This window comes from Pseudoxanthomonas putridarboris, assembly GCF_038321125.1.
Classification (GTDB): domain Bacteria; phylum Pseudomonadota; class Gammaproteobacteria; order Xanthomonadales; family Xanthomonadaceae; genus Pseudoxanthomonas_A; species Pseudoxanthomonas_A putridarboris.
Window position 1 is genome coordinate 493,404 of record NZ_JBBWWT010000001.1, and the last position, 113,500, is coordinate 606,903.

Annotated in this window: 96 protein-coding genes (2 of these 96 only partly in view); 37 read left to right on the top strand and 59 right to left on the bottom strand. The window is 67.5% G+C overall.

Going from position 1 to position 113,500, the window contains the following annotated elements; all coding sequences use genetic code 11:
* Window positions 1-280 carry the 5' portion of a hypothetical protein gene (locus tag AAD027_RS02210; RefSeq protein WP_341724372.1) on the bottom strand. The gene continues 98 nt to the left of window position 1, outside the view, so only the first 280 of its 378 coding nucleotides appear in the window; the start codon lies at window positions 278-280; the stop codon falls past the left edge of the window.
* 167 nt (window positions 281-447) lie between these two features.
* On the opposite strand from AAD027_RS02210, the gene AAD027_RS02215 reads away from it, so the two are divergent.
* Window positions 448-2,445 (top strand): DUF2075 domain-containing protein, encoded by a 1,998-nt coding sequence (locus AAD027_RS02215; RefSeq protein WP_341724373.1) that lies wholly within the window; start codon window positions 448-450, stop codon window positions 2,443-2,445.
* A 233-nt stretch (window positions 2,446-2,678) separates the two neighbouring features.
* Here AAD027_RS02215 and AAD027_RS02220 read toward each other — a convergent pair whose 3' ends face one another.
* The 3 genes from AAD027_RS02220 to aceE form a co-directional block, all read right to left on the bottom strand.
* Window positions 2,679-3,065 (bottom strand): addiction module antidote protein, encoded by a 387-nt coding sequence (locus AAD027_RS02220; protein WP_425605368.1) that lies wholly within the window; start codon window positions 3,063-3,065, stop codon window positions 2,679-2,681.
* 1 nt (window position 3,066) lies between these two features.
* Window positions 3,067-3,363: a type II toxin-antitoxin system RelE/ParE family toxin gene (locus AAD027_RS02225; RefSeq protein WP_341724374.1), complete on the bottom strand. Its 297-nt coding sequence runs from the start codon at window positions 3,361-3,363 to the stop codon at window positions 3,067-3,069.
* 145 nt (window positions 3,364-3,508) lie between these two features.
* The gene (gene aceE / locus AAD027_RS02230) at window positions 3,509-6,202 is read right to left on the bottom strand and encodes a pyruvate dehydrogenase (acetyl-transferring), homodimeric type (protein ID WP_341724375.1); all 2,694 of its coding nucleotides are present in this window, start codon (window positions 6,200-6,202) and stop codon (window positions 3,509-3,511) included.
* 220 nt (window positions 6,203-6,422) lie between these two features.
* Here aceE and AAD027_RS02235 point away from each other — a divergent pair, with 220 nt between their 5' ends.
* The 4 genes from AAD027_RS02235 to AAD027_RS02250 all read left to right on the top strand — a co-directional run bounded on the left by AAD027_RS02235 (window position 6,423) and on the right by AAD027_RS02250 (window position 9,747).
* Window positions 6,423-8,450, top strand: a complete 2,028-nt coding sequence (locus AAD027_RS02235) for a SpoIIE family protein phosphatase (RefSeq protein ID WP_341724376.1) — start codon at window positions 6,423-6,425, stop codon at window positions 8,448-8,450.
* On the top strand, window positions 8,422-8,859 hold the full coding sequence (locus AAD027_RS02240; protein ID WP_341724377.1) for an ATP-binding protein: 438 nt from the start codon (window positions 8,422-8,424) through the stop codon (window positions 8,857-8,859). The genes AAD027_RS02235 and AAD027_RS02240 overlap by 29 nt, the downstream gene beginning before the upstream one ends.
* Window positions 8,856-9,242, top strand: a complete 387-nt coding sequence (locus AAD027_RS02245; RefSeq protein WP_341724378.1) for an STAS domain-containing protein — start codon at window positions 8,856-8,858, stop codon at window positions 9,240-9,242. The genes AAD027_RS02240 and AAD027_RS02245 overlap by 4 nt, the downstream gene beginning before the upstream one ends.
* A 121-nt stretch (window positions 9,243-9,363) precedes the next feature.
* Window positions 9,364-9,747 (top strand): STAS domain-containing protein, encoded by a 384-nt coding sequence (locus AAD027_RS02250; RefSeq protein ID WP_341724379.1) that lies wholly within the window; start codon window positions 9,364-9,366, stop codon window positions 9,745-9,747.
* 124 nt (window positions 9,748-9,871) lie between these two features.
* Here the strand turns inward: AAD027_RS02250 and AAD027_RS02255 are convergent, their stop codons facing one another.
* From AAD027_RS02255 to AAD027_RS02275, 5 genes are all read right to left on the bottom strand, one after another.
* A complete protein-coding gene (locus AAD027_RS02255; RefSeq protein ID WP_341724380.1) occupies window positions 9,872-10,057 on the bottom strand; it encodes a hypothetical protein in 186 nt (61 codons plus the stop codon).
* Window positions 10,058-10,086: 29 nt separating this feature from the next.
* Complete coding sequence (locus AAD027_RS02260) at window positions 10,087-12,384, bottom strand: NADP-dependent malic enzyme (protein WP_341724381.1); 2,298 nt, start codon at window positions 12,382-12,384, stop codon at window positions 10,087-10,089.
* A 413-nt stretch (window positions 12,385-12,797) separates the two neighbouring features.
* The gene (locus tag AAD027_RS02265; protein WP_341724382.1) at window positions 12,798-14,072 is read right to left on the bottom strand and encodes a hypothetical protein; all 1,275 of its coding nucleotides are present in this window, start codon (window positions 14,070-14,072) and stop codon (window positions 12,798-12,800) included.
* A gap of 138 nt (window positions 14,073-14,210) precedes the next feature.
* The gene (locus tag AAD027_RS02270) at window positions 14,211-17,315 is read right to left on the bottom strand and encodes a TonB-dependent receptor plug domain-containing protein (RefSeq protein ID WP_341724383.1); all 3,105 of its coding nucleotides are present in this window, start codon (window positions 17,313-17,315) and stop codon (window positions 14,211-14,213) included.
* 39 nt (window positions 17,316-17,354) lie between these two features.
* Window positions 17,355-18,716 (bottom strand): dicarboxylate/amino acid:cation symporter, encoded by a 1,362-nt coding sequence (locus AAD027_RS02275; RefSeq protein WP_341724731.1) that lies wholly within the window; start codon window positions 18,714-18,716, stop codon window positions 17,355-17,357.
* A gap of 140 nt (window positions 18,717-18,856) precedes the next feature.
* Between AAD027_RS02275 and AAD027_RS02280 the strand changes: the two genes are divergently transcribed.
* Complete coding sequence (locus AAD027_RS02280; protein WP_341724384.1) at window positions 18,857-21,499, top strand: hybrid sensor histidine kinase/response regulator; 2,643 nt, start codon at window positions 18,857-18,859, stop codon at window positions 21,497-21,499.
* 3 nt (window positions 21,500-21,502) lie between these two features.
* On the opposite strand, the gene AAD027_RS02285 is transcribed toward AAD027_RS02280, so the two are convergent.
* The 3 genes from AAD027_RS02285 to rsgA all read right to left on the bottom strand — a co-directional run bounded on the left by AAD027_RS02285 (window position 21,503) and on the right by rsgA (window position 24,733).
* The gene (locus tag AAD027_RS02285) at window positions 21,503-22,141 is read right to left on the bottom strand and encodes a response regulator (RefSeq protein ID WP_341724385.1); all 639 of its coding nucleotides are present in this window, start codon (window positions 22,139-22,141) and stop codon (window positions 21,503-21,505) included.
* Between the two features lie 59 nt (window positions 22,142-22,200).
* Window positions 22,201-23,436 carry a flavohemoglobin expression-modulating QEGLA motif protein gene (locus AAD027_RS02290; protein ID WP_341724386.1) on the bottom strand — a complete coding sequence of 412 codons (1,236 nt, stop codon included), beginning with the start codon at window positions 23,434-23,436 and terminating at the stop codon, window positions 22,201-22,203.
* A gap of 172 nt (window positions 23,437-23,608) precedes the next feature.
* Complete coding sequence (gene rsgA / locus AAD027_RS02295; RefSeq protein ID WP_341724387.1) at window positions 23,609-24,733, bottom strand: ribosome small subunit-dependent GTPase A; 1,125 nt, start codon at window positions 24,731-24,733, stop codon at window positions 23,609-23,611.
* Window positions 24,734-24,839: 106 nt separating this feature from the next.
* Between rsgA and AAD027_RS02300 the strand changes: the two genes are divergently transcribed.
* The gene (locus tag AAD027_RS02300; RefSeq protein WP_341724388.1) at window positions 24,840-26,120 is read left to right on the top strand and encodes an aminotransferase class I/II-fold pyridoxal phosphate-dependent enzyme; all 1,281 of its coding nucleotides are present in this window, start codon (window positions 24,840-24,842) and stop codon (window positions 26,118-26,120) included.
* A gap of 108 nt (window positions 26,121-26,228) precedes the next feature.
* Entirely contained in the window at window positions 26,229-26,876 is a 648-nt protein-coding gene (locus AAD027_RS02305; RefSeq protein ID WP_341724389.1) for an SGNH/GDSL hydrolase family protein, read from the top strand.
* Between the two features lie 127 nt (window positions 26,877-27,003).
* On the opposite strand, the gene AAD027_RS02310 is transcribed toward AAD027_RS02305, so the two are convergent.
* Window positions 27,004-27,786 (bottom strand): polysaccharide deacetylase family protein, encoded by a 783-nt coding sequence (locus AAD027_RS02310; protein WP_341724390.1) that lies wholly within the window; start codon window positions 27,784-27,786, stop codon window positions 27,004-27,006.
* A 54-nt stretch (window positions 27,787-27,840) separates the two neighbouring features.
* Here AAD027_RS02310 and grxD point away from each other — a divergent pair, with 54 nt between their 5' ends.
* Window positions 27,841-28,770, top strand: a complete 930-nt coding sequence (grxD, locus tag AAD027_RS02315) for a Grx4 family monothiol glutaredoxin (protein WP_341724391.1) — start codon at window positions 27,841-27,843, stop codon at window positions 28,768-28,770.
* 195 nt (window positions 28,771-28,965) lie between these two features.
* Here grxD and AAD027_RS02320 read toward each other — a convergent pair whose 3' ends face one another.
* Together AAD027_RS02320 and AAD027_RS02325 are read right to left on the bottom strand one after the other, a co-directional pair.
* Window positions 28,966-29,505, bottom strand: a complete 540-nt coding sequence (locus AAD027_RS02320) for a DUF924 family protein (RefSeq protein WP_341724392.1) — start codon at window positions 29,503-29,505, stop codon at window positions 28,966-28,968.
* 110 nt (window positions 29,506-29,615) lie between these two features.
* A complete protein-coding gene (locus tag AAD027_RS02325) occupies window positions 29,616-30,392 on the bottom strand; it encodes an AMP nucleosidase (RefSeq protein ID WP_341724393.1) in 777 nt (258 codons plus the stop codon).
* Window positions 30,393-30,505: 113 nt separating this feature from the next.
* Here AAD027_RS02325 and AAD027_RS02330 point away from each other — a divergent pair, with 113 nt between their 5' ends.
* Both AAD027_RS02330 and AAD027_RS02335 read left to right on the top strand, forming a co-directional pair.
* Window positions 30,506-31,927, top strand: coding sequence for an amidohydrolase (locus AAD027_RS02330; RefSeq protein WP_341724394.1), 1,422 nt, complete (start codon window positions 30,506-30,508; stop codon window positions 31,925-31,927).
* 110 nt (window positions 31,928-32,037) lie between these two features.
* Window positions 32,038-33,294, top strand: a complete 1,257-nt coding sequence (locus AAD027_RS02335) for an amidohydrolase family protein (RefSeq protein WP_341724395.1) — start codon at window positions 32,038-32,040, stop codon at window positions 33,292-33,294.
* Between the two features lie 18 nt (window positions 33,295-33,312).
* Here AAD027_RS02335 and AAD027_RS02340 read toward each other — a convergent pair whose 3' ends face one another.
* Window positions 33,313-35,001 (bottom strand): sensor domain-containing diguanylate cyclase, encoded by a 1,689-nt coding sequence (locus AAD027_RS02340; RefSeq protein WP_341724396.1) that lies wholly within the window; start codon window positions 34,999-35,001, stop codon window positions 33,313-33,315.
* Window positions 35,002-35,258: 257 nt separating this feature from the next.
* Here AAD027_RS02340 and AAD027_RS02345 point away from each other — a divergent pair, with 257 nt between their 5' ends.
* From AAD027_RS02345 to AAD027_RS02355, 3 genes are read left to right on the top strand one after another with little or no spacing between them, the layout of a single operon-like run.
* The gene (locus AAD027_RS02345) at window positions 35,259-36,206 is read left to right on the top strand and encodes a DegV family protein (RefSeq protein ID WP_341724397.1); all 948 of its coding nucleotides are present in this window, start codon (window positions 35,259-35,261) and stop codon (window positions 36,204-36,206) included.
* 55 nt (window positions 36,207-36,261) lie between these two features.
* Complete coding sequence (locus AAD027_RS02350; protein WP_341724398.1) at window positions 36,262-36,606, top strand: hypothetical protein; 345 nt, start codon at window positions 36,262-36,264, stop codon at window positions 36,604-36,606.
* A 48-nt stretch (window positions 36,607-36,654) separates the two neighbouring features.
* Window positions 36,655-37,326 (top strand): Dph6-related ATP pyrophosphatase, encoded by a 672-nt coding sequence (locus AAD027_RS02355; RefSeq protein ID WP_341724399.1) that lies wholly within the window; start codon window positions 36,655-36,657, stop codon window positions 37,324-37,326.
* Window positions 37,327-37,426: 100 nt separating this feature from the next.
* Here the strand turns inward: AAD027_RS02355 and fghA are convergent, their stop codons facing one another.
* From fghA to AAD027_RS02375, 4 genes are all read right to left on the bottom strand, one after another.
* Window positions 37,427-38,257: an S-formylglutathione hydrolase gene (gene fghA / locus AAD027_RS02360; protein WP_341724400.1), complete on the bottom strand. Its 831-nt coding sequence runs from the start codon at window positions 38,255-38,257 to the stop codon at window positions 37,427-37,429.
* Window positions 38,258-38,408: 151 nt separating this feature from the next.
* The gene (locus tag AAD027_RS02365; protein WP_341724401.1) at window positions 38,409-39,518 is read right to left on the bottom strand and encodes an S-(hydroxymethyl)glutathione dehydrogenase/class III alcohol dehydrogenase; all 1,110 of its coding nucleotides are present in this window, start codon (window positions 39,516-39,518) and stop codon (window positions 38,409-38,411) included.
* A 57-nt stretch (window positions 39,519-39,575) separates the two neighbouring features.
* Window positions 39,576-39,851 carry a metal/formaldehyde-sensitive transcriptional repressor gene (locus AAD027_RS02370; RefSeq protein ID WP_341724402.1) on the bottom strand — a complete coding sequence of 92 codons (276 nt, stop codon included), beginning with the start codon at window positions 39,849-39,851 and terminating at the stop codon, window positions 39,576-39,578.
* A gap of 178 nt (window positions 39,852-40,029) precedes the next feature.
* A complete protein-coding gene (locus AAD027_RS02375) occupies window positions 40,030-41,394 on the bottom strand; it encodes a glutamate--cysteine ligase (RefSeq protein ID WP_341724403.1) in 1,365 nt (454 codons plus the stop codon).
* Between the two features lie 184 nt (window positions 41,395-41,578).
* On the opposite strand from AAD027_RS02375, the gene AAD027_RS02380 reads away from it, so the two are divergent.
* Entirely contained in the window at window positions 41,579-42,295 is a 717-nt protein-coding gene (locus tag AAD027_RS02380) for a VIT1/CCC1 transporter family protein (protein ID WP_341724732.1), read from the top strand.
* Between the two features lie 115 nt (window positions 42,296-42,410).
* On the opposite strand, the gene yihA is transcribed toward AAD027_RS02380, so the two are convergent.
* Window positions 42,411-43,010, bottom strand: a complete 600-nt coding sequence (gene yihA, locus AAD027_RS02385; protein WP_341724404.1) for a ribosome biogenesis GTP-binding protein YihA/YsxC — start codon at window positions 43,008-43,010, stop codon at window positions 42,411-42,413.
* Window positions 43,011-43,150: 140 nt separating this feature from the next.
* On the opposite strand from yihA, the gene AAD027_RS02390 reads away from it, so the two are divergent.
* The 4 genes from AAD027_RS02390 to AAD027_RS02405 all read left to right on the top strand — a co-directional run bounded on the left by AAD027_RS02390 (window position 43,151) and on the right by AAD027_RS02405 (window position 46,443).
* Window positions 43,151-43,936, top strand: a complete 786-nt coding sequence (locus AAD027_RS02390; RefSeq protein WP_341724405.1) for a c-type cytochrome — start codon at window positions 43,151-43,153, stop codon at window positions 43,934-43,936.
* 122 nt (window positions 43,937-44,058) lie between these two features.
* Window positions 44,059-44,709: a thiol:disulfide interchange protein DsbA/DsbL gene (locus AAD027_RS02395; protein ID WP_341724406.1), complete on the top strand. Its 651-nt coding sequence runs from the start codon at window positions 44,059-44,061 to the stop codon at window positions 44,707-44,709.
* Between the two features lie 103 nt (window positions 44,710-44,812).
* Window positions 44,813-45,649 carry a thiol:disulfide interchange protein DsbA/DsbL gene (locus tag AAD027_RS02400; protein WP_341724407.1) on the top strand — a complete coding sequence of 279 codons (837 nt, stop codon included), beginning with the start codon at window positions 44,813-44,815 and terminating at the stop codon, window positions 45,647-45,649.
* A 23-nt stretch (window positions 45,650-45,672) separates the two neighbouring features.
* Window positions 45,673-46,443: an endonuclease/exonuclease/phosphatase family protein gene (locus AAD027_RS02405; RefSeq protein WP_341724408.1), complete on the top strand. Its 771-nt coding sequence runs from the start codon at window positions 45,673-45,675 to the stop codon at window positions 46,441-46,443.
* A gap of 444 nt (window positions 46,444-46,887) precedes the next feature.
* On the opposite strand, the gene AAD027_RS02410 is transcribed toward AAD027_RS02405, so the two are convergent.
* The 6 genes from AAD027_RS02410 to AAD027_RS02435 all read right to left on the bottom strand — a co-directional run bounded on the left by AAD027_RS02410 (window position 46,888) and on the right by AAD027_RS02435 (window position 52,191).
* Entirely contained in the window at window positions 46,888-48,015 is a 1,128-nt protein-coding gene (locus AAD027_RS02410) for an alkene reductase (RefSeq protein ID WP_341724409.1), read from the bottom strand.
* A gap of 140 nt (window positions 48,016-48,155) precedes the next feature.
* Window positions 48,156-48,920, bottom strand: coding sequence for an SDR family NAD(P)-dependent oxidoreductase (locus tag AAD027_RS02415; RefSeq protein WP_341724410.1), 765 nt, complete (start codon window positions 48,918-48,920; stop codon window positions 48,156-48,158).
* A gap of 54 nt (window positions 48,921-48,974) precedes the next feature.
* On the bottom strand, window positions 48,975-49,745 hold the full coding sequence (locus tag AAD027_RS02420; RefSeq protein WP_341724411.1) for an SDR family oxidoreductase: 771 nt from the start codon (window positions 49,743-49,745) through the stop codon (window positions 48,975-48,977).
* A 12-nt stretch (window positions 49,746-49,757) separates the two neighbouring features.
* Window positions 49,758-50,351, bottom strand: a complete 594-nt coding sequence (locus tag AAD027_RS02425) for a DUF1993 domain-containing protein (protein WP_341724412.1) — start codon at window positions 50,349-50,351, stop codon at window positions 49,758-49,760.
* Entirely contained in the window at window positions 50,348-50,971 is a 624-nt protein-coding gene (locus tag AAD027_RS02430; protein ID WP_341724413.1) for an NADPH-dependent F420 reductase, read from the bottom strand. The genes AAD027_RS02425 and AAD027_RS02430 overlap by 4 nt, the downstream gene beginning before the upstream one ends.
* On the bottom strand, window positions 50,968-52,191 hold the full coding sequence (locus AAD027_RS02435) for an MFS transporter (protein ID WP_341724414.1): 1,224 nt from the start codon (window positions 52,189-52,191) through the stop codon (window positions 50,968-50,970). Before AAD027_RS02435 ends, AAD027_RS02430 begins: the two co-directional genes overlap by 4 nt.
* 117 nt (window positions 52,192-52,308) lie before the next feature.
* Here AAD027_RS02435 and AAD027_RS02440 point away from each other — a divergent pair, with 117 nt between their 5' ends.
* Entirely contained in the window at window positions 52,309-52,893 is a 585-nt protein-coding gene (locus AAD027_RS02440) for a TetR/AcrR family transcriptional regulator (RefSeq protein WP_341724415.1), read from the top strand.
* An 84-nt stretch (window positions 52,894-52,977) separates the two neighbouring features.
* Here the strand turns inward: AAD027_RS02440 and AAD027_RS02445 are convergent, their stop codons facing one another.
* Window positions 52,978-53,910 (bottom strand): LysR family transcriptional regulator, encoded by a 933-nt coding sequence (locus tag AAD027_RS02445; protein ID WP_341724416.1) that lies wholly within the window; start codon window positions 53,908-53,910, stop codon window positions 52,978-52,980.
* Between the two features lie 104 nt (window positions 53,911-54,014).
* Here AAD027_RS02445 and AAD027_RS02450 point away from each other — a divergent pair, with 104 nt between their 5' ends.
* Window positions 54,015-54,764 (top strand): SDR family oxidoreductase, encoded by a 750-nt coding sequence (locus tag AAD027_RS02450; RefSeq protein ID WP_341724417.1) that lies wholly within the window; start codon window positions 54,015-54,017, stop codon window positions 54,762-54,764.
* 65 nt (window positions 54,765-54,829) lie between these two features.
* A complete protein-coding gene (locus tag AAD027_RS02455) occupies window positions 54,830-55,759 on the top strand; it encodes an alpha/beta fold hydrolase (RefSeq protein ID WP_341724418.1) in 930 nt (309 codons plus the stop codon).
* A 192-nt stretch (window positions 55,760-55,951) separates the two neighbouring features.
* On the opposite strand, the gene AAD027_RS02460 is transcribed toward AAD027_RS02455, so the two are convergent.
* The 3 genes from AAD027_RS02460 to AAD027_RS02470 all read right to left on the bottom strand — a co-directional run bounded on the left by AAD027_RS02460 (window position 55,952) and on the right by AAD027_RS02470 (window position 58,017).
* A complete protein-coding gene (locus AAD027_RS02460; RefSeq protein WP_341724419.1) occupies window positions 55,952-56,557 on the bottom strand; it encodes a TetR/AcrR family transcriptional regulator in 606 nt (201 codons plus the stop codon).
* The gene (locus AAD027_RS02465) at window positions 56,557-57,051 is read right to left on the bottom strand and encodes a hypothetical protein (protein WP_341724420.1); all 495 of its coding nucleotides are present in this window, start codon (window positions 57,049-57,051) and stop codon (window positions 56,557-56,559) included. Before AAD027_RS02465 ends, AAD027_RS02460 begins: the two co-directional genes overlap by 1 nt.
* 63 nt (window positions 57,052-57,114) lie before the next feature.
* Complete coding sequence (locus AAD027_RS02470; RefSeq protein ID WP_341724421.1) at window positions 57,115-58,017, bottom strand: oxidoreductase; 903 nt, start codon at window positions 58,015-58,017, stop codon at window positions 57,115-57,117.
* Window positions 58,018-58,107: 90 nt separating this feature from the next.
* Between AAD027_RS02470 and AAD027_RS02475 the strand changes: the two genes are divergently transcribed.
* A complete protein-coding gene (locus AAD027_RS02475; protein ID WP_341724422.1) occupies window positions 58,108-59,070 on the top strand; it encodes an AraC family transcriptional regulator in 963 nt (320 codons plus the stop codon).
* A 154-nt stretch (window positions 59,071-59,224) separates the two neighbouring features.
* Here the strand turns inward: AAD027_RS02475 and AAD027_RS02480 are convergent, their stop codons facing one another.
* Both AAD027_RS02480 and AAD027_RS02485 read right to left on the bottom strand, forming a co-directional pair.
* Entirely contained in the window at window positions 59,225-62,065 is a 2,841-nt protein-coding gene (locus AAD027_RS02480) for a TonB-dependent receptor (protein WP_341724423.1), read from the bottom strand.
* A gap of 299 nt (window positions 62,066-62,364) precedes the next feature.
* Window positions 62,365-63,162 carry a sulfite exporter TauE/SafE family protein gene (locus AAD027_RS02485; protein ID WP_341724424.1) on the bottom strand — a complete coding sequence of 266 codons (798 nt, stop codon included), beginning with the start codon at window positions 63,160-63,162 and terminating at the stop codon, window positions 62,365-62,367.
* A gap of 63 nt (window positions 63,163-63,225) precedes the next feature.
* On the opposite strand from AAD027_RS02485, the gene AAD027_RS02490 reads away from it, so the two are divergent.
* Window positions 63,226-65,196, top strand: a complete 1,971-nt coding sequence (locus AAD027_RS02490; RefSeq protein ID WP_341724425.1) for a transglycosylase SLT domain-containing protein — start codon at window positions 63,226-63,228, stop codon at window positions 65,194-65,196.
* Window positions 65,197-65,446: 250 nt separating this feature from the next.
* The gene (locus AAD027_RS02495) at window positions 65,447-66,697 is read left to right on the top strand and encodes a multifunctional CCA addition/repair protein (RefSeq protein WP_341724426.1); all 1,251 of its coding nucleotides are present in this window, start codon (window positions 65,447-65,449) and stop codon (window positions 66,695-66,697) included.
* Between the two features lie 257 nt (window positions 66,698-66,954).
* On the opposite strand, the gene AAD027_RS02500 is transcribed toward AAD027_RS02495, so the two are convergent.
* From AAD027_RS02500 to AAD027_RS02535, 8 genes are all read right to left on the bottom strand, one after another.
* The gene (locus AAD027_RS02500; RefSeq protein WP_341724427.1) at window positions 66,955-72,453 is read right to left on the bottom strand and encodes an AAA domain-containing protein; all 5,499 of its coding nucleotides are present in this window, start codon (window positions 72,451-72,453) and stop codon (window positions 66,955-66,957) included.
* Window positions 72,450-73,646 carry a M48 family metalloprotease gene (locus tag AAD027_RS02505; protein ID WP_341724428.1) on the bottom strand — a complete coding sequence of 399 codons (1,197 nt, stop codon included), beginning with the start codon at window positions 73,644-73,646 and terminating at the stop codon, window positions 72,450-72,452. The genes AAD027_RS02500 and AAD027_RS02505 overlap by 4 nt, the downstream gene beginning before the upstream one ends.
* 538 nt (window positions 73,647-74,184) lie before the next feature.
* Entirely contained in the window at window positions 74,185-75,264 is a 1,080-nt protein-coding gene (locus AAD027_RS02510; protein ID WP_341724733.1) for a PQQ-dependent sugar dehydrogenase, read from the bottom strand.
* Window positions 75,265-75,781: 517 nt separating this feature from the next.
* Entirely contained in the window at window positions 75,782-76,870 is a 1,089-nt protein-coding gene (locus tag AAD027_RS02515) for an acyltransferase family protein (protein WP_425605383.1), read from the bottom strand.
* A gap of 21 nt (window positions 76,871-76,891) precedes the next feature.
* Window positions 76,892-78,040 carry an N-acetylglucosamine-6-phosphate deacetylase gene (gene nagA, locus AAD027_RS02520; protein WP_341724430.1) on the bottom strand — a complete coding sequence of 383 codons (1,149 nt, stop codon included), beginning with the start codon at window positions 78,038-78,040 and terminating at the stop codon, window positions 76,892-76,894.
* The gene (locus AAD027_RS02525) at window positions 78,037-79,101 is read right to left on the bottom strand and encodes an SIS domain-containing protein (RefSeq protein WP_341724431.1); all 1,065 of its coding nucleotides are present in this window, start codon (window positions 79,099-79,101) and stop codon (window positions 78,037-78,039) included. The genes nagA and AAD027_RS02525 overlap by 4 nt, the downstream gene beginning before the upstream one ends.
* Window positions 79,098-80,165, bottom strand: coding sequence for a LacI family DNA-binding transcriptional regulator (locus AAD027_RS02530; RefSeq protein ID WP_341724432.1), 1,068 nt, complete (start codon window positions 80,163-80,165; stop codon window positions 79,098-79,100). Before AAD027_RS02530 ends, AAD027_RS02525 begins: the two co-directional genes overlap by 4 nt.
* Window positions 80,166-80,222: 57 nt before the next feature.
* On the bottom strand, window positions 80,223-81,527 hold the full coding sequence (locus AAD027_RS02535; protein ID WP_341724433.1) for a sugar MFS transporter: 1,305 nt from the start codon (window positions 81,525-81,527) through the stop codon (window positions 80,223-80,225).
* A 444-nt stretch (window positions 81,528-81,971) separates the two neighbouring features.
* Here AAD027_RS02535 and AAD027_RS02540 point away from each other — a divergent pair, with 444 nt between their 5' ends.
* The 3 genes from AAD027_RS02540 (at window position 81,972) to AAD027_RS02550 (ending at window position 88,234) form a co-directional block, all read left to right on the top strand.
* Window positions 81,972-82,967 (top strand): glucokinase family protein, encoded by a 996-nt coding sequence (locus AAD027_RS02540; protein WP_341724434.1) that lies wholly within the window; start codon window positions 81,972-81,974, stop codon window positions 82,965-82,967.
* Between the two features lie 149 nt (window positions 82,968-83,116).
* On the top strand, window positions 83,117-85,795 hold the full coding sequence (locus AAD027_RS02545; RefSeq protein ID WP_341724435.1) for a TonB-dependent receptor: 2,679 nt from the start codon (window positions 83,117-83,119) through the stop codon (window positions 85,793-85,795).
* A 99-nt stretch (window positions 85,796-85,894) separates the two neighbouring features.
* Window positions 85,895-88,234 carry a family 20 glycosylhydrolase gene (locus AAD027_RS02550; RefSeq protein WP_341724436.1) on the top strand — a complete coding sequence of 780 codons (2,340 nt, stop codon included), beginning with the start codon at window positions 85,895-85,897 and terminating at the stop codon, window positions 88,232-88,234.
* 305 nt (window positions 88,235-88,539) lie between these two features.
* On the opposite strand, the gene AAD027_RS02555 is transcribed toward AAD027_RS02550, so the two are convergent.
* Window positions 88,540-88,953, bottom strand: coding sequence for a VanZ family protein (locus AAD027_RS02555; protein ID WP_341724437.1), 414 nt, complete (start codon window positions 88,951-88,953; stop codon window positions 88,540-88,542).
* Window positions 88,950-90,134 carry a class I SAM-dependent methyltransferase gene (locus AAD027_RS02560; RefSeq protein ID WP_341724438.1) on the bottom strand — a complete coding sequence of 395 codons (1,185 nt, stop codon included), beginning with the start codon at window positions 90,132-90,134 and terminating at the stop codon, window positions 88,950-88,952. Before AAD027_RS02560 ends, AAD027_RS02555 begins: the two co-directional genes overlap by 4 nt.
* Window positions 90,135-90,243: 109 nt before the next feature.
* Here AAD027_RS02560 and AAD027_RS02565 point away from each other — a divergent pair, with 109 nt between their 5' ends.
* The gene (locus tag AAD027_RS02565; protein ID WP_341724734.1) at window positions 90,244-91,074 is read left to right on the top strand and encodes a proteasome-type protease; all 831 of its coding nucleotides are present in this window, start codon (window positions 90,244-90,246) and stop codon (window positions 91,072-91,074) included.
* Window positions 91,075-91,250: 176 nt separating this feature from the next.
* On the opposite strand, the gene AAD027_RS02570 is transcribed toward AAD027_RS02565, so the two are convergent.
* Complete coding sequence (locus AAD027_RS02570) at window positions 91,251-92,192, bottom strand: alpha-E domain-containing protein (protein WP_341724439.1); 942 nt, start codon at window positions 92,190-92,192, stop codon at window positions 91,251-91,253.
* Window positions 92,192-93,637 carry a circularly permuted type 2 ATP-grasp protein gene (locus tag AAD027_RS02575; protein WP_341724440.1) on the bottom strand — a complete coding sequence of 482 codons (1,446 nt, stop codon included), beginning with the start codon at window positions 93,635-93,637 and terminating at the stop codon, window positions 92,192-92,194. Before AAD027_RS02575 ends, AAD027_RS02570 begins: the two co-directional genes overlap by 1 nt.
* Window positions 93,638-93,805: 168 nt before the next feature.
* Here AAD027_RS02575 and AAD027_RS02580 point away from each other — a divergent pair, with 168 nt between their 5' ends.
* A complete protein-coding gene (locus AAD027_RS02580) occupies window positions 93,806-94,546 on the top strand; it encodes a pteridine reductase (RefSeq protein ID WP_341724441.1) in 741 nt (246 codons plus the stop codon).
* Between the two features lie 68 nt (window positions 94,547-94,614).
* On the opposite strand, the gene AAD027_RS02585 is transcribed toward AAD027_RS02580, so the two are convergent.
* Genes AAD027_RS02585 through tsaD form a run of 3 tightly spaced genes read right to left on the bottom strand, consistent with a single transcriptional unit; the run spans window position 94,615 to window position 96,531 of the window.
* Window positions 94,615-95,001: a 2-amino-4-hydroxy-6-hydroxymethyldihydropteridine diphosphokinase gene (locus tag AAD027_RS02585; protein ID WP_341724442.1), complete on the bottom strand. Its 387-nt coding sequence runs from the start codon at window positions 94,999-95,001 to the stop codon at window positions 94,615-94,617.
* Window positions 95,002-95,056: 55 nt separating this feature from the next.
* Window positions 95,057-95,413: a dihydroneopterin aldolase gene (gene folB / locus AAD027_RS02590; protein ID WP_341724443.1), complete on the bottom strand. Its 357-nt coding sequence runs from the start codon at window positions 95,411-95,413 to the stop codon at window positions 95,057-95,059.
* Between the two features lie 53 nt (window positions 95,414-95,466).
* Window positions 95,467-96,531 (bottom strand): tRNA (adenosine(37)-N6)-threonylcarbamoyltransferase complex transferase subunit TsaD, encoded by a 1,065-nt coding sequence (gene tsaD, locus AAD027_RS02595; RefSeq protein ID WP_341724444.1) that lies wholly within the window; start codon window positions 96,529-96,531, stop codon window positions 95,467-95,469.
* A 133-nt stretch (window positions 96,532-96,664) separates the two neighbouring features.
* Here tsaD and rpsU point away from each other — a divergent pair, with 133 nt between their 5' ends.
* The 4 genes from rpsU to AAD027_RS02615 all read left to right on the top strand — a co-directional run bounded on the left by rpsU (window position 96,665) and on the right by AAD027_RS02615 (window position 99,136).
* On the top strand, window positions 96,665-96,880 hold the full coding sequence (rpsU, locus tag AAD027_RS02600; RefSeq protein ID WP_002808376.1) for a 30S ribosomal protein S21: 216 nt from the start codon (window positions 96,665-96,667) through the stop codon (window positions 96,878-96,880).
* Between the two features lie 145 nt (window positions 96,881-97,025).
* Window positions 97,026-97,472 carry a GatB/YqeY domain-containing protein gene (locus AAD027_RS02605; RefSeq protein WP_341724445.1) on the top strand — a complete coding sequence of 149 codons (447 nt, stop codon included), beginning with the start codon at window positions 97,026-97,028 and terminating at the stop codon, window positions 97,470-97,472.
* 163 nt (window positions 97,473-97,635) lie between these two features.
* Window positions 97,636-98,130, top strand: coding sequence for a GNAT family N-acetyltransferase (locus AAD027_RS02610; protein ID WP_341724735.1), 495 nt, complete (start codon window positions 97,636-97,638; stop codon window positions 98,128-98,130).
* 121 nt (window positions 98,131-98,251) lie between these two features.
* Window positions 98,252-99,136, top strand: a complete 885-nt coding sequence (locus AAD027_RS02615; protein ID WP_341724736.1) for a YihY/virulence factor BrkB family protein — start codon at window positions 98,252-98,254, stop codon at window positions 99,134-99,136.
* Here AAD027_RS02615 and dld read toward each other — a convergent pair.
* A complete protein-coding gene (gene dld / locus AAD027_RS02620; RefSeq protein WP_341724446.1) occupies window positions 99,084-100,808 on the bottom strand; it encodes a D-lactate dehydrogenase in 1,725 nt (574 codons plus the stop codon). The genes AAD027_RS02615 and dld overlap by 53 nt on opposite strands.
* 79 nt (window positions 100,809-100,887) lie before the next feature.
* On the opposite strand from dld, the gene dnaG reads away from it, so the two are divergent.
* Window positions 100,888-102,624 (top strand): DNA primase, encoded by a 1,737-nt coding sequence (gene dnaG / locus AAD027_RS02625; protein WP_341724447.1) that lies wholly within the window; start codon window positions 100,888-100,890, stop codon window positions 102,622-102,624.
* Window positions 102,625-102,856: 232 nt separating this feature from the next.
* Here dnaG and cyoE read toward each other — a convergent pair whose 3' ends face one another.
* The 4 genes from cyoE to AAD027_RS02645 are packed head-to-tail and all read right to left on the bottom strand — an operon-like array spanning window position 102,857 to window position 106,333.
* Window positions 102,857-103,792, bottom strand: coding sequence for a heme o synthase (cyoE, locus tag AAD027_RS02630; protein WP_341724448.1), 936 nt, complete (start codon window positions 103,790-103,792; stop codon window positions 102,857-102,859).
* Window positions 103,793-103,795: 3 nt separating this feature from the next.
* On the bottom strand, window positions 103,796-104,986 hold the full coding sequence (locus AAD027_RS02635) for a COX15/CtaA family protein (protein WP_341724449.1): 1,191 nt from the start codon (window positions 104,984-104,986) through the stop codon (window positions 103,796-103,798).
* Window positions 104,987-105,011: 25 nt separating this feature from the next.
* Window positions 105,012-105,584 carry a hypothetical protein gene (locus AAD027_RS02640; protein ID WP_341724450.1) on the bottom strand — a complete coding sequence of 191 codons (573 nt, stop codon included), beginning with the start codon at window positions 105,582-105,584 and terminating at the stop codon, window positions 105,012-105,014.
* A gap of 26 nt (window positions 105,585-105,610) precedes the next feature.
* On the bottom strand, window positions 105,611-106,333 hold the full coding sequence (locus tag AAD027_RS02645) for an SURF1 family protein (RefSeq protein WP_341724737.1): 723 nt from the start codon (window positions 106,331-106,333) through the stop codon (window positions 105,611-105,613).
* Window positions 106,334-106,438: 105 nt separating this feature from the next.
* Here AAD027_RS02645 and AAD027_RS02650 point away from each other — a divergent pair, with 105 nt between their 5' ends.
* Window positions 106,439-106,660, top strand: a complete 222-nt coding sequence (locus tag AAD027_RS02650; RefSeq protein ID WP_341724451.1) for a twin transmembrane helix small protein — start codon at window positions 106,439-106,441, stop codon at window positions 106,658-106,660.
* 142 nt (window positions 106,661-106,802) lie between these two features.
* Here AAD027_RS02650 and AAD027_RS02655 read toward each other — a convergent pair whose 3' ends face one another.
* The 6 genes from AAD027_RS02655 to AAD027_RS02680 are packed head-to-tail and all read right to left on the bottom strand — an operon-like array spanning window position 106,803 to window position 111,514.
* Window positions 106,803-107,681, bottom strand: coding sequence for a cytochrome c oxidase subunit 3 (locus tag AAD027_RS02655; protein ID WP_341724452.1), 879 nt, complete (start codon window positions 107,679-107,681; stop codon window positions 106,803-106,805).
* Between the two features lie 28 nt (window positions 107,682-107,709).
* The gene (locus AAD027_RS02660) at window positions 107,710-108,285 is read right to left on the bottom strand and encodes a cytochrome c oxidase assembly protein (RefSeq protein ID WP_341724453.1); all 576 of its coding nucleotides are present in this window, start codon (window positions 108,283-108,285) and stop codon (window positions 107,710-107,712) included.
* Entirely contained in the window at window positions 108,282-108,425 is a 144-nt protein-coding gene (locus AAD027_RS02665) for a hypothetical protein (protein ID WP_341724748.1), read from the bottom strand. Before AAD027_RS02665 ends, AAD027_RS02660 begins: the two co-directional genes overlap by 4 nt.
* 13 nt (window positions 108,426-108,438) lie before the next feature.
* Window positions 108,439-110,052: a cytochrome c oxidase subunit I gene (gene ctaD / locus AAD027_RS02670; protein ID WP_341724454.1), complete on the bottom strand. Its 1,614-nt coding sequence runs from the start codon at window positions 110,050-110,052 to the stop codon at window positions 108,439-108,441.
* Window positions 110,053-110,083: 31 nt separating this feature from the next.
* Window positions 110,084-111,019: a cytochrome c oxidase subunit II gene (gene coxB / locus AAD027_RS02675; RefSeq protein ID WP_341724455.1), complete on the bottom strand. Its 936-nt coding sequence runs from the start codon at window positions 111,017-111,019 to the stop codon at window positions 110,084-110,086.
* 18 nt (window positions 111,020-111,037) lie between these two features.
* A complete protein-coding gene (locus AAD027_RS02680) occupies window positions 111,038-111,514 on the bottom strand; it encodes a DUF2244 domain-containing protein (protein ID WP_341724456.1) in 477 nt (158 codons plus the stop codon).
* A 137-nt stretch (window positions 111,515-111,651) separates the two neighbouring features.
* On the opposite strand from AAD027_RS02680, the gene putA reads away from it, so the two are divergent.
* A protein-coding gene (gene putA / locus AAD027_RS02685; RefSeq protein ID WP_341724457.1) for a bifunctional proline dehydrogenase/L-glutamate gamma-semialdehyde dehydrogenase PutA crosses the window boundary here: on the top strand, window positions 111,652-113,500 show its 5' portion. Its footprint extends 1,373 nt past the window's final position; 1,849 of the gene's 3,222 nt are visible here — the first part of the coding sequence; the start codon lies at window positions 111,652-111,654; its stop codon lies off the right edge, out of view.

Sequence of the window (113,500 nt, forward strand, 5' to 3'; positions counted from 1 at the left end):
ATTTCAGCTCTTCCTCATCAGCAGGACGTATACAAATGAACTCATGGAACGCGTGGTCTAAATCATTCGGCCCGTCGCCGCATTCCATCCAGTGGCGCTCACAAAGTGCCGGCACTGATACTTGCTCGGCAACAAAAATGTCACCATTCTCCAAGAAGGCGCGCAACTTTGTTCCAGCAGATTCATCGAAACCGATCAACAGGATAGATCCGTACGTCTTCCAGTTGCCGGCGTCGCGATACATGTATTCGAACACCGAAAACTCACATGCTCGACGCATAAAACTCCTCCAAAGAGCAACTTCATTCCAGCGTACCTTCAGGGAGTCTTACTGCATGCGACTTTCGCTGCAAACGCTTCAGGGGGACCGTAATTAAGCCGCAAAGCTGATACCCTTCGATAAGCTAATCTAACCAAACTCCCATGGGACAGCCTAGCCCACCGATCTTGCCTTCCCCACTACGTCGCTGGTCGTACAGCGACGACTTTCGCCAATTCATTGATGCCCGCCCGGATCAGATCCTTGGCGAGCTAGTTCGGTGCGCGGGTGCCCCCATCGAGCTCAACCAGACGAATGCGTGGCGACAACAGATCAGCTTACTCAAGGCGCTGAAACTATCCACCCATCTCACGAACTCAGCAAAAATCTACTTCGAGTACACCATTCCCCGACTGGGGCGACGCATTGATGTGATCCTCATTGCTGGACATGTTCTATTCGTCATCGAGTTCAAAGTCGGTGAGCGGCAGTTCACTGTGTCAGCCCTGGACCAGGTCTGGGACTACGCGCTCGACCTAAAGAACTTCCACGACGCCAGCCACAGGCTGTGCATCGCGCCCTTGCTAGTGGCAACGGAGGCCTCGCGGCAGACCATCGACGTCCAAGGGACCTTGCATGACGATGGCCTCGTGCGACCAATCCGCGCCAGCAGCGACGACCTGTCTTCCGCCATCACTCAATGTCTGTCCTTCTTCGAAGCACCCGAGATAGACACACAAGTATGGGAACAAGGCCGCTACCTGCCCACACCCTCGATTGTGGAGGCCGCCCGCGCGCTCTACGCCGGCCATTCGGTCGAGAGCATTTCGCGCAGCGATGCTGGCGCCCAGAATCTAGCCGTCACTTCGCGTGCAATCGACAAGATCATTGAGCAGGCCCGGACCCAGGGACGAAAGGCCATCTGCTTTGTTACGGGAGTCCCCGGGGCCGGCAAAACGCTGGTGGGGCTGGACGTGGCGACCCGGCACATGGATCAGGATGATGCCACGTACAGCGTGTTCCTGTCGGGCAATGGCCCACTGGTCTCCGTGCTGCGGGAAGCGCTGGCACGGGATAGCGTGGAACGCGCCGCAGCTTCTGGTACGCGATTGCGCAAGGGCGAAGCACGACAGGAAGTCGAAGCGTTCATCCAGAACGTACACCACTTCCGGGACGACTGCCTGAAAGATCCCGCCGCGCCACTCGAGCACGTGGTGCTATTCGACGAAGCACAGCGTGCGTGGACGCTGGAACAGACAGCATCCTTCATGGCACGCAAGAGGGGGCTGCCGAACTTTGATCAGTCCGAGCCCGCGTTCCTGATTTCGTGCCTCGACCGCCATCAGAATTGGGCCGTCGTCATCTGCCTAGTGGGGGGCGGGCAGGAAATCAATACTGGCGAAGCCGGTATCCGGGAGTGGCTGGAAGCAGTGCTGACGCGCTTCACCGCGTGGGACGTGCATCTGCCACCGCAGCTCAATGAATCCGAATACGGCAGCCGCGATGTGCTGGAGCAGGTGCTTGCTCGCCCCGACACGCACCCCAATCCGACCCTACATCTCGCCACATCCATGCGCTCGTTCCGGGCTGAGTCGCTCAGTAGGTTTGTCCGGGAGGTGCTCGATCTTGAGATCGATGCAGCACGAACGACGTTTGCCAGGATGCAAGCGCGCTACCCCATCCGTATCACACGGGACCTCTCTCGCGCTAAGCAATGGCTGCGCAATCAGGCGCGTGGCAGTGAACGCTTCGGCATCGTGGTGTCATCGCAGGCGCAGCGCCTGAAGCCACACGCCATCGATGTTCGGGTCAAGACCGACCCGGTGCGCTGGTTCCTCGATGGCAAGGACGATGTGCGCTCGTCCTACTATCTTGAAGATGTGGCCACCGAGTTCCAGGTTCAAGGACTGGAGCTAGATTGGGCTTGCGTGGTCTGGGACGGCGACCTGCGACATGCCGGCGACTCGTGGTCACATCACGAGTTCAAGGGCACTCGCTGGAACCGGATCAACAAGCAAGAGCGTCAGGCTTATCTCAAGAATGCCTACCGCGTACTGCTTACACGGGCCCGGCAAGGCATGGTCATCGTCATTCCAGAGGGAAGCAACGAGGACCCAACAAGAAGCGCACACTACTACGATGGCACCTTCCGTTATCTGCAAGCGTTAGGCATTCCTCAGATCTAAGAGGCGCGAACGAAGCCGTCAAAGACCAACGCACAAAAGGCGGCCAATGGCCGCCTTTCGCTTTCCCCTCACTCACCTTCGGAGCATCCTCTCCCGCAAGCGGAAGAGGGGGAAAGAAAGCATCAAACCCTCACCGGACTCGTCTTCTCCACATCAATCCTGTACTGCTTGATCGCGCGCGCCATCCCCTTGCCAGTCATCCCGCACTCCTTCGTTCGGCTCAACCGAAATGCTCATCGATCTTTCGTCTGCACCGCGATTCTCTCGACCGAACCATCCGGCACTTTCCGTGCGACCGTTCGCTTGCCCGCTCTGCCAGCCGTCTTGGCTTTCTTGCTGACCAGGGCAAACCGGTAGCCCATCGCATCGGCCACCTTCAGCACCGTGCCGAAGCTGGGGTTGCCATTGCTGGACAGCGCCTTGTACAGGCCTTCGCGCGTCAGTCCGGTATCGCGCGCCAGTTGGCTCATGTTGCGCGCGCGCGCCGCGACGCCCAGCGCATGCATCAGGAAAGCCGGATCGTCCCCGGCCTCTTCGAAGCACGCGTCCAGATAGGCGGTGATATCCGCCTCGGTCTTCAGGTAATCCGCCGAATCCCAGGGTGTGGTTTTCAATGCCATGTCAGTTCTCCAACTCGCCCGCCAACGCCAAAGCCGCCTTGATATCCACGCGTTGCGATTTCTTGTCGCCGCCGCACAGCAGCAGCACCCATGCGTCGCCGTGCCTGGTGTAATAAACGCGATAGCCGGGGCCACAATCGATTTTCATCTCGCATACGCCGCCGGCCAGCACCCGATGCTGGCCCGGATTGCCGAATGCGAGCCGATCGACCTGTGCCTGTATGCGCATCCTCGCTTGCCTGTCGCGCAGCGAAACAAACCAGTCCTCGAATATCCGCGTCTTCCGGACTTCGATCATGTTGCCGTCATCCTTGACCTGCGATCCTGCACGAACTGTGAACCGTGGTTCACTACCTGTCAACTGATCGGGCAACAAAAAAGCGGCCAATGGCCGCTTTTCGTCACCTTCCCCTCTCCGCTTGCGGAAGAGGGGATGTTTCGGCTCAAACCCCCACCGGATTCGCCTTCTCCACGTCGATCTTGTACTGCTTGATCGCGCGGGCCACGTCCTTGGCGGTCATCTTGCCTTCCTTCGCCAGGGCGGCGATGGCGGCGTGGGCGATGTAGTAGCGGTCCACCTCGAAGAAGCGGCGCAGGTTGGCGCGGGTGTCGCTGCGGCCGAAGCCGTCCGTGCCCAGCACCGTGTAGCTGGTCGGCACGAACGCGCGGATCTGGTCGGCGTAGGCGCGCACGTAGTCGGTGGCGGCGATGGCCGGGCCGCTGCGGCCTTCCAGGTTCCCGGTGACGAACGCCTTGCGCGGCGCCTTGGCTTCCGGGTTGAGGCGGTTCCAGCGCTCGGCGTCGAAACCGTCGCGGCGCAGTTCGTTGAAGCTGGGGCAGGACCAGATGTCGGCGGTGACGCCGAAATCCTTGTCCAGCAGCTCCGCCGCGGCGATAGCCTCGCGCAGGATGGTGCCGCTGCCCAGCAGTTGCACGCGCAGCTCGCCCTTCTTGGGCTTGCCGGCGTCCTTGAGCAGGTACATGCCCTTGATGATGCCGTCCTCCGCGCCGGCCGGCATTTCCGGGTGCGCGTAGTTCTCGTTCATCAGGGTGATGTAGTAGTACTCGTCGATCTGCTCTTCCACCATCCGCTTGATGCCGTGCTGCAGGACGACGGTGACCTCGTAGCCGAAGGTCGGGTCGTAGCTGCGGCAGTTGGGGATGGCGCCGGCCAGCAGGTGGCTGTGGCCGTCCTCGTGCTGCAGGCCCTCGCCGTTCAGCGTGGTGCGGCCGGCGGTGCCGCCCAGCAGGAAGCCGCGGGTACGCATGTCCGCTGCCTGCCAGGCGATGTCGCCCACGCGCTGGAAGCCGAACATCGAGTAGTAGATGTAGAACGGCAGCATCGGCACGTCGCTGACCGAGTAGCTGGTGCCGGCGGCCATCCACGAGGCGATCGCGCCCGGTTCGCTGATGCCCTGCTGCAGCACCTGGCCGGACTGGTCCTCGCGGTAGTACATCAGCTGGTCGGCGTCGACCGGCTTGTACTTCTGGCCGAACGGCGCGTAGATGCCGATCTGGCGGAACATGCCCTCCATGCCGAAGGTACGCGCCTCGTCGGCCACGATGGGCACGATGCGCGGGCCCAGTTCCTTGTCGCGCAGGGCGATGTTGAGGCTCTGCACGAAGGCCATGGTGGTGCTGTAGGTACGCTCGCCGCTGTCCTTCAGCAGGCGCTCGAACTTGTCCAGGCCGGGCGCGGAGAACGACTTGGTGGACTTGCGCCGGCGCTGCGGCAGGTAGCCGCCCAGCGCGGCACGGCGCTCCTTCAGGTACTGCACTTCCGGCGAGTCCTCGCCCGGGTGGTAGAACGGCACCTGCGCCGACTCTTCCAGCTGCTTGTCGGTGACCGGGATGTTGAAGCGGTCGCGGAAGCTGCGGATGGCGTCGTCGTCCAGCTTCTTGGTCTGGTGGGTCGGGTTGAGCGACTCGCCCGCCGAACCCATGCCGTAGCCCTTCACCGTCTTGGCCAGGATCACCGTGGGCATGCCCTTGGTGTTCACCGCCTCGTGGTAGGCCGCATAGACCTTGTGCGGATCGTGGCCGCCGCGGTTGAGGCGCCAGATGTCGTCGTCGGACAGGCTGGCGACCATCGCCGCGGTCTCCGGGTACTTGCCGAAGAAGTTGTCGCGCGTGTACTTGCCGCCGAACGCCTTGCAGTTCTGGTACTCGCCGTCCACGGTTTCCATCATCAGCTTCTTCAGCACGCCGTCGGTATCGCGCGCGAGGAGCGGATCCCAGTAGCTGCCCCACAGCAGCTTGATGACGTTCCAGCCGCCGCCGCGGAACACGCCTTCCAGTTCCTGGATGATCTTGCCGTTGCCGCGCACCGGGCCGTCCAGGCGCTGCAGGTTGCAGTTGACCACGAAGATCAGGTTGTCCAGGCCCTCGCGGCCGGCCAGCGCGATGGCGCCGAGGGTTTCCGGCTCGTCGCTCTCGCCGTCGCCGATGAAGCACCACACCTTGCGGTCGCTCGGCGCGATCAGGCCACGATGCTCCAGGTACTTCATGAACTGCGCCTGGTAGATCGCCGCCAGCGGGCCCAGGCCCATCGACACGGTCGGCGTCTGCCAGTAGTCGGGCATCAGCCACGGATGCGGGTAGGAGGAAATGCCCTGGCCGTCCACTTCCATGCGGAAGCTGTCCAGCTGCGCCTCGCTGATGCGGCCCTCCAGGAACGAGCGCGCATAGATGCCCGGCGAGCTGTGACCCTGGATGAACAGCAGGTCGCCCGGGTGGTTGTCGCTGGGCGCGCGCCAGAAATGGTTGAAGCCCACGTCGTAGAGGGTGGCGCCGGAGGCGAAGCTGGCGATGTGGCCGCCCAGGTCGCCGGGCTTGCGGTTGCTGCGCACCACGGTGGCCATGGCGTTCCAGCGGATGATGGAACGGATGCGCCATTCCAGCGCGGCGTCGCCGGGGCTCTTGGCCTCGTTCTGCGGTGCGATGGTGTTGACGTATTCGGTGGTGGGCGAGAACGGCAGGTAGGCGCCGGCGCGGCGGGTCACTTCCACCATGCCTTCCAGCAACTGGTGTGCACGCAGCGCGCCGTTCTTCTCGATCACCGCCTGCATGGAATCGATCCATTCGCGGGTTTCCTGCGGGTCCGGATCGCTCTGCAACATCTCGTTCAACCAGTTCATTCCCACTCCTGTTCCGCCGCGCGTGGGGCACGGCGCCATCGTTCTTGTAGAGCCCTGAAGTGTAGCGCACGCACCCGCTCCAGGATTGGCTACGCAGGCGTATGGAACGGACACTGCATGCCTGTCCCGGGACAATCACCACACCAAAATGAGACCTTTGATGCTCTGCAACATCGCACTGCGCTTATGATCGGCGGCGGGGGCGGATCGAGGGATTGGCATGCCGGCAGCAGGGCCGCGCGACGAGGTGCCGCAGGACGCTAACGGTGCCGTGCACTGGCGCCGCAGCCTGCGCACGCGCATCGCCCTGTGGGCCGGCCTGGTCAACGTGGCGCTGTTGCTGCTGCTGGTGCTGGGCACCGCATGGTTCGCGCGCAGGTTGATCACCGAGGATGCGCGCCGCAACACCCACGCCACCGCCCAGGAGGCGGCCGAGCGGCTGGACAACGCCATGCGCGTGGTCACCATCACCACGCACGGCATCTCCGACCTCGTCGCCAACGCGCGGCTGTCGCCGGACGAACTGACCACCACGATGCGGGCGATGGTGAAGGCCACGCCGGGTTGCGCCGGCGGCCTGCTGATCCTGGAGCCGCGCACGCGCGAGGATGCGCCGTTCGCGCGCTACGTCGCCGCCGACGGACGCGACCGCGACTTCATCGCCGACGCCTACCCGTTCCGCGACCAGGGCTGGTACCAGCGCACCGTGGCCTCGCCCGCCGGCTGGTGGTCCGAGCCCTACCTCCACCGGACCGCCGGCGATACCTGGATGGTCACCTACAACATGCCGCTGCGCGAACCCGGGCGGCGCGCGCATACGCGCGGCATGGTCAGCCTGGACCTGCCGCTGGAAAACCTGATCGCGATGGTGGAATCGTTGTCGGGGCTGCCCGGCTGGCGGGTATCGCTGGTGGCGCCTGCCGGCACGCTGGCGCTCAACCCGGAAGTCGGCGTCGAGCGGCTGGAAACCCTGGACGACTATATCCAGCGTTCGGGGCGGCGAGACCTGCGCCGTGCCGCGGAGGCCGTGCGCCTGCGCCAACCCTTGCAGCATGTGCACGTGGATGCGGTGACCGGCGAGAAGCGCTATACGGTGGTCGTGCCGGTCGGCGACAGCGGCTGGAACCTGCTGGTGGCGCAGTCCTACGACCTCATCGTCGCCCGCCTCAACCATGCGCTGTGGCTGCTCGCCGCGGCGGGCGCACTGCTGGCGCTGCTGTGCATGCTGGTGGTGCGCAAGCTGGCGAAATACATCAGCCTGCCGGTGGAAGGCCTGTCGGCATCGGCCACGCAACTGGCGCAGGGCGACTACGACACGCCGGTGCCGTTCCGCGCACGGCACGACGAAGTGGGGCAGATGGCGCGCACGCTGGAGCACGCGCGCGGTTCCATCCAGCAGCAATTGCGCGAGATCGAGGACATGACCGCCGCGCGGCAGAAACTGGAGAGCGAACTGTCGATCGCGCGCGACATCCAGCAGGCGATGCTGCCGCCGGGCCGGGTGATCGACCGGGAGAACGCCCACCTGGAAGCCTACGCGCGGCTGGAACCGGCCAAGGCCGTCGGCGGCGATTTCTACTGTTTCATCGAGACCAGCGCCGACGAGCTGTGGTTCGCCATCGGCGACGTTTCGGACAAGGGCGTGCCGGCGGCGCTGTTCATGGCGCGCACGGTCACCGTGCTGGAAGTCGCGGCCAGCAGCCATCGCGGCCCCGACCGCGTGCTGGCGGAAGCCTCGCGCCGGCTGGTGGAAGGCAACGAGACCTGCATGTTCGCCACCGTGCTGTGCGGGCGCGTGGACGTGCGCAGCGGCGCGTGCACGCTGGCCAGCGCCGGCCACGACGCGCCGCTGCTGCTGCACGCCGACGGCCGGCACGAAGTGCTGCCGGTCGAACCCGGGCCGCCGCTGGGCTTCGAGGTCAGCCAGGGCTTTGCCGTGTGGACCGGGCAACTGCCGGCCGGCGCCACGCTGCTGGCCTATACCGACGGCGTCACCGAGGCGTTCGACCCGGACGACCGGCCCTTCGGCCTGGACCGCCTGCGGGAAGCGTTGCGCAGCGGCTGCGGCGCGCGCGAACAGTGCGAGCAGCTGATCGCCCAGGTTCACGCATTTACCCATCCCGCCCCGCAATCGGACGACATCACGGTGCTGGCCATCCGCCGCCGGCTGGACAGCGCCTCCGCTTCCCCCGAAGCTCCGCCACATCAGGAGACACCGCATGCAGATGCGACTGTTCATTCCCCGTGAGCACGCCCGCGTGGACGATCTGAACGCGTCCCTCGAGGCCGTCCTGGAGAACAACGGCGTCAGCCGCGCGTTGCGTTGCGACGTCAGGCTGATCGTCGAAGAGCTGGCCAGCAACGCCATCGAACACGGCGACCTGGCCCAGGTCGGCGCCGAGGAACACGAACTGTGCGTGGACATCGGCATCCGCGCTAATCTGTTGACCCTGGAATTCCGCGAGAGCGGCGCTCCGTTCAATCCGCTGTCCCTGCCGGCGCCCGACGTGGAGGCCGACATCATGGACCGCCCCACCGGCGGACTGGGCGTGCACCTGGTCAGGCAACTGGCCGAGGAAACGCACTACCAACGCATCGGCAACTACAACGTCCTACGCGTCACCCTGCGTATCCCTTCCACGGAGAGCGAAGCATGAGCCTGGACATCCACATCCAACCGCCGGGCAAGGGCAGCCAGCGCGTCGCCGTCAGCGGCCGGCTGGACACGCATACCTATGAAGACCTGGACGAAGCGCTGGCGCCGCTGCTGACGCGCCAGCTGCATTCGCTGGTGCTGGACCTGTCGGGCCTGGAGTACATCAGCAGCGCCGGCATCCGCTCGATCTTCAAGGCCCGCAAGACGCTGGCGCCGCATAGCGGCAAGGTGTTGCTGGTCAACCCGCAGCCGCAGATCCAGAAGGTGCTGGACATGGTGAAGGCGGTGCCGTTGAACGAGATCTTCACCTCCACCGCCGAGGCGGACGCCTACCTGGACGCGATGCAGCGCAAGGTGCTGGAGGCCAGCGAAGACGACGATTGACCAGCCGCGGCCTGCGGGCAGGGTCACATCGCCCGCCGCGTCGTTGCCTTACGATCCCGTGGTCCCGTCCCCTGCCTTCCGGGCGCCCCCACCCGGCACATCCGCTTCCTCGAGATGCCCGATGACTCTGGAGATTGAGGTCTACCCGCCGGTCAACGGCAACCAGTACGTGCTGCTCGGCGGTCGCCTGGACACGCTCAGCCACGCGCTGCTGGACGAACGCCTGGCGCCGATGCTGGCCGCGCGGCCGCATGCGCTGGTGCTGGACCTGGCGCACCTGGACTACATCAGCAGCGCCGGCGTGCGCAGCATCCTGAAGGCGCGCAAGGCGCTGGCGCCGCACGACGGCCGGCTGCTGATCGTGCACCCGCAGGAACAGATCCGGAAGGTCATCGACATCGTGCAGGCGGTGCCGATGGACGAGATCTTCGAGTCCTCCGCCGACGCCGACGCCTACCTGGACGCGCTGCAACGGCGCATCCTGGAAGGCGACGACCAACCCTGACCAAATCGCGGCCCTGGTGGGAGCGACGTGAGTCGCGACCGTGACCGGCCGATGCAACGCATGCGCTGGAGTGGCTGCCGGTCGCGACTCACGTCGCTCCCACCAAGGTGGTTGTGCGGCCGCTTCAATCGAGGCTGGCCTTCTCCGCTTCCGGCGAGCGACCGATCTGCGCATCGACCGCGATGATGGCGGTCATATTGGTCGCGCAGCACGGGTAGCCAGACATGCGCCGGCCCGGAATTGTCCGTAGGAGCGCCCCATGGGCGCGATCACTACCATGTCGGCCATGGCGGTAGAGCATCGCGGCCATGGGCCGCTCCTACATGGGCCTCGCCAGCCTCAATCGAGGCCGGCTTTCTCGGCCTCGAGTTGCGCGCGGATTTGCGCATCGACGGCGGCGATGGCGGTCATGTTGACCACGCGGCGCGGGGTGGCGCTGGTGGTCAGGATGTGCACCGGCTTGGAGATGCCCATCAGGATCGGGCCGATGGCCACCCCGTCGGTCACCACCCGCACCATGTTGTAGGTGATGTTGGCCGCGTCCAGGTTGGGCATGACGAACAGGTTGGCCCGGCCCGTCAGCGTGCTGCCCGGCATGAGCCGGTTGCGCAGCGCTTCGTCCCACGCCGTGTCGCCCTGCATCTCGCCGTCCACGTTCAGGTCCGGCCGGCGCTTGAGCAGCAGCTCGCGCACCTGGCGCATCTTGGTGGAACCGCGCGTCTCGTGGCTGCCGAAGTTGGAGTGCGACAGCAGCGCGATGCGCGGCTCGATGCCGAACAGCCTCAGCCGGTAGGCCGCCTGCAGCGTGGCCTCGGCGATCTGCTCGGCGGTCGGGTCCTCCTGCACGTGGGTGTCCAGGAAGAACCACGCACCCTGCTGGTTGATCACCCCGGTCATCGCCGAGGTCGACTGCACGCCCGGGTCCAGCGGGATCACGCTGCGCACGTAGCCCAGCTTCTTGTGGAAGCGGCCGACGATGCCGCTGACCAGCGCGTCGGCCTCGCCGCGCGCCACCATCACCGCAGCGATCAGCGTGGGCCGCGAACGCATCAGGTTCTTCGCCGCCGCCGGGGTCACCCCGCGGCGCGACGTCAGCGCGTGGTAGTGCTGCCAGTAGTCGTTGAAGCGCGGGTCGTCGTCCTGGTTGGTCAGCTCGAAGTCCACGCCGGCGCGCAGGCGCAGGCCCAGCCGCTGGATGCGCGCGTCGATCACGTCCGGGCGGCCGATCAGGATCGGGAAGGCCAGGCCCTCGTCGACCACCGTCTGCACGGCGCGCAGCACGGTCTCCTCCTCGCCCTCGGCGTACACCACGCGCTTCCTGTCCGAGCGCGCGCGGTCGTACACCGGCTTCATCATCAGGCTGGTGCGGTAGACGAACTGCCCCAGCTTCTCGCGGTAGGCGCGCATGTCCTCGATCGGGCGCAGCGCCACCCCGGAGTCCATCGCCGCCTGCGCCACCGCCGTGGCCAGTTCCACCAGCAGGCGCGGGTCGAACGGGCGCGGGATCAGGTACTCGGCGCCGAAGCAGGGGATCTCGTCGCCGTAGGCGGCGCCCAGGTCGGAGGCCTCGCGCCGCGCCAGCGCGGCGATGGCCTTCACGCAGGCGGTCTTCATCGCCTCGTTGATCACCGTGGCGCCCACGTCCAGCGCGCCGCGGAAGATGTAGGGGAAGCACAGCGCGTTGTTGACCTGGTTCGGATAGTCCGAACGGCCGGTGGCGATGATGCAGTCCGGGCGGACGCGCTTGGCGTCGGCCGGCGAGATTTCCGGGTTGGGGTTGGCCAGCGCCAGGATGATCGGCTGGTCGGCCATCGTGGCGACCATCTCCGGCTTGAGGATGCCGGCGGCGGACAGGCCCAGGAAGATGTCGGCGCCATCGACGATCTCGGCCAGCGTGCGCTTGCCGGTGTCGCGGGCGTAGCGCGCCTTGTCCGGGTCCAGGTTCGGCCGACCGGTGTAGATCACGCCATCGCGATCGAAGGCGATGATGTTCTCCGGCTTCAGCCCCAGCGCCACCAGCATGTCCAGGCAGGCGATGCCGGCCGCGCCGGCGCCGGTGGTGGCCAGCTTCACGTCCTCGATCCGCTTGCCCACCACTTCCAGCGCGTTGACCACCGCCGCGCCGACGATGATCGCGGTGCCGTGCTGGTCGTCGTGGAAGACCGGGATCTTCATCCGCTCGCGCAGCTTGCGCTCGACGATGAAGCACTCCGGCGCCTTGATGTCCTCCAGGTTGATGCCGCCGAAGGTCGGCTCCAGGCTGGCGATGATGTCCACCAGCTTGTCCGGGTCGTGCTCGTCGATCTCGATGTCGAACACGTCGATGCCGGCGAACTTCTGGAACAGCACGCCCTTGCCTTCCATCACCGGCTTGCCGGCCAGCGCGCCGATGTTGCCCAGGCCCAGCACCGCGGTGCCGTTGGTGACCACCGCCACCAGGTTGCCGCGCGCGGTCATCTCGCTGGCGACGTTGGGGTCGTCCACGATCGCCTCGCACGCGAACGCCACCCCCGGCGAATACGCCAGCGCCAGGTCGCGCTGGGTCAGCATCGGCTTGGTCGGCGAGACCTTGATCTTGCCGGGCGGCGATACGCGGTGGTACTCGAGGGCGGCCTGCTTGAAATCGTCGTTCGTCATTGCGGACTTGGTGCCTGTGAAGAAAAAGGCGGGGGAGCACGGATTCTAACCGTTCCCCTCCGCGGCCGTGCCCGGCGCGATGCCGCGCTGCGTCATGCAGAAGATCCGTGCGAGGCCGCGCGCCGCGCTGCCGGAAGCGGATCCCCGGCAACCGTCGGTGTCACCGTGGATCTTCCGGCTGGAGCATTTTCGTATCGAATGCTTGCCCGGAATCGACGGTCCACCGTCGTCCCGGCGCAGGCCGGGACCCGGTGCCTTGGACCCCGGACGGCAGAAAGTCGCTAGGTCCCGGCATGCGCCGGGACGACGAAGGTGCTACGACCTGACACGAAATGCGCCAAGCCTCCGTCGCGACCCGTCGTTCGGCTCGCCTCCTCGCCTCGGGTGCGAAGCACATGACGGCACTCCATCGTTCATGGCGGGGTGAAGCGGCAGTCGGCGGGATCCCGAACCCGCGCCAGGCAGGCGGCCTGGATCCTGGAGCCATCCGGCCGGACGCCGGTATCCAGCCACGCCTCCAGCGCGTCGAGCGCGCCCAGATAGGTCGCGTCGCGCAATCGGCTGTGTTCGTCTTCGTCCGTCGCGAGCTGCGCCAGCAGATGGCCGCGGCCGGCCGCCTGCACCGTCGCGGCATAGACCGCCTCGGCCTCGAACGACACCACCGGATCGTGCCGGGCATGGACCGTCAGCGTGGGCAGCACGATCAGGCCTGAAAGATCCGCGTCGTAGGCCAGCCGCGCCAACGCGTCCGGGTCCGCCGCGAAACGCTCGACGCCGGCGTTCAACGCATCGTCGTCGCGCGAACCGCGGTAGACCGTCCGCGTGTTGTCGAAGGGATTGCGCCCGCCCAGGCGCAGGTGCACCAGGTCCTGGAAGTGGAACGTGCCCCAGGCCAGGTGGCTGATGAGCTGCCGTTCGGCGACGCCGGTCACCGCCAGGATGTCGCGCAGCCGCGCAGCCTGTTCCCGCGTGCGCTTGGCGGGCGCCAGGTCCACGCCGGTACAGGCGTCGACGCGCCGGCGCAGTTCGTCGCGGCCCATGCGGGCGCCGGCGGGCAGGCCCTGCCAGACCGGATACTGGACCTCGCCCGCTGCGGGATGGTTGCGGCAGTAGTACTGGTAGACCGCCCGGAGATCCGCCCGGAACCCGTAGCCGCGCGTTCCTCCGAACAGCAGGCCGTTGGTCGTCAGCACCGCGTCGTAGTTGGCGCGACCTTCGCCATCGAGCGCGTACAGTTCGGCCGCCTTGGCCGCCACGTTGCCGCCCCACGACTGGCCATGGAGCAGCGTGCGTTCCGGCCGCCCCCACGCCGCCCAGAAGATGCGGCGGCTGTTGTCCGCGTCCTCGGCCGCCATGCGCACGCCATAGCCACCGCGGCGGTAGGTGGAACCGATCCATGCGTAGCCTTCGCGCACCATCACCGAGAAGCGGTCCAGGTCCTCGTCGGAGTCGCCGGCCCGCGGCGCGCCCAGCCGCGGCCCGCCGTGGGCATGGACGATCAGCCGGTGGTTCCACTCGTGCGGGATCGCGACCAGCAGCCAGGCACCGTTGTCGTCGCGGCCGGAATGGCAATCGGCGACCGCCGCGACCGACGCCGGACAGGCCGTGCGTTCGAACGCCACCGGCGCCTCCGCCATCGCCGGGGCGGCGAACAGCGCCGCCATGGCGACGAGGGCGGATCCGCGCATGCTGCGAATGAAAGCGGACATCTTTGTTTTTCAGCCTCCCGGGGTTGGTTGCTGGTTGCTGGTTGTTGGTTCCCGGAGAACCGGGGGCTCCTCTGCTTCTTCTTCCAACAACCAGGAACCGACAACCAGCAACCCGAATCAGAACGACTTGCTGAGGTTCACATACCAATACCGGCCCCACGGATTGTGCAGCGATCCGCGGTAGCCGCCGTCGGCCAGCGCGGGACCCTCGTCGGTCAGGTCGCGCACGCCCAGGCGGAACGCGGTACCGTCGGGGAACCGGTACTGGCCGTACAGGTTGGAGATCAGCCGGTCGTCCACCACCCAGGGGTCGCCCGACAGGCCCAGCAGTTGCGGCTGCTCGAACGAGCTCATGTACTGCGCCGAGTAGCCGGCGCGCCACGGGCCCTTGTTCCAGGTGAGCGACGCGCTCGCGCGCCATTCCGGGCGCCCGTTCTGGCCGATCAGCTGGCTGGGATCGGGCAGCGGGGTGAGCGGATCGATCGTGCCCGCTTCGCGCGCGGCGTACAGCGCGTTCACGATGTCGCCCGGATCGCGGGTGAACTCCAGCAGCTTGGTGGCGTTGACGCTGACGCTGAAGCTGCCCAGGCGGGTGCGGCGCAGCGACCAGTTCATGCCGATGTCCAGGCCGCCCGCGGTCTGCGGTTGCAGGTTGATGAAGCGGTCGTTGATCGAGATCACCCGGCCCACCGGGTCGATGCCGGTGCCGGCGAAGAAATCGATGTCTTCCTGGGTCGGATCGGCGCGGTTCACCAGCGGATTCGCGCCGCCTTGCACGCGGTCCAGGTAATCCACGGTGAGCGCGGTCTGCGCGCCCAGCAGGCCGACGATCTGCTCCTGCTTGATCCGCCAGCGGTCCACCGTGAAGGTGAACTGGCCGAACCGGCTGGGGATGAAGGCCGGTTGCAGCACCAGGCCGTAGGACGTGTTGGTGCTTTCCTCCGGCTCCAGGTCCGGGTTGCCGGCCACCAGCAGCGACACGCCGGCGGTGTTCTGGCCGCAGGCGCTCATCGAGGCGATGCGCCCGGCGCGCAGGTCCGCCTCGCAGCGGATGTGGTCCATGCCGCTGGCCAGGCGCGCGTACTCGGTGGCGTGGGTCTGCTCCAGGTTGGGCGCGCGGAAGCCCTCGGAATAGGAGCCGCGCAGGCGCACACCCTCCGCCAGGTCCCAGGCCAGCGCGATCTTGGGCTTGGCCACCGAACCGAAGTCGGAATAGTGCTCGTAGCGCCCCGCCAGCTGGACGTTGAGGCTGTGCACCAGCGGCACGTCCATCTCGGGCGACACCAGCGGCACCGCGAACTCCAGGTAGGCCGACCCCACGTTGCGCGAGCCGCGGGTATCCGGGTTGGGACTGACCGCGGCGACGTTGCTGAGGTTGGTCTCGCCGCTGACCAGGTCGGTGAAGGTATAGGTGCCGTCCAGGTTGGCGTCGCGGTCGTCGCGCTGGGTCTCGCGGCGCGCCTCGGCGCCGAACGCGATGCCCACCCCGCCCGCGGGCAGGGCGAACAGGTCGGAGCGGCTCATCCTGAAATCGGCCATGGTCAGCGTGGTGCGCGACTCGCGGACCAGATCGAAGACGATGCCGTCGATCGCCGCCTGCGAGCTGGGCGAACAGTCGCTGTGGGTCGGCGTGCCGACGCAGCCGCCGCTGAACGGGTTGTAGGCGTCGGGCGTGGACAGGGCCAGTTGCTGCTGCAGGGCGGTCATGTTGACGTTGGGGGAGCGATCCTCCGCCTCCGCCTCGGAATAGGTGAGGGCCGTCTCCCAGTCGAAGCCGCGCCATTGGCCGCGCAACCCGGCCAGGAAGCGTGCCTGGTAGTTCTCCACCCGCACGCGCTGGAAGCCCGTGTCGACATAGCGGTAGTTGGTCATCTGCACCGGCAGGCCCTCGTCGGGCACGTTGGTCAGGCCGGGCAGGCGGTTGGGATTGGCGGTGCCGTCCGCGAACGTTGTCGGGCCGAACGGATTCCAGTAATTGCTCGCGGGAATCCAGATGCTGTTGAGGTTGACCACCGGCGGCTGCGTCGCTTCGCTGACCGCACGGTAGAAACCGACCTCGCCGAAGGCTTCGACGCCGGACGACAGCTCGTAGTGGCCGGTCAGGTACATGTTCACCCGCTCGACCGAGGGACGCACCGTGGTCCCGTACCGCGTGTCGTAGCGCATCTCGCGGTTGGTGGTGTTGAAGTTGTGGTTGCCGCTGGACAGGCACAGGTCCTCGCCGATCGTGACGCCGCATCCGAAGCTCGATGGCTGGATGCGGAATGCGCCCGCGGTATTGGTCACGGCCACGCCGTCGGAACGGATGACGGCGTGCGGCCCGACGCTCAGCCGTGCCCATGGCGTGTGCGAGGAGCGGCCATCGAGGGACGCCACGTCGGCGAAATCGGGATAGCCGGCGAACAGCGGGCGCAGGTCGTCCGAAACGGTGAAGTCCTGGTCGGCCGCCTTCAGCTCCGAACGGTCCGTGTAGTTCAGGAACAACGACACGTTGCCGCGGTCGTAGTTCTTGCCTGCGAACACGTTGGCCTCGAACTCGCGCATGCTGGTCCCTTCGGCCCCGCCGTAGCGCGTGCTCACGGTGACGCCCTCGAAATCGCTCTGCAGGACGGTGTTGACCACGCCGGCCACCGCGTCGGCGCCGTAGATGGCGGCGGCGCCGTCCAGCAGGATCTCCAGCCGGTCGAGGCCGGAGACCGGGATGGCGTTGGAATTGAAGCTCTGCACCGGCACCGTGCCGGTGTCGGACGTGCCCTGGCTGGTCGGGTGTTGCACCAGGCGCCGCCCGTTGAGCAGGACCAGCGTGTTGCCGACGCCCAGCGAACGCAGGTTGACCGAATTGACGTCGCCGCGCGCCGCGTTGCTGGTCTGCGGATTGTTTGAGGCATCGAACAGCACGTCGCCCATCTGCGGGATGCTGCGCATCAGTTCGTCGCCCGAAGTGGCGCCGGAAGCATCGATCTGCTCCGCGTCGAACACCACCACCGGCAGCGCGTCGGTGGTGGGCGCGCCGCGGATGTGCGAGCCGACCACCACGACCTTGTCGAGATTGGTCGCCTCCGCGTCTTCGGGCGTCGCCGGCTGGGCCTGCGCCGTCGGCGTTTCCAGCTGCGGCGCCGGGTCCACTGGCGCAGGCGTCTGCGCCAGGGACGCCTGGATCGCGGCCGTCAACAGGGCGATGGTGGCGCCGCCCCTCAAGGTAGCGCGTTGGGTCGTGTGCATCTTCGGTTCCTCCCCTCAGAGAATCGTGCTTCGACGTGGTCAGTCGGCGGTAAGCCGGGTGGGATCGCCCGGCCCGGCCGCCGGATCCGGCGCCGCCGCGATCGGGCGTGGCGGCTCGTTCAGGGCGCGGGCCAGCGCCTGCCGGTCCAGCGCGCCTTCCCAGCGCGCGACGACCAGGGTGGCCACCGCGTTGCCGGTGAAATTGGTCAGCGAGCGGCACTCGCTCATGAAGCGGTCGACGCCCAGGATCAGCGCCATGCCCGCGACCGGTACTTCCGGCACCACCGCCAGCGTGGCCGCCAGGGTGATGAAGCCGGCGCCGGTCACGCCGGCGGCGCCCTTGGAACTCAGCATCGCCACCAGCAGCAGCATGATCTGGTGGCCCAGGCTCAGTTCGGTGTTGGTGGCCTGGGCGATGAACAGCGCGGCCAGCGTCATGTAGATGTTGGTGCCGTCGAGGTTGAACGAGTAGCCGGTGGGCACCACCAGGCCGACCACCGACTTCGACGCGCCGGCGCGCTCCATCTTCTCCATCAGCGACGGCAGCGCGGATTCGGACGAGGACGTGCCCAGCACCAGCAGCAGTTCGGCCTTCAGGTAGCGGATCAGGCGGAAGATCGAGAACCCGCACCACCACGACACCGCGCCGAGGATCACGATCACGAACAGCAGCGAGGTCAGGTAGAACGAACCGACCAGCCAGGCCAGGTTGACCAGCATGCCCACGCCGTACTTGCCGATGGTGAAGGCGATGGCGCCGAACGCGCCGATCGGCGCCGCGCGCATCAGGATGTGCACCAGCTTGAACACCGGCGCGGTCAGCGATTCCAGCAGGTTCAGCACCGGCCGCCCCTTCTCGCCCACCAGCGCCAGCGACAGGCCGAACAGCACGGAGATGAAGAGCACCTGCAGGATGTTGTCGCCGACGAAGGGACTGACCAGCGTCTTCGGGATGATGTCCATCGCGAAGCCGACCAGGCTCAGCTCGTGCGACTTCTGCACGTAGCCCTGCACGGCGGACTGGTCCAGGTCCGCCGGATTGATGTTCATGCCGGCGCCGGGCTGCACCACGTGCGCGACCACCATGCCGATGACCAGCGCCAGCGTGGAGAAGAACATGAAGTAGGCCATCGCCTTGGCGAACACGCGGCCCACCGAGCGCAAATGGGTCATGCCGGCGATGCCGGTGACGATGGTCAGGAAGATCACCGGGGCGATGATCATCTTCACCAGCTTGATGAAGGCATCGCCCAGCGGCTTCAGCGATTCGGCGAACGCCGGCTCGAAATGCCCCAGCAGCGCACCCAGCACGATCGCCACCACGACCTGGAAGTACAGCTGCCGGTAGAGCGGCAGGCGTTCCGGCGGTGCGGCGGGGGCATGGGGATCGGCCAGGTGCATGGAGAACTCCGGGGGGACGGCGATGGCGGGGGCGTCGCTTTCGACGGCCGGCATGTTGTACTCCCGTCGCGCTCTGGCACCGATAACCTATTGGTACTAGCCACGGCACGCGGCGGGCGACGCAATTAGACTGGCGCCCGATGTTCCGCTTCCGCCGCTACCGTCCCGCGCTGCTGATCCTGCTGCTGACCGGCGGCGGCGCCGTGCTGGCCATGTGGGGCGCCTACCACCTGGTCGAGCGCCGCGCGCTGCGCGAGGAAACGGTGCAGTTGCAGCGCCAGCTCGATCTCCATTCGCAGGCCCTGCAACAGCGCATCGACCGCTACCGCACCCTGCCGCAGGTGCTGGCGCTGGACCCGGAACTGCGCGATGCGGTCGCCGCGCCGATCGACGCGGCGCGGCGCGATGCGCTGAACGAGCGCCTGGAAAGCGCCAACAGCGTGACCCGTTCGTCCACGCTGACCCTGATCGACCGCCACGGTGTGGCGCTGGCCGCCAGCAACTGGCGCCAGCCCACCAGCAACGTGGGCGAGGACTACAGCTTCCGCCCCTACGTGCAGCAGGCACTACGCGATGGGCAGGGCCAGTTCTACGGGATCGGCCTGACCACGGGCGCACCGGGCTATTTCCTGTCGCAGGCGATCAGGGACGATGCCGGCGTCGCGACCGGCGTGGTGGTCATCAAGATCGAACTGGATGCGCTGGAGAAGGAATGGCTGCGGACGCCCGACGTGGTGCTGGTCAGCGACGCGCACGGCGTCATCTTCCTGGCCAGCCAGGCGGAATGGCGCTACCGCACGCTGGCGCCGCTGAGCGCGGACGACCGCCGCGAACTGGCCGCCACCCGCCAGTACGCGCAGCAGCAGCTCTCGCCGCTGCGCATGCAGGTGGTGCGGGCCTCCGACGGTGGCGCGCGCAAGGTACGCGTCGAAGTCCCCGCGCTGCCCAAGCCGGTGCTGTGGCAGTCCGCCTTGCTGCCGGAAGAAGGCTGGCAACTGCACCTGCTGCACGATGACGCCGCCGTCGCGGCCGCCGGCCGCGGTGCGGCGCTGGCGGCCGGCGGCGGATGGCTGGCGCTGTCGTTCCTGGCGCTGTTTGTGCAGCAGCGCCGCCGACTGGCGTCCCTGCGGCAACGCAGCCGCGAAGAGCTGGAAACCGTGCTGCAGCAGCATGCACAGGAACTGCGCACCGCCCAGGACGGCATCGTCGAAGCCGCGCGCCAGGCCGACGCGGGGCTGAGCCGCAGCCTGGAGCATCTTCCCCAGGGCGTGGTCATCATCGATGCCGGGCTGAGGCTGGTCGCCTGGAACTCGCGCTACGTGGAGCTTTTCCGCTTCCCGCCCGAACTGCTGCGGGTGGGCACGCCGGTGCAGGATCTTTTCCGCCACAACGCCAACCGCGGCCTGCTGGGCCCGGGGCCGGTCGAGGAGGCGATCGAGCGCCGCCTCAACCACCTGCGCAGCGGCAAGCCGCACATGCGCGAAAGCGAGAAGGACGACGGCACGGTGCTGGAGATCCGCGGCAATCCGCTGCCCGACGGCGGTTTCGTCACCAGCTACGCCGACATCACCAGCTACAAGAACGCCGCGCGCGAACTGCGCTCGCTGGCCGACGCGCTGGAGCACCGTGTCGAGGAGCGGACCCGCGCGCTGGCCGTCGCCAAGCAGGAAGCGGAAAGCGCCAACCGCTACAAGACCCGCTTCGTCGCCGCGGCCGTGCACGACCTGCTGCAACCGCTCAACGCGGCGCGCATGTTCGTCTCGGCGTTGCGCGGCCGGCTGGCCGACGACGAATCGCGGCGCATCTCCGACCACGTGGACAATGCGCTGGCCGCGCAGGACGCCATCCTCAACAGCCTGCTGGACATCTCGCGGCTGGAATCGGGCGCCCTGCCCACGCGCGTGCGCGACTTCGCGCTGGATCCGCTGCTGGAAGCGCTGGCCCGCGACTTCGGCATCGTCGCCGAGGGACGCGGGCTGGCGCTGGAACGCGTGCCGACGCGCGCCGTGGTGCGCAGCGACGAGGCGTTGCTGCGGCGCATCCTGCAGAACTTCCTATCCAATGCGATCCGCTACACGCCGCAGGGACGCATCCTGCTGGGTTGCCGGCGCGGCGCGGACGGCGTGCGCATCGAAGTGCACGACCAGGGGCCCGGCATCCCCGAAAGCCTGCAGGCGGACATCTTCGAGGAATTCCGCCGCCTCAACGACGGCGTGACCCACGACCGCGGCGCCGGCCTGGGGCTGGCCATCGTCGAACGCATCGGCCGCCTGCTGGGCCATCGCATCGGCCTGCGCTCGCAACTGGGCCGGGGCAGCGTGTTCTCGGTGGTGGTGCCGTGGGGCAGCCGCGCCGGACTGACCGAAGAGCCCATGCCGCCGGCCGAGCCCCACGACGATTCGCCGCTGCGTGGACGCCGGATCTGGTGCGTGGACGACGACCCGCGCGTCTGCGAAGCCACCCGCGCGCTGCTGCAGCGATGGGAATGCGCGGTCGATCTGGCGGCCGGTCCGGAGACCGCCCTGCGAAGCGCCACGTCCGGCGCCTCTCCCGACCTGCTGCTGCTCGACGTGCGCATGGGAGAGATCGACGGCCTGGAACTGTACCCGCGGCTGTGCGAACGCTGGGGGCAGGCGCCGCCGCTGATCCTGGTCACCGCCGAACGCGACGAAGCCCTGCGCGCGCAGGCGCACCGGAACGGCTGGGGCTTCCTGTCCAAGCCGGTGAAGCCGCCGGCGCTGCGCGCGTTGATGACGCAGCTGCTGTTGCGCCGGTCGGGATGACGCCTAGAGGGTCCCTTCCGGTTCCAGCGACTTCACCAGCACCGCCGCCTGCGTGCGGCTGTGGCATTCCAGTTTCTTCAGGATGGCCGTGACGTGCACCTTCACCGTGTTCTCGGCCAGCGCCAGCTCGTGCGCGATCTGCTTGTTGAGCAGGCCGTCGGCCAGGCACAGCAGCACGCGGAACTGCTGCGGCGTCAGCTGCGCCAGCTTCGCCGCCAGCGTGGCGTCGGCTTCCGAGCGCTCCACGGTCAGCGGCGGAAACCACGCGCCTCCTTCCAGCACCGCCGCCACCGCCTCGCCGATCGATTCGGCCGGCGAGGACTTGGGGATGAAGCCGGCCGCGCCGAACTGTTGCGCGCGCCGGATCACGCGCGGGTGCTCGTTGGACGAGATCACCACCACCGGCACTTCCGGGTGCTCGCCGCGCACGTGCAGCAACGCCGAGAAGCCGTGGGCACCGGGCATGGTCAGGTCCAGCAGGATCAGGTCGGTGTCCGGCCGCGCCTCCAGCGCCTGGTTCAGGCCGGTCGCGCTGGCCGCCTCGACCACGCACGCCTCCGGCAGCGCTTCGCGCAAGGCATGCACGACCGCATTGCGGAACAGCGGGTGATCGTCGGCCACCAGGATCGTGGTGGAAGTCATGCCGCCAGTGTGCCACCGGCGCGGAGGGATTTCGCCTAGCACTTTCCGGTTAACCGCTGTTACAGCCGGTCGATGCGGATGCGGTTGGCGAACAGCGAGAACGCCAGCGTCCCGGCCAGCCCGTTGGCGCGGCTGACCCACCGCGGCAGCCAGCGCGGGGCGGCCAGCACGCCGGACTCGAACAACGGCTCGAAGTTCGCCACGTCCTGCAGCGTCATCTTGCCGGCGAACAGGCGCCGGCACAGCCGCAACCGGTCCTGCTGCAACGACTGGCGGAAGAAGGTATGCACGCCGATCAGCCCGCGCAGGTACACGGTGTCCTTGGTGAACGCCGCGCCGCCGGACGTGGGGACGCCGCGGAACACGCGCTGCGCGGAAGAGAAGCTTTCGGCCGGATTCTGGCCCGCCCCCATGAAGTAGCGGAACACCTCGATGAAGTCGGCGCCGCCCAGCGCCATCGCCACCGCCTCGATGCGCAGGCTGATGCGCTTCATCCGCTCGATGTCGATGCTGCCGGTGATCTGCTCGGCGAAGGTAGCCAGCCCTTCCTGGGTTTCGGTGACGCGCGGCGACGCCAGCGACAGGCTGGGCAGATGGACCTGCTCGCGGCCGTTGAGCGCGGTCAGCGAATGCACCAGCGCCTCGTGCTGCAGCAACTGCCTGCGGTCGTAGTCGCTGAACGCGGCGCCGTGCCGCAGGCGGATGCGGGTGGCGCCGGCGGCGGCCTTGGCGATCAGCGTGGGGTCCAGTTCCACGGTGATGACGCGGGCATCGAAGAAATCATCCAGGTCCGCCTGCAATTGCAGCTGCAACGCGGTGGCGGATACCGGAACCTGTTCTTCGGGCGCCAGGAGTTCGCGGTCCAGGTCGTTGGCGATGGCGATGAAGTGCCGCGCCGCATCGCGCGTGGTCGGTCCATCGCCGGGCAGGCATTCCTCGGGCGTGCCGAACAGCGCGATGGAATGCGTGGTCACCGTTGGCGTGCCCAGCGATTCCAGCAACTGCGCGGCGACGTCCCAGCTCCGCGCCGATTCGCGCAGGTAGACGCCCAGGGGGTGCGACGGATCGGCGGCGGCGGCGATGGCGGCCAGCTCGCGGCGCGCCTCGCCGAAATCCAGCCTGGGGTAGTCGATCGCCGGCAATTGCGGCCGCCCGCGCGCGATGCCATCGAGGAACGGCGCCTGCGCCTCGGCCGGCCAACTGGCAAGGCTCAGCAGCTTGATCCCACGCACGGCCTTGACCATGCGCGCATCCAGCGCGGCGTGGTGGGTGATGTCGGGCTGATGCTGGGTCATGGCGTCGTCCTGCCGGCTGTGTCATGCATCTTGCGGCGAGCCCCTCTCCCACCGGGAGAGGGGTTGGGGTGAGGGTACGGAAAAGAGGAGAGGGTACAGACCTCCATGATTCGCCGTACCCTCATCCGGCGCTGCGCGCCACCTTCTCCCGCAGGGAGAAGGGAAAGGCAACTCAATGCTTCCCGTACTTGTCGTCCGGCCGCTTGTTCGACGCCTTGCCCGGCACGCGCGTGTTGGCCTTGTCGGCCAGCCGGCCGGCCAGCTTGCCGGCGGCGGCGGCGACCTCGTCGCGCAGCTTCAGGTAGTTGAGGAAGCGGCCTTCGTCCAATTCCCCGCACTCGATCGCCGCGCGCACCGCGCAGCCCGGTTCGCGCTGGTGCGAGCAATCGCGGAACCTGCACTTCGCCGCCCATGCCTCGATGTCGGCGAAGCCGCCCTCGGCCAGGTCCTCCTCGCCGGTGGGCTTCAGTTCGCGCATGCCGGGCGTGTCGATCATGCAGGCGCCGGACGGCAGCGGGATCAGCGCGCGGAAGGTGGTGGTGTGGCGGCCGCGCGAATCGCTTTCGCGCACTTCGCCGGTCTTCATCCGTTCGTCGCCCAGCAGGGTGTTGGTCAGCGTGGACTTGCCCGCGCCGGACGAGCCCACCAGCACCACCGTCCGCCCCGGCAGCAGCCACGGCGACAGCTGCGCCACGCTGGCCGGATCCTTGGCGTTGACGGTGAACACCGGCACGCCCTGCGCGGCGATGTCGGCCAATACCTCGACCGCGTCGCCGGCGTAGTCGGTCCTGTCGGCCTTGGTCAGCACCACCACGGGTTGCACGCCACCGCCGCCGACCAGCAGCAGGTAGCGTTCGATGCGGCGCGGATTGAAGTCGGCATCCAACCCGCAGACGATGAACACGGTGTCGATGTTCGCCGCGATCACCTGCTGGTGGTAATGCTCGCCGGCGGCGCCGCGCTTGATCTCGGTATGGCGCGGCAGCACGGCGACGATGCGCTGCCGCTTCGATGCGCCGCCCTCCAGCAGCAGCCAGTCGCCGACCGCGGGGCGTTCGTGCGCGGGAAACCGCGGGCGCTGCCACTCCGGCAGCGATTCGGCCTTGACCGCGACGCCGGGGGCGTCGGCCACCACGTAACCGGAGCGGTGCTGCTCGATCACCCGCGCGGGGCGGGCCTGCGGGTGCGCCGCCATCGCCGCCTGCCAGGCCGTATCCCCCGGTTCCCCTTCGTAGGGCCAGCCGATGGCCCGCAGCAGGGTGATGTCGGACACGTTCCGGGAGGGGGTTTCGGGCATGGGGACGGATTCTAGACGGGGGCTGAAGCGGGCGGGCCGGGACGGCTAAATTTCCGTTAAGCTTGGCCCCTGTTTGCCTCTTCCGCCAGCCCCAGCGCTTATCGCCATGTCCACGCCGCCCGTCAAACCGCTCGCCACGCGCGAACGCCTGTCCGAAGTCCGCTACGAAATCCGCGGAGAACTGGCGCGGCGAGCGAGCGAACTGGAGGCGCAGGGCCGCAAGCTGATCAAGCTCAACATCGGCAATCCGGGCGCGTTCGGTTTCCGCGCGCCGCCGCACTTGCAGAAGGCGATCATCGGCGACATCGACCACACCGATCCCTACACGCACCAGCAGGGCCTGCCCGCCGCGCGCGAAGCCATCGCCGCCGCGTACGCCCGCCGCGACACGCCCGATGCGCATCCGGACCGCGTGTTCGTCGGCAACGGTGTGTCCGAACTGATCGACCTGTCGCTGCGCGCGCTGCTCAATCCCGGCGACGAAGTGCTGGTGCCTTCGCCCGACTACCCGCTGTGGTCGGCCGCCACCATCCTCAACGACGGCCGCCCGGTGTACTACCGCTGCGATCCGGAGAACGACTTCCTGCCCGATCCCGGCGAGATCGAGCAACTGGTCTCCTCCCGCACGCGCGCCATCGTGCTGATCAACCCGAACAATCCCACCGGCGCCACCTACCCGCGCGAACTGCTGGAGCGCATCGTCGCCATCGCCGCCAAGCACCGGCTGCTGCTGATGGTCGACGAGATCTACGACCAGGTGCTCTACGACGGGGCCGTGTTCGAGCCGGTCGCGCCGCTGGCCGGCGAGGTGCCGTGCCTCACCTTCAGCGGCCTGAGCAAGGTGCACCGCGCCTGCGGCTGGCGCGTGGGCTGGTCCGTGCTGTCCGGCCATGGCGAGGTGGTGAGCGAGTTCCTGCACGCGATGGACCTGCTGAGCGCGCTGCGCCTGTGCGCCAACGTACCGGGCCAGTACGCCATCGAAGCGGCGGTGGACGGCCCGGACACGATCACCGCGCTGTGCACGCCCGGCGGCCGCCTGTACGAGACCCGCCGCGCGGTGATCGAGGCCTGCCGGGCCAGCGAACACCTGGACCTGGTCGACCCCGCCGGCGCGCTGTACGCCTTCCCGGCCGTGGTCGGCGATGCCGCGAAAGCGTTCGACGACCATGCGTTCGCGCTGGAGCTGATGGAAACCGAAGGCGTGCTGGTCGTGCCCGGCTCCAGCTTCAACGTGCCGTATCGCAATCACTTCCGCGTCACCCTGCTGCCGGAAGCGGCGACCATGCGCGAAGTCTTCGTCCGCATCGATCGCGCGCTGGTCCGCCGCGCCGAAGCGGCGACCAAGGTGGTGCCCATCAAGGGCAAGTCGCGGCCTGCGGCTGCGTGATTCGCCCTGTGGGAGCGGCCTCCGGCCGCGAGCTCTCGACACCGTGAAAGGCTCGCGCCGGGACGGCGCTCCCACCACCTGCCACCCCGTTCGGCGCATCATGCGTCCATGACCACGACGACCATTCCCCACACCACCGCCCTGCAGCCCGAACTGCGCTACCTGGCGCTGGGCGATTCCTACACCATCGGCGAGGCCGTGGACGAAGCCGGGCGCTGGCCGGTGCAACTGGCGCGGGCGCTGCGGCGCGAAGGGATCGCCATCGCCGATCCGCGCATCATCGCCGCCACCGGCTGGACCACCGACGAACTGGATGCCGCGATCGGCGCCGCCGAGCCGCTGGGCGAACACGATTTCGTCAGCCTGCTGATCGGCGTCAACAACCAGTATCGCGGCCGCACGGTGGACGAATACCGCGTGCAGTTCGCCGCGCTGCTGTGGCGCGCGATCGGCTTCGCGCGCAACCGCGCCGACCGCGTGCTGGTGCTGTCGATCCCCGACTGGGGCGTCACCCCGTTCGCCGCGCAGTCCGGCCGCGACGCGGCGCAGATCGCGCGCCACCTGGATGCCTACAACGCCGCCGCGCGCGAAGTCTGCGCGCAGCGCGGCGTGGCCTTCGTCGACATCACGGCAGTCAGCCGTGCACGCGGCGCCGAATCGGCGATGCTGGCCGACGACGGCCTGCATCCGTCCGCGGCGATGTATGCGGAGTGGACGCGCCTGGCGTTCCCGGTGGCGCACCGGCTGCTCGCGTAGGGTGCGCCCCGCGCCCCGATAGCCATTCCGCCTGCACCATAACGAACGCGCCGCAGCGCGTCCGGACGGCGAACAGGCAGGCTGTCATTACGTATCCGCGGATCGTAGCGGCGCGCCAAGGCGCACCCTACGGCGGCTCCGGCAACACCGTGCGGTAGCCCTGCGCGTCCAGCCACGCCAGCAGTTGCTCCAGGATCGCCACGTTGTAGCCATGCGCCGCGCCTTCATGCAGCAGCACGATGGCGCCGGGCCGGAGGTCGCGGGTGATCCGCGCCAGCACCTGCGCCGGTTCGCAGTCCACGCCGTCGAAGCCGCGCGCGCTCCATGCCACCCGCGCCAGCGCATGCCGCTTCAGCGACAGCCCCACGAACGGATTGGTCATGCCCACCACGCTGCGGAACCAGCGCGGCGTCTGCCCGGTGATGGCGGTCAGGATGGACTGGCTGCGGCCGATCTCGGCTTCCAGCGCGCCCGGGCCCAGTCGCCAGAAGCGCAGGTCCGGATGGCTGGCGCTGTGGTTGCCGATGCCGTGGCCGCGGTCGCGGATGGCCTGCACCAGCGCCGGCTGCGCCAGCGCGCGGTCGCCGACCAGGAAGAACGTCGCCCTGGCGCCGAAGCGATCCAGCAGATCCAGCAACGCCGGCGTGTCGGCCGAGGGGCCGTCGTCGATGGTCAGCCACACCACGCGCTCCGGCGTGGGCAGCCGCGACAGCGCCGGGCAGAACAGCGTGGCGCGCGGATGCAGCGTGGCCCAGACCACGATGAGATGCGTGGCCATCATCGCCGGCAGGCCCACCTGCCAGCCCAACCGCCACCACAGCCATGCCACGCCCACTTGCGACAGCGCCAGCAGGCCCAATATCAAGCCAGGACGGCGCGGCGGGCGATGCAGTGTTCTTGCCGTGGTCATGCCCCATGATGCCACGGGGCGTAAAATGCCCTTCTCACTCCACGGTACCCGTTCATGTCCCTCGATCCCGCCCTGCGCTCGCGCATCGAATCCCTCCTGCAGTCCAACCGCGTGGTGCTGTTCATGAAGGGCCAGCCGAACATGCCGCAGTGCGGCTTCTCCGCCAAGGCGGTCGGCGCACTGGGCGCGCTGGGCGTGGACTACGCCCACGTCAACGTGCTGGCCGACCAGGAAATCCGCGAAGGCATCAAGGTCTACGGCGACTGGCCGACCATCCCACAGCTGTACATCGACGGCGAACTGGTCGGCGGCAGCGACATCATCGAGCAGATGACCAACTCCGGCGAACTGGCCTCGCTGCTGGGCCTGGAAGCGCCCGACCGCACTCCGCCGGCGATCACCATCACCCCTGCCGCCGCCGAGATGCTGCGCAACGCCGTGGCCGACGCCGGCCAGGGCGCCGCGCTGGCGTTGTCGATCAACGCGCAGTTCCAGCCCAACTTCCAGCTGGCGCAGTTCGACGCCAATGCCATCGCCGCCGAATCCAGCGGCGTGCGCGTGCAGTTCGACCTGGCCAGCGCGCGTCGCGCCGACGGCATCACCATAGACTGGGTGGACGACATCCGCGGCAAGGGCCTGGCCATCGACAACCCGAACGCGCCCAAGTCGGTACAGGCGCTGTCGCCGGCGGAAGCCGATGCCAAGGCGCGCGCCAGCGAAGTACTGCTGGTGGACGTGCGCCCCGCCGACGAGCGCGCCATCGCGGCGGTCGAGGTCCCCTTCAGGACCTTCGACGGCAACGGCCGCGCCGAGCTGGAAGCGCTGCCCAAGGACACCGCCATCGCCTTCCTGTGCCGCAGCGGCGGCCGCAGCCAGCAGGCGGCGGAAGAGTTCCGTACGCTCGGCTTCACGAATGTGTTCAACGTCGCCGGCGGCATCAATGCCTGGGCCGACGAGGTGGACGGCACGCTGGGCAAGTACTGAGCCCCGCGCGGCACGCGCAAGACGACGGAAAGCGGGCTTCGGCCCGCTTTCTTTTTGCGCCCTGTGCAAAAAAGCATCGCGCCCATGGGGCGCTCCTACACAGGATTGCCTTGCCTTTGTAGGAGCGCCCCATGGGCGCGATGCTTTCCGTTCAGGATCAGAAGCGCATCCCGCGGGCGACGCGGCGCCCCTTGCCTATCCCGAGAACCCACCGCCCGCCAGGTAGTCGCGCTCTTCCTGCGTCGTTTCGCGGCCCATCGCCTCGTTGCGGTGCGGGAAGCGGCCGAAGCGCGCGATCAGGTCGTAGTGCAGTTGCGCATACTTCAGATAGTTCTCGTCGCCGTGCGCGTGGAACAGGTCCAGGGAACGCTGCTGGTCCTGCAGCGATTCGGAATGCTCGAACGGCATGTAGAAGAAGATCTTCAGCGCCGCATCCACCTGCGTGTCGAACCCCGCCGCGACGGCGCGGTCCGCGTAGTGCCGCGCCAGTCCGTCGGTGGCGTAGGAATGCGCGCTCTGGCGGAAGCAGTTGCGCGGGAACTGGTCCAGCAGCAACACCAGCGCCAGCGCGCCCTCGGCATCGCCCATCCAGCCCTCCAGCTCACGCCGCGCCGCGCGGAAATGCAGCCCGCGGAAACGCTGATCGAAATCCGCGTCGAACGCATCGTCGTTGGCGAACCACTTCTCGTAACCGGCGTTGCGCCAGAAATCGATGACATCGCGACTCGTATCCATATGCTCTTCCACCTGTAGGAGCGCCCCTTGGGCGCGATGCTCTTGCTCATGATGTTGGGGAGAAGCATCGCGCCCAAGCGGCGCTCCTACAAGTCGCGACCGGTTGCGGACTACTCGTCGAACCGCAGATGCCGCACCGACTTGCCGTTGCGGCGGATGAGTTTCAGCGCTTCGATGCCGATGGTGATGTGATTCTCGACGAATTGCGAGCTGACCTTGGCGTCGGAGGCCTCGGTCTTGATGCCTTCGGGGATCATCGGCTGGTCGCTGACCAGCAGCAGGGCGCCGCTGGGGATGCGGTTGGCGAAGCCGGCGGCGAACACCGTCGCGGTCTCCATGTCGATGGCCATGCAGCGCAGCTTGCGCAGATATTCCTTGAATGCCACGTCGTGTTCCCACACGCGGCGGTTGGTCGTGTAGACGGTGCCGGTCCAGTAGTCGTGGCCCAGGTCGCGGATCATGGTGGACACGGCGCGCTGCAGCGCGAAGGCCGGCAGCGCCGGCACTTCCGGCAGCAGGTAGTCGTTGCTGGTGCCCTCGCCGCGCACGGCCGCGATGGGCAGCACCAGATCGCCCAGCTGGTTCTTGCGCTTCAGCCCGCCGCACTTGCCCAGGAACAGCACCGCCTTGGGCATGATGGCCGACAGCAGATCCATCATGGTGGCGGCATTGGGGCTGCCCATGCCGAAGTTGATCATGGTGATGCCGTCGGCGGTGGCGCTGGCCATGGGACGGTCCAGGCCGACGATGGGCGCACCGGTCAACTGCGAGAACACGTTGAGGTAGCCGCCGAAGTTGGTCAGCAGGATGTGTTCGCCGAACTGGTCCAGCGGCACGCCGGTATAGCGCGGCAGCCAGTTGTCGACGATCTCGGTCTTGTCTTTCATTGCGCTCTCTCTGGTCTTCTTCTTTGGTCGCAATTCTGGCACGCGGGCACGTCCCGCACTTGGCATCGGCGCCGCCTGCGGTTAGGTTTTCCTCCTCTCCCAGGGGAAACACCATGCGAACGACCTTGCTGGCCGGGCTTGTCCTGGCCTTGCTGGGCGACGCTGCCAGCGCCGCCACGCCCACCTCCCGCTTCACCCAGGACCCGTACCCCAGCACCTACCGCGCCATCGCCGCCGGCCCGGTGCTGCTGACCAACGCCACCGTGCTGACCGGCGCCGGCGAGCGCCTGGACGGCGCCGACGTGCTGCTGGCCGACGGCAAGATCGCCGCGGTGGGCGTCGGCCTGTCCGCGCCGGCCGACGCCGCCCGCGTGGACGCCACCGGCAAGTGGGTCACACCCGGCCTGATCGACGTGCACTCTCACCTGGGCGTGTACCCCAGCCCGGGGGTGAAGGCGCACAGCGACGGCAACGAGATGACCGCGCCGGTGACGGCGAACGTGTGGGCGGAGCATTCGGTCTGGGCGCAGGATCCCGGCTTCCATGCCGCGCTGGCCGGCGGCATCACCTCGCTGCAGATCCTGCCCGGCTCGGCCAACCTGGTCGGCGGGCGCGGGGTGACGCTGAAGAACGTGCCGTCCACCAGCTACCAGGGCATGAAGTTCCCGGGCGCGCCGTGGGGCCTGAAGATGGCCTGCGGCGAGAATCCCAAGCGCGTCTACGGCGGCAAGGCCGGCCCGGCCACCCGCATGGGTAACGTGGCCGGCTACCGCGCGGCCTTCATCGACGCCAGCGAGTACCTGAAGAAGAACGCGCCCAAGCCGCAGCAGCCGAAGAAGAAGCGCTGGTGGGAACGCGCGTCCGGCGACGACAAGGCGGACAGCTCCGGCGACAGCGGCGGCAAGCGCGACCTGAAGCTGGACACGTTGGCCGGCGCGATCAACGGCGAGATCCTGGTGCACATCCACTGCTACCGCGCCGACGAGATGGCGACGATGCTGGACCTGGCCAAGGAGTTCGGCTTCAAGGTGGCCGCGTTCCACCACGGCGTGGAAGCGTACAAGCTGGCCGACCGGCTGGCGCAGGAGAACGTCTGCGGCGCGCTGTGGGCGGACTGGTGGGGCTTCAAGATGGAGGCCTTCGACGGCATCCAGGAGAACATCGCGCTGGTGGACCGCCCGGCCAACAGCTGCGCCATCGTGCATTCGGATTCGAGCGAAGGCATCCAGCGGCTCAACCAGGAAGCGGCCAAGGTGATGGCCAACGCGCGTCGCGCCGGCATGGCCGAGATCCCGCCCGAGCGCGCGATCCGCTGGCTGACCGGCAACGCCGCCAAGGCGCTGGGCATCGCCGGGGAAACCGGCACGCTGGAGGCCGGCAAGATGGCCGACGTGGTGGTCTGGAACCAGAATCCCTTCAGCGTGTACGCCAAGGCCGAGCAGGTCTACATCGACGGCGCGCGCATCTACGACCGCAATGACCGCGGCCGGCAACCGGTCTCGGACTTCATGCTGGGACAGGAGGCGATGCCATGAGCCGCGTCCGCGACCTTTCCCGTCATCCCAGCGAACGCCGGGACCCAGCGACTTCCGTTCCGCCATCCACGCATTCACAGCAAAGGCACTGGGTCCCGGCGTTCGCCGGGATGACGGCCAAGGCGGCGGCACTGATTGCTTGCATGCTGGTTGCTTCCACCGCGCTCGCACAGGACGTCCTCATCCGCAACGCCACCGTGCACACGGCCGGCGCGCAGGGCACGCTGCGGAATGCCGACGTGCTGGTGCGCAACGGCGTGATCCAGTCGGTGGGCAACGGCCTGGCCGCTCCCGCGGGCGCCAGCGTGGTGGATGCGGAAGGCAAGGCGCTGACGCCGGCGCTGTTCGGCGGCATCACCGAGATCGGCATCGAGGAAGTGTCCGGCGAGTCGTCCACCGACGATGCCGCGGTGACGCTGGCGAACCAGCCGATGCGGCCGGAGTTCGACGTGACGCTGGCCTACAACCCCGCCTCGGTGCTGGTCCCGGTGGCACGCGTGGAAGGCATCGGCTTCACCCTGCTGGGCGCGACCACCGGTGGCTCCTTCATCGCCGGCCAGGGCGGCGTGGTGCGACTGGACGGCAGCGCCGACCCGATCGGGCCGAAGGCGTTGTTCGTGCGGCTGGGCAGCGGTGCGCTGGGCCTGAGCGGCAATTCGCGCGCGGCGCAGTGGATGTTGCTGGACCAGATGGTCGCCGAGGCGCGCGGCCGCGTGCCGGCCGATTCGCCGCACGCGCTGCTGACGCCGGCCGGCCGGGCCACGCTGGCGCGCTACCTGGCGGGCAACGGGCGCATCGTGGTGGCGGTGAACCGCGCCGCCGACATCCGCCAGTTGCTGCGCTGGTCGCAGCGCGAGCAGGTGCGCATCGCCATCGCCGGCGGCGCGGAAGCGTGGAAGCTGGCGCCGCAACTGGCGCAGGCCCGGGTGCCGGTGTTCGTGGATGCGCTGGCCGCCCTGCCGTCCGACTTCGACCAGATCGGCACCACGCTGGAGAACGCGGCCAGGCTGCGCGCGGCGGGCGTGCCGGTGGGCTTCCACCAGGCCGGCGATTCCTCGCACAACGCGCGCAAGATCCGCCAGTTGGCCGGCAACGCGGTGGTCAACGGCCTGCCGTGGGAAGACGGCCTGGCCGGCCTGACCCGGGTGCCGGCGGAAGCGTTCGGCGTGGCCGATCGCGTGGGCACCATCGCCCCGGGCAAGCTGGCCGACCTGGTGCTGTGGAGCGGCGATCCGCTGGACGTGGCCAACACCGCCGAGCAGGTGTGGCTGGGTGGACGCGCGATGCCGATGCGCTCGCGCCAGACCGAGTTGCGCGACCGCTACCTGCGCGATGCCGGCGCCCTGCCGCGCGCGTACACGAAGTAAGCCGCCACGCGGTCCGCGTCAGTCCACGGGGGCGCCTTCGGGCGCCTCCGTTCTTTCCGCGATGCCGGGCGATGCCGCGCCATGCGGCATCACCCGGTTGCCGCCGGCGCGCTTGGCCACGTACATGGCCTGGTCCGCGCGCGCGATCAGCGATGCGACGCTGTCGCCCGGCACGCCCTGCGCCACGCCGATGCTGGCGGTGACGTCCACCACGATGCCGTCCACCACGGCGCAACCGCGCTGGATGCGGGCGCGCACGCGTTCGGCGATCTGCAGGGCGCTGGCCTGGTCGGCGCCGGCCAGCACCAGCACGAATTCCTCGCCGCCCAGCCGGCCCAGCTGGTCGCCGTACTGGAATTCCTCGCTGACCACGCGCGTCACCGCGCGCAGGCAGGCATCGCCCAGCGCATGGCCGTGGCGGTCGTTGATCTTCTTGAAGTGGTCCAGGTCGATGAACAGCAGCGACACCGGGATCCGTTCGCGCTGCATCTCGATCACCGCCCAGTCCAGCCGGTGCTCGATGCCGCCTCGGTTCAGCACGCCGGTCAGCACGTCGCGCTCGGCGTGTTCCTTGGCGCTGTCGCGCTCGCGGCGGAAGGTCAGCATGCGGTCGGCCAGGCCCAGCGCCAGCACCACCGCATTGAAAGCGTGCACCAGCGGCAGGCCGTAGTCCAGCCAGGAGTCCACGCGCTCGCCGCCGCTGAAGCGGACGGCGCGCCACAGGGTGAAGACCACCAGCGGCACCCACGCGATCAGCACGTAGCCCGCGTGCCGGTGTCCGCGCGACCACGCCAGCGCCAGCGTCGCGATGGCCAGGACATTGGTGAGCAGGAACAGGCCGTTGGCGAGGTCGGGATACCACGTCTTGTCCGCCGGCCACGGCAGCGCCAGCACGAGCAGCATCAGCACGCTGGCATGGACGCCGACCGCCCGCAGCCACTGGCTGGGCCGCGGCGTGGCGCGGCGCAGGCCGGCGTAGTCCTGCCACAGGTAGACCAGCGAGATGCTCGCCAGCGTGCCGATGGCCCAGATGCCGGGCGCGCCGAACCGCGCCAGGCCGCGCAGATACGGCAGCGAATAGGCTTCGCCATACGAGCACAGCATGTACAGCAACTGCAGCAGCATGGTAGCGGCGTACAGCAGGTAGACGCGGTCGCGCAGCATGGCCCAGAACAGCAGCACCGCCAGCGAGACCCCCAGCACCACGCCCAGCGCGGGCAGCAGGCGACGCAGGTGGTTGAGATCGTCGGCGATGTGCGCGGCGCGCGGCTCGACCGCGACATGCAGCGGGTAGCGCGCGCCTTCCACCCTCACGTAGACCGGTCCGTCGCCTGACAGCGGGAACACCAGCGCGCGCCGCAGGTATTGCGGGTCCAGGTTCCGGGCGAACAGGTCCTGCACGCGCGGCGTGCCGCCGGGCCGGTCCAGCACGGTCACGCGCGCGCTGTACGGGTGGTAGACGACCAGCAGCGGCTCGTCGATGCCGGCCACCGGTTGCAGGCGCCACTCGCCGTTGCCAACCACGCGCGCGACCTCGCCGCCGTCGGCATCGAACCGGCGTTCGGAGAAAAGTCCGGCGCGCTGTCCGGCCTGCTGTTCCAGCGTCATCGGCTGGATGCGGTCGATCCGCGCAATGTTCCCCTCGTGCGCTTGCGCCGCCGGCAGCAGGGCCAGAAGCAGCAGTAGCGACCACCACCCCTGTTTCATGTTGCCCCTTGCGTTCGGGCGGAGTGTCGGGCCGCCAGGGCCATCGGGCAAGCCTGCGGAATGAATTTATGTGATCGGTGTCGCATTTAATGGATGATGTATGGCGCAACAAAAACGCAACACAGACCGCACGAGCAGTGTGCGTCAGTTCCACTAATGTGATTTGCCGCACAGTCCTGAGCATCCACGGCAACGGCGGACGCCTTTGTCGGCTAGCTTTGCACGATTAAGTGCGACGGATGCCGGGAGGGGCTGAGATGCGCATTGGAATAGTCGTCGATTCGGCGTGCGATTTGCCGCTGGAATATCTGCAACAACACAACATCGTCATCCTGCCGATCACGGTGCGGATCGGCGAGGCCGTGCTGGCCGACCACCGCGACGAGCAGGCCACGCTGAGCTTCCTGCACGCGCACGTGGCCGAACGCGGCCACGAGGCGGAGACCACGCCGTTCACCGTCAACCAGATCCGCGACCTGTTCCTGGGCCAGCTGGTGATCGACTACGACCACGTCTTCTGCATGACCATCACCAGGACGCGCAGCCCGATCCACGAGAACGCGATGCAGGCCAGTTTCGCCATCCTCAACGACTACAAGCCGGTGCGGCAGGCGGCCGGCCACAATTCGCCGTTCGCGTTGCGGGTGATCGACACGCAGAACCTGTTCGCGGCGCAGGGCGTCACCGCGGTGGAAGCGGTGCGCATGCGCGAGGCCGGCGCCAGCGTGCAGCAGATCCGCGTGCGCCTGGAGGAACTGGCCAACAACACGCACGGCTACATGATCCCGCGCGACCTGTACTACCTGCGCGCCCGCGCCCGCACCAAGGGCGACCGCAGCGTGGGACTGCTGAGCGCCGCGCTGGGCAGTGCGCTGGACATCAAGCCGGTGCTGTACGGTCACGCCGGCAACACCGAGCCGGTGGCCAAGATCAAGGGCTTCGACAATGCGGTGGAACAGATGTTCAAGTTCGCCGGCGGCCGCGTGATCGCCGGATTGATGACGCCCACCCTGTGCCTGAGTTACGGCGGCGAACTGTCGGAGATGCGCGCGCTGCCCGGCTACCAGCGCCTGCGCGACATCTGCGAGAACAACAAGGTCGAGGTGTTCGAAAGCGTGATGAGCCTGACCGGCATGGTCAACGTGGGCAAGGGCGCGGTGGTGGTCGCGTTCGCCGGCCCCCCGGCACCGTTCAAGGCGGCATAACGACGGCCTAACGCGCCCCGGATAATCTATCGGCCTGAACAGAGCCGAGGGTGCCATGGCGGTCCGTTACTACATCAGCCTGCCGGATCCCGGCCGCGCACGCGGCGGGGATCCGGCTTTCAGTTTCAACGCCAATGGCGCCGACGAGTTCGCTGCCCAGCTGCAGAACGCACTGCGCACCAGCACCCTGTTCGACCGCTGGCGCGACAGCCAGGACGAACCGGACGAAGTCGATCCCGGCCTGAGCGTGGTGGACGCCGGCGCCACCGTCTCCGGGCAGCAGGACGACCTGCGCATCATGCTGGTGGCCACCTCGTCGATCCCCGGCCAGGTGCTGAAGCACCGGCTGCGTTTGCTGGCCGGCCAGGGCTGGGAGTTGCGCGATGTGTCGGCTGCGTGAAGCGCGGCCCCGGCGCGACCTGCCCGCGGCCGCCTGATGAGCCATCGCATGCCCGTGCTGCTGTCGTGGAGCGGCGGCAAGGACGCCGCGTGGACGCTGCATGCGCTGAGGCAGCGCGATGACGTGGAGGTGGTGGGACTGCTGACCACGGTGACGCGGGAGTACGACCGCGTTTCGATGCAGGGCATCCGCCGCACGGTGCTGCACGCGCAGGCGCGGGCGGCGGAACTGCCGCTGATCGAGGCGATGATTCCCGCACACTGCGGCAACGACGACTATGAGCGGGCGATGGCATCCGCGCTTGCGGAAGCGGCGGCACGCTGGCCGGACCTGCGCACGGTCGCGTTCGGCGACCTGTTCCTGGAAGACATCCGCGCCTGGCGCGAAGCCAATTGCGCACGCATCGGCTGGCGGGCGATCACACCGTTGTTCGGCCTGGACACGGCGTCATTGGCGCGGGAAATGATCCGCGACGGACTGCGCGCCGACGTCTGCTGCGTGGACATGCAGCAACTCGATGCCCGTTTTGCCGGGCGCGGCTTCGATGCCGCGCTGCTCGACGAACTGCCCGCCCGCGTGGACCCGTGCGGCGAGAACGGCGAGTTCCACACCTGCGTCCGCGCCGGGCCGATGTTCGACGCACCGCTGGACCTGGCGAAGGGCGATACCGAACTGCGCGACGGCCGCTTCGCCTTCACCGATTTCGCATTGACCCTGTAGGAGCGCCCTTGGGCGCGATGCCTTTCTCCCTGCGCATCCGGCAAAAAGCATCGCGGCCCAGGCCGCTCCTACAACCAAGAGCGTCATGGCCAGGACCACGCTACGGTTTCAACGCCCTTGCATGGTGCGCGATGTGCTCGCCGATGAAGCTGGCGATGAAGTAATAGCTGTGGTCGTAGCCGGGCTGCAGGCGCAGGGTCAGCGGATGACCCGCGGCCTCGCAGGCCTCGCGCAGCAGTTGCGGCTTCAACTGCGTGTGCAGGAATTCGTCGGCGTCGCCCTGGTCGATCAGCAGCGGCAGCTTTTCCTGCGCACCCTTCACCAGTTCGACGGCATCGTATTGTTTCCATGCCTCGCGATCGTCGCCGAGATACGCGGTGAACGCTTTCTCGCCCCACGGCACCTGCGAAGGCGCGACGATCGGCGAGAACGCCGACACGCTGCGGTAGCGGCCTGGATTCTTCAATGCCACGACCAGCGCGCCATGCCCGCCCATCGAGTGGCCGCTGATCGCGCGCGCATCCGTGACCGGGAAGTTCGCTTCGACCAGCGCCGGCAGTTCCGACTCGATGTAGTCGTACATGCGGTAGTGCGACGACCATGGCGCCTGCGTGGCGTTGACGTAGAAGCCCGCGCCCTTGCCCAGGTCGTAGCCGTCCGCATCGGCCACGCCGTCGCCGCGCGGGCTGGTGTCCGGCGCGACGACGACCACGCCGTGCTCGGCCGCGTAGCGCTGCGCGCCGGCCTTGGTGATGAAGTTCTGCTCGGTGCAGGTCAGGCCGGAAAGCCAGTACAGTACCGGCAGCCTTTCCTTCTCCGCCTGCGGCGGCAGGTAGACGGCGACGTCCATCGTGCAACCCAGCACTGCCGACTCGTGCCGGTACACGTCCTGCCAGCCGCCGAAGCAGGCGCGGTGTTCGATGCGTTCCATGAAGCACTCCTTTGATTCTGCCCCCTCTCCCGCTTGCGGGAGAGGGCTGGGGTGAGGGCAACGACGAGCAGGGCTACCGCGCCTCCGGAGCGCCCTCATCCGGCGCTTCGCGCCCCCTTCTCCCGCAAGCGGGAGAAGGGAAGATCATTGATCAGTAATGCACCACCGACCGGATCGACTTGCCCTCGTGCATCAGGTCGAAGGCGTCGTTGATCTCGTCCAGCGGCATGGTGTGGGTCACGAACGGCGCCAGTTCGATCTCGCCCTTCATCGCGTCCTCGACCATGCCCGGCAGCTGCGAGCGGCCCTTCACGCCGCCGAAGGCGGTGCCCATCCACTTGCGGCCCGTCACCAACTGGAACGGCCGCGTGGAGATTTCCTGCCCGGCGCCGGCCACGCCGATGATCACCGACTGGCCCCAGCCGCGGTGCGCGCACTCCAGCGCGGCGCGCATGACGTTGACGTTGCCGATGCACTCGAACGAGTGGTCCACGCCCCAGCCGGTCATCTCCACGATCACCTGCTGGATCGGCTTGTCGTGGTCCTTGGGATTGACGCAATCGGTTGCGCCGAATTGCTTCGCCATCTCGAACTTGGCCGGGTTGGTGTCGATGGCGATGATGCGACCAGCCCTGGCCTGGCGCGCGCCCTGGATCACCGCCAGGCCGATCCCGCCCAGGCCGAATACCGCGACCGAATCGCCCGGCTGCACCTTGGCGGTGTTGTGCACGGCACCGATGCCGGTGGTGACGCCGCAACCGAGCAGGCAGACGTGCTCCGGGTTCGCCTCGGGATTGATCTTCGCCAGCGACACTTCCGCCACAACCGTGTACTCGCTGAAGGTCGAGCAGCCCATGTAGTGATGGATCGGCTGACCTTCGTAGGAGAAACGCGTGGTGCCATCCGGCATCACGCCCTTGCCCTGCGTCGCGCGCACCGCCACGCACAGGTTGGTCTTGCCGGACTTGCAGAACTCGCACTCGCGGCACTCTGCGGTATACAGCGGGATCACGTGGTCGCCGGGCTTCACGCTCGTCACGCCCTCGCCGACTTCGACCACCACGCCCGCACCCTCGTGCCCCAGCACGGCCGGGAACAGGCCCTCCGGATCGTCGCCCGACAGCGTAAAGGCATCGGTGTGGCAGACGCCGGTGTGGGTGATCCTGACCAGCACCTCGCCCTTGCGCGGCGGCTCGACGTCGATCTCGACGATCTTCAGAGGTTCGCCCGCGGCGAAGGCGACGGCGGCGCGTGATTTCATGGCGGTACTCCTGCAGTGATGCGAATGGGAAAGGGTGGACGGCAGCGTCCACACGGACTATTTGAGATAGGAACGGACCAGCCCGGCCATTTCCTTCACCCGCGCCCGCCGCTGCGCATCGGTGCGCGCCGGCTGGCCGAACTCCTCGCGGATGTGCGCTTCCATCACTTCGGACATCAGCCCGTTGACGGCGCCGCGGATGGCGGCGATCTGCTGCAGCACCGCGCCGCAGTCGGCACCGGCCTCCAGCGCGCGCTCCAGCGCCTCGGCCTGCCCCTTGATGCGGCGCACGCGCGTCAGCACGCGCTTCTTCTCATGGGCGGTGTGGGGCATGGCGGACCGGCCTTTATCCAATACTGGGGTATAGTATATATCCCGGAGCGGATCGTGGGAGCGACGCGAGTCGCGACGGGGCATTACCTTGGTCCTGTCGCGACTCGCGTCGCTCCCACAAGAGCCGGGTTCTTCAGCGCACGGCACTCGCGATGCCGTTCCCGGAAAATGGAACCCCTCAATACGCGAATTCGCGGAACACGCGGTCGATGTCGCCGTTCCACTCGCCATGGAACAGGGCCAGCTTGCGCTCGGCGGGGGTTTCGTTGGCTTCGACGATCTCGACCAGCGCATCCAGGAAGCCGGTCTCGTCCATGCCGTCGCCGTTGAGGCGGGCGCGGCGCTTGAGGCCACCGATGGCGATCTTCACCGCTTCGGCCGCCAGGTCGCGCACGGTGCCGTCGCGGAAGGGCAGCCGCAGGGCGTGCCTGGGCACGCCGTCGCGCAGGGCGTGGCGTTCTTCCAACGTGAAGTCCCTCACAAGGTCCCACGCGGCATCCAGCGCCGCGTCGTCGTACAGCAGCCCCACCCAGAACGCCGGCAGCGCGCACAGGCGGTTCCAGGGGCCGCCGTCGGCGCCGCGCATCTCCAGGAACTTCTTCATCCGCACTTCCGGGAAGGCGGTGGTCATGTGGTCGGACCAGTCGGCCAGCGTCGGCAGCTTGCCGGGCAGCACCGGCAGCCCGCCCTGCAGGAAATCGCGGAAGCTCTGCCCGCTGGCGTCGTGGTAGATGCCGTCGCGGTAGCTGAAGTACATCGGCACGTCGAGCAGGTAATCGACGTAGCGCTCGTAGCCGAAGCCGTCCTCGAACACGAAGTCGAGCATGCCGGTGCGGTCCGGATCGGTGTCGGTCCAGATGTGCGAGCGATAGCTCAGGTAACCGTTGGGCTGGCCCTCGGTGAACGGCGAATCGGCGAACAGCGCGGTGGCGATGGGCTGCAACGCCAGCGATACGCGGAACTTCTTCACCATGTCCGCTTCGGTGGCGTAGTCCAGGTTGACCTGCACCGTGCAGGTGCGCGTCATCATGTCCAGGCCCAACTTCCCGACCTTTGGCATGTACGACTTCATGATCTGGTAGCGGCCCTTGGGCATCCACGGCATCTCGTCGCGCCGCCACTTGGGCTGGAAGCCCATGCCCAGGAACCCGAGCCGCAGTTCGTCGGCCACCTGCTTCACTTCCTTCAGATGGCTGCCGACTTCCACGCAGGTCTGGTGGATGTTCTCCAGCGCGGCGCCGGAAAGCTCCAACTGGCCGGCCGGCTCCAGGGTGACCGAGGCGCCGTCCTTGGACAACGCGATCACGCGGCCCTTCTCCTCGATGGCCTCCCAGCCGAAACGGGTCAATCCTTTCAGCAGGGCCTCGATGCCGCGCTCGCCATCGAACGGCGGCGGACGCAGATCGTCCAGGCGGAAGCCGAATTTCTCGTGCTCCGTGCCGATCCGCCAGTCCTGCGCCGGCTTCTCGCCCGAGGCGATGTACTGCACCAACTGCGCGCGATCGGTGATGAGCGTGTCGGCAACGTGGCTGGGACTGGACAAGGGCAGGGCTCGCGCAAGGGGAAAGCGCAATGTCGGGGCAATGCCCCGCATCGCAAGGCCGGCACTATAACGTGACCGGGTGCGCATCATCATTGCCGCACCATCGCTTCTGTGTTCCGCGATTGCCGATGCTCGAAGCGGGCGGCACTCGACTGCCCGCCGACGCTTGACTACCCTGCCTGCGATGACACGGCACCCCTTAGGCTCTCTCAGCCGCCATCCCGAACGGCACCGCAGCGACCGCGTCGGCTGGCTGCGCGCGGCCGTGCTCGGCGCCAACGACGGCATCGTCTCGGTGGCGGGCATCGTGGTGGGTGTCGCGGCCAGCGGCGCATCGCACGCCACCATCCTGCTGACCGGTATCGCCGGCGTCGTGGCCGGCGCCATGTCGATGGCGGCCGGCGAATACGTGTCCGTGCAGTCGCAGGCCGATACCGAGGCCGCCGACATCGCCACCGAGAAGCACGAACTGCGCGAGGACCCGGCCAGCGAACTGGCCGAACTGGCCAACATCTACGTGAAGCGCGGACTGGAACCCACGCTGGCGCAGCAGGTGGCCGAGCAGCTCACCGCACACGATGCGCTGGCCGCGCATGCGCGCGACGAACTCGGCATCACCGAAACGCTGCGCGCCCGCCCGGTACAGGCCGCGCTGGCGTCGGCCGGCGCGTTCACCGCCGGTGCGGCCCTGCCGATCGCCTCGACCCTGCTGGCCCCGGCCGGCCAGGTGGCGCCGGTCACCATCGCCAGCACCCTGCTCGGCCTGCTGGTGTCCGGCGGACTGGCCGCGCGCGCCGGCGGGGCCCCCATGCTGCGGGGCGCGATCCGGGTCGGATTCTGGGGGGCGCTGGCGATGGTCGCCGCCATGCTGGTCGGCCGGCTGTTCAACGTCGCGATATAGCCGGACCGCCCCCCGCTCTGGTAGGAGCGCCCTATGGGCGCGAGCTTTTTTGCGCAATGCTGGCCTACCAGAAAAAACTCGCGCCCATGGGGCGCTCCTACAGTTTGGGGCGCTCCTACAATTCCAGCCAGTCGGCCACGACCTTGCGCGCGTCCTCCACGCCCTGCTTGGACTCGGCCGAGAAGGTCTGCACGCCAACGGTGTCGCCGAAGGCGGAGAACAGCTCCTTCTTCACCGCCTGCAGCGCATTGCCCTGTTGCCCGCGGCCCAGCTTGTCGGCCTTGGTCAGCAGCGCGTGGGCCGGCAATCCGCGCTGCACGGCGTAGCCCAGCATCTGCCGGTCGTAGTCCTTCAGCGGGTGGCGGATGTCCATCACCACCACCAGCCCCCGCAACGCCTCGCGGGTACGGAAGTAGCGGTCGATGAAGGCCTGCCAGTGGGCCTGCAGGTCCTGCGGCACCTTGGCGTAGCCGTAGCCGGGCAGGTCCACCAGGTAGCGGTCGGGCTGCACCTGGAAGAACACCAGCTGCTGGGTGCGGCCGGGCGTCTTGGACACCCGGGCCAGGCGGTTGTGGTTGACCAGCGCGTTGAGTGCGCTGGACTTGCCGGCGTTGGAACGGCCGGCGAAGGCGACCTCGAACCCGCCGTCGTCCGGCAACTGGCGCGGCGTATGGGCGGAAAGCAGGTAGCTGGCGGAATTCAGGGGGTTCGACATGGCGGTAGCATGGCACGGGCCGGCCCCGCGGGCATGGCGCAAGCCCGCTGAATTGACCGCGCAGGCCCCTCGCGACGATAATTCGCGGGTTTCGCGGTCATCCAACGGACCGCATCAGTCAAGGTTTTCGGAGCTTTAGCATGCGCCACGCTCGCGTTATGGGACTTGCCGGACTGGCCATCGTGGCCGTGGGCGCAGTCGCCTTTGCCCAGACCACGGTGGTTCCGGTGCCGGACAATGCGCCGGTGGAAACCGCGCCGTTGGACATCGACCTCGCCAAGACCACCTGGGGCGATGCCGAGGCCGGCCAGGCCAAGGCCGCGGCCTGCGCCGCCTGCCATGGCGTCGACGGCAACCCGACCGATCCGCAGTACCCGCGCATCGCCGGCCAGAGCGAGCGCTACGTGGCCCACCAGCTGGCGCTGTTCGCCTCCGGCGAGCGCAATACCGGCCTGGCCGCGGTGATGGCCCCGTTCGCCCAGACCCTCAGCGCGCAGGACATGCGCGACGTGGGCGCCTACTTCGCGACCCAGAAGGCCGGCGCCGGCCTGGCCGACGACAGCGTCGTGGCCGACGGCCCATACAAGGACATGAAGTTTTACGAAGTGGGCCAGCAGATCTACCGCGCCGGCGACGCTTCGCGCGGCATCCCCGCCTGCATGGCGTGCCACGGCCCGACCGGCGCCGGCAACCCGGGCCCGGCCTATCCGCACATCGGCGGCCAGATGCAGGACTACACCGTGCGCCGCCTGCAGGAATACAAGGCCGGCACCACCACGCTGAAGGACCCGTCCCTGCACAACATCATGGCGCAGGTGGCCGCGCCGCTGACCGAGCAGGAAATCCAGGCGCTGGCCAGCTACCTGCAGGGCCTGCACGACCGCGCGGACGACGTCGCCGCGGCCAAGGCCGGCGGTTCCAAGTAAGCGGCCCCGAACTGCCGCCGCCTCCGCGCGGCCATGGTTCACAGCTCCTGTTCATCGCGCCGGCCCCACCATGGCCGGCGTTTCTTTTTCCAGTCCCGGAAACGCCCACGGAGACCCGCTCGATGCCCTCGCGACTGCTGCCGCTGCTGATCACCCTGCTGGCCCTGCTTCCCGCCACCGCGCTGGCCGCCACGCCCGCCCCGGCCCCGGTCGAAGGCCAGGACTACCTGGTGATCCCGGAGGGCAAGCCGTTCGCCCCGCTCGACGGCAAGGTGGAGGTGGTGGAAGTCTTCGGCTACACCTGCATCCACTGCGCGAACCTGGAACCTGTCATCGCCCAGTGGAAGACGAAGCTGCCGAGCGACGTGCGCTTCACCCCGGTGCCGGCGGCGTTCGGCGGCTACTGGATTCCCTACGCGCGCGCCTTCTACGCGGCACAACTGCTGGGCGTGCAGGAAAAGACGCACGGCGCGGTGTTCGACGCCCTGCACAGGACGGGCAGCCTGCCCATCCAGAACGCCTCGGCGGACGAGATCGCCGGTTTCTACGCCAGCCAGGGCGTGGACCGGGACAGGTTCATCGCCGCCCTGCGTGGCCCGGACGTGGACGAGCGCCTGGGCAAGGCCCGCGAATGGGTACTGGCCACCGGCGTGGACGGCACGCCCGCCATCATCGTCAACGGCAAGTACCGCGTGATCGGCGGCCGTGGCTACGACGACATGCTGCGCATCGCCGACCAGCTGATCGCCCGCGAGCGCGGCGCCCGCAAGTGATGATCCCGTCATGGCACCGGTCCGCGGCGCCGTGCAGAATGTGATGTCCGGCGCCGTCGGCGGTGCCGCCTCCCTTTCCCCCAGATTCGTTGGAGCCCGAGCGATGAAATCCCGCCACGTCCTGATGTTGTCCCTGCTGCTGCCGGTGCTGGCCGCCTGCGGACCCAAGCCCGCCGACACGACCGCGACGGCGACGGACGCCACCGCGCCGGACATCACCGAGGACGCGGCCACGCCCGCCGCCGAGCCTGCCGATGCCGACGCTTCGCCGGATGCCGCCACGCCGGCCACGGACGCCGATGCCGCTGCGCCGGCTGACGCCACCGCCGCCGGCGACAACCCCATCGTGCCGCCGGAAGGCCCGGCGCCGGTGCCGGGCGTGGACTATGTGGAAATCCCGAACGGCCAGCCGTACGCGCCGCTCAATGGCCAGATCGAAGTCGTGGAGGTGTTCGGCTACGTCTGCCCGGCCTGCGCCCGCTTCGCGCCGGAAATGAGCGCGTGGAAGAAGAAGCAGCCGGCCGACGTGCGCGTCACCTATGTCCCGGTGGTGTTCGGCCCGACCTGGGAGCCCTACGCCAAGGCGTTCTACGCCGCCGAGGCCAAGGGCCTGATCGACCGTACCCACGACGACGTGTTCAGCGCCATCCACCTGCAGCGCACCCTGCCGGGCGAAGGCAAGCCGCCGGCCGATGCCGCCACGCTGGCGAAGTTCTATGCCGGCTACGGCGTCAGCGCGCAGGAGTTCACCAGCCTGGTGAACAGCTTCGGCACAAATGCCAAGATCAGCCGCGGCATGCAGTTCGCCCAGCGCTCCGGCGTGGAAGGCACGCCGACCCTGGTCATCAACGGCAAGTACCGCGTGACTGGCGGCCGGACCTATCCGGACATGCTGCGCATCGCCGACCACCTGATCGCGCAGGAACGCGCCCAGCGCTGAACGCCGCGGAAGCCCCCACTTCCATGATCGACTCCCCCGCCACGCGGCGGTTGCGTGTGCTGAGCGCCAACATCCAGGCCGGTTCCAGCACGCGCCGCTACAGCGACTACGTGACGCGCAGCTGGTCGCATGCCCTGCCGGCGGGCAACAAGCGCGGCAGCCTGGACGTCATCGCGCAGCTGGCGGGCGAGCACGACATCGTCGGCCTGCAGGAAGCCGACCCGGGCAGCCTGCGCTCGGGTTTCACCAACCAGACGCACTACCTGGCCGAGCGCGCCGGCTTCGACTACTGGACCCACCAGCCGAACCGCAACGTCGCGCGCGTGGCCGGCAGCGCCAACGGCCTGCTGAGCAAGCTGGAGCCGGTGGAAGTCACGGACCACGCCCTGCCCGGCCGCATCAGCGGCCGCGGCGTGCTGCTGGCCCGTTTCGGCGACGGCAGGGAAGGTCTGACCGTGGCGGTGGCGCACCTGTCGCTGGGCGCCACCTCGCGCCGCTCGCAGCTGTCCTTCATCGCGGAGCTGCTGTCGGATCACCCGCACGCGGTGCTGATGGGCGACTTCAACTGCGTGCCCGACACGCCGGAAATGGAAGTGCTCTACAGGCACACGCGCCTGCGTCCGCCGCAGTTCAGCGTCCCCACGTTCCCCAGCTGGCGGCCGCAGCGCGCCATCGACCACATTCTGGTCAGCGCCGACATGGCGACCGCCGACGCCCGCGCCATGCCCGCGGCCAACTCCGACCACCTCGCGCTGGCGATGAACATCGACGTGCCGGCGATCGCGTTGCGCTGACGCTGTAAAACCCTCAAGCGCGTCTGCGGGATCGGATAATGGAGGGCGGCTTCCGGCCGATAGCGGACCGAGGAGTCCACTTGGCGCACGGGAACCGACCGAGGCTCTCCGAGCAGCGAGGAGGCTGAGCCGGGGATTGCGGAATCGGCCGAGGAACCGCCCCGATCGCAGCCCAGTCCGACGAGACGCGATCAGGACTCAGGATCGTACATAATCTCGCGCACCTCCTGGGCACAACGACAGGACGAGGCGATCTTCGCCGCCCACATCAGTGCTTTGTCTCGGGATGGCACTTCCTATCGTTGGCCCTTTATCACTCACCATTTGTTCCTTCCGTTTGGTCCGCAAGCGCCTCGGTTCGGGCTTCAGCGAGGAAGCCCATCGCGATGGCGACTCTTCCTCGCCAATGGTTCTATTCCTGGGCAAGCAAAATATACTGTCCCGTTACGCCGGGACGTAAGGCGAATAGTCCACGTATCCCTTCGCCGTGCCACCGTAGTACGTGTTGCGATCTGGCGTGGTCAGCGGCCAACCGTTCTTCAGCCGCGCAACCAAGTCAGGATTGGCGATGAAAGGCTGGCCGAAGGCCGCGAGGTCGACCAATCCAGAATCAACGAGATCCTGCGCGCGTTCCAGCGTCATATTTCCCGCCAGAATCAACGCCGTAGCACCCAATTTTTCTTTGCAGTTTCTCAGGAGCCTGACAAATGCCTGTTCCTGTACTGCAACGCTTTCATCGAGCAGGAAGAAGCCGTTCTGATCCGACACGTGGACATAGGCAATGCCACGCTCGCTCATGCCTTCGCAGAGTGCCAGGTATGTCTCGTCGATTTCAGGAAAATCCGGCATATCGAACAGCCGGCCGTAGGGTGAGATCCGGATACCCACTCGCTCCGCGCCAACGCGGGCGCAGATTGCGTCAACCACTTCAAAGACGAATCGCAGGCGATCATCCAAGTTACTTGCCGCATAGCGATCTGTGCGGTCGTTCACCAGCGGGTTCAGGAACTGATCGATCAGATAGCCATTGGCGCCGTGGATCTCCACGCCATCGAAACCGGCCTCCAGGGCGTTGGCCGCGGCCTGGGCGAAATCCTCGACCACTCGGGCGACCTCATCGGTAGTCAGCGCGCGAGGAGTGGAAGCCGGCACTTCACCTGGTTCGCCCGACTCTGTATAGGCGAACGCCGTGACGCCCTGCGCGGCCTTGTTCGAGGCACTGACCGGAGCACGGCCATCGATCTGCAGTGACGTATGGGACACCCGCCCCACATGCCACAACTGCGCGAAGATCCTGCCGCCCACACTATGCACGGAGTCGGTGGTCAGCTTCCATCCTTGAACCTGCTCTTGGGTGTAGATGCCGGGAACGAACAAGTAGCCCTGTCCTTCGCGGGAAATCGAAGTCCCTTCAGTGATGATCAAGCCAGCAGTGGCCCTTTGTGCGTAGTGCAAGGCCATTTGCTCCGTCGCAATGTGTTGCGGTGCGCGTGATCGTGTCATTGGAGCCATGACGAGACGATTTTTCAGGGGCAGTCCGCGGAGGGTGTAGCTATCGAACAGGTCAGTCATTTGGATAAGTCCTCAAGTTAAAAAAACGTGCTGCCGAACGATCCGGTTTGGAACACGTTCACTCGTTCGGCAGAGTCCACGCAAAGCCGGTGATGCCCAATATCTAAAAGGCGGCGGCATGCTTTTTTCGCTGCTTCTCTTCACGCAGTGAATCCACCATTTACATCGAGCACGGATCCGGTGATGAAGGCCGCGTCGGGTCCGGCAAGAAAGACAATCGCGGCCGCGACTTCCTTGAGTTCCGCAGGCCGTTGAATCGCGTGCGATTCCATGATGATCGGCGGAAGACTCTCCAGCGACCCGACGGCGTCCGCCGCCATGTCCGTATCCATCACCCCCGCCTGGACGACGTTCACCGTGATGTTGCGCGGGCCAAGATCACGTGCCGCGCCGCGCGTGTACCCAATGACAGCGGCCTTGCTCGCCGCATAGTCCGCGACGCCAGGGAAGCCAACGCGCGTGCCAAGACCCGAGCCGACCGAGATGATGCGACCGCCCTCCGGTAACACTTCGACAGCCGCGCGGATATTGGCGACCACCCCCAAGGTGTTGACCCTCCACTGACGGTCCAAGCCGGCGTTGTCGATGGCCGGGTCATCGATGGTCTTGCCCTGCAACGCGATGGCGGCGTTGTTGACCAGGATGTCGAGCTTGCCGAGTTCCGCGACCACCTTCTGAACCAGCGGCTTGGACGCGGCGGGATCGCCCTGATCGGCCTGGATCGCCACAGCGCGCACGCCCTTCGCCTTCAGCGCTTCTACGACGGCCGCGGCCTTTTCGGCTGAAGCCACATAGCTGATTGCCACGTGGGCGCCTTGATCGGCCAGCGCGAGAGCGGTTGCAGCTCCCAGGCCGCGCGAGCCTCCAGTGACGAGGGCAACCTTGCCCGCGAGCGTCTTACTCATGATGAAGTTCTCGATGGATGAAACGTTGTGTAGAAATGGAAAAGAACGCGACGCTCACCAGGGCAGGCGCTCGTCGAGAAAGAAGAAGCCGCCCGTCGCCCCCTGCTCATCGAGACTCGCGTACTGGACGGCGGTGCGCGCACCCTCTTCGACGCTCATGTCCGCCTGGCTGCCGCCCATGGCTGTGCGCAACCAACCCGGGTGGATCGTATTGACCTTGATCGGCGTACCGCGCAACTCCTCGGCAATCAGTACGGTGAAGGCGTTGAGAGCGGCTTTCGAGGTGTCATAGGCAAGCGCATGCCCCGGATAAACGGGCGAACTCGGATCCGATAGGTGCGTGAGGGAGCCCCTGATACTCGACACATTCACGACCCGGCCCGCATCCGACCGTTTCAGCAACGGGAGCAGGCCTTGCGTCAGAAACAATGGAGCGAAGAAGTTGGCCTCGAACGTATCCCGCATCACGTTGACTGGCGTCTGGCTGGGGCGCCATGTCGCCGGCATACCCGCATCAGGACTGTCGAGCAACACGCCCGCGTTGTTGACCAGTATGTCGAGCCGGCCATGCGACTGGTCGATCGCCAGGCACGCCGCGCGTCGGTCGTCGTCGCTGGTCACGTCGAGCTGGAGCGCAGAAGCCATCAGGCCTTGGCTGCGCAAATCGGACGCGACCGCTTCGGCCTTCACGCCATCCCGCGCTCCGACAATCACATGCGCGCCTCGCGCCGCAAGCTGTCTGGCGATTTCGACACCCAAGCCGCGTGCGGCCCCGGTGACGAGCGCAGTCTTGCCGTTGAGGGGGGCTGCTGCGTTGTTTGCCATGGCGATGCTCCTTTAACGTTTGCGTGGCCGGACGACACCCACCGGAGCGTCCTTGGTGCTCCCTTCGCGCAGCAGTTGTTGCCTGCGATGGGCGACGTCGATGAGATAGTCCAGCTTCCCGACCTTCGCACCGAGGTGGCGCAAGATTGCGTAGGCGGTGGTCACGTGGAAGAAGAAGTTGGGAAGCGCGAACTCGACCAGGTATGAAGCCCCGTCGAAAGTCACCCAGCGACGCCTGAAATTGACCTTGATCGTCCGCGCTTCGCCGCCAACAAGATCGGCAGGCACTACCTGGCGCAGGATTTCCTCGGTTTTCCCGATACGTTCCCGCAGCTCGTGCAACGAACTTTCTGTGTCATCCAGGCTGGGCACACTGCGACCGGCAAGGCGCATGGCGCAGGCCTTGGCCGCATCACTGGCATGCTGGATCTGCCGACGGAACGGATCCATATCTTCAGCCAACCGCGCGTCAAGCAGCCGCGCCTCGGTGATCGCACCGGCGGCCACGCATTCCTCTGCCTTATCCAGTAAATGACGGAGGGTTCGCAAGCCTCCCAGCAACGCGCCAACAGAAGCGTCATGCAGGATCACAGAAGAATCGCTCATGCCGATGCCTCCTGTTCAAGCGGCGCGAACAGTTCAAGCAAGTGCAGCGGGGCCTCCAACTCCATGAGGCGTCCACCGGCGGCGAGGGTGCCGAGCGCGACCGGACGAAAACCAATCGCCTTGATCAGTCCACAGACTGTCTTGAGCGCCTCTTCATCGTCGCCCGCCGCGAACAGAACTCGCTGAACGCCTGCCGGCGGCGGCGAAAACATGACGCCGAAGTCGAGCGTGTTGAATGCCTTGACTACCCGCGCAGACGGTGCGAGACGCGCAATGATCTCGCTGCCCGAATCACCCTTTAGATCATCGGCCCGGTAGTTGGGCGGATAGCTGAGATACGTGTTCGTCGCGTCGAGTAGGATGCGGCCCTTCCAGTCATAAGCCGGATCCAACACTTCTTCGCGCTTGATCCAAGGCGCGGCCAGAACCACCAGTTCGCAGTCCAGAACCTCGGACATCGTCGCCGGCGTGATCTTCGCTTTGCCACCTTGGCGCGCCAGCTTCTCCCTGACGCTGTCTAGCCCGCCGCTGTTCGTCATGAGAATGTCGTGACCGGCGCGCTCGAACTCCGTGGCAAGCCGCATCCCGACGATATGGGCGCCGATGATCCCAATCTTCATATCTGTTTTCCCAGGGGTGAATCTGCATCGTGAGTCGTGGCCCACGACGGACGTGATAGGAGCGCCGTCGCAGCCCCCCCGAAGGTGACGACGGCGCTTGCAATGAAGGCGGCGGCAATGCCGGCGTGATCGACCAGCACACCACCGATGGCGGCACCGGCAGCGAGCGATATTTGGAAGGCACTGACCATCAGCGCCGATCCCGCTTCGTAGAGATCCGGAGATGAGGTGAACATCCAGATCTGGACGCAGACCGGTACTGCGCCGAACGCCAGCCCCCAGACCATCACCATGCCAATGGCGCCGACAGCAGTTCCAGTTGCCGCGATGGCAGCAAGAACAGAGACTCCCAACAACGCCGATACCACAACAAACGCGCGCCGGATGTTCTGCACCGCAAGCTGCTCTCCGAGAAACGAGCCGACGATGCCGGCCACCGCGTAGCCACCAAGCGCCAAGGCCACACCTGCCTGCTCAAGACGCAACGCGCCTCGCAGATAGGGTTCGAGGAACGTGTAGCCGATGAAGTGGCCGGCCGCGACGAGGCCGCTGGCGATCAAGCCGATCCGGGCCATCGGGATCCTGGCGAATGCGCGCAGCCCGCCGACGCCGATCGCCCTGGCCGGCGCCAGGCGCGGAAGAAAGCAGAGTTGTGCGATGACCACGAGCACACCCAGCACGGCCGTCGCGGCAAACGTCGCGCGCCAGCCGATCCACTCGCCCAGCACCGCGCCGACAGGCATTCCGGCAACAGTGCCAGCGGAGATGCCCGCGGAGATGATCGCGGTCGCCCTTGCTCCCGATCCAGACGACACGAGTCGTCGGCCAACGGCAACAGCAAACGTCCATACGCCGCCAACCGCGAGACCAAGGATCAGGCGTCCCAGCAGGAAGAAGTGAAAGCTCTCGGCCGTTGCCGATATCAAGCACGAAATCACGATGGCGGCGGTGAGGACGGTGACGATGAGCCTCCTGTCGGCTCGCCCGGCCAAGAGAACGAACGCAGGGGCCGCAAAGGCAGCGACGAATCCCGGCGCGGTGACCGCCAGTCCAGCCGCCCCTTCCGAAATCTGAAGATCGGTTGCCAAACGGGACAACAGGCCGATGGGCAAGAACTCGGCGGTGACGAGCAGGAAGGTGCCAGCAGCGATCGAACCGACCGCTATCCACTGATCCCGGGGTCGTTCGCTCGAATGTCTGTGGGGTTCATCGACCACCATGTGTTCCTCTGAACATGTACTATACCGATCGATACTATATCGAACGGTATCTTATTGTCGGTCGATGGTCAACTGTTTTATACTGATCGTTCTTAAAAAAAGACTTGTGGGGCGGCCATGGGGCGACACAGACAGTTCGATGAAGGCGAGGCACTTAGCGCCGCTCTGTCCGTCTTCTGGCAGAAGGGATACGAGGGGACCTCGCTAGAGGATCTGACGAAGGCAACAGGCGTGGCTCGTCCCGGGCTCTACGCGAGTTTCGGGAACAAGGAAACGATGTTCCTCAAGGCGCTCGACCTGTACGACACGAAGTATCTGGGGTTCATGACCGATGCGCTGGACGAACCGACGTCGGTGAAGGTCGTCGAAAGGATCCTGCGCGACTCTGCGCGCCTGCATACGCTGGATCCTGCGCATCCTGGCTGCCTGGGCCTCAATGGCGGCCTTGCCTGTTCCGAGGATGCTGAAACCATCCGGCGGGAGCTCGTTCGTCGAAGGACATCCACGCAAGCCGGGCTGCAACAGCGCCTTGAGAGAGCCAAGAAGGAAGGCGATCTTCCCGCTTCCTCGAATGCTGCCGTCTTGGCGTCCTACGTCATGGCTGTTTCGCAAGGCATGGCCGTGCAGGCTAAAGCCGGAGCATCCAGAAAGTCACTTGAAGCCTTGGCGAGGCAGGTCATCGATCTCTGGCCCGTGCGATAGGTCATCAAACTGCTACGGCGGTCGGCTCGATTCAAAGTCGGAAACTGATTTGTTAAGGGCGACCAATGTCTCGCTGATTTGGCTCTAACGTCGCGTATTGGCCGTGATGACGTCGATGCCTTTGACCAAGCGAGAAGCCAATCGCTTGTTCTGCAGTTGCGCCAACCACCATTCCAACGCACGGCCCTGGTGGCCTCCCCGCCAGGCGACGTAGAGCAGATTGGGTTCGCGCGGGTCCGCCATATTCTTCTCCACAAGGTCACCGCGCTTGAGCAACCCGGCCACGCGGTCGCGCGGCAACCATCCCACGCCCAGGCCTTCGCACTGCGCCTGGATCTTGGCGCGCATGCTCGGCACCGCCAACGAGGGCTGCCCACCCAGCACGCCGTAGCCGCGGACGTCCACTCTGCGCGACGTATCGGCCACCACGACGGCGCGATGCTGGAGGACGGCCGCGCGCTCCACCGGCTCGCGGACTTTGGCCAACGGGTGACGGGGCGACACCGCGAACACCCAGTCCATCACGCCGAGCTCGAACCAGCGCAATCCGGGAATCACCGGCGGTTCGTTGGTCGCGCCCACCACCAAGTCGGCGCGCCCATCGCGCAGCGCATCCCACGTACCGGTGAGGACTTCATGGGTAATGCGCAGCGTTACCCCGGACTTCAGGCCGTCGAACGCGCGGATGACCGGCACCAGTGTTTCGAATTCGAGGACCTCGTCGGTGACGATCCAGAGGCGGTCCTCCCAGCCACCGGCTACCTGCTTGACCCGTTGCGTCAGCCGGGACACGTCCAGCATCAGGCGGGCGGCTTCCTGCGCCAGCAAATGCCCGGCCGGCGTGAGCTGCAGGCGGTAACGGCGGCGGTCGAACAACAGGGCATCGAAACGCGCCTCAAGCTGCCGCGCCGCATGCGACACGGTGGAAGGGGCCTTCCCCAACTGGGCGGCGGCCCGGGACAGGCTTCCGCTTTCCCGGATGGCTTCCAACAAGGCCAATTCGTCCACTGACAACATGTTCGATACCTTCGAACGAGTCCATCACGATTGTGGCACGGAAAGCTGGCAATGCCGCACCAGTATGTGCTCACAGCATTGCGCTGGGACCGAAGGACTTCCTTATGAACCGCTTCACGAACAAGACCATCCTGATCACCGGCGGCAGCAGCGGCATCGGCCTGGCCGCTGCCAAGGCATTCACCGCAGAAGGCGCGCGCGTGGTCATTACAGGCCGCGACGCGGCAGCGCTCGAACAGGCCAAGGCTGCGTTGGCTTCCGACGCCGTCGCCGTAGCGAACGACGCCAGCGATACGGCGGCGGCAAAAGCGCTGGCAGAGACACTGACAGCCGCCAACCTGCGCCTCGATGGGATTTTCATCAATGCCGGTGTCGCAAAGTTCGCACCGTTTGCTGACGTTGACGAGGCGTTCTGGGACGAGATCTTCAACACCAACATCAAGGGCGCCTATTTCCAGATCCAGGCCCTGCTGCCGCTACTGAACCCCGGCGCATCGATCGTCATCAATGGCTCGATCAATGCACGCATCGGCATGCCCAACACCTCCGTGTATGCGGCCAGCAAGGCGGCGGTGATCTCGCTTGCCAGGACGCTGTCAGCCGAGTTGCTGCCGCGCGGCGCTCGCGTCAACGTGCTCAGTCCGGGGCCGGTTTCAACGCCGATCTACGGAAAGCTCGGTCTGGATGCCGCCACGCTTGAAGCCACTGCCGCGCAGATCCAGAACCAGATTCCGCTGGGTCGCTTCGGCACGCCCGAGGAGATCGCTGCCACCGTGCTGCATCTCTCGTCGCCCGAATCGGCCTATATCGTCGGCACCGAGATCATCGCCGACGGCGGCATGAGCCAACTCTAGACGCGCCCCGCGCCTTCCGGCCAACGAGTGTTCGTCGGCCAGCGACCCCATCCGAGGAGATTGTCATGAATACCCTGCAGCGTTCCTTCCAGCATGCGGCCACCGCCCTGCTGGCGACCCTGGCCCTGCAATCGCCCGTCCAAGCTACGGACGCGCCGATGATCCAGGACCATACCGCCACCGTTAACGGCGTCACCCTGCACTACCTGCAGGCTGGCCAGGGAAAAACGTCGCCGGTCGTCCTGCTCCATGGCTACACCCAAACCAGTCACATGTGGCGACCGCTGATGCCCGAACTGGCCGATCGCCACGTGGTCATTGCGCCGGACCTGCGCGGTGCAGGCAAATCTTCCAAGCCTGAGGATGGTTACGACAAGAAGACTCTTGCCCAAGACATACACGCGCTGGTGAAATCGCTCGGCTATCGCAAGGTCAAGATCGTCGGCCACGACATTGGACTGATGGTCGCTTACGCCTATGCGGCACAGTACCCGGACGAAGTGGAGAGTATCGTGCTGATGGATGCCTTCCTGCCGGGGGTCGGCGACTGGACAAAGGTCTGGCTGCTGCGCGACCTGTGGCATTTCCACTTCTACGGTGACACCCCCTTGAAGTTGGTCGATGGCCGCGAGCGCACTTACTTCGAACACTTCTGGAACGACTTCGCAGTTGACCGTACCCGCTCCATACCGGAAGTCGACCGTCAGTTCTACGCAGCCGAGTACGCCAAGCCCGGCGGCATGCGGGCAGGATTCGAGTACTTCCGAAATTTTGAGCAGGATGCCAAGGACTTCGCCGGCTTTTCCCAGACCAAGCTGCAGATGCCAATGCTGGTGCTGTCGGGCGAAATGGCGAGTGGCCAGTTCCTGATCGACCAGGGCCGGCTCGTAGACACGAGCGTCGAAGGCGTCATCATCAAGGGCTCCGGCCACTGGTTGATGGAAGAAGCACCGGAGCAAACGATCCCCGCACTGGTTGCCTTCCTCGACAGGTAACTCCTGGGACGGCAGCGCGACTGTCCGCTGCCGTTGCCGCGGACAACGCCCAAGGCAAATGACTCCAGATAGATCCATCAGCATGAACATACTGCGATGGCGCGCCCCGTTATCCCTCTTGCGGCGGAAGCGAGCGTTGCACCGATTGGTGATCGGTAGCGGACAGCGGGCACGCTTGGCTCGTCTACGCCGCTATGCCACTCTCAGGCGATCGGTAGACAGCTTCGCAATTTCCCAGAAGAGCAACGCATTCCCGGTTGCCCGGGCAGAAAGCATTGCGCCGTGTATCGACGCCATGAACATGGAGGCTTCGGCCGCCGGGGTGTCGGTCAATTGCATTTTTCCCTGTGAGGCTCCTTCCTCCAGGGTCAAGGTAAGCCAGGCCTGGAGGTCCTTGAAATGCGCTTTGACCTCGTCTGCGACTTCGACTGGAACAGCCGGCAGTTCCGCCGCCAGGAGTGCGCAAATGCAGATGGGAGGATTCGATTCCTGGATGCATTCCGCCCAGAAACGGCAGTAGGCAACCAGCCGCGCCAAGGGATCGGGGGTCGATTGATCAAGCGACTGCAGGCCACGCCGGGTTGCTTCCCGATGGAGAGCGACCGTTGCCTTCACCAAATCCGCCTTGGCGGGGAAGTGATGGTGGATGCTGGCCTTTCTTACATCGACCAACTCGGCAATGTCTGCGTAGCTGAAGCTGTTGTATCCGCCCGATGCCAGCAGCTCACTCGTTCGTTGAATGATCTCCTGCGCTTTCGGCGAGTACTGCGACTGCGGCTCCGATCTCGATGAAGACATCAACCGTCCACCTTGCCTGGAAGGGCCTGTTGCTTGTATAGCGCACGCATCTGCAAAGGGATACCCACTATCAGCGCCAGAAACAGTGCGCCCTGCGCCCCGAGCAGCAGCGGGTCCTTCAGATCGGTCACGAGCGGATGGCCGACAGGAAGCCTCCGCAGACTTTCGCTCACGGTGGGGACCATCAGCAGGAATACGCTGATGCTCAGTGAAATCGTCTGGACGTACTTCCAGAATCGCTTCGCCGTTCGCCACCTTGCTATTCCGTATCCCAGGAGGAGCATCACCAGCGTGATGGTGGCAATGATGGAACTTATGGGCTGATGCGCGATCGGGTACACCGTCAGCACACCCAGCAACATGAACCAGAAGTAGGCACGCCCTGCCTGGGTCCCGGGAACAACGCGTCCATGCTTGACCAGCATGTAGGCAGCAAGGGGAATGGCCGGGAGGCTTCCCAGCGTGTGGAGCCAGCCAAGGGGAGAAATGCCCATGGAGTCGTTCCTGTCAGAGAGGGTGACGCTAGCCTACCTACTGGTAGGTAGTTAGTCAATGGATCATCCAGCGCTGTGATAGCGCGTCCCGCTGTCTTGAGCAGACAACGCCACATCGACAACCAGGGCCTCTCCGCCATCGGTTGAACGGGTAAGGGATTCCCACCGCCCCAGTTCTTCCTGAAGGCTGGCTGCCCTCTCGCGGACCAAGGTCAATGCGTCGCTCCCCAACAGCAGGTGGGCGGGGGGTGCGTCACTTTCGATGATCTGGAGCATGGCCCTTGCCGCCTTGTCCGGATCCCCCGGTTGCTTTCCGCTGACCTCTTGCCGCCGCTGGCGAATGGGATCGAACAGGGCGTCGTAGTCGCTGATGGAACGCGGTGTGCGCAGCATGGAGCGGCCTGCCCAGTCGGTACGGAAGGAGCCCGGCGCCACAGCGGTCACATGAATGCCCAGCCCGCGCACTTCCTTGCCCACCGCTTCGCTGATGCCCTCCAGCGCGAACTTGCTGCCGCAGTAATAGGCGATGCCCGGCATCGTGATGAACCCTCCCATCGAGGTGATGTTGAGGATCCGGCCGGAGCGGCGGGCACGCATGCCGGGCAGCACCGCCTTCATCATCGCCACCGCGCCGAACACGTTGACGTCGAACTGCCGCCGCATCTCCGTCAGTGGCGACTCCTCCATCACGCCTTCGTGGCCGTAGCCGGCGTTGTTCACCAACACGTCGATCGACCCGAGCGTGGCCTCGATCTCGCCCACCACCGCAGCGATCGCCTCGAAGTCGGTGACATCGAGGATGCGCGCATGTGCCCGTGCTGGGGCCAGCGCCTGGAACGCTTCCGCAGCGTCGGCATTGCGCAGCGTGCCGACGACCCGGTGCCCTGCCGCCAGCGCCTCCCGCGCCAGCGCCCGGCCGAAGCCGCTGCTGACGCCGGTGATGAGGATCAGTTTCGAGTGGTCCATAACACGCTCCGGGAGACTGGTTGGGGTGCACAATACGCAGGCCGCTTATCCCCGGTAAGGCGCATAGAACTCACAAAGTTGCCTATTCCTATGAGTCCATCGACTGCCCCCGTTCGTCTGCAGGCCGCCGATCCCGCGCCGCTGGCGCCGCTTGTCCTCGCACTGGCGCCGGACGAGGGTTACAACCTGACCGCCCTCTCCAGCGTCCGGCTGCTGCGGTCGAACCGTCCGTTGGCCCGCACTCCGGTGCTCTACGATCCCGGCATCGTGATCGTCTGCCAGGGGTGCAAACGGGGCTATTTCGGCAAGCGCACCTACGTTTACGATGCGCATCAGTACCTGGCGGTCTCGGTGCCCGTGCCTTTCACCATGGAAACCGACGCCTCCGCCGAAGCGCCGCTTCTGGCGCTGTACCTGCACCTGGACTTCCCGCTGGCCGCCGAGCTCATGCTGGAGATCGACCGCCACGGCGGCAGGGAGAACGAGGCAGAACCGCAAAGCATGATGTCCAGTCCACTGGACGATGCCATACATCTATCCGTGCAGCGCCTGCTGCAGGGGCTTGCGGATCCCATGGAAGCCGCAATCCTTGGACCCCAGCTTCTGCGCGAGCTGTACTACCGCATCCTCACGGGCCCGCAGGGCCCCACCCTGCGCTCGGCCTTGGCCATGCGGGGCCGGTTCGGGAAGATCGGCAAGGCGCTTCAACGCATTCACGCGTCGTACGCACAGGCGCTGGACGTGGCCCGGCTGGCGGAAGAGGCCGGCATGAGCACGCCTTCGTTCCATAGCCACTTCAAGGCCGTGACCTGCACCTCGCCCATGCAGTACCTCAAGTCGACGCGGTTGCATCAGGCGCGCCTGCTCATGGTTCGGGAAGGAATGACGGCGGCGGCCGCCTGCCATGCGGTGGGATTCGAAAGCGCTTCGCAGTTCAGTCGCGAATTCAAGCGCCTCTTCGGGCTGACGCCCGCCAGGGAAGCGCGGCGCATGCGCGAGAGCTTCGCGCTACCGCATGGACAGCCCGACGCCGCATACGTTTCTTCTCACTGATTGATCCGCCAATACCTCACCTGCATCCGGGGTCCGCTTGGGTCGAAAACCGACACCACACTCCCCGACAGATCCAGCATCCGACACCGCCCCAAGCATGCGAAAAGAAGAAGCCGGCCAATGCCGGCTTCTTCCCCGCCGCCGCTCACTGCAATCAGAACCGCAGGTTCGCCCGCACGTAGAAGAAACGACCGCCGGGGATGTCGTAGGTCGAGGCTTCGTAGCCGTTGAGCGAGCAGGACGTGCACACCGGCGGATCCTCGTCGAACAGGTTGTTGACGCCGGCAGTGAGCTGCAGGCCTTTCAGCCAGTCGAAGTCGTAGCCCAGTTGCACGTCGTGATAGGTCGTGGCGGCCAAGGTGTTGCTGGTCGGCGTGTCGCAGAATTCCGCCGGATCGGCGGCCAGGCAGGCCTCTTCCATCTCCGACAGGTAGCGGATGCTCCAGGCCGCGTTCCAGTTGCCCCGCTTCCAGTCCAGCGTGGCGTTGGAAGTCCACTCCGGGATCGCGGTGTCGTTGACCACGATCCCCGGCCCCTGCGGCTGCAACTGGCCGCCGGCGCCGCGCGCTTCGTAGCGGGTGACGAAGGTGTTCTGCCAGCCCAGCTTGAACCGGCCGAGGGAGGTTTCCGGCAGGGTCCAGAACACGTCCACGTCCCAGCCGTCGGTCTTGATCGAACCCAGGTTGATCAGGAAGTTGGCGAAGGTGTCGATCTCGCCCGATGCCAGGCGCGTGATGCCTTCGCAGTACTGCGGGTCCTGAGTGGTGGCGCACAGGTCCAGCTGGGTCTGCGCGTCGATGGCCTGGATGGCGCCTTCGACATCGTGCCGGTAGTACGTGACCTCGATGTCCAGCCTGTCCGACCAGCTCACCCCTTCGGCGAACGACGGGCTGAAGACCATGCCTGCGGTGAAGCTGCGCGCGGTCTCCGGCTGCAGCTCCGGATTGCCGCCGGTCAGCACCGGGATCTGCGGATCGTTCTGGCGCGCGCCCACCGGCACGCCCGGGCAGGCGATGGGCGCCGTGGAACCGGCGGGCGCGCCGGCCGGCACCAGGCAGGGATCGACCAGCAACGCATCGAAGCGGCTCTGCGAGCCGTACAGCTCGCCGATTGACGGCGCGCGGAAGCCTTCGGCGTACGTGGCGCGCAGCAACAGGTCCTCGGCCACCTGCCAGCGCAGGCCGTACTTCGGCGTGAACTCGCCGCCGAAGGTGGAGTAGTCCGAATAGCGGCCGGCCAGGCTCAGGTCGATCTTCCCGGCACCGTCCTTCTGCGCGTACAGCGGCACGTTCAACTCGACATAGGCCTCGTTGACGTCGTACTCGCCGGAGGTGGGCAGCGACGGCACGCCGTTGTACTCGCCCGCCACGGTCTGCGGATCGGGGTTGTAGCTGCCTTCGTACTTGCGGTACTCGTAGCCGGCCGCGAACTCCACGTCGCCCGCCCAGGTCGGGAACAGGCCGCCGCTGATATTGGCCGTGACCTGGGTGAGTTTCTGTTCGCTGCGGTCGCGGAACAGCGGGCTGATGTAGGCCAGCATGTCGGGCGTGATGGTATCGAAGCCGAAGATGTCCAGCGGCGTGCAGCCCGGCGTGGCGGCGCAGACCGCCGGGTCGCCCAGGGCGATGGCGATGTTGCGCGCGTTGTAGCTGCCGTGGTTGGTCTGGTCGGCCTCGTTCTTGCCCCATGCGGCGTTGACGTCCCAGAAGAACTGGCGCTCGCCGCCGAACGAGCCCTCCAGCCCCGCGGCCACGTACCGGGTATCGACTTTCTGCTCGAAGATGCGCGGCCCGCCCTCGTTGGGACGGCGCCGGAAGGTGATGAGATTGCCGCCGGGGCCGCCATCCAGCGCGAAACCGAACGGATTGAACGGATGGTCGGCGGGAATCAGCAGGTTGGCGGTGTAGTCGGTGCCGGCACCGGGGCCCAGGTCGATGGGTTCCGCCGCCGCCTGGTTGGTCGATTCGCGGCGATTGTACAGCGCCTTGACGTAGAAGTTGAGTTGTTCGTTGAACGAGAACCGGTACTGGCCGAACACGCCGGTGCGTTCGGAAGGCGTGACCAGCAGGTTGAACGGCGCGTAGTTGTACGCCTCGGTGGAGAAATCCACGCAATGGAAACCGTCCGTGCGCGGCACGCCCGAGTCGCAGTCCGGCAGGTTCGGCGTGTAGGTGGGATTGTTGAGCCCGGCATTGGTCGTCAGGTCGTACACGACGCCGTTCGGATCGCGGAACGAGAAGAAGCCGCCCGGTATGCGCGAGCTGCCGCCCTGGATCGGAATCGACGAGATCCGGCGGTCGGCCGAACTCACTTCGTCCTGGTTGGTGTAGCTCAGGCTGAGGAACAGGTTGCTGCGGTCGGTATTGAACCCCCATGCGAAGTCGGCGCCGGTGATTTCGCCGTCGCCCTTGTCGTACTGGCCATAGTTCAGCGTGACCTGCCCGCCCTCGAAGTTGCGGCGCGTGATGATGTTGACCACGCCCGCGATCGCGTCGGAGCCGTACAACGACGACGCGCCGTCCTCCAATACCTCGATGCGGTCCACCAGCGCCAGTGGGATCGTGTTGAGGTCCACCGCCGCGCCGACGCCCGACGCGGAGGATTCGTTGACCCAGCGCATGCCATCCACCAGCACCAGCACCCGCTTCGGCCCGAGGTGGCGCAGGTCCACCTGCGCCGAGCCGGCGCCCACGCCGTCGCCATTGGGCGAGAAGCCGAAGTTGCCGGAGGAATTGAACTTGGTGTTGAGCGCCGAGCCGGACCCGGTCAGCTCCTGCACGATCTCGCCGATCGAAGTCAGGCCGGTGCGCTCGATGTCCTCGCGGGAGATCGTCTGCACCGGCACGCGGCCTTCCATTTCGGCGCGCTTGATGCGGCTGCCGGTGACCGTGATGGTATCCAGCGTGGTGGCCTCCTGCGCCACCGCCAGCGTGGGTAATGCACAAAGCACTGCGATCTTTATGGCCGTGGCCAGTGTGTGGCGGCGCGCTTTCATCTTCTCTCTCCGAAAGACGGTGGATGGGCCGCGCCTTTCTCACCCGGCGCGACCTCGCTTTCGTTGTAAAGAATCCGTAAAGGGCCGACAACGGACGCAGGTCACCGTTTCGGCGAAAGTAACGATGATTATCGGCAAGTAAATACGAATACCCGGAGTTTCTACACGCCGCCGTCATCATCCTTAATAAGTAAATGCATTTAGATAATCGATGCGCCAAGCGAGCCGCGCGCGTCATCCGTCATCGAAGTGAAGTGCGGTGCGGCCCGCTCCGCGCGACGCCAACCGACCGACCATCGTCACCCGCTCATCAGGATGCCGATGCCCATCACCACCATGAAGACCGCGAACACCCGCTTCAACGTGGTACCGCCGATGTAGTGCGCCAGTCTCGTGCCGTAGGGCGCCGCCAGCACCGAGGCGATCGCCACGCCGATCGCCGCCGGCAGGTAGATGTAGCCCACCGCGTGCGCGGGCAGCGCGCCGGCGGGTGCATGCAGGGCATAACCCAATGCGCTCGCCAACCCGATCGCGACGCCAGCGGCGCTCGACGTGCCCACCGCGCGCACCGGCTGCACGCCACGCCACACCAGCAACGGCACGGTCATGCTGCCGCCGCCGATGCCGACCACTGCCGAGAGCGCACCGATGCCCGTGCCCGCCACGCTCATCCACGGGCCGCGCGGGGCGGGCACGCCGCGGCCCTCCGGATGCGCATTGCCGCCGAATGCCATCTGCGCTCCGGCGATGAAGCAATAACCGGCCACGATCCAGCGCAGCACCTGGTCGTCGAGGTATACCGCCAGGCCGCTGCCCAGCCAGCCGCCCAGCAGCAGGCCCGGCACCATCCACTTCACCGTGGGCCACAGCACGCTGCCGCGGCGATGATGCGCATAGGCCGACGACGTGGCCGTCAACACGATGCTGGCCAGCGAACTGGCCAATGCCGCGTGCATCGCGGCTTCCTTGGGAATGCCGTGCAGCGGCAGTATCCAGGCCAGCGCCGCCACCAGTACCAGGCCGCCGCCGATGCCCAACAATCCCGCCAGGATGCCGGCGACGATGCCGAGCAACGGGAACACCCATACGCCATCCAAATGCAATCTCCTTGCGCGTCTTCGTCTACAGAGTCGTTCAGCCGGCTTCGGTATAGTCCCGGCATGATCCGCTCTTCCTTCGCCATCGTACTCGTTGTACTCGTCGCCACGGCAGGCCTGTTGCTCCCGGACTTTGCGAAGGCCCAGTCGCTCGAAGCGCAACGCCCGCAGATCCGCGCCGCGCTGGAGGCCGCCGAAGCCGGTCGCTTCGATGCGGCACAATCCGCCGGCCTGTCGGGCCACCCGCTCCATGGTTGGGTGGAATTCGCCACCCTGCGCCGCGATCCCGATGCGATTTCCAACACCCGGGCGCAGGCCTTCCTCAAGCGTTACGAAGGCCAGGCCGTGGCGGAGAGTTTCCGTGCGCTGTGGCTGGCCGCGCTGGCGCGGCGGCAGGACTGGCCGGCCCTGCTGTCGGCATGGAAGGGCAGCAACAACACCGCCCTGCAATGCGCCGAACTCAACGCGCGCCAGGCCACCGGCCGCCTGGACGCGCAATGGACCGCGCAGGCGCAGGAGATCTGGCGCCAAGGCGCCAAGTCGCTGCCCGATGGATGCGATCCGGTGTTCGCCATCCTGGCCAGCCGCGGAGGGCTGACGCCGGCATTGCGCTGGGAACGCATCGAGGCGGCGGCGGCCGAACGCCAGTCCGCGGTGATGCGCAGCGCCGCACGCGGACTGCCCGCCGACGAAGCGGCGCTGGCCAACGACTACGCGGCCTTCATCGACGCCGTCCATCCCCGCGCGCTGAACTGGCCGAAGACCGAGCGCAGCCGCCGCATGGCCGCCCATGGACTGATGCGCCTGGCGGCCAAGGACCCGGACGGCGCCGAGCGCCAGTTGCCCCGGTACGCCGACGCGCTGGGCATGGGCGAAGCCGAACGCGGCCAGGTGCTGTACCAGATCGCATTGTGGACGGTGGCCTCGTACGGTCCGGACTCCGCGCGCCGCTTGAACGCGGTGCCGGAATCGGCCTACGACGAGCGCCTGCACGAGTGGCGCGTGCGCGAGGCGATGTCGCGCGGCGACTGGAACGCGGCGCTGGCCGCGCTGCGCAAGATGCCGGCCGCGCAGCGCGAGGACTCGCGCTGGCGGTACTTCGAGGCACGGCTGGCGGAAAAGACCGGTGATGCCGCGGGCGCGCAGCGCCTGTTCCGCGAAGCGGCCAGCAGCGCGACCTTCCACGGCTTCCTCGCCGCCGACAAGCTCGACCAGCCGTATGCGCTGTGCGCGTGGATTCCCAACGACGGCGTGGCCGCCAAGCAGGCGGTCGCGCGCGACCCGGCCATCGTCCGCGCGATGGAACTGTGGCAACTGGATCGCCCCGGCTGGGCCACCAGCGAATGGAACGAAGCGCTGTCCCGCTTCGACGACACTCAGCGCCGCATCGCGGTGGAAGTGGCGCGCGACAACGGCTGGTTCGACCGCGCGGTGTTCTCGCTGGGCAAGCTGCCCGACGAGCAGCGCCTGTACGAACTGCGCTTCCCGCTGCACCACGGCGACAGCATCCGCCGCGAAGCCACGCGCCATGGCCTCGACCCGGCCTGGGTCGCCGCCGAGATCCGCGCCGAAAGCGTCTTCAACCCGAAGGCGCGCTCCAGCGCCAACGCGATGGGCCTGATGCAGGTACTGCCCACCACCGGCGCGGCGGTCGCCAAGCGGCTGGGCCTGCCCTGGGGCGGCGCGGCCAGCCTGTACGACTCGGACACCAACATCGCGCTGGGCACCGCCTACCTGCGCGAGATGGAAGACAAGTACGGCGTGCCTTACGTGGCCATCGCCGCCTACAACGCCGGACCGGCGCCGACCGCGCGCTGGCAGTCGCAGCGACCCGGCCACGATCCCGACTTCTGGATCGAGACCATCAGCTACAAGGAAACGCGCGAGTACGTCGCCCGCGTGCTGGCCTTCAGCGTGATCTACGACTGGCGCCTCAACGGCGACGCCCTGCCGGTCACCGACCGCATGCTGGGCCGCACCCAGGCCAGGCGCAAGGACTTCGCCTGCCCCACCGCGCAGATGCCCAAGAGTTGACGCGCGAGCCCTCTTCTGTGGGAGCGACGTCAGTCGCGACAGGAGACGCAAAGAGCCATTCGCCACGGATCGCGCGGATCAACGCAGATAGGCTTTTGGACACGCTTCATCCGCGTTGATTCGCGCGATCCGTGGCCTGCGTTTGCTTTGTTGTTCCTGTCGCGACTGACGTCGCTCCCACAGGGAAGAAGGGAACGGTGAGGAGACGGGGGAGGAAGCAAGCGGCGCGGCGATCCGGCATCATGTGCGGATGAAGACCTATCTCGTGGGCGGCGCGGTACGCGACCGGTTGCTGGGCCTGCCGCCCGGCGACCGCGACTGGGTGGTGGTCGGCGCCACGCAGGCGGAAATGGAAGCGCAGGGCTTCCGTGCGGTGGGCCGCGACTTCCCGGTGTTCCTGCACCCCAGGACTGGCGAGGAACACGCGCTGGCGCGTACCGAACGCAAGAGCGGGCGCGGCTATCGCGGCTTCGTCGTCGATGCCGATCCGTCGGTGACGCTGGAAGAGGACCTGCAGCGCCGCGACTTCACCATCAACGCCATCGCGCAGGAAGTGCGGGACGATGGAAGCCCGGGCGCCCTGGTCGACCCGTATGGCGGCGTGGCCGACATCGAGGCGCGCGTGCTGCGCCATGTCGGCCCGGCCTTCGTCGAGGACCCGTTGCGCGTGCTGCGCGCGGCGCGCTTCATGGCACGGTTCGCGCCGCTGGGCTTCACCGTGGCGCCGGAGACGCTCGCGCTGATGCAGCGGATCGGCGACAGCGGCGAGCTGGACGCGTTGGTGCCCGAGCGGGTCTGGCAAGAACTGCGCAAAGCGCTCGCGTCGCCACGACCATCGGCCTTCCTTTCCACGCTGCGCGCCTGCGGCGCGCTGGCGGTGGTGCTGCCCGAAGTCGATGCGCTGTACGGCGTGCCGCAGCGCGCGGAATACCACCCCGAGGTGGACACCGGCGCGCACCAGGAAATGGTCAGCGACATGGCCGCCCGGCTGGCGCCCGGCGACAGCGTCATCGGCTTCGCCGCGCTGGCGCACGACCTGGGCAAGGCGTTGACGCCCGCCGACGTGCTGCCCAGGCACATCGGCCACGAACATGCCGGCGTCAAGCCGGTACTGGCGCTGTGCGAACGGCTGAAGGTCCCGGCCGAACACCGCGACCTGGCGGTGATGGCCTGCCGCGAACACCTCAACGTGCATCGCCTGTTCGAACTGCGCGACGCCACCGTGCTGGAACTGCTGGTCCGTTGCGATGCCTTCCGCAAACCGGAACGCATCGCGCAGCTGGCCCTGGTGTGCGAGGCCGACAAGCGCGGACGCCTGGGCAGCGCCGACGCCGACTATCCGCAGGGACCGGAGCTGGTGCGCCTGCACCACGCCGCGCTGGCGGTCAGCGCACGCGACGTGGCCGGACCGGATATAGCCGGACCGACGATCGGCGAAGCGTTGAAAAAAGCGCGCATCGCGGCGATCGGCAAGGCGAGGGGTCCGGCTTCCCGCACGTGAACGCCGGCGGTCGGAAGCAGCCCGCGACGAGGGCGACTTACTGTCCAGGATGGACAAGAGCCCTGGACGTGCAAGACCAATGGCCCGGGATCCGGAGCCAACCCGAGGAACTGGACGTTGGCTGGGCGCCCCGGCCTCTCGTTTCGGCGCGTGCGGCGGCGCGGTGTGAACTCCATGGTGCAGCCGGCCGCATCGTGGAATACCGGATGCGGTGCCCTTGACTTACCTTGCCGCTCAACCGGAAACCGGTGCGCGCATCATTCCTCCGAATAGCCCTTGCGCAGCTTTTCCGCCACCAGCTTCTCCATTTCCCGTTCGGCCCGGTCCGCGGTGTCGAACACCTTGATGTTGGACTGGCCGCTGCTGCCGATGCGTCCGAAGGTCACGGTCAATTCGGCGCCGGCCAGCGCCACCCGCCAGAATTTCCGCGACGTGCCCTGTTCGAAACGGAACCGGCGCACCACGATGGTCCGGTCCGGGGCACTGCCGGCGGCTTCCGCCGGACCCGCCGCGGGGCCAGATGCGATGGGATGCCGAGGCGCCGTATCGACCCGCGCCGCTTCCCATTCCGCATCCGGCTCATCGCCATCGGGTTCGTCGCCGCCGTTCAACGCGGCCTCGATCCGCGCCAGCACGGCCTCGGCATCGCGGACCCAGTCCTGGCCCGGCACGTCGACCACGCGCCAGCCGAAGCTGCGCAGGATGCCCGGACGGAATACGTAGCGCTCGCCTGTGTCGGCCACCGGCGCGTCCGGCGCATCCAGTAGCACCGCCAGCGCGTAAGCGTCTCCCGCCGGATCGACGATGGCCAAGTCGCAGCGGAACTGCGAGCGCCCGACATGCTCGTGTACTTCGTGCCCGCGTTGCCGCAGGGCGTCGGCCAGGGCCTGGCGAATTGCATCGGACGATGCTTCTCGCGTGAACACGTTGCGCGCGCCCGGATTCAGCGTCCCCAGCACGTGCTGCGTGCGCTCGAAATCGCCGTGCGCGCTAGCCTGGGCGAACTGCAGGAACGCGCGCAGCGCGGCGGCGCCGTCGTTGTGCATGTTGGTGATCGCCTCGGCCTGGATGGTCGAGACCACCGCCATCCGATGGCGGGCGCGGCTGAAGATCACGTTCAGGCGCTTCTCGCCGCCGCGCTGGTTGATCGGACCGAAGTTCATCAGCATGCGGCCATCCGGTCCGGGCGCGTAGCAAATGCTGAGGATGATCACATCGCGCTCGTCGCCTTGGACGTTCTCCAGGTTCTTGACGAACAGGCCGTTGAACTGGTCGTCGTCCTCGCGCACGAACTCGCGCTCCAGGCGCAGGGCGAAGTCCGCATCCTCGCCCGCCAGCGCCGCCAGCGCCGTTTCGATCTCGTCCTGCTGCGCCTCGGAGAAGGCGACGATCCCGATGCTCAGTCCGGTCTCGCGGCGCAACAGCTCGCGGACCATCTGCGCGATGTAGCGCGCTTCAGCGGCATTGCGCCGGCCTGCGTACACGCCGTCGGCGAGGTGGTGGAAGCTGACCGCGCGCCGCAGCAGCGCGCCCGCCCCGGCGACGCCGGCGTCGGCCTGATCCGAGCGCAGCGCGGCGGCATCCGCATCGCTCCGTTCCCGCCTGCGGTCGGGAATGGTCACCAGCCGCCCGTCGTAGAACGCCGCGTTGGAGAAGCTGATCAGCGATTCGTGGCGGCTGCGGTAGTGCCAGGCCAGCAGGGTGGCCGGCAGATTGCGCGCCGCCTGGTTGAGCAGGCTGTCGGAATCCAGGTTGATGGCGATCCGCTCGCCCTCTTCTTCCACGACGATCTCGTCCTCGCCGTCGGCTCCGGCCGAGAAGAAGCTGGTCGGCGGCAGTTGCATCTCGTCGCCCACCACCACGACCTGGCGCGCGCGGCTGAGCGCCGGAACCGCCTCCTCGGTGGGAATCTGGCTGGCCTCGTCAAAGATCACCACGTCGAACAGCTCGGGCGACAGCGGCAGCGTGTCCGACACCGACAACGGGCTCATCAGCCAGATCGGCTTGAGGTCGTTGATCACCAGGCCGGTTTCGTCGCCGGCGAGGTCGCGGATCGAACGATAGCGCATGCTCTTTCCGAACTCGTGCTCCAGTTCGCGACGACCGGTCGAATAGAGCTTCTTGAATTCCTTGCCGACGGCGTCGAGCTGCGTCGCCGACAACGAGGATTGCCGCACATGCTCGGTGAACAACCGGTGCAGGGTCGCAGCCACCACGCACGCATTGATCTCCAGCAGGCGCTGCTGGCCTTCGGCGATGGCCCGGGTCGAACGCGCCAATGCGACGCCGTCGAAGCGGGCCAGTTCCGGCGCTTCGCGTTCCAGGCGCTTCAGCGCCTCGCCGGCCACCAGCGCCTCCATCGGCTCCGGCGCATAGGGCAGTTCGCGCAGCGCAGCGGCATAGGCGGGATCGGCGGCGTGCACGGCGCGCAGCAGCGGCAGCAGGTCGGGCAAGTCGTCCAGGCCTTCGCGCAGATCGCGCAGCAGTTCGGCGATATCGCCGAGCGTGGCGGTGCCGGAAAAGCTCAGATCGTCGCGGATGCGTCGGGCCAGTTTTTCCAGCGGCTCGCCCGCGGCGGCCTCTCCTTGCGCCGCGGCGATCGCATCGGCGGATCGGCCCAGGTGGTCCAGCAATGCGCGAGTGGCGCCTGGCGCCGCCGTTCGCTGCCGCAGCTCGGACAGCGCACGCAGGAAACCCTGCATATCCGGCACCCCATAGCGCTTGCGGCCAGCCAGATCGGATTCGGCGACGGCCGCGGCAGCGGCATGCTCCTCGGCCAATGCCAGCAGCACCTTCGAATATCCCGGGTGTACCGCATGGCGGCCGAAGTCATAGCGCCGCTTCAACTCGCCGCGCAGGCGCCACCACTGCGGCTGCAGCCAGCGTAGCGCCGAACCTTCCAGCCGCCGCATCAGCTCCAGCGCCGACTGCGTGTCATCGGCGCTCAGCTTGTCGCGCCAGTGGCTGGTCGCCGAGACGGCCTGGGCCAGCGTGTCCAGGCGCTGGTCCATATCGTCGCGCATCCGCCGCAACTCGACCGCCGCCGGCGAAGCGTCGTCCAGCAGGTCCAGATGCCCGGCGAGGCTCTGGTCGAGCAGCCACCGCGCTTCAGCGGCGATCGCCAGCGCGTCGTCCAGCAGCAGATCGTGATCGAGCAGACGCGTGGCGTCGTCGAGTACCGGGTCAAGCCGGTCGAGCCACGCCCCGCACTCGTCCAACAGCCGTTCGGCACGGGCGTAGGCGTGCTCGTCGCCCACCAGCTGCGGCGACAGCCGGGCGAAGGGATGCGTCGCCAGGCTGTGCAGGCCGAAACGTTCGCGCAGGCCGCGGTGCACGCGCTGGGTGAGATCGCGGTGCCGATCCCAGGCGGACAACGTGGGCAGGCGCTCGCGCGCGGCCGGCCCCAGTTCCGGCGGCGGCGGCAGCGCCGCCAGCCGGCGCACCAGCAGGCGCACGCTGGTGCCCAGCGCCTCGGACACGTTCGACATCGCCTGCTCGAAACGCTCGATCCGTTGCCGCTGCCCGTCCAGTGCGGCAAGCACATGGTCGCGCCGCACCGAGAGCTCGTCGCTGCCGTGCGGCTGCGCGATCCAGCGTTCGTAGCAGCCGCGCAGGTCGGCGATGAAGGCCTTCTTGTCGGTCTGCGAGTCGTGGATCAGGCAGCACAGTTCGCCCAGGCCGCTCTGCTTGAGGCGATGGAACACCACATCGAGCGCCGCGCGCTTTTCGCAGACGAACAGCACGCGCTTGCCGCGGCCGGCGTAGTCGGCGATCAGGTTGGTGATGGTCTGCGACTTTCCGGTGCCCGGCGGGCCCTGGATGATGAAGCTTCGCTGGCTGCGCGCCAGCCCGACGGCCGCATTCTGGGTGGCGTCGGACGCGATCACGTTCCACTGTTCCGGCAAGGGCACCGGCACCGGCGGCGCCGTCTCCACTTCGCGCGGCTCGATCGAGAAAACGCGGTCGAAAGCGGGGTTGGCGGCCGGCTGCTCCAGCAGCTGCGCATAGTCGCGGACCAGCGACATTTTCTTGTAGTTGAAGTTGGCCAAGCTGACGTGGGTCAGGTCTAAATCCCAGGCGTAGCGGTGGCCTTCGGACTCCTGCAGTTCGTAGCCGATCCTTTCGTCCGCTTCCGCCACCGGGTCCGCCATCATGCGCGCGTGGCGCGGCCCGGCCACCGGCGCCGCGCCGGCCTCGAATCGCTGCGGCAACAAGCTGGGGCGAACCCAGCGCTCGAACAGCGCCCTGCCCAGCGGGCGGTAGTCGCCGCGCTCGTAGCTGTAGTCGGGCGGCGCCGAAGCACCGTCGCGCGCCATGTGCGACGGTGCACGACGGCGCTGGAACTGCTGCATGCGCTGTAGCGCCTTCTGCCGCACCAGCTTGATCTGCGCCTTCTCGACCAGGCGCAGTTCCACCGACGGCTCCGTGCGCCTGATCTGCGCCAGCAGATCGGCATGGATCTCGGCGATGGACGTCTTCTGCAGGTCCACCGTCTCCGGCAGCCGGATGTCGTAGAGCTGGCGCAGATAATGGCGCAGCACCGGATTGAATTCGGCCTCGCCGTCCTCGCACTGGATCACGTACTGGTCGCGCACGCCCTTGCGCCGCACCAGTTCCGCCGGCAGCCACAGCAGCGGCGTGGTGATGCGCTCGTCGGGCGACTCCTTCAGGTTGTGCCAACGCAGGAAGGCGGCCACCAGCCGCAGGTGGCTGAAGCCGTACTCGGCGCGGTCGCGGCGCGTTTCCTGGATGAGCCGGTCGAGCGCGACCGGCAGGTAGGGCTGATCGTCGAAGCGCAGGCAGCGCCGCAGGTCGACCGCGCGGCCAGCCACCAGATCGGCGGCGAACGGTCCGCCCCACGTGCAGATGTGCTCGGGGCGGATGCTCTCCAGTTGCAGTATCAGCGGCACGCTGGACACGGTGAGGTTGACGCTGCTTGCCGTCGGCCGGAAGTACAGCAATCGATTGCGCCGCGACAGGTCGAACAGCCGGTCGCGCAGGTGCGACAGCACCGCCGCGCGGCGCGGCGCCACGCCGATGGCCCCGGCCAGGGCTCGCTCCACGTCCAGCGCTTCCGGCTGTTCGCGCCAGGTGCGGAGGCGCGTGGCCAGGCCGGCCAGATCGGTGGCGCGATCGTGGCGGTTGACCGCGGTCATCTCGACGATCACGGCCGCGACGATGGGGTTCAGCCGCTCGGTGAGCTGGAACAGATTGCGGCGGTGCGCGGCGAACTGCTGCACGTCGTCCGCATCGTCGAAATCCAGGCCGCACGCCAACGCCGCCAGCACCAGTCCCAGGCGGAAGATGTCGGTGATCTCGTCGTGGTGGCCGATCTGGATTTCCCAGCTGCCGAAGCCGGGCAGATAGACCGGCCGCTCGATCGGCGCGCTGGCGTCGGTCTGCACTTCCAGATCGCTGAGGCGCTCGATGCCGTCAGCCTGGTGCGCGCGTCGCAGCTCGCCGACGATGTTCAGCGTCGATGCCGGATGCGGCTGCACCCGATGCACCGCATCGATGTCCATGGCCGGCGCCTGTCCGGCAGGCTGCCTGAGGCGCAAGGCGCCTGACTCGCCCAGCATGATGGCGCCCGGGTCCAGTGCCGCCACGCGGCCTTCGGCATGCAGTGCCGCCACCTGCTCGAACAAGGGCAGCACCAGCACCAGTACGTCGTCGGTGGCCAGCGCCGCGCCGGCCTGGACATCGATCAGCAAACGTAGCGTGCCCGGCTGTGCCGGAAGTTCGTTGGACCCGCTCATGCTTCCACCGTCATCGTGCCCATGCGCTTCTTGAGCCTGTCGAGTTCGCGCCTGCCGAAGCGGGCGTCGCGCTTGAGATTGACCTGCAGCGCCTCGAAGCTGCCCAGGTCGCGAGCGATGTTCGCCGCACGCAGCAGCCCCGCCTCCTGCACATCGGGATCGACCAGGGCCAGATCTAGCATCAGGGCGTTGAGGTAGCCGCGCACGCTGTCGTCGGCCTGCTGCTTGCCGAACGCGGCCGGCGGCACGGCGGCCTCTCCGGGCGACCAGTCCGGAAACAGCTCACGCACCTGGTTCAACACCGCTTCGCTGTGCAGGGACACATCGGCCAGGTAATGCGCCAGGAAGCCGCGGGTCATCGCCTGCAACCGCACCTGGCCCGGCAGGTCCAGGCCGTTCAACGCCAACGGCCCGTGCAGCTTGGCTTCGAGCCAGTCCTCCAGGTCGTCCGCTCGCTGCCACCACAGTTCCAACGCCCGCGCACGGACGAAAGTCTCGGGATGGCTGACGCCACCGCTGGCGAGCGTCTCGCGAGCATCGATTTCGGCCGCCTGGCGCAGGTACGCGGCCGGATCAGGATTGGCGATGCCGGTACGCGCCTTCACCAGCGTGGACACGGCGGGCGCCAGAGTGCCAGCGGCGATGGCGCTGCCGCGGTCGGCGAACAGTTCGGTGTGTAGGGAATAGCGGCGACAGGTTTCGCGGTGGCTGTCGGCGGCCTGCGGCGAGGCCAAGGTGTCGTTCAGGATGCGGTCGGCGATGTAGAAGTCGCCGCCGTCCCGGGACCACAGCAGGTGGTGGGCCAGCTCATGGCCGAACAGGGCCAGGCGTTCCTCGCCGGACAGGCGCTCCAGCATCGGGCCGAGCAGAACGATGTGGATTTCGCCGGGAACGTAGATCAGCGAAGCGTTCATCTCCTGGCCGCCGGACTGGTACAGAGTGACCGGCGCATCCATGCCCAGGCGCTGCATCGCCACTCCCAGGGAGGCGTGGACTTCGGGATGGGCTTCGACGTCCAGGCGGTAGGTGTCGCGCAGGAGATGGGCTCGGACTTCCTCGATGTGCTCGGCCCTGGCTTGCTGGATGCTGGCCCAGGCCCAGACCTCGGGCTCATGGTGCTTGAGGTAGGCGACCACTTGCCCGTGGTAAGGAAGCGGCAGCAGGCTGCGATTGTCTGGCGGCGTCGAGTCCATTTGTCACCCGGGGCTTGTCGATCACCACCAAGTGTACGTGACCCGAATTGTGAGTGAGGCCCCGGTCCTGACCGCAAGGAAGGGGGCGCCGACTGGAGTCGATGTCCGCATTGGATGCATGCAAAGGGCGGTTCCCGACTTATTGCGTCGCTTCACCATTTCACACGAAGTCACCGCTCGAGAGCGTCCCGATCGACCGTCTGCACTTGTCCCGGACCGGGACATACGGCTCAATCTCCCGTTCGATCATTCAACCCGACAATTCGGACATCTCCCGCGGGCAGCCGCCGCTTTCAGCGTCACGCCTCTATGCGGGGAGAAGTCGCTTTCCCGGCTACCTCTTTGCGCAGCAACCGGCAAGACACATCGTTGGCCGGGTTGTTGTCGGTGCCATGCCGGCGGCGGCCGCGCTACAGACCCCCTCGACCAATGGGGACGCCGGCGCGTCGCCGTGTCCGGCGACAGTCATCTCATGGACCAGGGTAGATGCTTGCGAAGACCGAACCGCAGATCGCGCCACCTGCGCTGTGCCGGCATCTCAACTGCGGTTGGGCGTCAGCTTCAGCAGGCGACCACCACTGCCGTCCTCCAGCAGCCACAGCGCGCCGTCCGGTCCCTGCTCCACTTCGCGGATGCGGCGCCCCATCGGGTAGCGGCGCTCCTCGCTGGCCTGGGTGCCGTCGAACCGGATCTGGACCAACGCCTGCGAAGCCAGCCCGCCGATGAATCCCCTTCCGCGGAACCAGGGGAACAGGTCGCCGGAATAGATCACGAAACCCGCCGGGGCGATCACCGGCGTCCACCAGGCTTCCGGCGCGTTGAATTCCGGGCGCGTGGCGTGGTCGGGGATCGGCCTGCCGTCGTAGTGGTTGCCGTTGGAGACAATGGGCCAGCCGTAGTTGCTGCCGCGCTCGATCAGGTTCAGTTCGTCGCCGCCGGCCGGGCCCATCTCGTGCGTCCACAGCCGTCCGTTCGCGTCGAAGGCGATGCCCAGCAGGTTGCGGTGACCCAGCGACCAGACCTGCGCCGCGATGCCGCCCTGCGCGGCGAACGGATTGTCCGGCGGCACCGAACCGTCGTCGTTCAACCGGATCATCTTGCCCAGCGCCGACTGCAGGTCCTGCGCCGGCGTCTGCTGGTCGCGCTCGCTGGACGTGATCCACAGCTTGCCATCGGCGCCGAACGCCATGCGGTGGCCGTAATGGTTGGAACCGGACACCTTCGGCAACTGGCGCCAGATCACCTGCAGGTTGGACAGGCTGCCGCCGTTGCCGGCGGCATCCAGCACCAGTTGCGCGCGCGCCACCGCCGCGCCGCGCGTGCCGCCGCTGCCGGCTTCGGCATAGCTCAGGTAGACCAGCCGGTTGTCGTTGAAACGGGGGTGCAGCACCACGTCGCCGAATCCGCCCTGGCCGCCGTACGCCACCGCCGGCACGCCGACCACTTCGCCGACCTGGCCGTTGGCGACGTTCGCCAACCGCAGCTTCCCGGCTTTCTCGGTGACCAGCAGGCGGCCATCGGGCAGGAAGGTCATCGCCCAGGGTTCGTTGAACGTGGCGACCGGCGTGCTGGTGAAGGGCGGATCGGGCACCACGCGCGCGGGCAGGGGGCCGCTCATCACGCGCGGGCCTTCCGCCGCGGCGACGGCGAGGGGCGTTGCCGCCGCCATCGGACCGGGCTCAGCGGGCTTACCGCCTCGCGCGACCACGAAGGAAGGCGGCGCCTCGGCTTCGCGGGCTTCGCCACCGACGACGATCTTCGCGCCTTCCTCGTCGAGGGTGGCGCTTTCGCAGGCGGCAAGCAGGAGGCAACAGGCGGCAGGCAGCAGTGCTTTCATGGCGACGGCCCCGGGAAATCGGCTGTCGCCGTTGTACACCCGTGGGGTGAAGAAAAGCGTGACGAGGTTTCCTGCGCGCGATGGCGGCGCCTCAGAACCTGTTCACGATCTCGAAAAAGGAGTTCGTCATTCCGGCGGCTTTCAACAGCCGAATGGCTGGTCAAGCCGGAACCTAGTGTCTTTGCTCTTCGGAATGCTCGCGTCGACTCTATGAAAGTCGCTGGGTTCCGGCTTGCGCCGGAATGACGGGTCTTTTTCTCGAATACCGGCCGCGCTTCTCGAAATCGTGCGCAGGTTCTCAGACCTTCAGGTACCAGCCGCGCCGGTCCATCCACGCCACGATGGCCCACCACAGCAGCACGAAGGACACGGCGAAGGCCAACGACGGCGGATAGGGACCGAAGCGCGGCGTCATCCAGTTTGCGAAGCCGTGCCGGTAGACCGGCTCCATCCAGCCGAAACCCGCCAGCACCACCACCATCGCCGCCGAACCCACGTAGGCGGCGATGGCATTGACGCCGAAGCGCCGCCCCAGCGCCGGCCAGCCACGGCGATCGATGGCGACGTGGCACAGCAGCAGCGCCAGCATCGCGCAGCCACTGGTGAACAAGGCGTACGACGACGTCCACAGGTTCTTGTTGATCGGCATCAACTGCGCCCACAACAGGCCCAGCGCGATGCACGACACGCCGCCGGCCAGCAGCGGCTTCAACGCACCGGCACGCAGCCATGCGCCGGCACGCAGGCCCAGCAAGGTGGTGGCGATGGCGGGCAAGGTGCTGAGCAGGCCTTCGGGATCGTGGCCGCGACCGCTGGCCGCATCCCACTGGTAGACCATCGGGCCGATCAACGCGGTATCGAGGCGGCTGGCCAGGTTGGCGAAGGGCGCGTAGCCGCCCGGCGCCAGCAGCGCCCAGTAGCCCAGCAGCAACGCGACGATCGCGGCCCACTGCACGCGTGGCTTCGCGTGGATCGCGACCATGCCGGCCACCGCGAAGCACACTCCTATCCGCTGCAACACGCCCCACGGCCGGAACCACGGCTTGTCCAGCAACCAGAACGCCAGCAGGTGCAACGCGAGCCCCAGCGCGACGATCTTGGCCGCGCGCCACCCTACGGCGCGCGCCAGAGCAGTGCGGGATGCGCCAGCTTCCACGCGCGGCACGATGCCCAGCGCGATCGACACGCCGACCACAAACAGGAAGAACGGGAACACCAGGTCGGTCGGCGTGCAGCCGTGCCATTCCGCATGCAGCAGCGGCGCATACACATGCGACCAGTCGCCGGGCGTGTTGACCAGCAGCATCGCCGCCACGGTGATGCCACGCAGCGCGTCGACCGAGGCGAAGCGACGAGGAGCAGGGATTCGGGATTGGGGATTAGGGATGGGCAATCGAATCACCCATCCCTAATCCCGGATCCCGATACCGCCGATCCAGGTATCCACCACGCGCAGGTCTTCGTCCAGCGCCACCAGGTCGGCCCGGTAGCCGGGCGCGATGCGGCCGTGCGATGCACCCAGGCCGAGGAACTCCGCCGGATACGTCGAGGCCATCCGCGCGGCTTCCTCCAGCGGCAGGCCCAGCAGATGCACGCTGTTGTGCACGGCCGTGGCCATGTCCAGCGCGGAACCGGCCAGGGCGCCGGCGGCATTGCGCACCACGCCGTCGATGGCGGTGATGGTCTCGCCGTACAGTTCGTAGCTCGGATCGTCCGCGCCCACCGGCGGCATCGCGTCGGTCACCAGGAACACCTTGCCCCGTGGCTTGGCCGCCAGCGCCACGCGCAGGCTGGCCGGATGCACGTGCACGCCGTCGACGATCACCCCGCACCAGCAGCCGTCGTCCTCCAGCGCCGCGCCTACCGCGCCCGGTTCGCGCCCCTGCAACGGCGACATGGCGTTGTAGAGATGGGTGAAGCCGGTGATGCCGGCGTCGATGCCGCCGCGGACCTGTTCGTAGGTCGCCGCCGTGTGGCCGGCGACGACGATCGCGCCGCGCTCCACCATCGCGCGGATGGTGTCGGCCGGCACCTGCTCGGGCGCCAGCGTCAGCAGGGTGACGCCATTGTCCAGCGACGTGGCCATGCGCACTTCGTCCGCGTCCGGCACGCGGAACTTGCCGGCATCGTGCGTGCCCTTGCGCGCGGGGGCGATGTACGGGCCTTCCAAGTGGATGCCCAGCACGCCGGGCACGGCCTGCGCGATGGCCTCGCGCGTGGCGGCGATGGCGCATTCCATCACGGCGGCATCGTCGCTGATCAACGTGGGCAGCAGGCCGGTGGTGCCGAAACGGCGATGGGCCTGCGCGATGGCGCGGATCGCCTCCACCGTGGTCGTGTTGTTGAACAGCACCCCGCCGCCGCCGTTGACCTGCGCGTCGATGAAGCCCGGCAGCAGCCATGCGCCGCGCAGGTCGCGCCGCATGGCATCGGCGGGAATGGCGTCCTCGGCGAGCAGATCGGCGATCCTGCCGTCCCGCATCAGCACCGCCAGGCCGGTGACGAAGCCTTCCGCAGTCAGGACGCGCGCATCGAGCAGGGCGACGGGAGCGCTCATACCGTTTCGGTGACCTTGTTGAGGTGCGGCGGCACGTCGGGATTGTGCCCGCGCCGCAACGCCAGCGCGTTGATCGCGCGATAGAAGCTCTGGATGGTCAGCAGCGGCGCGCAGGCCGGATGCGGGCCATGCACCAGCGGCAGGATCTCGCCGCGGCCGGCCCCGGGATCGCCCTGCTGCGCCGCCACCCACACCTGCGCGCCGCGCCCGCGGAACTCGCGCGCCAGCGCCAGCGTGCCGGCTTCGGTTTCATCCGGCTGCGCGAAGCACAGCACGGGGAAGCCCGGGCCCACCAGCGCCATCGGCCCGTGCTTCACTTCCGCCGAACTGTAGGCCTCGGCATGCAGTCCGCAGGTTTCCTTGAACTTCAGCGCGGCCTCCTGCGCGGCGGCCAGACCCAGGCCGCGGCCCAGCACGAACAGGTTGTGCGCATCGACCAGGCCGTCGGTGACCGGCGACCAATCGGCCTGCCACGCCGCGCGCAGCGCGTCCGGCAGTAGCGGCAATGCGTCGCGCAGCGGCGCTTCGTCCTTCCAGTGCGCGGCCAGTTGCAGGATCGCGGCCAGCGAGGCGAGGTAGCTCTTGGTCGCGGCCACGCTGCGCTCGGGTCCAGCGTGCAGCGGCAGCACCGTGTCGGCGAGTTGGGCGAGCGGCGAATCCTCCACGTTGACGATGGCGACCACGCGCGCGCCGGCATCGGCAGCGGCCGATGCGTTGCGCAGCAGGTCCGGGCTCTTGCCCGACTGCGAGATCACCACGTACAGCGCGCCCTCCAACCGCTGCTTCGCTTCGTACACCGAGCCTACCGATGGCGAGGCGGATGCGGTCACCAAGCCCAGCTGCGTCTCGAACAGGTACTTGGCGTAGGTGGCCGCGTGGTCGGAACTGCCGCGCGCGCAGGTCACCACGAACGGCGGTGGATTGCGGCGCAGGTCGGCGGCGAGTGCCTGCACGGTCGCTTCGTTGCGCGCGAACTGCGTGGCGACGACGTCGGCGGCCTGCGCTGCCTCCTGGTGCATCAGGGTCTGCGAGGGAGCCGGCAGCGGGGCGGATTCGGTCATGGGGGCGTGGGTTCGGGGCGTTCGGTGCGCGGGCGGACCGGCGCGGTGGAGCCGCGCACCACCAGCTGCGGCACGAAGCCCTGGTTGTGCACGGCGGCGGGGTGTTCGTCGTAGGCGTCCTGGCGCAGCCCGGCGATCAACAGGCGCGCGGCCTGCTTGGCGATGTCCTCGGTGGCCTGCTTGGCGGTGGTCAGCGGCGGCCACGACTGCTTGGAGAACGGGCTGTCCTCGAAGCCGGCGATGGACAGGTCGTAGGGCACGTTCATGCCGGTGGACTTGGCCGCGGCCAAGACGCCGGCGGCGATCTCGTCGTTGGAGCCGAAGATGGCGGTCGGCGGTTCGCGCAACGCCAGCAGCCGGCGCGCGCCGCGGAAACCGTCGTCGAAGGTGTAGTCGCCCGGCACCACCAGGTGCTTGTCCAGGGTGATGCCGTAGTCCTTCAGCGCCTTCTCGTAGCCGGCGTAGCGCTCGGTGCTGGAGCGGTGCGCCAGCCCGCCCCATAGGAAACCGATGCGCTGGTGGCCGAGCTGGATCAGGTGTTCGGTGATCTCATAGGCCGCGTCGCGGTCGTCCACGTAGACGCAGGCGTGGCCGTCCTCGGGGTCCTCGGTGGCGGCGATGATGCGCACCAGCTTCACCCCGCGTGCGGCCAGCGTGTTGACCAGGTCGGCGCGCTCGGACATCGGCGCGGTCAGCACCAGCCCGGCCAGGCGCGAACGCTGCACGAACTCCACCAGTTCCTCCGCCAGCAGCGGCGAGGTGGAATCCACCGGATGGATCTGCAGGCCGAAGCCGGTTTCCTTGCACGCGGCCAACACGCCGTTCTGCACGCCGATGATGTGGTACGGGTTGGGGTTGTCGTACACCAGCCCGACCACGAACGGCGTGCCGCTGCGCAGGTTGCGCGCGGACTGGTCCGGTTCGTAGTCCAGTTCGGCGATCGCGTGCAGCACGCGCGCGCGGGTGCCCTGCATCACCGAGGGCTCGTTGTTGATGACCCGCGAAACGGTCTTCAACGACACCTTGGCGCGTTCGGCGACGTCCTTGATGGTGGGTCTGCGCATGCTGGGTTCTGTCATGGTCTGCGAGTCCGCAATGATGCCCGGATTCCGCGCTCCCGTTCAGCCCCGCCGCGCCTTGCCGACGCGATGGCCGTGCAGGGCGAAGTACAGGATGTACAGGTAGCAGGGCACCGCCAGCGCGACGAACACCTGCTGGAAGTCGTGGTGCTGCTTCAACACCGCGAACAGCTGCGGGACGATCGCGCCGCCGGCGATGCCCATGATCAGCAGCGCCGAGCCGGTCTCGGTGAACCGGCCCAGCCCCTTGATGGCCAGCGGGAAGATGGCCGGCCACATCATCGCGTTGGCGAAACCCAGCGCGGCGACGAAGCCGACCGACACGTAGCCTTCGGTCAGGAACGCGCCGATCGCCAGCAGCACGCCCAGTACCGCCGAGACGCCAAGGTAGCGCTCCTGCGAGATGAAGCGCGGGATCGCCAGCAGGCCGATCACGTAGCCCACCAGCATCGCGAACAGCGTGTACGAAGTGAATATCTTGGTCCGGTCCAGCGGCAGGCCGAAGCCGTTGCCGTAGGTGCCGATGGCGTCGCCGGCCAGCACTTCCACGCCCACGTAGACGAACAGGCACAGCACGCCCAGCCACAGGTGCGGGAACTGCAGGATGCTGCGCTTGCCGGTGTCGCCCGTCGCGCCGGCCGCTTCGGCGTTGGCCTCGGACGATTCCACTTCCGGCAACGGCGAGAACAGGATGGCGATGGCCACGACCACCAGGATGCCGGCCATCACCAGGTAAGGCGCATGGATCTTGGCGGCGAACTGGTCCAGCAGCGTCGCCTTGGTCACCGCGTCGGCCGCTTCCACCTGCGCGGCCAGGTCGCCGATGCCGTGCAGCACCAGCGTGCCGATCACCAGCGGCGCCAGGATGCCGGCGACCTTGTTGCAGATGCCCATCAGCGCGATGCGCCGCGCCGCGCTTTCGATCGGACCGAGGATGCTGATGTACGGATTCACCGCCGTCTGCAGCAGCGCCAGGCCGCCGCCGATGACGAACAGCCCCGACAGTGCGCCCGGATACCAGCGTTGGGTGGAGAACTCGCCGAACAACGCCGCGCCCGCCGCCATCACGAATAGGCTGATCGCCAGTCCCTTCTTCATGCCGATGCGCTTGAGCAACACGGCAGCCGGCAGCGCCAGGAAGAAGTACGACAGGTAGAACACCATCAGCACCAGGAACGCGTTCACCTCGTCCAGGTCGAACGCCAGCTTCACGAAGGTGATCAACGGCCCATTGATCCACGTGAAGAAGCCGATGATGAAGAACAGCGTGCCGATGATGGCGATGGACGTCGCATGCCGCGCGGCGGCGGGAGACGTAGCGTGGAGCTGGCCGGATACGGCGGTCATGTCTGCGAACTCCCCTTGATACGTGGCGGGCCGGTCCCGGTGCCCGCGAAGGGGCATGTCCGTTATGGCCATGACTGGGAACAACGTTGTCACAAAATTTCCCGGCGGACTACCCGAAAGCCTTCCGCCACCCCTTCGGAAACCTCTCCGACCCATCCCGTTTCCATTGCGACGCAACATGAAGTCCTGTCGGACTTGAGCTTCATCGCCTTGAAAATGAACATAAATCTACAAATTCGGAGCAAATATGAAACTGAATACGGAGATTGTTTCCCAAGCGCACCAACTCCCGACCGCTCCTGCCCCTATTTCATGACAGAGTGTTGACAACGTTGTCAAATCACTTCCACACTCCGGCCGCATCGGGGTCGCCTTGTCGACCCGGCAAGCGGACATGTGGGGAGACGTGTGGTCGCAATCGCCAATCCATTGCCGAGGGGTGCCGTGAACCACGCGGGCGACGCCTTCATCGCCGCCGACGTCGGCGGCACGCACGTGCGCATCGGCCTGGTCCGCGGCAGCGCCGACCCGGCCACGCCGGTCAGCGTGCTGGAGTACCGCAAGTACGCCTGCGCCGAATACGCGGGGCTGGCCGACATCCTGCAGGACTTCCTGTCGCACCTGGGCGGCCTGCGCGTCGCCCGTGGCGTGATCGCCAGCGCCGGCTACCCGCTGGAAGACGGCACCGTCATCACCAACAACCTGCCGTGGCGCCTGTCGCCGGCCGAGATCCGCACCCAGCTGGGTTTCGACGACTTCCGCCTGGTCAACGACTTCGAGGCCGTGGCCCATGCCGCCGCGCAGATCGATGCCAGCCAGGTGCTGCAACTCACCGGCCCGGCGATCGCGCCGGCGCGCGGTCCCACCCTGGTCCTCGGCCCGGGCACCGGCCTGGGCGCGGCGGTGTGGATTCCCGCCGGCAAGCGCGCCGTGGTGCTGGCCACCGAGGCCGGCCAGGCCGCGCTGACCGCCGGCAACGCGCTGGAGATGGCGCTGCTGGCCGAAATGCTGAAGACCCGCACCCACGTGCCGATCGAGTACGCGCTGTCCGGTCCCGGCCTGATGAACCTGCACGCCGCGCTCTGCGCGGTGCGCGGCCAGGCCCATAGCTACGCCACGCCGGGCGAGATCACCGCCGCCGCGCTGGCCGGCGGCGATCCGCTGGCGCGCGAAAGCCTTGAAGTCTTCTGCGGCCTGCTGGGCAGCGTGGTCGGCGACATGGCGCTGCTGTACGGCGCGCAGGGCGGTGTGTATCTGGCCGGCGGGATCCTGCCGAAGATCCGCGATTTCCTGATCCAGAGCAGCTTCGTGCCGCGGTTCCTCAACAAGGGATCGATGCGCGAGGCGGTGGAGCGTATTCCCGTGAAGCTGGTCGAACACGGACAACTGGGCGTGATCGGCGCGGCCCGGTGGTACCTGGACCAGCAAGGCGGCGATTGAGCAAGGCAAGGCGCCGGGACAGGCGCGGGCGTTACCGGATGGTGCGCAGGCAATGCGCACAGCAACTCTTGCAGCACAGGCACCAGGCACGGCGGCGTAAGCGAAAGCGGATGTTGCCGAAACTCAAAAACAATGATGGGAGAGACATCATGAACTACCGTAGATCCATCCTTTCCGCCGCCATCGTGACGTGTCTTGGCGTGGCCGTGCAGGCCCAGGCCCAGGCGCAGGACGCCGCACCCGCCCCGCAGGCGACCGATCTCGATACCGTGATCGTCACCGGCATCCGCGGCAGCATGGAGAAATCGCTGGACACCAAGCGCGAGGCGAACTCACGCGTGGAAGTGGTGACCGCCGAAGACGTCGGCAAGCTGCCGGCCCACAACGTGGCCGACACTCTGCAGCGCCTGCCGGGCGTGAACATCAGCTCGTCCTCCGCCGACGAAGGCGGCTTCGACGAAGCCGACCGCGTCAGCCTGCGCGGCACTAGCCCCAGCCTGACCCAGACCCTGATCAACGGCCACACGGTCGGCTCGGCCGACTGGTTCGTGCTCAGCCAAGGCAGCAACGTCGGCCGCAGCGTCAGCTACACCCTGCTGCCGTCCGAGCTGGTCAGCTCGGTGGAAGTGCACAAGTCGTCGCAGGCCAAGCTGCAGGACGGCGGCACCACCGGCTCGATCAACATCATCACCCGCAAGCCGCTGCAGTTCGCCGACAAGATCACCGCCGAGGCCTCGATCGGCGCGGTCCGTTCGGACCAGGCCAAGAGCACCGATCCGCAGCTGTCGGGCCTGTTCAACTACAAGAACGACGACGGCACCTTCGGCGTGATGGTCCAGGCCTTCAGCCAGAAGCGCGAGCTGCGGCGCGAAGCGCAGGAAATCCCGGGCGGCTTCTTCCAGATCGGAGACACCGATCCGGCCGGCATCAGCAACCCGGACCTGGTCGGCGTCTATGCCCCGGGCCTGCTGGGTTCGACCCTGTTCGAACAGACCCGAGAGCGCAAGGGCGGCCTGGTCGAAGTGCAGTTCAAGCCCAGCGACGACCTGACCCTGGGCCTGAGCGGCTTCCGCTCGGACATGGATGCCAACAACTACAACCGCAACTTCATGTTGTGGGGTGGCAACTTCGCCAGGGCCCATGCGCCGGATGCCGGCTATGTGGTCAAGGACGGCGTGCTGACCAATGCCACGTATACCGGCGTGGCTGGCCAGGACTATGCGGTCTACGACATGATCTACCGCGAAGCCTCGGCCAAGAGCGAGTACTTCACCCTCGACGCCGACTGGCAGATCAACGACAACCTGAGCGCCAAGTTCCAGGCCGGCACTACCAGCGGCGAAGGCTCCACCCCGCGTCAGTTCATCGCCGAGGTGACCCTGGCAAACGGCGGCGGCGCCAGCTGGACCAGCCACGGCGCCGGCTCGCCGCTGGACTGGAACGTCGGCGGCGACATCAGCCCGGCCGGCGTCACCAGCTTCGGCACCTGGGGCAACCAGGAAGTGACCGCCAAGGACGACGAGGACTGGTTCACCGCCGACTTCACCCAGTATTTCAACAGCGGCGCACTCTCGTCGATCGATTTCGGCGTCCGTTACGCCGACCACAAGCGTGAAGCCCTGTCGCCGGAAGGCGCCAGCCCCGGCGATATCTGGCCCGCGCTGCAGAATGGCGCCACGGCCTCGTATCCGGGCGGTTTCGCCAGCGACATCGGCGGCGTCTTCCCGCGCGATCTGTGGTACTTCACCCCGGGCGCGCTGAAGGAAGCGATCCTCAACAACTCGACCTGGCTGTCCAACGACGATGGCCCGAACGGCCGCCACAACTACGGTGGCGAATGGAAGGTGGAAGAGAAGAACTTCGCCGCCTACGTCCAGGCCAATTTCGTCGGCGACACGTGGAGCGGCAACGTCGGCCTGCGTTACGTCGACATCGACCAGGACATCAACACCTACCAGGCAGTCGCCGACCCGGCCAACGCCGACGTGTCCAGCCTGTTCGGCAACTGGATCCGGACGTTCACCAACAACAAGCACAGCCGCATACTGCCGAGTGCGAACCTGAAGTTCGAGCTGGCCGACGACCTGCTGTTCCGCTTCGCTGCCTCGCAGACCCAGACCCTGCCGGACTACTCGGCACTGGGCGCCTCGAGCTGGGGTTCGGACCTGAACAGGACCGGTGGCGGCGGCAACCCGAACCTGAAGCCGGTGCTGTCCACCAACTTCGATGCCAACATCGAGTGGTATTTCACGCCACGCGGCCTGCTGTCCGTTGGTGCCTTTGCGATGGACCTGAAGGACTACGTCGCCTTCGGCACCGAAACGCAGATGCTGTTCAGCGAGCTGACCAACCAGCTCGAGGCCTACGAGGTCTCGGTGCCGGTCAATGCCGACGGCAAGGTCCACGGCCTGGAGGTGGTGTACGAACAGCCGATCGGCGATTTCTTCGGGATCAATGCCAACTACACCTACGCCGACGGCAGCACTTCGCACACCTGGGCCGATGGCAGCAACAACCTGCTGGGCACCTCGAAGGACACCTACAACGTGGGCGCCTATTTCGAGAACGACACCTTCGGCGCGCGGGTCAGCTACACCCGCCGTTCCTCGTTCCTGATCGGCCTGTCCGGCGCCAACCCGTACTACCAGGACGACTTCGGCTCCCTGTCGGCGGCGCTGAGCTACAAGGTCAACGACCACCTGAGCTTCACGCTCGATGGACTGAACCTCAACAACCCGACCATCAAGTACTATCAGAGCGCGGTCATCCCGACCTCGTTCTACAGCAACGGTCGCCAGTACTACTTCAACGTCCGCGTGAAGTTCTGATGCCGTCGATGTAAGGCAACGCTCTCCCTCTGCGGGCCTGGACTTGTCCGGGCCCGCTTTTTTTGGGCACTCTGCCCCGGCCGAACCCCGAGAGACCCGATGAAACGATCCTTCGCGTACCGCGCGCTGGCCCTGCTGGCCATCGTCCTCCCGTTGCTGGCGACGTCGGCCTGCGCGCCGCGCGCCGACGACGGCGCGGGCGACGAGAGCACCGTCGTCATCGCCCCCGCATTGCTGCCCGCTCCCGCTTCGATGGAAACGCGCAGCGGACAATTCACCGTGCAGACCGGTACGCCGGTACATGCCCAAGGCGATGCCGCCAGCCGCGTGGCGAACCGGTTCGTCGCCTACCTGGGCATGGCCGGAAAGCCCCAGCCGAAGCTTGCCGCCGGCGAAGGCGAAGGCGGCATCCGCTTCGCGATCGAGGCGACCAGGCCGGACGCCTCGCCCGAGGCGTATACGCTGGACATCGCCACCGACGGCATCACCGTGAAGGCCGCCGACGAGCGCGGCCTGTTCTACGGCGCGGTGACGCTGTGGCAGCTCATCGCCCAGGGGCAGGGCGAGCGCATCGTCCTGCCCGCGCTGTATATCGAGGATGCGCCGCGCTTCGGCTGGCGCGGCTTCATGCTGGATTCGGCGCGCCACTTCCAGTCGGTCGACGAGGTGAAGAAAATCCTCGACGCCATGGCGCTGCACAAGCTCAACACGTTCCACTGGCACCTGACCGACGACCAGGGCTGGCGCATCGAGATCAAGCAGTATCCCAGGCTCACGGAAATCGGCGGCTGCCGCATCCCCGCCGGAGACGGCGGCAAGGACCCGAAGACGGGCGCGCCGCGTCCGTACTGCGGCTTCTACACGCAGGACCAGATCCGCGACGTGGTGAAATACGCCGCCGAGCGCCACATCACCGTGGTCCCGGAGATCAACGTCCCCGGCCATGCGACGGCGGCCATCGCGGCCTATCCCGAGATCGGTACGATCGACACGCCATTGGTGCCGTCCAGCGAGTGGGGCGTGTTCCCCAATCTGGTCAACACCGAGGAAAGCACCTACCAGTTCTTCGAGAACGTGCTGGGCGAAGTGGTCACGCTGTTCCCCGGCGCCTACGTGCACGTAGGCGGCGACGAGGCGGTGAAGGACCAGTGGGAAGCCTCCGCCCGCGTGCAGCAACGCATGCGCGAGGTCGGCGCGAAGGACGAGATGGCGATGCAGGGCCACCTGGTCGAACGGCTCGAGAAGTTCCTGGCCGGGCATGGCAAGCGCCTGATCGGCTGGGACGAGATCCTCGAGGCCAAGTTGCCGGCCGAGGCCACGGTGATGTCATGGCGCGGCATCGAAGGCGGGCTGCAGGCCGCGCGCCAGGGCCACGACGTGGTGATGTCGCCCTCGTCGGAAACCTACCTGGACTACCTGCAGACCGACTCGCCCAACGAACCACCGGGCCGTCCCGCCACCATCACGCTGGAACAGGTCTACGCGTTCGAGCCGGTGCCGGCCGAGCTGGAAGACAGCCAGAAGCACCACATCCTGGGCCTGCAGGCCAACCTGTGGACGGAGCACACGCGCACCTTCGCGCGGCTGCAGCACAACGCTTTCCCGCGACTGGCGGCGGTGGCGGAGACCGGCTGGACACCGGCCGCGAAGAAGGACTTCACCGACTTCACCGCGCGCCTGCCGGCGCAGTTGCGACGCTACGACGCCATCGGCCTGGCCTATGCGCGCACGCCGTTCGAACCGTCCATCGCGGTCGAAGACGACCGTGCGGCCGGCACCGCACGGGTAACGCTGGGCAATGCGCTGGGCTACGCCATCCACTACACCACCGATGGCGGCGAACCCAACGCGCAATCGCCCAAGTACGACGCGCCGCTGGACATCGAGGTGCCCACCACGCTGCACGCCGCCGTGTTCGCGAATGGACGCGCGCTGGCGCCGGCATCCGTCTTCGACCTGAGCGCGGCGTCGATGCTCACCCGCACCGACGAGACGCTCTCCGTATGCCCGGACACCGGACGCCTGCTGCTGCGGCTGGAGGACGACGGCCCGGCCGACGGCGAGCGCGCCATCTTCAACGCCACCATCTTCTATCCCTGCTGGCAGTGGAACCAGGCCGACCTGGACGGCATCGCCTCGATCAAGGTACGCGCGGGCCGCATCCCGTACTACTTCCAGCTGGCGCACGACGAGCCGCACCGCACCTTCGAACCGGCGAAATCGCCGCTGGGCGAACTGGAGATCCTCGGCGGCGGCTGCAAGGGCCACACGCTGGCGACCGTGCCGATGCCGGCCGCGCCGGATGCGGACGGCTTCCTCGAACTGGATGCGCCGCTGCCGGCCGGTACCAGCGGCAAACAGGACCTGTGCCTGCGTTTCACCGGCGACACCCGCCCGCAGATGTGGGTACTGGACCGGGTGACGCTGCGACCGCGCTGATCGCCGCCGCTATCGTCGCTGCGGCACGCGCCGGGGCAGCCCGGCGCTTTTTCCGAGATATCCGGAATTTTGTGGGAGTTCGCGGGGAATCCTATATACCTGATACCTGTGCAAAGCATCGCGGCCGAGGCCGCTCCTACGAGGGCCGGAGGTTTGTAGGAGCGCCCTTGGGCGCGATGCTTCGCGTCTTCCTGGCAGGTTTGGAGGGAAATCATCGCGCCCAAGGGCGCTCCTACAAAGGAATCGTAGCGTGCGCCGTGCGCACGATCGCGACCGGCAACGAACGACCAACCTCCTGCGCACCCTCAAGAACGCACAGGCATGAAACGCGCCTCCAGCGTCTGCAACAGATGGCGCAGCGGCGTGAATACCGTCGACAGACCCGCGATGACGCCCAGCGTGTTGGCCAGCGCGTCGCGCGGATCGGCCATGCGGGTCGTGGTCAGCGCGCCCTGGGCGAATTCCAGAGCGACGCCCAGTACGACCAGCAGCAGCGCCATGACGATGCAGGCCCTGCGCGCGACGAAGAGCTGCATCGCCGACGCCGAAAGCAGTGCGTAGGCCAGGAAATGCTCGACCTTGTCGCCGCCCTCCGGCACCGGCGGCAACCCGCTCAGGTTGACCAGCGACAACACGGCCACCGAGACGACGGCCACCAGCCACAGGCCCAGCCACAGGCGCGGATGGCGGAACGGCTTCAAGCGGAACAGGCCGTTCACAGCCGCCAGCTCAGGTCGTTGATCAGGAACGCCGCGCCGAACTCCGCGTCGCGCGAGAATCCCATCAGCTGGAAGCGCTCGCCCATCTCGCTGGGCAGCGTCAGTCGCTTGGCCTCATTGCGGAGCCGCAGCAACGTAGCCTCGTCGGCGCGGGCCTCGGCTTCGTCCAGCCGTTCCTGCAGGCCGTTGCCCAGCAGGAAATTGGCCTGCGTGGTGTAGCCGGCCAGGTCGAATCCCGCATTCGTGCCGGCCTCGGCCAAGGCGGTGAAATCGACCGACGCGGTCAGGTCCTGCAGGCCCGGCCACAGGTAGACGTCGGAATGCGTGCGGTGGCGATAGAACGCACGCAGCGTGCCACTGTCGCGATCCGCCAGGTAGTACTCGCGGCGCGGATAGCCGTAGTCGGCGAACAGCATCGCCCCGGCGTCCAGGCCGCCCATCACCGCCTGCAGCCAGTAGGGTAGCTGCGGCAGCAGTTCGGAGCGGTAGCCGTCGGGGAAAGGTCGCTCCAGATAACGTTCCACATGCCGCACGGCGGCGGCGAGCAGCGCATCGGCCGGACGATCGGTGCGGATGAAGCGGCCTTCGCCATCCACCGCCACGGCCTCCTCGAACACCTCGCCATCGCGCAGCGTGAAGCGCGGCGTCGGCAATGCGTCGATCACTTCGTTGGCGAACAGCACGCCGTTCCATTTCTCCGTCGGCGGGGCGTCCAGCCATTCCACCAGGTCGAACACCGGCGGGATCAGCCGCCGCGCCAGCCGCTCGCGCTGGCGCTCGCGCAGGTCGGCGCTGGGTTCCAGGATCGCGTAGCGCGCGGGCAGCGCGTCCAGTTCCAGCAGGCGCTTGAGCATGACCTCGGCGAACGCGCCGCTGCCGCCGCCGATCTCCACGAACTCCGCCTGCGGCCCCAGTTGCTGCAGCACCGGCGCCAGCGCCTGCGCCACGCAGCTGGCGAACAACGGCCCCAGCTCGGGCGCGGTGGTGAAATCGCCCGCCTCGCCGAACTTGGTGCTGCCCGCGCTGTAATAGCCCAATCCCGGCGCATACAGGCAGCGTTCCATGAAGCGCGAGAACGGGATGCTGTCGCCGCTGGCGGCGATCTCGCCGCGGATCAGCGCGGCCAGCCCGTCGCTGTGGCGCCGCGCATCGTCATCGGGAAGTGGCAGATCGGCCTGCATGGGGCACCGGAACGTGACATCGGCGGCCATTGTACGTGCCGCCGGCAAGCCCTAGCCAAGCCGCGGGGGGGCGCATAGAATCGTGATGCACAGCAGCAACGGACACGTCATGACCTATTGTGTCGGCATCGAAGTCAACGAAGGCCTGGTCTTCGCCGCGGATACCCGCACCAGCGCTTCGTTCGACGATGTGCGCGTGTACCGCAAGATGCATGTCTTCGAATGGCCCGGCGAGCGCGTGTTCGTCCTCATGTCGGCGGGCAACCTGGCCACCACGCAGCTCACCCTGTCGCGCCTGCAACGCGACGTGGACGATCCGCACGCCCCGCGCAGCCTGCGCACGCTGTCGCACCTGTACGAAGTGGCCGAGTATGTCGGCGACACCCTGGTCGCCAGCCAGGTCAAGATGTACGACGACGCGCAGCAGAGCGGGGTGAACGTGCAGTCCACGCTGATCCTGGGCGGGCAGATCGCCGGCGAGCGGCCCGGCCTGTACATGGTCTACCCGCTGGGCAACTGCATCGCCACCTCGCCGGAGACGCCCTACCTGCAGATCGGCGAGTCCAAGTACGGCAAGCCCATCCTGGACCGGATCATCCGCCCGGAAACCTCGCTGGAGGACGCCGCCCGCTGCGCGCTGGTGTCGCTGGATTCCACCATCCGCTCCAACCTGTCGGTCGGCATGCCGGTGGACATGGCCCTGCTGCGCGCGGGCGACCTGAAGGTCACCCAGAAGATGCGCCTGGAAGCGGACACGCCGCTGTACGCCGAGATCCACGACACCTGGTCGCGCAAGCTGGAATCGGCCGTGCACAGCCTGCCGCGGTTCCCGTGGGAACCGCAGGGCGAACGCGAAGCGCCCGCCGGTCCGCTGCCGCCGATGCCGCCGCGTCGCCTGCCCTCGCGGCAGGACCCCGGCGACGCGCAGGGCCAGCAGTAGGGTGCGCCCCGTGGGAGCGACGTGAGTCGCGACCGGAATCCCTGAAAAGCAGGTGAAGCCACGGATCGGCGCCTATCGGCGCGGATAAGACTTTTCATCCGTGGTATCCGCGTCAATCCGTGGCTGAATCTTCATTTTCGCGGTCGCGACTCACGTCGCTCCCACAAGGGAGCGTATCAGCCGTGGAAATAGCCGTCGGCGATGGCGTCGTGCAGCGCGCTCAGGTGCACCTGGACTTCGTCCATGAAGGCCGCCGGATTGCGCGCCGCCAGGTAGGCCGGATCGGCATTGCGGGTCAGGCCGATCACGCGGTTGAGATGGCGGTCCACGCCGGGGCGGAACGGCATGGTCGGCAGCACGCTCTGCGCGCGCGCCAGGCAGAACTGCACGCTGCGCGGGAATTCGTTGTTCTGCAGCAGGAAGCGCAGGGCCAGTTCCGCCGTGACGCGCTGGCGCACGTGCCGACGGAACATCTGGTACGCCGCCAGCGAACGCAGCACGCTCATCCACTGCATGTTCTGGAACGCCTCGCGGTCTTCCTCGTTGCGCGGCGTGACCAGGCCGGACGCGCCCGCGTCCATGATGCGCGTGGTCATGTCGGCCTGCTCCAGCGCGGTGCCCAGGCGCAGGAACTGGTAGCCGATGTCGCGGCTGACGTTGGCGCTCAGCAGCCCCGAGACCTTCAGGCAGCCGTCGATGATGCGGTTGAGGAATTCCACCCGGTAGCGCCGGCTGAGGCTGCGCTCGCCCTGTACGCCGATGTAGAGGTGCAGGTCGTTGACCGCCTCCCACACATCCTGCGGCAGGCTGTCGCGGATGCTGCGCAGGATCTCGCGCGCCGAATCCACCGAGGTGCGCAGGGAGGACGGATTGCGCTCGTCCAGCAGCAGGAAGCGCACCACCTCGGAGTCGACGACATCGTCGCCGGCTTCGGGAAAATGTTCGGCGAAGACCTCGCCCGCGCCGGCGGTGTCGATCATCGGCCGCCAGGTGAAGCGCACCGAACGCGGCAGGTCCAGCTGCAGCTGGCTGCCCACGCCGACCAGCCGCGCGGTGTTCTCGGCGCGGCGCACGTAGCGGCTGAACCAGTACAGGTTGTCGGCGACCCGCGACAGCATCAGTCGCCCTCCTCCAGGTCCACCACCCAGGTGTCCTTGGCGCCGCCGCCCTGCGAGGAATTGACCACCAGCGAACCCTTTTCCATCGCCACCCGGGTCAGCCCGCCGGTGGTCACGTAGATGTCCTGGCGCGACAGCACGAACGGACGCAGGTCCAGGTGGCGCGGCGACGGCCCTTCGTCGGTGACGATGGGCGCGGTGGACAGCGACAGCGTGGGCTGGGCCATGTAGTTGCGCGGGTTGGCCTGGATCAGCTTCTTGAACTTCTCGCGCTGGCGCTTGGTGGAACGCGGCCCGATCAGCATGCCGTAGCCGCCGGATTCGTTGGCCGGCTTGACCACCAGCTTCTCGATGTTGTCCAGCACGTACTTGCGCTCCCTGGCGTTGTGGCACAGGTAGCTGGGCACGTTGGGCAGGATCGGATCCTCGTCCAGGTAGTACTTGATCATCTTGGGCACGTAGGCGAACACGACCTTGTCGTCGGCCACGCCCGCGCCCGGCGCGTTGGCCAGCGCCACCTTGCCGGCGCGCCAGCTGCGGATCAGGCCCGGGGCGCCGAGTATGGAATCGGGATGGAACACTTCCGGATCGATGAAAAGATCGTCCACGCGCCGGTAGATCACGTCCACGCGCTGCGGGCCGTACACGGTGCGCATGTAGGTGCAATCGTCGTCGGCCACGAACAGGTCGTTGCCCTCCACCAGCTCGATGCCCATCGCCTGCGCCAGGTAGGCATGTTCGAAATAGGCGCTGTTGAACACGCCCGGCGTCAGCAGCGCGATCACCGGCGTGTCGCCGGGACGCGGCGACAAGGCGGCCAGCGTGTCGTAGAGCTGGCTGGGATATTCGTCCACCGGCAGGATCGAGCTGGTCTCGAACAGTTCGGGGAATACCCGCTTGGCCACCATGCGGTTTTCCAGCATGTAGGACACGCCGCTGGGAATGCGCAGGTTGTCCTCCAGCGCGTACAGCGTGCCGTCGGCGTCGCGCACCAGGTCCGAGCCGCACACGTGCGCCCACACGCCCAGCGGCGGCGTCACGCCCACGCACTGCGGGCGGAAGTTCACCGAGTCCTTCAGCAGGATCGCCGGGAACACCTTGTCCTTGACAATCTGCTGCTTGCCGTAGATGTCGCCGATGAACAGGTTCAGCGCGCGCATGCGCTGCTTCAGCCCGGCCTCTGTGCGCTGCCACTCCTTCAGCGGGATGATGCGCGGGATCAGGTCGAACGGCAGCGTGCGGTCGACGTTGCGGCCGTCGGAGTACACGGTGAAGGTGATGCCCATGACCCGCGCGGCGACGTCGGCGGCGACCTGGCGTTCGGCGATTTCGCGGCTGGACAACCCGGCCAGGTACTCGACCACCCGGCGCGCGGCGGGGCGCGGCCGGCCATCGGCCTGGATCAGCTCGTCGAAGCTGGTGGTGCGGTACTTCGCCCAGTCCATTCGTCCTTTCCGCTGCCTCGCGCCGGAAAACCCCGGCGAAGGGTGATGCGTCGCAACATGCACGGAACTGCGATGGGCGTCAAGCATCCCGCCGCAGGCAGGGGAACGGACAGCGGCCGCCAATGCGGCGACAATCCCCGCACGATCCACAGCAACCCGGAACCCGCCATGGCCGATCAACGCCCTGTCGCCCTGATCACCGGCAGCGCCAAGCGCATCGGCGCCGGCATCGCCCGCCAGCTGTACGCCAACGGCTACGACCTGGCCCTGCACTACCGCAACTCCGCAACGGAAATGCAGGCGCTGGCCGCGGAACTGGAGGCGACGCGGCCCGGCGGCGTACTGACGCTGCGGGCCGACCTGTCCGAATTCGACCGCCTGCCGGAAATCGTGGCGAACACGGTGGGCCGTTTCGGCCGGCTGGATGCGCTGGTCAACAACGCCTCGGCCTACTACGCCACGCCCATCGGCCAGACCACCCCGCAGCAGTGGGACGAGTTGTTCGCCTCCAACGCGCGCGCGCCGTTCTTCCTGTCGCAAGCCGCGGCTCCCCACCTGAAGACCGCGCGCGGCGCCATCGTCAGCATCGCCGACATCTACGCCGAGCGCCCGTTGCCGCAGCACACGGTCTACTGCATGGCCAAGGCCGCGCTGGTGATGATGACCAAGTCGCTGGCGCGCGAACTGGGACCGGAGGTGCGCGTCAACGCCATCGCGCCCGGCAACATCCTGTGGTCGGACAATCCGGTGAAGGCGGAAACGCCGGAGCTGGTGCGCGAACGCACCGCGCTGCAACGGCAAGGTTCGCCGGACGACATCGCCGGCACCGTGCGCTGGCTGCTGACCGGCAATACCTACGTCACCGGGCAGGTGCTCGCGATCGATGGCGGACGGTCGGTCTTCATCTGAGCCGATACCGTGGGAGCGACGCAAGTCGCGACGTTTCAGACATGCGCGGCATGCGAGCGGCGTTCAACTCAGTGCCGCAGCACCTTCGCCACCAGGTCGCGGAACAACGGCGCGTCCAGCTTGGCGTCGTTCTGCCACGCCATCGCGCCGCCGGCATCGCACTCGCCGACAAGATCGATGTCGATGACGCAGGTGGCCTGTCCGGGCCGGCGCCCGAGATGGCGCTCCAGCGACTTCAGCCAGTCGGCGAACGCTTCGCGCGGCAGCTCGCTGGAAAGGAGCAGCGCCTGGTTCGCGTAACGGGTCGCATCGCCTTCCACCACGCTGGGCCCGTGCACCACGCCGCTGCGCGCCAGGATGCGGCCGTGCCGTTTCAGGCCATCACGGGCCTGGCGCAGACGGCCTTCCTCGTCGGTGGCGGTGCCCAGCAGCAGCAGGTAGCGGTGTGAATTCAAGAGGAAATCGACAGCAGGCAGGGACCACCATCATGGCAGAAGCGCGCGCGAGGCGTCATTCGGCGCGGCCACGCTCGATGATCACGCCCACCGCGATGGCGTTGCGGACCGCGCCCGGCTTGCTCAGCTTCAAGCGCATCCAGGCCACGCCGAATTCCTCCATCACCAGCGCCACGCAGCGCTCGGCCAATGTTTCCACCAGCCCGAACTCCGAGGCCCGCACGTAGGCGGTGACGCGCTGGCTGATGGCGTCGTAGTCCAGCGTGTCGGCCACGTCGTCGCTCGCGGCCGGCTTGCGGTTGTCGAAGCCGAGCTCGATGTCGAAGCGCAGCGTCTGCCGGATGCGCCGCTCCCAGTCGTGGATGCCGATCACCGCATCCGCTTCGAGACCTTCGATGAAAACCTTGTCCATGGGGATTTGTGATTAGGGATTGGGGATCAGCAAAAACAACGGCGCCACCGTTTTCACGAATCCCGAATCTCCAATCCCGAATCCCGGCCTGCCGCCAACGGCGGCAACGTCGCCATGTCCCAGCGCGGGGTGACCTTCACTTCGGCGGTCTCGTGCTGGCCGGCCTGCAGGCGCAGGGCGCCGGCGAAGGCGATCATCGCGCCGTTGTCGGTGCACAGCGCCGGGCGCGGGAAGCAGGCACGGCCGCCGCGCTTGCGGGCGATTTCCTGCAGGCGGGCACGCAGGCGCTTGTTCGCGCCCACGCCGCCGGCGACGACGATGACGTCGCTGCCGGCCGCATCCAGCGCGCGTTCGCACTTGATCGCCAGCGTCTCCACCACCGCATCCTCGAACCCGCGGGCGATGTCGGCGCGGGTCCGGTCGCTCTGGTCGCTGTCGCGCCAGGCCAGCAGCACCTGGGTCTTCAGGCCGGAGAAGCTGAAATCCAGGCCGGGGCGGTCGGTCATGGGGCGCGAGAATTTGAAGGCGCCCGGCCGGCCCTGCTCCGCCAGCGCGGCCAGCTGTGGGCCACCCGGATAGGGCAGGCCCATCAGCTTGGCGGTCTTGTCGAAGGCCTCGCCGGCCGCGTCGTCCAGCGTCTCGCCCAGCAGCCGGTAACGGCCGATGGCGTCCACCGCCACCAGTTGGGTATGGCCGCCGGAGACCAGCAGCGCCACGAACGGCGGCTCCGGCGGGTCGTCCTCCATCAGCGGGGCCAGCAGGTGGCCTTCCATGTGGTGGACGCCCACCGCCGGCACGTCCAGCGCCCAGGCCAGCGAGCGGGCCACGCCGGCGCCCACCAGCAGGGCGCCGACCAGGCCGGGGCCGGCGGTATAGGCCACGCCGTCCAGGTCCCGCATGCCCAGGCCGGCTTCGGCCAGGGTCTGGCGGACCAGCGGCAGCAGCTTGCGCACGTGGTCGCGGCTGGCCAGTTCGGGCACCACGCCGCCGTATTCGGCGTGCAGGGCGATCTGGCTGTAGACCGCGTGGGCGCGCAGGCCGGCGGCGCCGGGCAGGCCGGTGTCGTAGACGGCCACGCCGGTCTCGTCGCAGCTGGTTTCGATGCCGAGGACTCGCATGGGGGAAATCTGGGGCTCCGGGGGCGGGGGCGCAAGGCGGGGCGGGCAGGGGGTGGGTTGCAGCGCCCCGATCAGCCGCTATAATACGCGGCTCGCCGGGCCGATCCCGGTCATCATGTGTACCGGAGATTCCATGCCCAGCGTCAAAGTCCGCGAAAACGAGCCGTTTGAGTTTGCTCTGCGTCGCTTCAAGCGTACCTGCGAAAAGGCCGGCGTTCTGGCCGAAACCCGCAAGCGCGAGTTCTACGAGAAGCCGACCCAGGAACGCAAGCGCAAGGCCGCCGCCGCGGTGAAGCGCCAGCTGCGCCGCAGCTCGCGCGACGTCACCAAGCGCCAGCGCCTGTACTGATCGTTACGCGGGTCCTTCCGCAAAAGCCGCGCGCCCGCGCGGACTTTCAAGGAAGCTCCGCAGAAGCCGGCACGCGCAAGCGTAGCCGGCTTTTTGCGTTTCTCCCCTGTCCGCCCTGGTCCCGCCATCACCTGGAGATAAGCCCATGTCCCTGAAACAGCAGCTCACCGACGACATGAAGGCCGCCATGAAGGCCGGCGAGAAGGATCGCCTGGCCGTCATCCGCCTGATCAACGCCGCCATCAAGCAGCGCGAGGTCGACGAGCGCATCGAACTGGACGATGCCGCCGTGCTGGCCGTGCTGGAGAAGATGGTCAAGCAGCGCAAGGATTCGGTGAACCAGTACGAGGCCGCCAAGCGCGAGGACCTGGCCGCCATCGAGCGCGCCGAGATCGTGGTGATCGGGCAATACCTGCCGGCAAGACTGGGCGAGGCCGAGATCCTGGCCGCCATCGAGGCCGCCATCGCCGAGACCGGCGCGACCGGCCCGTCCGACATGGGCAAGCTGATGGGCGTGCTGAAGCCGCGCCTGGCCGGCCAGGCCGACATGGGCCAGGTATCGGCGCTGGTGAAGAAGAAGTTCGCCGGCTGAGCCAAGGTGGGCATGGTCCACCTCGCCACGAATTCGCCCGTCCCCTGCCCATTTCCCCGTAGGAGCGCCCCATGGGCGCGATGCCTTTGCTTTTCCGCCTCTTCCACGAAAGAGCAAAAGCATCGCGCCCATGGGGTGCTCCTACGTGGGTTACGCTGAAGCGATGAACGAACCCGCCATCACCCTTCGCCCCGCCACCCGCGCGGACGTGCCGCTGATCCTGGATCTGATCCGCGGCCTGGCCGAATACGAGAAGCTGGCGCACGAGGCCGTCGCAACGGCGGCACAGCTCGAGCAGCACCTGTTCGGCCCGCGCCCCGCAGCCGAGGTGGTCATCGCCGAAGTCGATGGCCAGCCGGCCGGCTTCGCACTGTTCTTCGTCAACTTCTCCACGTTCATGGGCTTGCCGGGCCTGTATCTGGAAGACCTGTTCGTCCGCCCGGAATTCCGTGGCGCGAGCGTCGGCAAGCGCTTGATGGTCCACCTGGCTCAGCTCACCGTGGAACGCGGCTACGGGCGCTTCGAGTGGTCGGTGCTGGACTGGAACGAGCCGGCGATCCGCTTCTATCGCAGCCTGGGCGCGGTGGGCATGGACGAGTGGACCGTGCAGCGCGTCAGCGGCGAGGCATTGCGCGCCTTGGCGGCGTCGGCGCCGTGAACGGGTCCGCGACGCCGCCGTAACGAAGCGCTGACATGCCACGGGCGATGCTTCGGCCGTGAACCCATCCGCACGCTTCCAGACTCTCCGCTCGCGCGCACGCCACGTCGGCGACCGCGCGATGCGCAGCCTGCCCGCCGCGCTGGTGCGGCGCTTCGTCGAGAGCGACCTGATGACGCAGGCGGCCTCGCTCTCGTTCTACGCGCTGCTGTCCATGGCGCCGCTGCTGGTGCTGCTGCTGTGGCTGACCGCCTCGCTGTATCCGCCCGCGCAACAGTCGCTGGTGGAGCAGATCGACCTGCTGGCGGGTCCCGGCGCGGCCACCGTCGCCGAGACGGTGATCCGCAACGCCAGCGACCAGCCCGACGTGGGCTCGCTGGCGGGGCTGTGGAGCACCGCCCTGCTTTTCGTCGGCGCCACGATCGTGTTCGCCCAGTTGCAGGGCGCGCTGAACCTGATCTTCCGCACCGACGCGCAGCGCCTGAGCGGCATGCGGGCCTGGTTGCGCAAGCGCGTCTTCTCGCTGGGCGTGGTGCTGGCCATCGGCTTCCTGCTGGTGGTGTCGATGATCGCCACCACCGCCCTGCAGGTGGCCTTCGCCCGCCTGCCCTCGGTACTGCCCGCGATCGGCTACCTCATCACGCTGCTGCTGTACGCGCTGGCGTTCGCGTTCTTCTACCACTACCTGCCGGACCGCCGCGTCGCCTGGCGGCAAGCCTTCCTGGGTGGCGTCATCACCGCGCTGCTGTTCTCGCTGGGCCGCTACCTCATCGGCCTCTACCTGGCGCAGGCCGCGCCCGGCAGCGCCTACGGCTCGATGGGCGCGCTGGTGCTGCTGCTGGTGTGGATCTACTACGCCAGCGTGGTGTTCTTCGTCGGCGCGTTGCTGACGGCGGTGATCGACGAACGCCAGCACGCGCATCCGCTGGCGGCCCCCCAGGCGACAGGGACGCTCAGTCAGTCGCCCAGTCCCGATGTTTCGACGTCTGGCCGATTCCCGGATTGAGGCTGTTGGTCGGGTCCAGGCGGCGGTAGAACGCCGCCAGTCCGGGCTTGGCCCGATAGAGGTGGCCGACGTTGTGCTCGGCCGGATACTCGGCGCCGCGCGCGTCCAGCAGCGACCACAGGCGGTGCTCGACGGCCAGCGGGTCCATCCCCTTCTTCACGATGTAGTCCTGGTGGAACACGTGGCAGAAGAAGTGGCCATAGTAGAGCTTGGCCACCATCGCGCCTTCGATGTCCTCCGGCAAGGTTTCCACCCAGTCGCGGTCGTCGCGGCGCAACGCCACGTCCAGCGCGACGATGTCCTCGACCTCCGCACGATGCGCTTCGCGGTACCGCACCGCAGCACCGGCGACGGCGAACCGGTGCAGGAAGGCCTTGCGGCCCTCGTCCGCATCGCAGGCGAAGAAGCCGCCTTCGCGGCCGGCGAAGAACGTCTCCAGGAACGCCTGCGTCGTCGCCGCGTCCTGCGCGGACACTTTCAGCAGGAGATGGTGTTGGTAGCGGTCGCGGTAGTCGCGCAGGCGGCGCGGCAGATGGTCCGGCAGCAGCGCCACCAGCGCCTGCAGCGCGCGATCGGTGACGCCGCGCAACCCGATGCGCTCGCACCAGCCGTCGATCCGGCTCTTGAGCGCGAAGGCCGCCGGCACCTTGTCGGTGCCGAAGCGGTCGATCAGCAGGAAGGTGTCCTTGCCGTACGTCGCGCCGATGTCGAAAGCGTCGCGGTGGAGGTATTCGCCCGAGATCGGCAGGCGCTCGAACGCGGTCAGCAGGTGGCGGCGCACGCCGGTCAGGTCGTGCGGATCGTTGCTGCCGATGTAGAAGACCGACGCCGGTTCCTGCGGGAACGTGTCCAGCCGCACCGCGAACACCGCCAGCCGCCCGGCGCAGCCGGAAGCTTCGTGCAGCCGGGCCGGATCGGCGTTGTAGCGCGCCGGGGTGGGCGCATCGACCTGGCGCACGTGCGCGGCGTAGCGATGGTCCGATGCGCTCAGCGCGGGATCGTGGCCGATGTCCTCGGCCCGGTAGTCGCCGGCCTGCAGGCGCTGCAGGATCTCTTCGGGCGTATCGCCCAACTCGATGCCCAGGTGGTTCACCAGCCGCAACCGGCCGTCGGCATCGAGCCGGGCGAACAGCGCCAATTGGGTATAGGCCGGCCCGCGCCGCACCAGCGCGCCGCCGGAGTTGTTGCAGACACCGCCCAGCACCGAGGCGCCGATGCAGGAAGAGCCGATCACCGAGTGCGGCTCGCGGCCCAGCGGGACCAGGGTCTTTTCCAGTACATCCAATGTCGCCCCGGGCAGGCAGACGACCTGGCGGCCATCGTCGATCACCTGCACGCCGGTCAGTCGCAGCGTGCTGACCAGGACGATGCCGCGGTCGTAGCCGTCGCCATCCGGCGTGGAGCCGCCGGTCAGGCCGGTATTGGCCGCCTGCAGCAGGACGATGCGCCCGGCATCCACCACCGCCTGCAGTACCCGCCACAGCTCCAGCAGCGTGCCGGGCCGCGTCACCGCGAGCACCGCGCCCTCCCCGAACCGGTAACCCTTGCGGAAGCGGCGCGTGGCCCGCGCGCCGGTCAGTACGTGGGCCGCGCCCACCGCCCGGCGCAGGCGCTCCAGCAGGGCGTCGTCGGAGAGCGTGGCGGGAGGATCGGAGGCGGCCGCGGAAGGCATCGGACCATGGTACTCCGCGGCGCCGGCGGGCCCTCCCGCACCGGTCCGGTCCACGCCGACGTGGCATCCTATGCAGTCCATGGCCCGCATCCCCGACGCCTTCATCGACGAACTGCTCGCCCGGACGGACATCGTCGAGGTGGTCGGCGCGCGCGTGCCGTTGAAGCGGCAGGGCAAGGAGTACTCGGCCTGCTGCCCGTTCCACGACGAGCGCTCGCCGTCGTTCACCGTCTCGCCGACCAAGCAGTTCTACCACTGCTTCGGCTGCGGCGCGCACGGCACCGCGCTGTCGTTCCTGATGAACTACGACCGCCTCGAATTCCTCGATGCGGTCGAAGAACTGGCGCGGCGCAACGGCATGGAAGTGCCGCGCGACACCCAGCAACGCAACGAGAACAACGATACCCGCGACCTGTTCGGCGCGCTGGAAGCGGCGGCGCGCTTCTTCCAGCGCCAGCTGGAGACCAGCGACAAGGCGAAGGCGTACCTCGATGGCCGCGGCGTGGATGCGGGCACGCGCACGCAGTTCATGATCGGCTACGCGCCCGACGGCTTCTCCGCGCTGAAGGACGCGCTTGGCACCGACGAGCGCCGGATGAAGCTGCTGGACCGCGCCGGCCTGTTCTCCAAGAACGACCGCGGCCACGTCTACGACAAGTTCCGCGACCGAGTGATGTTCCCCATCCACGACCGTCGCGGCCGCGTGATCGCCTTCGGCGGACGCGTGCTGCAGAAAGACGACGGCCCCAAGTACCTCAACTCGCCCGAGACCGCGCTGTTCCACAAGGGCCGCGAGTTGTACGGCCTGTGGCAGGTGCGCCAGGCCAACCAGAAGGTCGCGCGGCTGATCGTGGTCGAGGGCTACATGGACGTGGTCTCGCTGTTCCAGTACGGGGTGAAGGAAGCGGTCGCCACGCTGGGCACCGCGACCACGCCGGAGCATGCGGAACTGCTGTTCCGCAACGCGCCGGACGTGTACTTCTGCTTCGACGGCGACGCCGCCGGCCAGCGCGCCGCCTGGCGCGCGCTGGAATCGGTGCTGCCGCGCATGAAGGACGGACGGCAGGCGTTCTTCCTGTTCCTGCCCGATGGCGAGGACCCGGACACCATCGTGCGGCAGGAAGGCGCGGCGGGTTTCGATGCGCGCCTGCAACAGGCCACGCCGCTGTCGCAATTCTTCTTCGACGAACTGTCGAAGGAGATCAACCTGTCCACGCTGGACGGCAAGGCACGGTTGGCCGAGCGCGCACGGCCGCTGCTGGCGCAGATTCCCGACGGCGCCTTCGGCGACCTGATGCGGCAGCGGCTGACCGAGATCACCGGCGTGGGCGCGGCCCGTGCGCCCGCCGGCACCGCTTCGCAGGGCGGCACTACCTCGCGCCGCCCTGCTTCCGGCGGCGCCAACAAGCCCAGCCTGGTGCGCAGCATCATCCTGCGCCTCCTGCACAAACCCTCGCTCGCGCTGGCGATCGAGTCCTCGCACGGCTTCTCCGGCCTGCGCCAGCCCGGCATCGACCTGTTGCTGGAACTGATGGTGATCGTGCAGGCACGGCCGGACATCACCACCGGCGCGCTGCTGGAACACTTCGCCGAGCGCGAGGAACTCAACGCATTGCAGAAACTCGCCATGCAGGACATCCCGGGCGACGAGGACAGCTGGCGCACGGAACTGCTGGACGCCGCCGTGCAGTTGGAGAAACAGACGCTGCAACAGCGGCTGGACGAACTCCAGGCCAAGCAGCGCAGCATGGGCCTGGACGAAGCCGACAAGTACGAACTGCGCGCGCTGCTGCAGGCACGCATCGGCCGCCATTGACGCGCGAGGTCGCCAGGCCGTGCATGCTCCTGCTGCCGTCGCTCATGTCTGTCGTGGGAGCGACGTCAGTCGCGATGAAGCTTTACCGGTAGCCTCGTCGCGACTGACGTCGCTCCCACAAGGAGCCGGCTCGACCCGTAGGGTGCGCCCCGGCGCACCATCGCGCGATCATGCCCGCCTTCCGAAAAGCTCCCTTTTGTACGGAATGTGAAACGGTGCGCCGGGGCGCACCCTACGGGGCCGGGACGAATTCGATGCCGGCCGTGACCGCCGGCTGCAGCAGCGGCATCGTCCAGTGGTCCGCCAGCAGGAAGGCGAACAGCGCCATCAGGTAGACGATGGAATAGTTGAACACGCGCATGGCGAAGAACTCGTCGGGCGGGTCCAACAGGCGCCACGCGTACCACAGGAACACCGCGCCCAGCACCAGCGCGCCGCCCAGGTAGAAGAAGCCGCTCATCCCGAACACCACCGGCAGCACGGTCACCTCGACCAGCAGCACGGTGTAGAACAGGATCTGCCAGCGCGTGTAGGTCACGCCGTGGGTCACCGGCAGCATCGGCACCAGCGCGCGCGCGTAGTCCTCGCGGCGGAAGATCGCCAGCGCCCAGAAATGCGGCGGCGTCCAGACGAAGATGATCAGCACCAGCAACAAGGCGTACGGCCAGTCCCACTCGCCCTGCATGCCGGTCATCGTGGCCCAGCCCAGCAGCGGCGGCGCCGCGCCGGCGATGCCGCCGATGACGATGTTCTGCGGCGTGGCGCGTTTCAGATACACCGTATAGATGACCGCATAGCCGATCAGCGAGGCGAAGGTCAGCAGCGCGGTGATGGTGTTGACCCACACCACCAGCACGGTCATGGACAGCGCCGCCAGCGCCAGCGCGAACACCAGTGCCTGCCACGGCTTCACCTGGCCCTGCACCAGCGGTCGCCATGACGTGCGCGCCATCTTCGCGTCGATGCGCGAATCCAGCAGCTGGTTGATGGCGGCCGCGCTGGATGCGGCCAGCCAGATGCCGAGGAAGCCCAGCGCGCCGCGCAGCGCCTGCGCGGCGTTGGGCAGGCCGTCGATGGCCAGGAACATGCCCACCAGCGCGGTGAACACGATCAGCGCCACCACCCGCGGCTTGGTCAGGTCCCAGTACTGCCGTATCGAGAACGCCATGGCTCAGTCCGGCCTGCGCAGGCGCGCGGTCAGCGAAACCAGCGTGAACAGCAGCAGCACGGCGCCGCCGTTGTGCGCCACCGCGACCGGCAGCGGCAGGTTGAGCTTGACGTTGAGGATGCCCAGCGTGACCTGCGCCGCCACCAGCAGCACCAGCACGGTCGCCCAGCCGCGCATGCCCGGCGTGCGGAACAGGCGCACGGCCAGCGCCAGCAGGTACAGCGCCAGCACCACGGCGACGATGCGGTGGCTCATCTGGATGGCGATGCGCGAAGCGCCGTCCAGCACGCCCCCTTCGTAGTCCACGCCGATGCCGCGCCACAGCACGAAGCCCTGCTGGAAATCCGCCGGCGGCCACCACTGGCCCACGCACTTGGGGAAATCCAGCCCGCAGGCCAGCGCCGCGTAGTTCGCGCTGACCCAGCCGCCCAGCGCGATCTGCACGCCCAGCAGCGCCAGGCCGCCGATCAGCCAGCGGCGCAGCACGGTGGCGTCGACCAGGGTGATCGGCCGGTCGGTCGCGCGCCACGCCATCCACACCAGCAGCGAGAACGTGGTCAGGCCGCCCAGCAGGTGGCCCATCACCACGATGGGCTTCAACAGCCACGTCACCGTCCACATGCCCAGCAGCGCCTGGAAGATGATCACCGCCAGCGTCAGCGCGGCGGCGCGAGAGAGATCGATGTTGGACCAGCGCAGCGCCGCGAACAGCAGGATCGTTTCGCCCAGGATCGCCAGCGCGGACGCCGCGGCGTGCTCGCCATGCATGTACATCGGGATCGCCGCGCCCACCAGCAGCGAAGCGGCCAGGATCTGCGCGATGCCCCAGCGGCGGCGGCGCGCGGCCAGCAACGCCAGCAGCAGCACCAGCACGCCCAGCGAGGCGGCGAGGTGGCGATGCACCTGTTCGCGCCACGCCTTGTGCGTCTCGAACGGGCGGATGTCGCTGGCCACGTGCGCGGCGGCTTCGTCCAGCGCCTTCGGCCACGCGGCGCGACCGTAGCAGGTGGGCCAGTCCGGGCAACTCAGGCCGGCGTCGGACAGGCGCACGAACGCGCCGAACACGACCACGCACAGCGTCAACGCGACCGCCAGCCAGGCGATGCGGTGGAAATGCTTATAGACAGCGGGCCTATAGACAGCCGGCCTGTGGGCAGCGGGACGGTCGATCGCGGGGCGCGGAACGGCATTCATCATCTTGGAAAATTCTGGCTGGCGCTCAGATCAGCTTGAGCAGCTTGGCGACGTCGGTGCGCAGGCCGCCCGGGTCGAAGCCGGGGGCATAGCGCAGGATCACGAAACCATGCGGATCGATCACGTACACCGGCACGCCGGCGGGATCGTCGACCTGCGGCAGCGCCGCGCGCAGCGGCGAATCGGCGCGCACGATCCGCAGCGACGCCGGCTTCGGCGCATCGGCAGGATAGGCGCCGATCCACAGGATCTCGACCTGGTCGGCATTGTGGCCGAACAGCCGCCACACCTTGTCCAGGTCCTGCGCGAGTTTCGCGCAGGGCGCCGCGCAATCGGCGGCCGGCGCCACGACGATGCGCCAGGTGCGCTCGCCGGGATTCCACGGGTAGTCGCCGCCGTCTTCGAGTTCCGGCACGATGGCGCGGGCGTCCGCGGGCGGCTGCAGCATCTGGCCGTGGTTCTTGTGGGCGGCGGGTTGCCAGCCGGAGAAGCGCAGCACGCCGGCACCGAACACCGTGCCGAAGAACAGGGCGAACAGGCCGACCAGCATCCACCGTCCGCGACGCCGCTGCGCGGGATCGAAAGGTCTTGGGTCCATGCCCTCATTTTCTCATGGCTGGGCGTTCAATGCCCCTGCCGCGCCTTGCGCCGCGAATGCCAGGTCAGCACCAGCGCCATCGCCAGCATCGCCGCGGCCAGTCCGAACCACTGCACCGCGTAGCCGATGTGCCGTTCCGGCGGCAGCGTGTTGGGCAGGATGTCCAGGTCGCGCGGATAGCCCAGCGGCAGCGCCGGATCCAGCTTCAGGACACGCGGCGCCAGCGCGGGCAGTCGCAGCGCTTCGGCCAGCGCATCGGCCTGCAGGCCGATCGCCAGCAGATCGCCGGAGGGTTGCGGACTGATGCCGGGACCTGCGATGCCGCCGGACGGCGGCGGCGCCAGCAGGCCGGCGAGGCGCTGCGTACCGGCCGGCAAGGCGATGTCGGGCAGGCGGCGGTCGCCGGGGATCGGCAGCCAGCCCAGTTCCACCAGCAGCGGCATGCCGCCGCCCGCGGGCTGGAACACGCGATACGCCCGCACGCCGGACTGCCGTTCGCGGACCTGGTTGTCCAGCAGTACCGCCGGACCGGGAAGGAATTCCCCCTCGCCCGCGCTCCAGTCGTAGTCGCGCGCGCGCGATGCGTCCGCCGCGACGGACAACGGCTGGGGCCTGCGTTCGGCCATCACCTTGGCGGTGGCGGCCAGCATGGCCTCTTTCTGCTGCGCGCGTCCCCACTGCCACATGCCCAGGCTGCAGAACAGCGCCATGGCCAGCACGGCCAGCGTCCAGCCCAACGCCAGCGGCATGCGCCGACGGTTCACCGACTGCGTCCTTTCGTCGCAGCGCCCGTGCATTCACCCCGGCGCTGCGATAATGCGCCCCTCGCACTTCCCGGTCCCGTCGAGGGCGCCATGAACGATTCGCTGAAAACACTGCTGGTCATCGCCTTCCTCGCATTGATCCTGTGGAACCTGGGCGCAGGCCTGTACTACCTGCTGGTGGACAAGGGCGAAAGCAAGCGCACCGTGAACGCGCTGACGCGCCGCATCGGCCTGTCGGTGGCGCTGATCCTGCTGGTGGTGCTGGCCATCTGGATGGGGTGGATCACGCCGCACGGCGTCAATCCTGGTTGAAGCCGGGATTGGTGATTCGGAATTGGGGATGACCGGCCATTCGGCCGTTGACGGCCGTAAAAGCAAAAAGCGACGGGCTTCCGTCGCTCTCTGCTGAAACCGGAGTTCGCTGTTGCGAATCCCGAATCGCCAATCCCGACTCTTACAGCACGTAGACGAACAGGAACAAACCCAGCCACACCACGTCCACGAAGTGCCAGTACCACGCCACGGCCTCGAAGCCGAAGTGGTTGTCCTTGGTGAAGTGGCCCTTGGCGCAGCGGAACCAGATGATCAGCAGCATGATCGTGCCCAGCGTCACGTGCAGGCCGTGGAAGCCGGTCAGCATGAAGAACGTGGAGCCGTAGATGCCCGAGCCCAGCGTCAGGTTCAGTTCCTTGTAGGCGTGGACGTATTCCTCGGCCTGGAAGAACAGGAACGTGCAGCCCAGCAGCACGGTGGCGCCCAGCCAGATCAGCAGCTGCTTGCGGTTGCCGGCCTTCAGCGCGTGGTGCGCGATGGTGATGGTGATGCCGGAGGTCAGCAGGATCAGCGTGTTGAGCAGCGGCAGGCCCCAGGCCGGGATGGTCTGGAACTGGCCGCCCACCTGGCCCGGGCCCGCACTCGGCCACGCCGCGCTGAAGCCTTCCCACAGCAGGCTGTTGGTCATCACGCCGTCGCCTTCGCCGCCCAGCCAAGGCAACGCCAGCGTGCGCGCGTAGAACAGGGCGCCGAAGAAGGCGGCGAAGAACATCACTTCCGAGAAGATGAACCACACCATGCCCATGCGGAACGACACGTCCACCTGGCGGTTGTAGTGACCGGCCACCGATTCGCGGATGACGTCGCCGAACCACATGAACAGCGTGGCGCACAGCATCACCACGCCGGCGTAGAACACCCACATGCCCCACGACAGGTCGTTCAGCCAGCTGGCCACGCCCAGCATGGTCACGAACATGGAGACGGAGCCCACGAACGGCCACTTGCTGTGGTGCGGCACGAAATAGATGTTGGCGTCTGGCGATTCGGCTTGTGCCATGGCGTTGCTTCCGGTTGCTAAGACGTGATCAGGGTGCCGCGAGCGGCGAGGTCGACGCATTGCCCGTGCCGATCTGCGCGGTCAGTGCATCGTTCTTGAAGAAGGTATAGGACAGCGTGATCGTCTTCACGTCCGCCGGCAGGTCCGGGTCCACGATGAAGCGGACCGGCATGTCGCGGCTCTCGCCGGCCTGCAGGGTCTGGGCGGTGAAGCAGAAGCACTCGGTCTTGGTGAAGTAGCCCGACGCGCGCGCCGGCGCCACCGACGGCACCGCGCTGCCCACGATGGCTTTTTCGCTTCGGTTACGGGCGTAGTACTTGGCCTCGTACAGCTCGCCGGGCACCACGTCCATGGTCAGCTGCTCCGGGTGGAACGCCCATGGCAACTTGGAATTCACGCCGCCGTCGAACTGCACGGTGACGGTGCGCTCGGCCCTGGCGGCCGACAGCGACGCCTGGCCGGGGCCCTGCTCCAGGCGGATGCCGAAGACCTTTTCGCAGGCGATGCGGTACAGCGGCACCAGCGAGAACGTCAGCACGAACACGGCCAGCGCCACGCCCACCAGCTTGAACAGCCCGGCCGAGTTGGACCTGGCCGCGCTCATGCGCTCAGCACCGCGCGGCCGATGAAGGCCACGAAGATCGCGAAGGCGATGCCGCCCGCCACCCATACCGTGCGCAGCACCGCCTTGCGGCGGCGCGCGATTTCCTCGGGCGGGAGTGCGGGCGTGTCCATGGCGTTCAACGGTTCATCCGTCTCAGTGCGTCACGTCGCCGTGCGCCAGGTCGCCGTCCTTGATGACCGGCGGAGTGCTGAAGGTGTGGTGCGGCGCCGGCGACGGCACGGTCCACTCCAGGCCCTTGGCGTTTTCCCAGGCGCGCGCGTCGGCCTTCTTGCCGCTGCGCAGCGAGCTCCACAGGATGGCCGCCATCATGAACGGCGTCAGGAACATGCCGAACGCGCCGATCGAGCTGACCAGATTCCAGTCCGCGAACACCGGGTTGTAGTCCGGGATGCGGCGCGGCATGCCGGCCAGGCCCAGGAAGTGCTGCGGGAAGAACAGCAGGTTGACGAACACGATGGTCCACCAGAAATGGAACTTGCCCCAGAACTCGCTGTACATGCGGCCGGTCCACTTCGGCCACCAGTAATAGGTGGCGGCGATGATGGAGAACAGCGCGCCGGTCACCAGCACGTAGTGGAAGTGCGCCACCACGAAGTAGGTGTCGTGGTACTGGAAGTCCGCCGGCACGATGGCCAGCATCAGGCCGGAGAAGCCGCCGATGGTGAACAGGATGACGAAGCCCACCGCCCACAGCATCGGCGTCTCGAAGGACAGCGAGCCCTTCCACATCGTGCTGACCCAGTTGAACACCTTCACGCCGGTCGGGATGGCGATCAGCATGGTGGCGAACATGAAGTAGATCTCGCCGCCCAGCGGCATGCCCACCGTGAACATGTGGTGCGCCCACACGATGAACGACAGGAACGCGATCGACGCGGTGGCGTACACCATGGCCTGGTAGCCGAACAGCGGCTTGCGGCTGAAGGTCGGGATGATTTCCGACACCACGCCGAACGCCGGCAGGATCATGATGTAGACCTCGGGATGGCCGAAGAACCAGAAGATGTGCTGGTACATCACCGGGTCGCCGCCGCCGGCGGCGTTGAAGAAGCTGGTGCCGAAGAACTTGTCGGTCAGCAACATGGTCACCGCGCCGGCCAGCACCGGCATCACCGCGATCAGCAGGAACGCGGTGATCAGCCAGGTCCAGCAGAAGATCGGCATCTTCAGCAGGTCGATGCCCGGCGCGCGCATGTTGAGGATGGTGGCGATCACGTTGATCGCGCCCATGATGGAGCTGACGCCCATCATGTGGATGGCGAAGATGGTGAAGGCCACGTTGTAGCCGCCCTGCAGCGACAGCGGCGGATACAGGGTCCAGCCGCCGGCCGGCGCGCCGCCCGGCAGGAACAGGGTCATCAGCAGCAGCGTGAAGGCGAACGGCAGGATCCAGAACGACCAGTTGTTCATGCGCGGCAGCGCCATGTCCGGCGCGCCGATCTGCAGCGGGATCATCCAGTTGGCCAGGCCGACGAACGCCGGCATCACGCCGCCGAAGATCATCACCAGCGCATGTACCGATGTCATCTGGTTGAAGAACTCGGGGCTGACCAGCTGCAGGCCCGGGGTCATCAGCTCGGCGCGGATGACCACCGACATGCCGGCGCCGATGATGAACATCACGAACGAGAACAGCAGGTACAGGGTACCGATGTCCTTGTGGTTGGTCGAAAAGAACCAACGCTCGATGAAGCTCTGCTGGTGACCGTGGTGATCGTCGTGATGATCGACTGCGGTATGGGCCATGTTCGTATTCTCTTGCAGCTGATGCGGACGATCAGGCCTGCGCCGGAGGCGCGGCCGTTTCGCTGGAGGGGGTGGCGTCCTGGAGCGGGGCGGCTTCGCCCTCGACCGGCGCGGCTTCGGTGGTGGGCGCCGGTTCGGCGGCCGGCGCGGGCTTGCGCGCCGCCAGCCACTGCTGGAACTCTTCCTTAGGCACGGCCTTCACCACGATGGGCATGAAGCCATGGTCCTTGCCGCACAGCTCGGCGCACTGGCCGCGGTAGACGCCCGGCTCCTTGATCTCGGTCCAGGCCTCGTTGACGATGCCCGGGATGGCGTCCTGCTTCCAGCCCAGCGCCGGCACCCACCACGCGTGGATCACGTCGTCGGCGGTGATCACGAAGCGGATCTTGGTGTCGGTGGGCAGGACGAGCGGGTTGTCCACGTCAAGCAGGTAGTGCGGATGCGCGGCGATCTCGGCCCGGGTGGTGTTCCTGTTCTGGCGCAGGCGGTCGGACTCGCGGTCCAGGCGGCTGGTGAACTCGACGTTCTCGCCCAGGTACTCGTACTTCCACATCCACTGGAAGCCGGTGACCTTGACGGTCATCTCGGCGTTGCGGGTGTCGTACATGGCGATCAGCTTGGCGGTCGCCGGCCAGGCCATGACCACCAGGATCAGCACCGGGATGACGGTCCAGATGATCTCGGCCGTGGTGTTGTGGCTGAACTGCGCCGGCACCGCGCCCTTGGAGTGGCGGAACTTGAACATCGCATAGCCCATCGCGCCGAACACGATGATGCCGATCACGATGCAGACCCACAGCGCCACCATGTGCGCGTCGTAGGCGTGCTGCGAGGACGCGGTGACGCCCTTGCCCATGTTCAGCTGCCACGGCTTCGGGTCCGCCGACTGCGCCCAGGCCAGCGCCGGCATCGCCAGCAGCATGCACGCCGTCGTCAAACGCTTCCACATCCCATTCACTTGCGTCATTGCCTAGACCCCAATGCGTCATCGGTTGCGGCCGCTCGCGGCCGCCAGTAAATCCTGCAACTTGCCCGCCAGCTCCCGCCGCTCGGCCGGTCCCAGGAAGTTGCCCACCTGGACCCGCTTGCCGCTGGAGGCCAGCGAAATCCTTTCGCCATCCTGCTCGACACTCAGGCGCACCCAGTAGGGATGCGCCCGGAACACCGCCCCGGCCTGGGGCGTGTTCACTTCCACCACCTCCGGACCGATGGTGATGTCCTCGCTCCGCTCGCCGCTGCGCCACAGCGCCCTGAGCGCCGCGGCCACGATGGCCGAGTGCAGCAATGCGAACGCCGGGGCGAAGGCATTGCCTCCCCACCAGCCCAGCATGGCGACGACCCACATCGCCCCCGACAGCGCGGCGAACAGCATCACGAACTGGCGGCGCGTCAGCGCACGGGGCGGTCGCAGCCGGAGCCGCGCGCCTTGCCCGTCCCACAATGACGGAACCACTTCGATCATGTCGCCAGCCACACCGGGGAGGCCGCGGAAAACCGCTAAATGGTAGCCCCCCGTACCGCATCGCGGCAAGCTTCGTGCGTTCTCGCGGGCAGCGCGAAGGCCTACACTATCGGGCTTCCCCTGGCCTCCGGGCAGCCATGACGACCCACCCGCACACCCTCGCAGATCAGGCTTCCGGGGCTCTCCCGGGCCGCATCATCTCCCCCGAACTGCCCGCCCCGCCGGCCGCGCTGCGCGCCGCCATCACCGCGGCCTGGCTGCGCGACGAAACTGAACACGTGCGCGAAATGCTCGCCTTGGCCCGCCTGCCCGACGACGAGCAGATCCGCGCCCAGCGGCTGGCCACCGACCTGGTGAAGCGGGTCCGCGCCCGCGCGCAGGACCAGGGCGCCATCGAGGCCTTCATGCGCCAGTACGACCTGGGCAGCGAGGAAGGCGTGCTGCTGATGTGCGTGGCCGAGGCCCTGCTGCGCATCCCCGACCAGGACACCGCCGACAAGCTGATCCGCGACAAGCTGGGCGACGCGGACTGGGAAAGGCACCTGGGCCAGAGCGATTCGGTGCTGGTCAACGCCTCCACCTGGGGCCTGATGCTGACCGGCCGGCTGGTCAATCTGAACGACCTGACCCGGGCCGACGTGCCGGGCGCCTTCAAGCGCCTGGTCGGCCGCGTCGGCGAGCCGGTGGTCCGCCTGGCCGTGCGCCAGGCCATGCGCATCATGGGCCACCAGTTCGTGATGGGCCGGACCATCGACGAGGCGCTGTCGCGCAGCCGCAAGGGCGGCAATGCGGACTACCGCTATTCCTTCGACATGCTGGGCGAAGGCGCGCTGACCGCCGGGGACGCGGCGCGCTACCTGGACGCCTACCGCAAGGCGATCCACGCGATCGGCCGCACCGGTCCGTTCGACGACGTCTTCGCCGCCCCCAGCATCTCGATCAAGCTGTCGGCGCTGCATCCGCGCTACGAGCACGCCAAGCGCGCGCGGGTGATGGCGGAACTGGCGCCGGGCATCCTGGAGCTGGCGCAGCTGGCCAGGTCCTACGGCATCGGCTTCACCATCGACGCCGAGGAAGCCGACCGGCTGGAACTGTCGCTGGACCTGATCGCGAAGACCTTCTCCGACCCGTCGCTGGACGGCTGGGAAGGCTACGGCCTGGCCGTGCAGGCCTACCAGAAGCGCACCCCGTACGTGATCGACTTCCTGGCCGACCTGGCCCGCCGCGTCGGCCGCCGCATGCCGGTGCGCCTGGTCAAGGGCGCGTACTGGGACGCGGAAGTGAAGCGCGCGCAGGTCGACGGCCATCCGGGCTACCCGGTGTTCACCCGCAAACCGAACACCGACGTCTCCTACCTGGCCAACGCGCGCCGGATGTTCGACAACGGCGACGCGCTGTACCCGATGTTCGCCACCCACAACGCGCAGACCATCGCCGCGATCCGCTCGATCGCGCAGGGCCGGCCGTACGAGCACCAGAAACTGCACGGCATGGGCGACGACCTGTACGCCGAAGTGATCCCGGCCGACCGCCTGGACGTGCCCTGCCGCGTCTACGCGCCGGTCGGCTCGCACGAGGACCTGCTGCCCTACCTGGTGCGCCGCCTGCTGGAGAACGGCGCCAACTCCAGCTTCGTCAACCGCATCACCGACGAGAACGTGGCCATCGAGGAGCTGATCCGCGACCCGGTACGGACCGTATCCGAATTCGAGTCCATCCCGCACCCGCGCATCCCGCTGCCGGTCGATCTTTTCCGGAGCCAGCCGGCTCCCATCGCCTCTTCTGACAGGAACAACTCCATGGGCGCCAACCTCGCCAACGACAACGACCTGCGCGCGCTGGCCGAGCGCGTCAATGCCGCCGTCAAGCCATGGCGCGCCGCGCCGCTGGTGCCGGGCGCGGTGGTGGCCGGCGCCGCGTTGCCGGTGACCAACCCAGCGGATCGTCGCCAGACCGTCGGCGAGTGGCAGCCGGCCGACGGCGGCA

Excerpts from the sequence above, each read along its gene's own strand:
- AAD027_RS02220 (WP_425605368.1), bottom strand. The coding sequence starts at position 3,065 with ATGGCATTGAAAACCACACCCTGGGATTCGGCGGATTACCTGAAGACC.
- AAD027_RS02225 (WP_341724374.1), bottom strand. The coding sequence starts at position 3,363 with ATGATCGAAGTCCGGAAGACGCGGATATTCGAGGACTGGTTTGTTTCG.
- aceE (WP_341724375.1), bottom strand. The coding sequence starts at position 6,202 with ATGAACTGGTTGAACGAGATGTTGCAGAGCGATCCGGACCCGCAGGAA.
- AAD027_RS02235 (WP_341724376.1), top strand. The coding sequence starts at position 6,423 with ATGCCGGCAGCAGGGCCGCGCGACGAGGTGCCGCAGGACGCTAACGGT.
- AAD027_RS02240 (WP_341724377.1), top strand. The coding sequence starts at position 8,422 with ATGCAGATGCGACTGTTCATTCCCCGTGAGCACGCCCGCGTGGACGAT.
- AAD027_RS02245 (WP_341724378.1), top strand. The coding sequence starts at position 8,856 with ATGAGCCTGGACATCCACATCCAACCGCCGGGCAAGGGCAGCCAGCGC.
- AAD027_RS02250 (WP_341724379.1), top strand. The coding sequence starts at position 9,364 with ATGACTCTGGAGATTGAGGTCTACCCGCCGGTCAACGGCAACCAGTAC.
- AAD027_RS02255 (WP_341724380.1), bottom strand. The coding sequence starts at position 10,057 with ATGGCCGCGATGCTCTACCGCCATGGCCGACATGGTAGTGATCGCGCC.
- AAD027_RS02260 (WP_341724381.1), bottom strand. The coding sequence starts at position 12,384 with ATGACGAACGACGATTTCAAGCAGGCCGCCCTCGAGTACCACCGCGTA.
- AAD027_RS02265 (WP_341724382.1), bottom strand. The coding sequence starts at position 14,072 with ATGCGCGGATCCGCCCTCGTCGCCATGGCGGCGCTGTTCGCCGCCCCG.
- AAD027_RS02270 (WP_341724383.1), bottom strand. The coding sequence starts at position 17,315 with ATGCACACGACCCAACGCGCTACCTTGAGGGGCGGCGCCACCATCGCC.
- AAD027_RS02275 (WP_341724731.1), bottom strand. The coding sequence starts at position 18,716 with ATGCACCTGGCCGATCCCCATGCCCCCGCCGCACCGCCGGAACGCCTG.
- AAD027_RS02280 (WP_341724384.1), top strand. The coding sequence starts at position 18,857 with ATGTTCCGCTTCCGCCGCTACCGTCCCGCGCTGCTGATCCTGCTGCTG.
- AAD027_RS02285 (WP_341724385.1), bottom strand. The coding sequence starts at position 22,141 with ATGACTTCCACCACGATCCTGGTGGCCGACGATCACCCGCTGTTCCGC.
- AAD027_RS02290 (WP_341724386.1), bottom strand. The coding sequence starts at position 23,436 with ATGACCCAGCATCAGCCCGACATCACCCACCACGCCGCGCTGGATGCG.
- rsgA (WP_341724387.1), bottom strand. The coding sequence starts at position 24,733 with ATGCCCGAAACCCCCTCCCGGAACGTGTCCGACATCACCCTGCTGCGG.
- AAD027_RS02300 (WP_341724388.1), top strand. The coding sequence starts at position 24,840 with ATGTCCACGCCGCCCGTCAAACCGCTCGCCACGCGCGAACGCCTGTCC.
- AAD027_RS02305 (WP_341724389.1), top strand. The coding sequence starts at position 26,229 with ATGACCACGACGACCATTCCCCACACCACCGCCCTGCAGCCCGAACTG.
- AAD027_RS02310 (WP_341724390.1), bottom strand. The coding sequence starts at position 27,786 with ATGACCACGGCAAGAACACTGCATCGCCCGCCGCGCCGTCCTGGCTTG.
- grxD (WP_341724391.1), top strand. The coding sequence starts at position 27,841 with ATGTCCCTCGATCCCGCCCTGCGCTCGCGCATCGAATCCCTCCTGCAG.
- AAD027_RS02320 (WP_341724392.1), bottom strand. The coding sequence starts at position 29,505 with ATGGATACGAGTCGCGATGTCATCGATTTCTGGCGCAACGCCGGTTAC.
- AAD027_RS02325 (WP_341724393.1), bottom strand. The coding sequence starts at position 30,392 with ATGAAAGACAAGACCGAGATCGTCGACAACTGGCTGCCGCGCTATACC.
- AAD027_RS02330 (WP_341724394.1), top strand. The coding sequence starts at position 30,506 with ATGCGAACGACCTTGCTGGCCGGGCTTGTCCTGGCCTTGCTGGGCGAC.
- AAD027_RS02335 (WP_341724395.1), top strand. The coding sequence starts at position 32,038 with ATGACGGCCAAGGCGGCGGCACTGATTGCTTGCATGCTGGTTGCTTCC.
- AAD027_RS02340 (WP_341724396.1), bottom strand. The coding sequence starts at position 35,001 with ATGAAACAGGGGTGGTGGTCGCTACTGCTGCTTCTGGCCCTGCTGCCG.
- AAD027_RS02345 (WP_341724397.1), top strand. The coding sequence starts at position 35,259 with ATGCGCATTGGAATAGTCGTCGATTCGGCGTGCGATTTGCCGCTGGAA.
- AAD027_RS02350 (WP_341724398.1), top strand. The coding sequence starts at position 36,262 with ATGGCGGTCCGTTACTACATCAGCCTGCCGGATCCCGGCCGCGCACGC.
- AAD027_RS02355 (WP_341724399.1), top strand. The coding sequence starts at position 36,655 with ATGCCCGTGCTGCTGTCGTGGAGCGGCGGCAAGGACGCCGCGTGGACG.
- fghA (WP_341724400.1), bottom strand. The coding sequence starts at position 38,257 with ATGGAACGCATCGAACACCGCGCCTGCTTCGGCGGCTGGCAGGACGTG.
- AAD027_RS02365 (WP_341724401.1), bottom strand. The coding sequence starts at position 39,518 with ATGAAATCACGCGCCGCCGTCGCCTTCGCCGCGGGCGAACCTCTGAAG.
- AAD027_RS02370 (WP_341724402.1), bottom strand. The coding sequence starts at position 39,851 with ATGCCCCACACCGCCCATGAGAAGAAGCGCGTGCTGACGCGCGTGCGC.
- AAD027_RS02380 (WP_341724732.1), top strand. The coding sequence starts at position 41,579 with ATGACACGGCACCCCTTAGGCTCTCTCAGCCGCCATCCCGAACGGCAC.
- yihA (WP_341724404.1), bottom strand. The coding sequence starts at position 43,010 with ATGTCGAACCCCCTGAATTCCGCCAGCTACCTGCTTTCCGCCCATACG.
- AAD027_RS02390 (WP_341724405.1), top strand. The coding sequence starts at position 43,151 with ATGCGCCACGCTCGCGTTATGGGACTTGCCGGACTGGCCATCGTGGCC.
- AAD027_RS02395 (WP_341724406.1), top strand. The coding sequence starts at position 44,059 with ATGCCCTCGCGACTGCTGCCGCTGCTGATCACCCTGCTGGCCCTGCTT.
- AAD027_RS02400 (WP_341724407.1), top strand. The coding sequence starts at position 44,813 with ATGAAATCCCGCCACGTCCTGATGTTGTCCCTGCTGCTGCCGGTGCTG.
- AAD027_RS02405 (WP_341724408.1), top strand. The coding sequence starts at position 45,673 with ATGATCGACTCCCCCGCCACGCGGCGGTTGCGTGTGCTGAGCGCCAAC.
- AAD027_RS02410 (WP_341724409.1), bottom strand. The coding sequence starts at position 48,015 with ATGACTGACCTGTTCGATAGCTACACCCTCCGCGGACTGCCCCTGAAA.
- AAD027_RS02415 (WP_341724410.1), bottom strand. The coding sequence starts at position 48,920 with ATGAGTAAGACGCTCGCGGGCAAGGTTGCCCTCGTCACTGGAGGCTCG.
- AAD027_RS02420 (WP_341724411.1), bottom strand. The coding sequence starts at position 49,745 with ATGGCAAACAACGCAGCAGCCCCCCTCAACGGCAAGACTGCGCTCGTC.
- AAD027_RS02425 (WP_341724412.1), bottom strand. The coding sequence starts at position 50,351 with ATGAGCGATTCTTCTGTGATCCTGCATGACGCTTCTGTTGGCGCGTTG.
- AAD027_RS02430 (WP_341724413.1), bottom strand. The coding sequence starts at position 50,971 with ATGAAGATTGGGATCATCGGCGCCCATATCGTCGGGATGCGGCTTGCC.
- AAD027_RS02435 (WP_341724414.1), bottom strand. The coding sequence starts at position 52,191 with ATGGTGGTCGATGAACCCCACAGACATTCGAGCGAACGACCCCGGGAT.
- AAD027_RS02440 (WP_341724415.1), top strand. The coding sequence starts at position 52,309 with ATGGGGCGACACAGACAGTTCGATGAAGGCGAGGCACTTAGCGCCGCT.
- AAD027_RS02445 (WP_341724416.1), bottom strand. The coding sequence starts at position 53,910 with ATGTTGTCAGTGGACGAATTGGCCTTGTTGGAAGCCATCCGGGAAAGC.
- AAD027_RS02450 (WP_341724417.1), top strand. The coding sequence starts at position 54,015 with ATGAACCGCTTCACGAACAAGACCATCCTGATCACCGGCGGCAGCAGC.
- AAD027_RS02455 (WP_341724418.1), top strand. The coding sequence starts at position 54,830 with ATGAATACCCTGCAGCGTTCCTTCCAGCATGCGGCCACCGCCCTGCTG.
- AAD027_RS02460 (WP_341724419.1), bottom strand. The coding sequence starts at position 56,557 with ATGTCTTCATCGAGATCGGAGCCGCAGTCGCAGTACTCGCCGAAAGCG.
- AAD027_RS02465 (WP_341724420.1), bottom strand. The coding sequence starts at position 57,051 with ATGGGCATTTCTCCCCTTGGCTGGCTCCACACGCTGGGAAGCCTCCCG.
- AAD027_RS02470 (WP_341724421.1), bottom strand. The coding sequence starts at position 58,017 with ATGGACCACTCGAAACTGATCCTCATCACCGGCGTCAGCAGCGGCTTC.
- AAD027_RS02475 (WP_341724422.1), top strand. The coding sequence starts at position 58,108 with ATGAGTCCATCGACTGCCCCCGTTCGTCTGCAGGCCGCCGATCCCGCG.
- AAD027_RS02480 (WP_341724423.1), bottom strand. The coding sequence starts at position 62,065 with ATGAAAGCGCGCCGCCACACACTGGCCACGGCCATAAAGATCGCAGTG.
- AAD027_RS02490 (WP_341724425.1), top strand. The coding sequence starts at position 63,226 with ATGATCCGCTCTTCCTTCGCCATCGTACTCGTTGTACTCGTCGCCACG.
- AAD027_RS02495 (WP_341724426.1), top strand. The coding sequence starts at position 65,447 with ATGAAGACCTATCTCGTGGGCGGCGCGGTACGCGACCGGTTGCTGGGC.
- AAD027_RS02500 (WP_341724427.1), bottom strand. The coding sequence starts at position 72,453 with ATGAGCGGGTCCAACGAACTTCCGGCACAGCCGGGCACGCTACGTTTG.
- AAD027_RS02505 (WP_341724428.1), bottom strand. The coding sequence starts at position 73,646 with ATGGACTCGACGCCGCCAGACAATCGCAGCCTGCTGCCGCTTCCTTAC.
- AAD027_RS02510 (WP_341724733.1), bottom strand. The coding sequence starts at position 75,264 with ATGAGCGGCCCCCTGCCCGCGCGCGTGGTGCCCGATCCGCCCTTCACC.
- nagA (WP_341724430.1), bottom strand. The coding sequence starts at position 78,040 with ATGAGCGCTCCCGTCGCCCTGCTCGATGCGCGCGTCCTGACTGCGGAA.
- AAD027_RS02525 (WP_341724431.1), bottom strand. The coding sequence starts at position 79,101 with ATGACCGAATCCGCCCCGCTGCCGGCTCCCTCGCAGACCCTGATGCAC.
- AAD027_RS02530 (WP_341724432.1), bottom strand. The coding sequence starts at position 80,165 with ATGCGCAGACCCACCATCAAGGACGTCGCCGAACGCGCCAAGGTGTCG.
- AAD027_RS02535 (WP_341724433.1), bottom strand. The coding sequence starts at position 81,527 with ATGACCGCCGTATCCGGCCAGCTCCACGCTACGTCTCCCGCCGCCGCG.
- AAD027_RS02545 (WP_341724435.1), top strand. The coding sequence starts at position 83,117 with ATGAACTACCGTAGATCCATCCTTTCCGCCGCCATCGTGACGTGTCTT.
- AAD027_RS02550 (WP_341724436.1), top strand. The coding sequence starts at position 85,895 with ATGAAACGATCCTTCGCGTACCGCGCGCTGGCCCTGCTGGCCATCGTC.
- AAD027_RS02560 (WP_341724438.1), bottom strand. The coding sequence starts at position 90,134 with ATGCAGGCCGATCTGCCACTTCCCGATGACGATGCGCGGCGCCACAGC.
- AAD027_RS02565 (WP_341724734.1), top strand. The coding sequence starts at position 90,244 with ATGACCTATTGTGTCGGCATCGAAGTCAACGAAGGCCTGGTCTTCGCC.
- AAD027_RS02570 (WP_341724439.1), bottom strand. The coding sequence starts at position 92,192 with ATGCTGTCGCGGGTCGCCGACAACCTGTACTGGTTCAGCCGCTACGTG.
- AAD027_RS02575 (WP_341724440.1), bottom strand. The coding sequence starts at position 93,637 with ATGGACTGGGCGAAGTACCGCACCACCAGCTTCGACGAGCTGATCCAG.
- AAD027_RS02580 (WP_341724441.1), top strand. The coding sequence starts at position 93,806 with ATGGCCGATCAACGCCCTGTCGCCCTGATCACCGGCAGCGCCAAGCGC.
- folB (WP_341724443.1), bottom strand. The coding sequence starts at position 95,413 with ATGGACAAGGTTTTCATCGAAGGTCTCGAAGCGGATGCGGTGATCGGC.
- tsaD (WP_341724444.1), bottom strand. The coding sequence starts at position 96,531 with ATGCGAGTCCTCGGCATCGAAACCAGCTGCGACGAGACCGGCGTGGCC.
- rpsU (WP_002808376.1), top strand. The coding sequence starts at position 96,665 with ATGCCCAGCGTCAAAGTCCGCGAAAACGAGCCGTTTGAGTTTGCTCTG.
- AAD027_RS02605 (WP_341724445.1), top strand. The coding sequence starts at position 97,026 with ATGTCCCTGAAACAGCAGCTCACCGACGACATGAAGGCCGCCATGAAG.
- AAD027_RS02610 (WP_341724735.1), top strand. The coding sequence starts at position 97,636 with ATGAACGAACCCGCCATCACCCTTCGCCCCGCCACCCGCGCGGACGTG.
- AAD027_RS02615 (WP_341724736.1), top strand. The coding sequence starts at position 98,252 with ATGCGCAGCCTGCCCGCCGCGCTGGTGCGGCGCTTCGTCGAGAGCGAC.
- dld (WP_341724446.1), bottom strand. The coding sequence starts at position 100,808 with ATGCCTTCCGCGGCCGCCTCCGATCCTCCCGCCACGCTCTCCGACGAC.
- dnaG (WP_341724447.1), top strand. The coding sequence starts at position 100,888 with ATGGCCCGCATCCCCGACGCCTTCATCGACGAACTGCTCGCCCGGACG.
- cyoE (WP_341724448.1), bottom strand. The coding sequence starts at position 103,792 with ATGGCGTTCTCGATACGGCAGTACTGGGACCTGACCAAGCCGCGGGTG.
- AAD027_RS02635 (WP_341724449.1), bottom strand. The coding sequence starts at position 104,986 with ATGAATGCCGTTCCGCGCCCCGCGATCGACCGTCCCGCTGCCCACAGG.
- AAD027_RS02640 (WP_341724450.1), bottom strand. The coding sequence starts at position 105,584 with ATGGACCCAAGACCTTTCGATCCCGCGCAGCGGCGTCGCGGACGGTGG.
- AAD027_RS02645 (WP_341724737.1), bottom strand. The coding sequence starts at position 106,333 with ATGCCGCTGGCGTTGGGCTGGACGCTGGCCGTGCTGGCCATGGCGCTG.
- AAD027_RS02650 (WP_341724451.1), top strand. The coding sequence starts at position 106,439 with ATGAACGATTCGCTGAAAACACTGCTGGTCATCGCCTTCCTCGCATTG.
- AAD027_RS02655 (WP_341724452.1), bottom strand. The coding sequence starts at position 107,681 with ATGGCACAAGCCGAATCGCCAGACGCCAACATCTATTTCGTGCCGCAC.
- AAD027_RS02660 (WP_341724453.1), bottom strand. The coding sequence starts at position 108,285 with ATGAGCGCGGCCAGGTCCAACTCGGCCGGGCTGTTCAAGCTGGTGGGC.
- ctaD (WP_341724454.1), bottom strand. The coding sequence starts at position 110,052 with ATGGCCCATACCGCAGTCGATCATCACGACGATCACCACGGTCACCAG.
- coxB (WP_341724455.1), bottom strand. The coding sequence starts at position 111,019 with ATGACGCAAGTGAATGGGATGTGGAAGCGTTTGACGACGGCGTGCATG.
- AAD027_RS02680 (WP_341724456.1), bottom strand. The coding sequence starts at position 111,514 with ATGATCGAAGTGGTTCCGTCATTGTGGGACGGGCAAGGCGCGCGGCTC.